The sequence below is a fragment of the Thermomonospora echinospora genome, assembly GCF_900108175.1.
In the GTDB taxonomy this organism is placed as follows: Bacteria; Actinomycetota; Actinomycetes; order Streptosporangiales; family Streptosporangiaceae; genus Thermomonospora; species Thermomonospora echinospora.
On sequence record NZ_FNVO01000011.1, the window covers coordinates 55,643 to 165,934 of the forward strand.

The window sequence follows — 110,292 nt, forward strand, 5'->3', positions numbered from 1 at the left end:
GCCAGAGCCAGCACGGCAAGTAGTGGAACGGCAACGGACCAGGAAACAGCGGGCAAACGGCGCATCGAGATCATTCTAGGCGATATGTTCGGATGCTTCGTACGAACGGACCGGACGGTCGGCTTTCCCTGACGCCGAGTTCCCAATACATTACTGTGCGTGATCAATGGAGGTGTGGGGCGTCCGTCCGAGACGTCCCCGCGAAGCGGTGGCAGACGTCTGCTCACCCGCCGCACGTTCCTGTTCGGCGCGGCGACCGCCGCGGCGGTGACGGGGATCTGCGGCAGGACGTCCCGGCCGGGGGCGGACGACGGACGGCCGAACGTCCTGCTGGTCGTCACCGACGACCAGCCGCTCGGCACCGAGTGGGCGACCCCGGCCCTCCGCGAGCTGGTCGGCGGGCAGGGCGTGACGTTCACCCGCGCGTACGCCACGACGCCGCTGTGCGCGCCGTCCCGCGCCTCGATCCTGTCCGGGCGGTACGCGCACAACCACGGCGTCCTGCAGAACGAACGGCCGCAGAGACTGGACCAGGGGACGGTCCTGCCGCGCTACCTGCGGGAGGCCGGCTACCGCACCGCGCTGTTCGGCAAGTACCTCAACGGCTGGAACGTCCACCAGGCCCCGCCGCACTTCGACGAGTACGCCCTCATGCAGCCACCGAAGTACGGCAGCGCCATGTGGAACGTCAACGGGACGGTGAGCAGCCAGTCCGCCTACAGCACATCCTTGATCAGGGACCATGCCGTGGAGTTCCTGCGGCGTCAGAGGCGGAGCGAACGCCCCTGGTTCCTGTACGTCTCCCCCTATGCGCCGCATAAGCCGTTCACCCCGGAGCAGGGGTACGCGGGCCTGGCCGTTCCCGAGTGGAACGGCAACCCCGCCGTGGCCGAGACCGACAAGAGGGACAAGCCCGAGTACGTCCAGCAGGCCGACACCACCCTCGGCGAGGGCCGGGAGATCCGCGCGGGACAGCTGCGCACGCTGCGCTCGGTGGACGACCTGTTCCGGGCGTTGCGGGCCGAACTCCTCGCCCAGGGGCAGCTGGACGACACGCTCATCATCGTGATCAGCGACAACGGCTACTGCTGGGCGGACCACGGGTGGGGGGCCAAGAGCGTCCCGTACGGGCCGGCGGTACGGATCCCGCTGTACATGTCATGGCCCGCCGGGGGGATCGCCGGAGGCGGCGTCGACGACCGTCTGGTGGCGAACATCGACATCGCCCCCACGATCCTGGACGCCGTGGACGTCAGGCACGGCGGCCCGCTGAGCGGACGGGGCGGCCTGCTGGACGGCGGGCTGGACGGCCGGTCGCTGCTACGTCCGCAGGTGCGCGACCGGCTGCTGCTCGAATGGTGGCGGGCCGGTCCCCACCAGGCCAGACACAGCTGGGCGGCGACGGTCACGGCCGACTACCAGTACGTCGAGTACTACGACACCGTGCTGCACGGAGGCGTCCTGACCGGGACGGGCGCGATCCTGTACCGCGAGTACTACGACCTGCGCCGGGATCCGTACCAGCTCACCAACCTGCTCCACGACGCCACACCCGCCGTGATGGACCAGCTCGACACGACCTTCCTGTCCGCACGGCTGGCGGCGGACCGGAAGTCGGGGCACGGCGGCGGCGCGCCCTGGAGGACGGCTCAGGGAGTCGTGTCGCGGAACGTACGCCGGTAGGCCGACGGCGAGGTCTTCATGATCCGGGTGAAGTGGTGCCGGAAGGTGGCAGGGCTGCCGAAGCCGACGGCCGCGCCGACCTCCTCGACCGGCATCGACCCGGCCTCGAGCAGCGGCAGGCTGGCCATGACCCGCTGGACGACCACCCAGCGGAGCGGGCTGGTCCCGGTCTGGCGGCCGAAGTGCCGCAGGAACGTGCGGGGCGCCAGATGAGCCCGCCGGGCGAGGTCGGCCACCGTGATCGGCTCAGCGAGATGGTCCAGTGCCCAGGCCATGCTGCGGGCCACGGCGTCGTCCCGGGCGGGCTCGGCGACGGCGGCCTCCACGAACTGCGCCTGGCCGCCCTCCCGGTGCGGCGGGACGACCAGCCGCCGCGCCACCGCGTTGGCGACCCGGGCGCCGTGGTCCCGGCGGATCAGATGCAGGCACAGGTCGAGGCCCGCGGCGCTGCCCGCGCTGGTGAGGACGTCGCCGTCGTCCACGTACAGCACGTCGGGGTCGACCCGAACGCGCGGATACCGGCGTTGCAGCAGCTCGGCGTAGCGCCAGTGGGTGGTCGCCGTCCGCCCGTCCAGCAGCCCGGCCGCCGCCAGTGCGAACGCGCCGGAACAGATCGACACCACCCGTGCGCCGCGCCCGTGCGCCGTCCGCAACGCGCCGACCAGGGCCGGGGGCACCTCGGCCCGCACGTCCGGCACGGCCACCACCACGACCGTGTCGGCGGCGGCGAACTCCTCCAGCCCGTGTCCGGCGGTCAGCGCCAGCCCGCCGAAGGAGCGCATCATGCGGTCGGGCCGCTCGGCGCACACCCGCAGCTCGTACCAGGGAACGCGCAGCTCGGGCCGGGGCAGGCCGAAGATCTCCGCTACCGAGCCCAGCTCGAACGGTGACATGCCGTCGAAGGCGAGCACCGCGACGACATGCGGCCTGACCGGCGGGGGAACGGCGGAACGACCGGCCGGCCGAAGGCTTGCGGCCATGGCGCGATCTTAGCGACGAGGGGCGTTCACGCCACTGTTCCGGTGCCGGCCGCACGGGCGAACATCGACGCGACAGCACCGTCCAGAGGGAGAACCCGCATGTCAGAGGCCATCGCCCCGTCCACCGAACCTTCCGCCGGGCAGTCCGGGGCGGTGGCCTCCGGGTCCGGCTCACCCATCGGGTCCGGCTCGCCCGCCCCGCTCGCTCCGGCCGCCGGGTTCGCCTCGGCCGTCACCGCCGCTCCCGCGGCCTCCCCCGCCGAGGCGGTGGCGCACTTCACGGCCCGGCTGGCGTTCGAGACGGACGTCTCCGACGTGGCGGCCGACCTCGCCGCGGGCGTTCCCGGCGTCGTGGTGGTGGACACCCGCGACGGCCGTGGCTGGGACCAGGGGCATGTGCTGGGCGCCGTGCACATCCCCACCCGGGACATCGCGGCGCGGGCGCCGGACCTGATCGGCCGGGACGTGACCGTCGTCGTGCACTGCTGGGGGCCGGGGTGCAACGGTGCGACGAAGGCCGCGCTGGAGTTCGCCCGGCTCGGCTACGCGGTCAAGGAGATGATCGGCGGGTTCGAGTACTGGGCACGTGAGGGACTGCCCGTCCAGACCGGTTCGGGAGAGGTCGTCCGGCACGCTCCGGACCCCCTCACCGGGCCCGTTGTCGGCGCGGCGTGCGCCTGCTGAACGGGGCCTGTGACGCACCACCCACGAAGATTCCCGACGACTGGGGCATATCGCGGTACAGGAGCAACGTTAGACTTGGTGAATCACTCTTATGACGCCCAGCGCGTCAGGCTCGTCCTTGTAGCCCACAGCCTCTGATCGTGGTGCCTTCTCGAGACGTGCCCCCCTCTGGAAGGTAACGCGTGACAGTTGCTCATGCTCCGGGTTCAACCCCGGAGAACACGGCCGTGCCCACGTTCGCCGAGCTCGGCCTGCCGGATGCCCTCGTCGCCGCGCTGGCGCGGCAGGGGATCGACAGCCCGTTCCCCATCCAGGCGGCGGCCATCCCCGACGTCCTGGCCGGACGGGACGTCCTCGGCCGGGGCAAGACCGGCTCCGGCAAGACACTGGCGTTCGGGCTGCCGCTGCTGACCCGGGTCGCCGGTCAACGGGCACAGTCCCGGCGCCCCCGCGCACTGATCCTGGTCCCCACCCGCGAACTGGCCCAGCAGGTGCAGACCAACCTGGAGCCGCTGGGCCGCGCCGTCGGGCTGCGGTTCAAGACCGTCATCGGCCAGACCTCGATGTTCAAGCAGATCGACGCGCTGCGCCGTGGGGTCGAGGTGCTGGTGGCCACCCCCGGCCGGCTCAAGGACCTGATGCGCCAGGGCGCCTGCGACCTCGGCGACGTCGAGGTCGTGGTGCTGGACGAGGCCGACCACATGGCCGACATGGGCTTCCTGCCCGACGTCACCGACATCCTCGACGCGGTCCGGCCCGGCGGCCAGCGGCTGCTGTTCTCGGCGACCCTGGACAAGGACGTGGACGTCCTGGTCAAGCGGTACCTGAACGACCCGGTGACGCATGCGATCGGCCCGGTGGACGAGCCGGTGGCCACCATGGACCACCATCTGCTGCTGATCGCGCCGCGCGACAAGAGCGCGATCACCGCCGAGATCGCCAACCGCGAGGGCCGCACCATCCTGTTCGCCCGCACCAAGCACGGCGTGGACCGGCTGGCCAAGCAGCTCGCCCAGGTCGGCGTACGGGCCGGCGCGCTGCACGGCGGCAAGAGCCAGGGCCTGCGCACCCGCACGCTGGCCGAGTTCCGCGAGGGCTCGATCAGCGTCCTGGTCGCCACCGACGTCGCCGCGCGCGGCATCCATGTCGACGACGTCAGCCTGGTGCTGCACATCGACCCGCCGGCCGACCACAAGGACTACATGCACCGCGCCGGCCGCACCGCCCGCGCCGGCGAGCGCGGCACGGTCGTCACCCTGGTGCTCCCCCACCAGGTGCGCGCCACCGCCGCGATGACCCGCCGGGCCGGTGTCGAGGCGTCCCGCACCAAGGTCGCCACCGGCGACGAGACCCTCGTCCGGCTGACCGGGGCGCGCCCGCCGAGCGGCATCCCCATCACCGAGCCGATCATCCCGGAGGCCCCGCGCCGCTCCCGCAACGGCCGCCCCGGGGGACGTCCCGGCGGCCGTGGACGGCGGGACGTCCGCCGCGGCGAGGGCCACGACGGGGACCGGTCGGGCAGTGAGGGCCGCCGCGACCGTTCGGCCTCGTACGGCGACGACCGTTCGGCGTCCCATGGCGGTGACCGCCGCGACCGTCCCCACAGTGACCGCCGCCGCCCCTTCAACGGAGAGCGTGGCGCCGACCGTCCCCACGGCGGACGGGGAGGCGCGCGCGGCAAGCACCGCGACGGCGGCCGCCCGGCCCGCCAGAGCTGATCCGTTCGCTCCCCGGCGGCCCGTACCCGGCCGCCGGGGAGCACGCCGGACCCACCGCAGACCTCCGGGGCGGCGGCCCTGCCTCGCCCGTCCAGGGGAACGGGGTCAGCCGGCCGCCTCTTCGGTGAGGTCTTCCTGCGCTCGGAGCCTGTCCTGTTCGCGGAGCTTGTCCTGGAGGATCTGCAGGCCCGCCAGGCCCTCGGTGGACAGCTTGGCCAGCTCGTCCAGGGAGACCAGGGGGGAGCGGGAGCGCATCGGGGGCAGCCAGCCCTCGTCCGGGTCGTGACGGCGGATGACCTTGGCGGGGACCCCGCCGATGACGCAGTGGTCGGGGAACTCGCCGCGCACCACCGCGCCGCCGGCGACCGCCACGTTCCGGCCGAGCCGGGTGCCGGGCAGGATGATCGCGCCGGTGCCGATCCAGCAGCCGTCCCCGATCACCACCGGGTTGTTCTCCGGCCACTGCCGGCCGATCGGCATGTCCAGGTCGCCGTAGCTGTGGTTCTGGTCGGTGATGTAGACGTTCGGACCGGTGAAGACGTCGTTGCCGATCTCGATGGACTGGTGGCCCACGATGTGGGTGCCGCGCCCCAGCGAGCAACTGCTGCCGATCCTGACCACCAGGTCCGGGCCCAGATCCAGGCCGGGAACGAAGCCCGCCGAGATCGTGACGTGGGTGCCGATCAGGGTGTGGTCGCCGATGGAGATCCACGGCTCGCCGTAGATGGCGCCCGAGGGGAACCCGATGCAGGCGCCTTCGCCGAGGTAGGCGAAACGGTGTCGGCCGGGCGTGGACGGCGTGATCTCACCCTGCCGTTGAACCCATTCCCAGCCGCGGTGCACGGCCGTGTGGAGGCAACGCCGAGCCCGCGTGGCCAGAACGTGTTTCAGCGACATGCGCCACACGTTACCGGGTGGTAAGCGTGGTACGGAAAGGGCCGCCGGGCACGAACGGGCACGAATGGGCCGCGGACGCGAAAGGGCCCGCCCTCCGTCGGGCGGGCCCCTCGCGGGTCACCGTGCGCCGCTACTGGGCGGAGATCCCCCCGTTGCCGACAGGGGCGTGTTCCGGCGTCTGCTCGGGCAGGGAGTGCGAACTCCGTCGGGCGGCCGCCGCTCCGGCCAGCCCCAGCGCCGCGACCGCCCCCAGCATCGCCAGGGCGGCGTTGCGGGTCCGGGGCGTCCGCTTCGGGGGCTCGATCCGGTGGGCGGTGCCGGTCAGGAACGAGGACACCCTGGGGGCCAGGTCGTGCTCGACGTAACCGGCCGCCCGTTCCAGCTGCGGGGCGCTCCAGCTGCGGGCGTCCATCACGCGTTCGGTGGCGTAGACACGCGAGCGCTGTGCCGCGGGGCCGAGCCGGTCGGCCGCGGTCAGCGCGCCCTGTCTGGCCACCTCCTGCATGTGACGCAGCCGCGAGGTGTCGATCGAGACCTGGGGCCTGCGACGAACTGATATCAAAGGGGACACGTTAACCTCCCTATTTGCGAGGTCCTGTCAGCACCCTTCCCTCAGGGCGCAAGGTAAACCCCGTTCGTGGGAGGATGCGATCACGCATTGTGAGGCAGATACCGGCCCGCACTCTGGGTAGGAACGGGCCGGCCGGAACCAGATTCCGGCCGGACGGACGCGGCGCGGCCGGCGACCCCGGCGCTCCCGCCCGCGTACCCGATCATGACCGGCGGGCACCGACATCGAAGGAGGCGGCCTTCCATGGCTGAGGAACTCATCGCGACCATGAACACCACCCTGGGGCCGATCGTGCTGCGGCTCTTCCCCGAGCAGTCGCCCAAGACGGTGCAGAACTTCGTGGGCCTGGCGGAGGGTTCGCGGCAGTGGACCGACCCGCGCACCGGCCGGCCGTCCAACGAGCCGCTCTACAACGGGACGATCTTCCACCGGGTGATCGACGGTTTCATGATCCAGGGCGGTGACCCGCTGGGCACCGGCACCGGCGGCCCCGGCTACAAGTTCGAGGACGAGTTCGCCTCGGGGCTGGCGTTCGACCGGCCGTACCTGCTGGCCATGGCCAACGCCGGGGCCAACACCAACGGCTCGCAGTTCTTCATCACGCTGTCGGTGGAGCAGACCGCGCACCTGACCGGCGGGCACACCATCTTCGGTGAGGTGATCTCGGGCACCGACGTGGTCGACCGGATCGCCAAGGTTCCCACCGGTCCGCGGAACCGCCCTGTTCAGGACATTACGATCGAGTCGGTGACGATCGAGCGTCGCCAGTCGTAGTCAAGGGTGTGAACCTCTCCAGCGCGTTCGCGCCCCGGCCAGGAGCGTGAACGATGAACGCACAAGCCCCCGGGGCGCCCACCGAGGCGCCGACCTGCTACCGCCATCCGGACCGGGAGACCTACGTCCGGTGCACCCGGTGCGACCGGTACATCTGCCCGGACTGCATGCGGGACGCCGCCGTGGGTCACCAGTGTGTGGAGTGCGTGCGGGAGGGCAACCGGACGGTGCGGCAGCCGCGGACCGTCTTCGGCGGCCAGGTGTCGGCGACCCCGGTGATCACCTACACCCTGATCGCGCTGAACGTGCTGGCCTACGTCGCGCAGATCTCCCGGCCGCGCCTGGTGGGCGAGTTCATGATGGTGGGGGTGTTCACCGACCGGTTCGGCTTCGTGCATCCCGGCGGGGTGGCCGACGGTGAGTGGTACCGGCTGATCACCGCGGCCTTCCTGCACTCGCCGCCCGATGGCGGGTCCTTCGGCATCACCCACATCCTGTTCAACATGTGGGCGTTGTGGGTGATCGGCCCGCAACTGGAACGGGTGCTGGGCCACTGGCGCTTCATCACGCTGTACCTGCTGTCGGCGCTCGGCGGATCGGTGCTGCTGTACCTGGTCGATCCGGCGGGTGCCGCGGTCGGCGCGTCCGGGGCGATCTTCGGGTTGTTCGGCGCGTTCTTCGTGATCGCCAAGCGGATGAACGCCCCGGCCGGGGGCATCGTGTTCCTGCTGGTCCTCAACCTGGTGATCACGTTCACCGTGCCGGGGATCTCCTGGGAGGGCCATGTGGGCGGCCTGCTGGTCGGCGGTGCCCTGGCCGCCGCCTACGCCTACGTCCCGGCCGCCCGGGAGCAGGACGGGCGCCGGACCGTCCTGCACGCGGCGGCCGGCGCGGCCATGCTGGTACTGCTGGTCGCGCTGGTGGTGGTCAAGACGTCGCAACTGGCCGGGATGACCGCCCTGTGACCCGCCTCGCGGAGGCCGACCTCCGCGAGGTGCCGGTCCCAGGGCAGCACTGTGGGACCGGGCAGGGTGATGCCCGGTCCGTCCACATCCTGTGGATAACTTTCGTGGATTAGCGCGGCTGGATCATGGGTAACCCCGCGGCGCTCCCGCTCGGGGACGCCGTCAGCGCCAGCGGGTGGAGAGCACGACGCCCAGGATGATGGCGCCGAACCCGATGCCCAGGTTCCAGTTCCCCAGGTCGGTCATCACCGGAACGTTCGTGCCGGTGCTCGCCGTCACGTAGAAGGTGGCGATCCAGGCCAGTCCCGCCAGCCACAGGGTGAGCATGGTCGGCACCAGCCAGCGCGGGCTGACCTCGACCTTCTGTGACTTCTGCGGCGGCGTGTAGACGGCCTTCTTGCGCACTTTCGACTTGGCCACGGTGGCTCGTTCTCCTCGGGCGGACGGCGGGCGGCGCGACGATCCGCGCATGGCTGGTTTGTCGGCTAGCGTAGTCGCTGGTGAGCAGCGTACGACCTGACGGCCGGTGGAGCGAGACCACGCGGCGGAACGCGCGTGGGCGAGCATTATTACAGCCCCGCCCTTTGCGAGAGTACTCTGTCCGCCGCCGGCGCCGGTAGCGTGCCGAGCGGTCATGGCCTGGACGTAGCCGGAACGAGGACGGAACACTGCGAGCCATCATCCGCGGCCTCGGCGAGCTGTGCATCACCGCCGGCCTGATCCTGCTGTTGTTCATGACGTACGAGTTGTGGGGCACCGGCCGCTACACCAAGGAGCAGCAGAGCCGGCTCAACGACGCGCTCCTCAAATCCTGGAACGCGCCCGCCCACCAGGTCACCACCGAGAGGGTCAAGCTCGGTGACGGCCTGGCGCTGATCCGCATCCCCCGCCTCGGGAAGGAGTACCGCTACGTGGTCGTCGAAGGCGTCAAGCCCGCCGACCTGCGCAAGGGCCCCGGCCACTACCCGGGCAGCGCGCTGCCGGGCCAGATCGGCAACTTCGTGGTCTCCGGCCACCGCACCACCTACTCCGCCCCGTTCAACCAGATCGACAGGCTGCGCGACGGCGACCGCATCCTCATCGACACCCGCCGCACCCAGTACGTCTACAAGGTCACCGGCCGGCGCGTCGTCAAGCCGAACGCGGTCGAGGTGACCGCCCCCGTCCCGTTCCACCCCGGCCGCCGGCCCACCGAGCCGCTGATCACCCTCACCACCTGCCACCCCAAGTACTCGGCCGCCAAGCGCCTCATCATCTTCGGTGAACTGGCCGAGGAGCGCCCCCGCCGGCTCACCACCGCCTCCGGCAGGTGACCCGCCCGGCAACGCGGCGGGCACGAAAGCCACCGGCGGAGGAGCGCCCGCGTCGGGCCGTCGGCTCCAGCGGTGGGTAGTCTCCTCGACAGGGCGGTGTGCGCGAAGGCCGTCGGTGGCCGACCGGTGCGGTGGGGTGGGCGAGGGAGGGCCGATGTACGGATGGATCTGGCGGCGACTGCCTGGGCAGGGCCTGGTCAAGGTGCTGGTCGCGGTGGGACTGGTGGCCGCCATCGTGTTGTTGTTGTGGTACGCCGTTTTTCCCTGGGCCGAGTCGAAGATCCAGTTCGACCAGAACACGGTCGAGCACGGCGGCGCACCCGCCCCCGCCGGAACGTCCGGCCCCGACCACCACTGAGGATCCCGATGGCCGTCCACGTGCTCGTCGTGGACAACCACGACAGCTTCGTGTTCAACATCGTGCAGTACCTGCTCGAACTGGGCGCCGACTGCACGGTCAAGGACCGCTCGGACGTGACGCCGGGCGACGCCGCCGGCGTGGACGGCGTGCTGCTGAGCCCCGGGCCGGGGCATCCCGCCGACAGCGGCGTCTGCCTCGACCTGGTACACGAGGCCGAACGGCGGCGCCTGCCCCTGCTGGGCGTGTGCCTGGGCCACCAGATCATCGCCCACGTGTACGGGGCCAAGGTGTCCCGGGCGCCCGAACTCGTCCACGGCTACACCAGCCTCGTCGGCCACGGCGGCGAGGGAGTCCTGGCGGGCCTGCCCGACCCGTTCCCGGCCACCCGCTACCACTCGCTGGCCGTGGAGCCCGCCGGCTTTCCGCAGGCCCTGGAGGTCACGGCGCGCACCCCGGACGGCGTCATCATGGGGCTGCGCCACCGCGACCGGCCCATCGAGGGCGTCCAGTTCCATCCGGAGTCCGTCCTGTCCGAGGGCGGTCACCGGCTGTTCGGCAACTGGCTCGCCACCTGCGATCCGGCGACCCGAGAGCCCTCCCGCCCCGCACCGCGGGGACCTTCGGAAAATTTCGGTGGAGAGTTGTAACAACCGGGCGGTGAGACGCGAATCACTCAATGAGGGCTTCCGCCATTGCCCCCGAGTGGCGGAAGCCCTCCTTCATGCCCGCCCCATGCGCCCCGACCTGCCGCCATCCGGCATCCGGCAGGACGTGGAGACGAGACGGCCCCCGCACGACGAGACCCCGGCCGTCATCGAGACGGCCGGGGTCCGGCGGAAACGAAAGGCTCAGTCCTCCCGGTGGTTGCCCGGCAGGCCCGGACCACCCGGACCGGGGTCGCCCGGGTCACCCGGGTCGCCGCCGTCGCCGTTCTGCACCACGTGGATGATCACCGTGGTGCCCGGCCGGACCTGCTGACCGGCCTGCAGGCTCTGCCGGACGACCGTGCCCACCTGCTGGTCCGGGGACTGCTGCGGCACCGTGACGACCTGCGCCTGCAGCCCGGCCTCGCGCAGGGTCGCGACGGCGTCGGACTCGGTCTGGCCCACCACGTTCGGCACGGTGGACGCCTCCGGGCCGGACGAGACGATCATGACCACCGTGGAGTTCTGGGGGGCCTGCTGACCGCCCCGCGGGTTGGTCTGGATGACCATGCCCTTCTCCACGTTGGAGGAGGCCATGGTGCGCTGGCTGACCTTGAAGCCCGCCCCCTCCAGGGCCTGCTTGGCCGCGGCGGCGGGCTGGCCGCTCACGTCGGGGACCTGGACCTGCTCCGGCGGCTGCTCGCCCTTGGAGACGGTCAGCGTGACCTCGGTGCCGCGCTCGACAGAGTCACCGGCTGAGGGGTTGGTGCTGATCACCCGGCCCTCGGCGACCTCCTCGCTGAACTCCTCCTCCACCGAGCCGACCTTGAGCCCGGCCTTGCGCAATTCGTCCTCGGCGTCGCTTCGGCGCTTGCCCTCGACATCGGGCACCTTGACCGCCTGGACGGACGCCGACGGGCTGCTGCCCGGGTCGTCCCCCCCACCGCCGGACATGGCGTAACCGATGACCGCGGCACCGCCGATGAACAGCAGCACCACCAGCGCCCAGATGGCGATCTTCCTGCCGTTGCCATTGGGGCGCTCGGGGTCCTCGTAGTCCACCGGGGGCAGGTCGTAGCCGGTGTTGACCGGCCGCTGCATCCGGGTGTGCGGCGGCATCCCGCCGGGGCCGCCGTGACCGCCGGGCACCGGGCTCATCACCTGGGTGCCCTGTGGGGCGGCGCCGCCCATCACCATGGTGGACGCCGCGTTCGCCGCCACCGGCATGCCCTGCATGGCCCGCTGGATGTCGGCGCGGAACTCCGCCGCGCTCTGGTAGCGGTGGTTGGCGTCCTTGGCCATCGCCTTCAGGACGATGTTGTCGCACCACTGCGGGATGTCCGGATCCACCTGGGACGGCGGGATCGGCTCCTCCCGGACGTGCTGGTAGGCGATCGCCACCGGGGAGTCGCCGGTGAACGGCGGACGGCCGGTCAGCAGTTCGTACAGCACGCAGCCGGTGGAGTACAGGTCGCTGCGGGCGTCCACCCGCTCGCCGCGCGCCTGCTCCGGCGACAGGTACTGGGCCGTGCCGATGACCTGGGCGGTCTGCGTCATGGTGGCGGCCGAGTCGGCCATCGCCCGGGCGATGCCGAAGTCCATCACCTTGACCTCGTGACCGCGGGTCAGCATCACGTTGGCCGGCTTGATGTCCCGGTGGATGATCCCGCCGCGGTGGCTGTAGTCCAGCGCCCGCAGGATCCCGTCGGTGATCTCCAGCGCCCGTTCGGGGACCAGCCGGCCGCCCTCGCGGAGCAGGTCGCGCAGGGTGTGCCCCTCGACGTACTCCATCACGATGTACGGGATGGAGGTGTCGCCGATCTGGTCCTCGCCGGTGTCGTACACGGCGATCACCGACGGGTGGTTCAGCGAGGCGGCCGACTGGGCCTCACGGCTGAACCGGGCCTGGAAGATCGGGTCGCGGGCCAGGTCGGAGCGGAGGGTCTTGACCGCGACGATCCGATCCAGCCGCCGGTCCTTGGCACGGTAGACCTCGGCCATGCCGCCGCGCCCGACGACGCCATCGAGCTCGTAACGGCCACCGAGCAGCCGAGGCTGAGTCATGTCGAATGCACTTTCCCTCGTACGTCTACACCTACTCCGAACCTGACTGCCCCTCGCCGGGGGACGAGCCGTCCGGTGGCGGGTCCACCGGCGAGGGGCTGGAGGTATTGCTTTCCGTCGGGGTCGGTGTCGGCTCTTCGGGGGGTGGACTGGGTCGTGTCGGGGAGGGGCTGAGCCTCCCCGTAGGAGACGCGCTGGGCGTCGGAGTCGTTGACGCGGTGGAGTTGTGGACGTCCGGCCTCCGGCTCGGCCACGACGGCGGACCCGTCATGCCCGCCGGCGATGGTACCCGTGAAGGAACCGGCGATTGCGACTCGGGTACTGCGGCGGGGGCCTGGTCCCTGGTCTTCTTGTAGTCGGCCGAGGCCGAGTCCGAACCCCGCCAGATCGTGCCGGCGGCGACGACCCCGAGCAGCAACACCCCGGTGGCCACCGAGGCGATCACCAGCACCGTGCGCCGTTGCAGCGATGCCTTCACTCCCGCGAGAGTATCCGGAGATCCCGCAGCCGCAACAGAAGCCGTGGATCTCGTTCCCGCGAGAGCGGCCGCGGATTCCGCTCCTGCGAGCGAACCCTCGGCCCTCCCTCCTGCGAGAGATGCCCTGGACCTCGCTCCCGCGAGAGGTGCTTCGGGCTTCACTTCCGCGAGCGAGTCCCAGGGCTTTGCACTCGCGAGAGAGTCCCAGGGCTTTGCACTCGCGAGCGAGTCCCAGGGCTTTGCACTCGCGAGAGTATCCGGGGCACCGTCGCCGTCCAACTCGGATCGGCCGGCGGATGCGCCGTTCCGCCGCCACGCTCCCGTACCGAACCCGCCGACGACGGTCGGGGCCGGCTCGCCCGGGCGCCCCCCGGGCCCGGTGTCGTGCCCGCCGCCCGGCGGGTCCTCGAAGACGTCGTCGAACAGGTCGTCGCCGAACGAGTACCCGGACGAGGCCGCGAACGGGTCGTCGAACGAGCCGGTCACCGGCTCGCCCGCCAGCAGCGCGTCGTGGATCATGTACGCCTCGTCCGCGACGGCCTGCGCGTCGCCGGGCCGCTCCTGCGGATCCTTGGCCAGCAGGGCGCGCACCAGGGCGCGCACCGCGTCCGGCACCTCGGCGGACAGCTCCGGCGGTGCCTCCCGGACGTGCTTGAGGGCGATGGCCACCGGCTGCTCGGCGTCGAACGGCGGCCGCCCGGTCAGGCACTCGAACGCCACCACGCCGAGGGAGTACAGGTCGGTGGCGAAGGTGATCGGCTGGCCCGACGCCTGCTCGGGGGAGACGTAGTGGGCGGTGCCCATCACCATGCCGGTCTGGGTGAGAGTGCTCACATTCAGCCCGCGGGCGATGCCGAAGTCGGTGATCTTCACCGTGCCCTCGGCGGTCACCATCAGGTTGCCGGGCTTGACGTCGCGGTGGATGATCCCGGCCGTGTGGGCGACCTGCAGCGCCCGTGCGGCCTGGGCCACCACGTCCAGGGTGGCCTCGGGGGTGAGCCCGCCGGTGCGGGCCAGGATCCGCGACAGCGACTCCCCCGGCACCAGCTCCATCACCAGGTAGGCCCGGTCGTCGTGCTCGCCGTAGTCGTAGACCTGGGCGATGCCGCCGTGCTGTAGCGCCGCCGCGTACCGGGCCTCGGCCCGGAACCTGGCCCGCGCGTGCTCGTCGCCGACGTGCTCCTGGCGCAGCAGCTTGACCGCGACCGGGCGGTTGAGCAGCTCGTCGCTGCCCTCCCAGACCTCGCCCATGCCCCCGGTGGCCAGCCGCCGCAGCAGCCGGTACCGGGAGTCCAGGACGAGATCCGCGGAGGTCACTTCTTGAGCACCTCGCGCATGACGTTGACGGCGATCGGGGCCGCGGCCTCACCACCGGAGCCGATGCCCTGGGTGAACACCGCGAAGGCGTACCGCGGGTTCTGCGCCGGCGCGAAGCCGGCGAACCAGCGGTTGTTGTACTCGACGCCGTCGATGTCGGCGGTTCCGGTCTTGCCCGCCACGTCGCCGACGCCCTTGGCGGTGCCGGTGCTGGTCACCGCCCGCATCATGTCGGCCAGCTGGTCGGCCTGGCCGCCCGACAGCGGCTCGGCGAGCTGCTGCGGGTCGGCCTCCTCCAGCACGCTCTGGTCGGCCGCCCGCACCCGCTGCACCAGATAGGGCTTCATGATCCGGCCGTCGTTGGCGGCGGCGGCCGCGATCATCATGATGTGCAGGGGCGTGGCGTTGTTGTCGCCCTGGCCGATGGAGGCCAGCGCGGTCCTGGCGCCGTCGGCGTCCGGGAAGGCGCTCTGCACGCTCGACAGGTCGGGCTCGACCTTGATCCGCTGGTCGTAGTGGAACTCCTTGGCGGTCTCGAGCACCTTGGCGGTGCCGAGCTCCTGGGCGCCGAGGATGCCGTAGGTGGTGTTGCACGACTCGGCGAAGGTGCTGATCAGCGGGGCCGTTCCGGCGCCGCCGCACGCGCCGCCCTCGTGGCTGTTGGGCAGCGAGGTGCGGGTACCGGGGAGCAGATAGGTGGACGGCGCGGGCACGGCGCTGTCCTTGGAGTACCCGTTCTCCAGCGCGGAGGCGGCGATCAGCGCCTTGAACGACGAGCCCGGCGAGAACGTGTCCTCCAGCACGTTGTTGATCAGCGGCTTGAGCCGCTTGTTGCGCTCGTTGACCTCGCCCTTGGAGTTGGGCTTGCCCTCCAGCTCGACGAGGCGCTCGCCGCCCTTGAGGCCGGTCTGCGGGGCGACGTCGGTCGGGTCGTAGGAGGGGTAGGTGGCCATCACCACGATCGCCCCGGTGCGGATGTCCATCACCACGACCGCGCCGCGCAGGTTCGGGTTGGCCCGGCGCAGCTCCTCGTAGGCCCGGCGCTGGGCGGCCGGCATGATGGTGGTCTCGACGTCGGCGCCCAGCGCCTTCTTGCCGATGAACTGGTCGAACCAGCGCTGGTTGGTGATCCGCTTGTCACGGCCGTCCAGCAGCGAGTTGTAGGCCCGCTCGATCCCGTTGGCCCCGCCGTTGAAGTACCCGGTGACCGGTGCGAAGACCTCGCCGTTCTTGTAGGTGCGGGCGTAGTTCTCGCTCTCCTTCGGCTTGGTGGAGGAGACCAGCACCTCGCCGCCCGCCAGGATCTTGCCGCGGGGGCGCTTGAACACGTCCAGGAACTGCCGGTTGTTCAGGTCGTGGGTCTGCAGCTTCTCGGCCTGGCTGCCCTGGATGTAGTTGACCTGCACCATCAGCGCGAAGATCAGCAGTAGGCCGAAGACGGTGACCCACCGCAGCGGCTTGTCCATGTTCATGCTCGCGAACCCCCGATCGCAGGCTGCCGGTCATCGGTCATCGCAGGCTCACCACCTGGGTCATGCCCTCGTCCTGGATCGCCTGGGGAGCGGGCTGGCGCGCCTGGTGGCTCATCCGCACCAGTACGCCGATCAGGATCCAGTTGGCCATCAGCGATGAGCCGCCCTGGGCCAGGAACGGCGTCGTCAGACCGGTGAGCGGGATCAGCCGGGTGACACCGCCGACGATGACGAACACCTGGAGCGCCAGGACGAACGACACGCCCCCGGCGAAGAGCTTGAGGAACGGGTCGCGGGCCGACACGGCGGTCTTCATGCCGCGCTGCACGATCAGCGCGTACAGCAGCAGGATGACCATCAGCCCGGTCAGCCCGAGCTCCTCGCCCATCGAGTCGAAGATGAAGTCGCTGAAGGCCAGCGGGGTGCGCCACGGCTCGCCCTGGCCCAGGCCCTTGCCCAGCACGCCGCCTTCGCCCAGCGCGAACAGGCCCTTCATCAGCTGGGCACTGTCGGCGAACTTGCCGCCCATCTCGGCGCAGGCGGCCAGCCCGGAGCCGACCGTGTTGCCGGCCGCGATGTAGGGCTCGGTGCCCGGCGCCACCGAGACGACCTTGCCGCTGTCCAGCAGGCAGCCGCCGTCGAAGTAGGGCTCGGGGTTCTGCCAGATGCTCAGCCGCTGGTTGACATGGCCCAGGAAGGGCAACTGGGTGGCCACCAGGATGCCCAGCGCCAGCATCCCGACGCCGATCAGCACCCAGGAGATCCGCTGCGTGGCGATGTAGATCATCGACACGAACAGCCCGAAGTACAGCAGCGCGGTGCCCAGGTCCTTCTGGACGAACAGAATGCCCAGCCCGAAGATCCAGATGACCATGATCGGGCCCAGGTCCCGGCCGCGCGGCAGGGCCAGCGGGCCGATCTTCCTGCCGACCAGCGACATCGCCTGCCGCTTGTTGACCAGGTAGCCGGCGAAGAACACCACCAGCAGCAGCTTGGCGAACTCGCCCGGCTGCACCGAGAACGGGCCGATGAAGATCCACACCCGGGCGCCGTTGATCTCCGCGCCCAGCCCGGGCACGATCGGCAGCAGCAGCAGGATGATCGCGCAGGCGCCCAGCGTGTACATGTAGCGCTGCAGGATCTTGGAGTCCTTCAGGAACAGCACCGTCAGCGCGAACAGCAGGATGCCGACGAAGGTCCACTGCAACTGGGTGCCCGCCGAGGCCAGCCCGGAGGTGACCACCTTCTTGCCGTCCCGGATGGCGTCCTGGACGTCCCTGCTGGTGGACAGGTCCAGCCGGTAGATCATCGCCAGGCCGAGCCCGTTCAGCGCCACCGCCAGCGGCAGCAGCAGGGGGTCGGCGTACGGCGCGAACCTGGCCTGCACGTAGTAGGCCGCCCCGGCCAGCACCGCCAGGCCGCCGCCGTAGCCGAGCAGACCGGCCGGGATCCGGCCGTCCCGGGCGAGGCCGACCTCGGCGAACGCCGCCAGGGTCATGACCATCGCGAAGACCAGCAGCGCCAGGCAGGCGGCCTTGCGCGGCTGGTTCGGCAGCGGGACCTGGTCGGGGGCTGCGCTCATTACGGCCGCCTCCCTCCGTCGGTGGTGGTGCCGGCCGGACAATCGGTGATGTTGCTGGTCGCGGGGTTCTTGCAGGCCTTGCGGCGGTCGTCCAGCTCCTTGAGCTTGGCCAGCGCCGCCTGCCTGTTGGCGAACTTCAGCTTGCCGTCCTGCACGTCCTTGCGGTCGGAGTCCGGCAGCTCCGTCAGCTTGATGGTGAGGTTGCCGTCGACCAGGGTGGGCTTACAGTCGTTCTGGCCGTTGCCCTGCTTGATCACGACCTGGTCGCCTTCCGGCAACAGAGAGTACATGCAGATCTGGCGGGCCAGGTTCCGCCAGCCGCCGGCGCCGTTGAGGTCCACGAAGGGCTTGGTCCTCAGCCGGTCCCGCAGCGGCTGCGGCAGATCGGCGACCTGGATCGGCGGGTTGGGCTGCTCGGCGGCCTTGCTGTGCAGGCTCAGCCCCAGCAGGGTCTCCGGCGAACCCCGGTAGACCACGACGCGGCCGCCCTCCGCGGTGGCGTAGAAGCCGTCGCTGCGCATCGACCGCACGGCGAACGCCGAGACGCCGGCCAGCACCACCACGAACAGGCCCAGCGCGACGACCAGCCAGGTCCAGCGGCGGCGCGGCGCCCGCGGCGGGGCCTGCGGCATCGGCTCGGGCGGGCGCCCCATCGGCTGCTCGCGCAACTGCGGCGCCGGCGCCGGCTGTGGCGGCGGCATCTCGTCCACCACCACGGGCGGCTGCGGCATCGTGTCGCGCAACTGCGCGGCCCGGCCGGCCGGGGTGTCGGCGGGCCGTTCGGCGTGCATCGGCGGGCCGCCCGGTCCGCCGGGCAGGTCGCCGCGCTGGGCGTTGGCCGCGGCGCCGACCGCCTGCGGAGCGCCGCCCGGCGGCGCCGCGCCCGGCGGCAGCTCGATCACGTCGGCGACCACACAGGTGATGTTGTCCGGCCCGCCGCCCCGGTTGGCCAGGTCGATCAGCTGCCGCACCGCCTGCTCGAGATCCTGATAGTCGGTGAGCACCTGGAAGATCGTCTCTGCGGTGACCACCCCGGACAGGCCGTCGGAGCACAGCAGGTAGCGGTCGCCGACCTTGGCCTCGCGCAGCGACAGGTCCGGGTCGACCTCGCCCCGGCCGTCCAGCGCCCGCAGCAGCAGCGAGCGCTGCGGATGGGAGGCGGCCTCGTCCGGGCTGATCCGGCCCTCGTCGACCAGCGACTGCACCAGCGTGTGGTCGTGCGTGATCTGGAAGAGGCTGCCGTCGCGCAGCAGGTAGGCGCGCGAGTCGCCGATGTGGACCAGGGCGACCTGGCTGCCCGACCACAGCATGGCCGTCAGCGTGGTCCCCATCCCCTGCAGTGCGGGGTCGGACTCCACGATGCGGTGCAGCTTGTCGTTGGCGGCCCGGACGGTGTGCTCCAGCGCGGCCAGCAGCTCGCTGGCCGGCAGGTCGGTGTCGAGCTTGCGCAGCTCGCCGATGGCCGCCGCGCTGGCGATCTCGCCGCCGACGTGCCCCCCCATGCCGTCGGCGACCGCGAGCAGGTGCGCGCCCGCGTATGCCGAGTCCTCGTTGCCCTCGCGCAGCATGCCGACGTCGGAGCGCGCGGCGTAACGGATTCCTATGGTCATGGGCGCAACTCGATGACGGTCTTGCCGATACGGATCGGGACCCCGGGCGGGACCGGGGTCGGCTGGTTCACCTTGTTACGTCCGAGATAGGTGCCGTTGGTCGAGCCGAGATCTTCCACGATCCACTGACCGTCCTGCGCGAAAAGTCGGGCATGCCGGCTCGAAGCGTAGTCGTCGGAGACCACGATCGTGGCGTCATTGGCCCGACCGATGGTGATGGTGCCCCCGGTCGCCAGGTCGATGGTCATGCCGGCCCGATCGCCCTGGGTGACGACGAGCTGGCGTGGTCCGCGCGGCTGCGGCGCCTGCTGTGCCCGCTGCGGCCGGGGACGACGGGCGGGCCGGGGGGCCCGGGAGCGGGCCGCCGCCCGGGCCGCGGCTCTGCTGGAGCCGAACAGGTCGGCCCGGATCACGCCGACGGCCGCGATGACGAACAGCCACAGCACCGCGAGGAACGCCAGCTTGATCAGCGTGAGGGTGAATTCGGACATCGGAGTGGGGGCTACTCCCTATCGCGGCGGAACACGAGAGTGGTCCGGCCCATCGTGACCCGGGCACCATCGACGAGAGTGACCCGTCGAATGGGGTTGCCGTTCACGAAGGAGCCGTTGGTCGACCCTAGATCCACGAGGACGATTTCGGGACCCTCTACGCGGATCTCGGCGTGATGCCGTGAGACCCCCGGGTCCACCAGACGCAGGTCGCAGTCGGTGCCGCGGCCGAGCAGCGTCACCGGCGTGGTGATGTCGTAGGTCTGCTGGGTGCTGGGCCCCACGTCCTGAGCCGTGGTGACCAGCAGCCGCGGCCGGCCGGCGAAACCCCCGGTCCGGCCCTGCGGCACGTCGCTGGCCGGTCTGCGGATCTCGCCGCCCTCGACGGTGGACCCTCGGATGACCCCCGAACGGATCCGGAACATTCCCGTCGCCAGATCGCCGGCGCTCTCGAAGCGCACCCGCACCGGGCCCACGAACGAGTAACCCTGCTCCTTGGCGTACTCGCGGGCCAGGTTCGCCAGCTCCTGGCTCAGGCTGTCGGCGTACACCGCCAGCCGCTGGCCGTCGGCCTGCGAGATCTCGACGACGAAGTCGTTCGGCACCAGTGTGCGCCCGGCGGCCACGATGGCGGCGCGCTCGTCCATCTCCCGCTGTACGGCGCTGGCCACCTCCACCGGCTGCAGCTCCGACTTGAACGCACGAGCGAAGGCACCCTCCACCATGCCCTCAAGACGTCGCTCGAAGCGCTGTAGGACACCCACGGGCACCTCCTTTCTCCACTGGTAGACGATCGTATCCGTGCTGGGGTTCGCTGGAAGTATCCGTGTGCCGAACCAGTGCTTGGCCCGTGCTAATCTTTTCGAGCACCCAGAGGGCGGGTGGCGGAACGGCAGACGCGCACGGTTCAGGTCCGTGTGTCCGCAAGGACGTGAGGGTTCAAATCCCTCCTCGCCCACTCGGGGGTGGTGACGCAAGTCGCCCCTTCATAGTGACGGAACGAGCCCGGTCGCACTAGGCGACCGGGCTCTTACGTTATGTGCGTCTAGTAGATGAGGCGGGACTGACCAAGCGTGGGGTCTCTGTGAGCCAGATGTTGTTCGAGGGCAGGCAGGGGCTCCGGTGCCGGCGGGGCGTGTTTTCGGGTAGGGAGCTGAAGCCGGGCTCGATGAGGTCAGGCTGCGGGGTCGTTGTCCAAGTGACCTTTGGGCGTCCAGGTGCCTAGGGGTTTGCTGGTGCGACGTCTGGCACGGCGCCGTGGGTGGCCATCGGGACCAGGCATGGTGTCGCGCCAGGCGTTGATCTTGCGGATGTTGACATGGGCGAGCTGGAAGGCCAGCAGGAGAGCCTGGGCGGCTATGCCTCGGACGCGGCGGCCTTGGGAGCGTTCGATGCTCTCGCGGGCGTCGTTTTTGGCGTAGCCGTTGATGCCTTCGGTGGCGTTGCGCAGCCGACCGTAGATCTTTTGCCAGACGGCGCTGCCGTAGGGGTGGGCCTGCCAGTGCTTGGCGCCGTACTCAGGGGCGAAGGTGACGCTGGTCTGAGTGCAGATCTTGGGTGGGGCCACAGGGCTGGGCTGGACATCGACCAGAGGAAGGCGGGGGTCGGTGCCCAGGCTGGCTGGCTTGAGTGCGCATTGGACCTTGCCTGCTGTGGCAGGGCATTGGCAGCGCTGGTGCCCTTCGGCGTCGGGTCGGCCCTTGGCGGGCAGGGCGTAGGGGGCGCGGGCGTCGATGCGGACCCGCCAGGTCGCGGGATCGATCGCTGCGGGGTCGGTGGAAGGCCGGTGAAGGTCTTGAGTGGCGGTGACCAGTTGGTCGGGCATGTGGGGGCAGTACCAGGTTCCCTCGACCATGCGGGCACCGTGGGCTTGGGCTTGGACGCCGAGCTGGTCCTGGCGATAGCTGTAGGCGGGCCGGTAGCCAAGGGCGCGTAGAGGCAACTGCCAGTCCTCGGGCTTGGAGTTGTTGTAGGCGGCGTCGGCGGCGAGGTGCCCCGCAGGGTGGCCGCGGCGGCGGATGCCGGTCAAGACGGCGATGCCGTTGGTCCCGGGGTTGTGACCGGGCCGGCCGAGTCTCATGCCCATGATCAGCGCTGGGAGCTTCGCAGGGTCACCGCAGCCGTTGGTTCGGGGGCTGGGGTCGTGGTGGGGGTTGCGGGCGACGGCCAGGGTGAGGTCGTAACCGAAGACCATCTTGTTCTTGTTCTTGCGCTTGTCCGCTGACGTGGTCGTTGGTCCCAGTGGCACGGCGGCGGGGTTGGGATGGTCGGGGTCGGCATGGTCGCCGTCGCGCACGTACCAGCCGGCATCGGGGTCGGTGGAGGTGAGAGGACCTTTGGTCCTGGTGCCTCGGGCGAAGGTGGCGATGACGGTGGCATCGACCCCGAGTGAGCCGTCCCAGTGTTCGTCGAGGAGGTGGCGAACGCAGGCGCTGGATGCCTCCAGGATCTGGTTGGTGACGCGGTCGAGCAGGGCTTGGCGGGCTTCCAGGTCGTCATGGTCGGCGCAGATGGTCAGTCGGGCGGCTTCGTCCCGAGGCAGCCGCCTGTTCTTGGGCAGCGGGGATGGGTCCATGGCCGCCCGCAGATCGTGGAACAGCCGCAGGACGACGGCGTAGGCGGCCTCGAAACCGCGGGCGTTGTCAGGCCGGTCCTTGAGAGCGAACCGTCGCCTCCAGTGGTCGGGTATGCCCCAGTGGAGGATGTCGGTGACCAGGTTGAGGGGCACCGCGCTGCCTTCAGTGCGGCGGCAGGCGAGCGTCAGGCCGACCAGCAGCCCGAGCACGGTACAGGTGCGGGGTCGTCCGGTCGGCTTGGTGATGAGGGCTTGCAGCTCGTCGGCGATGCCCGCCTGTTCGATGAACTCGACCGCGCTGCGCACTCGCAGATCGGAGAATTCCACCCGTTCCTCGCGGATGCGCCCCCACCCGTGATCTCGCGCCACACCGCCGGTGCCGTCCCGAGTGGCTTGCTCGCTGTCAGCAGCGTTGAGGGACTTGGTGGTTTCGTCCTGTGGCGGCTGTGGTGAGGTCATGGCTTGCCTCGCAGCAGCTCGGCGGCCCGGTCGGTCGAGGCGCCCTTGACATAGGGCAGGACGCGCGACAGCCCGTGCAAGGTGTCGACACCGGCGGCCGCCACGATGACCGGCAGGGGAAGGTTGCCCTCGATCAGTTCGACCAGCCAGCTCGTGCGCAGCCGGGACATCTTCAGCGCGGGAGTTCCTGGAGCGTCATGCGTACGCGCCAGGAAACCGGTGATTGTGTTCTTGGCCCTGGCATGAAGACCGGGCCGGAACAGGTGGGCGGCTTGGCCGCGGAACCGGGCAGCCTCCTCCGCCAGGACGCGTTCCCACGGACGGCGGCACACCACCAGCCGCTCCCGTCGTCCACGCACGGTGACGACGACCGCGCCGTTGTCGTGACGCCGGACGTCGTGGGCGCGCAAGGGGATGACCTCGGGGGAGTCCAGGCCGCACCCCCGGCCCAGAGCCAGCAGCAGTGTGCAGCCCCTGCGCAGTTCCTCGGTGGGCTGACCTTGTGCCCACGTCCACAAAGTGGTCATCTCTGCGGGTGTGTAGGGCTTGGAGGTGTCAGAGGCCGACAGTTTGACCGGCTTGCCGCTGCGGCAGTCCGGCCCGCAGACTGCCTCCCGCAGGCGCAGCAGCTTGGACCGATAGTTACCGCGCGTCGCAGCCGACACATCGGTGCAGCCCACGGTGATGAATCGTTCGATGAACTCCCGCGACAGCCACACCTGGGCGTCGGCGCGGCACCCTTGCCCGTCGGCGAAGAGCGCCAGCCTGGCCAGCACGCTCATCAGCTCACCGGCCCGGTACGGGGTCAGCGGCTCGGCGACGGTCACGACACGGCGCACCTCGGCGGCGACCCGCTCCCAGGCGGGCGGCGCCCCCGCAGGCACATAGGAGTCGATACGCGCGGACACCGCGACCTGCCACAGGTAGACACCAGGAGGCGCGAAAGCACCCCTATGCACCGTTACCCCACCAAATGGCTGCTATCGCAATAGCAACGAGTGCTTGGCCCTTTGACGGGACAAGACAGAAGACGTGGCCGGCAACGACTCCCGAAGCAGACCACCCCGCGACTTCGTCATCGACGGGGCCTGGCCACACGCCACGCTCACCGACCACCACGGCGCCCACGTCGCCCAGCGGCTGGCCCGCCGCCTCGCCCAGGCGATGGCCGAGCAGGGACTCAGCGCCAACCGGCTTGCCCACGACAGCGGCGTCAACCGCCAGACGATCGCCAACGTCTTGGCCGGTGCGGTGTGGCCCGACCTGCTGACCATCGCCAAACTCGAACGCGCGTTGGCCTGCCACCTGTGGCCCGCTCACCAGCACACCCGGTGACCGGACGGCCGCGGTGACGTCGCCCTGACCACGGCCCGCCCAGGGCCCGAGGCGGTTCCCCGAAGAACTGACCACAAGGACGGCCGAGCAGAGCCGGAACGGCCGGTTGCGCACGATGGATGATTTCTCCGCATGGGCACCTCGCCTCTCCCCGGGTGCCGGGGAGATCGCGTCGAAAAGACGGCACGGCGATATGCCCGAATGCCCGCAACGCGGCCACGCACGCGGTATCTTCGGAGATACGGCGCACCGTCAGTTGATTGCTGTGGGGTCGTCGTAACGGCCGCCGCCGAAGGTGAGAGCTCGGCGGCGGCCACCTGATTCCTGCCGGCACCGCCAAGCGGTACCGGACGTTCGAGTGCTAGATCACCGGATCACCCACCGTTTCCGCCTCCAGGGCCCGGAAGATCACGCCCATCGTTGTATCGGAACGAAGCGGATTTCTTGACCAACCGGCCCTGCTTGGTCATCTGATCCAACAGGACCCGCAGACTCCGATGATTGTCGACGCCGAGCTCCTCGGCGATCTGGCGGGTCTTCCACCACCGGCTGGGATCCTGGCCGAGCAGGGACTCCACCTGCACCCTGCGCGGGACCGCCGTGCCCTTGTCCTCCTGGGCCGCGTTCGGTGGCCCCGCGGCCGGTCCCTGAGCCGTTGAGGGACCAGGCCCTTCCTGGCTGCCCGGCCGCTGTGCGGAGGGATCTGACGCCGATGGGCCTCCTTCGGGCCCTGTGGTCGAAGGGGAACCGTACCGGCGCTGCCACTCCTCCCGCGTCTCGGCCATCCGCGTCACCAGTTCGATCCGCTCCGCGACGTCACCCAACTGTTGCTCGAGGGCGGCCCGTTGTGACCGCAACTGCTCGAGAACGCCGGAGGGATCGGCGACCACTGCCTCCCAGGGAAGCTGGCTCATGGCTGCACGATATAGCGTGCCAGTGCTCCCCTGAGGCCGGTTCTGCAATGTCCTGCCATTGAGAGAAAAGCCGAGCGCGAGACAGTCAAGAAATCGCTGGTCAGCGCGTGATCATTTGGATGGCGTGGACCCTTCGGGCATGCAGTTTCCCATTGGCCTCACATGGGCTTGGGAGCATCGACGCCCTTGATGGCAAATTATGCGTTTCATGACATTATCCAGCCTATGGGAGTTTGATGTGGATTCGGCGCGTCATGTTCGCCGTGGTCATGTGAGCCCATCCGGCATGAGGCTGGCGGCAGCGAAGGAGCGATCTGACCGAAGTCGACCCAGGCGCCGAGAGGGACGTCCCACCGCGATCCGCAGGGCGTTGGAGCGGTGCCGGGGGCCAGTCCGCCTGAACGTCGAGCCGGTCGGTGGTGCACCGATCCCGGTGGATCGGTGCAATGGGCAGGCGCCGTCGAGGATGCGCCCGGGATGGGCCCCTTCCGCTCGGGGCGGACGGGCCGTCCAGGGGAGGCCCGGAATCTCGCCCTGGGGCCTCAGGCGGTGAGCTCGGTGATGAGTTCTTCGACGCGCTTGCGGATCTCGTCGCGGATGGGGCGGACCGCCTCCAGGCCCTGGCCGGCGGGGTCGTCGAGCTTCCAGTCCAGGTAGCGCTTGCCGGGGAAGTAGGGGCAGGCGTCGCCGCAGCCCATGGTGATGACCACGTCGGAGGCCTGCACGGCCTCGCCGGTCAGGACCTTGGGGGTCTCGGCGGAGACGTCGATGCCCTCCTCGGCCATCGCCTCCACCACGGCGGGGTTGACCCGGTCGGCGGGCTCTGACCCCGCCGACCGGACCTCGATCCGGTTCCCGGCCAGGTGGGTGAGGTAGGCGGCGGCTATCTGGGAGCGGCCGGCGTTGTGCACGCAGACGAACAGCACGCTGGGCTTGTCGGACATGGGGCGGATCTCCTTGTCGTTCACTGACGGGCGGATGGCAGGCCGATGAGTTCGGCCAGCAGTTCGCGGACGCGTTCGTCGATGTGGTCGCGGATCGCGCGGACCTCCTCCAGGGGGGCGTCCTCGGGTTCGTCCAGCAGCCAGTCCTGGTAGCGCTTGCCCGGATACACCGGGCAGGCGTCGCCGCAGCCCATGGTGACCACCACGTCGGCGGCGGCCACGACCTCGTCGGTCAGCGGCTTGGGAAACTCCATCCCCGGATCCAGGCCGATCTCGGTCAGCGCCAGCCCCACCATCGGATCGATCCGCCCGGCCGGGCAGGTACCCGCGGTGCGCACGTGCACGCGACCGCCGGCGTGCCGGGCGGTCAGCGCCGCGGCGATCTGGGAACGCCCGGCGTTGGCGGTGCACACGAACAGCACCTCGGGCACTGGCTTGGCGGCCAGGCCCTGGGACTGGGCGAGCGCGACCAGCCGCTGGCGGGCGAACCGCTCGGCCAGCACCGGCAGATGCCGCCCCACCGTGGAGGGACGCTCCAGCAGGTTGTGGCATTCGCGCACGTACCACTCCACGGTCTGACGGGACAGCGACCCGTCGAAACGCGGCGCCAGCGACGCGGCGATCCGCGCCAGCAGCGCCTCCCGCCGCTCGTCCGCGGCACCGCCCATCAGCCCCTCCTCACGTCCGCCCGCCTGCGGCTTCGCACGGCTGGTAACGTATCAGTCCATGGTGATGTCAGTCGAGAATGATGTATGGCGGCTGCTGGCCGACCCGCTGCGGGCGCGGATCGTGGAGCTACTGTCGCGTGAGGCGCTGTGCACCTGCCATCTGGTCGCCGAGACCGGCGCGCGGCAGACCAACATCTCCAACCATCTGCGGGTGCTGCGCGAGGCCGGGCTGGTGGAGACCGAGCCGTGCGGCCGGTTCACCTACTACCGGCTGCGCCCCGAGCCGCTGCGCGAGCTCGCCGACCGCTGCGCCGCCTTGGCCGAGGCGGCTCGTGCCGCCTACGACGACGACATCCGGAGGCCCTGCTGATGGCCCGGACCCGCGCCACGCCCACCGATCCCGCCGCGCCGGTCCTGGCCCGCATGTCCACGCTGGACCGCTTCCTGCCGGTGTGGATCATCCTGGCCATGGTCGCCGGCCTGGCACTGGGCAGGTTCGTCCCGGACGTGCGGGACTGGCTGGAGGCGGTCAAGATCGACGGCACCTCGCTGCCGATCGCGGCCGGGCTGCTGGCGATGATGTACCCGGTGCTGGCCAAGGTCCGCTATGAGGAGATCGGCCACCTGGCCCGTGACCGCCGCATGATGTGGCTGTCGCTGGTGCTGAACTGGGTGGTCGGCCCGGCGTTGATGTTCGCCCTGGCGTGGGCGTTCCTGCCGGACGAGCCCGCCTATCGCACCGGTCTGATCGTGGTCGGCCTGGCCCGCTGCATCGCCATGGTGCTGATCTGGAACGACCTGGCGCGTGGCGACCGTGAGGCCGCCGCCCTGCTGGTGGCGGTCAACTCGATCTTCCAGATCGCCGCCTACGCCCTGCTGGGCACCTTCTACCTGAAGATCCTGCCCGGCTGGCTCGGCTGGCAGACCCAAGACGTGGACTTCTCCATGTGGGGCATCACCAAGGCCGTTCTGATCTTCCTCGGTATTCCGCTGGCGGCCGGCTACCTGACCCGCCGCATCGGCATCCGCCGCGTGGGCGCCGAGCGCTACGAGCAGCGGTTCCTGCCCAGGATCGGGCCGATCGCGCTGTACGGGCTGCTGTTCACCATCGTGGTGATGTTCGCCCTGCAGGGCGAGACGATCACCGGCGAGCCGCTGACGGTGGCCCGCATCGCCCTGCCCCTGCTGGCCTACTTCGCGTTGATGTGGACGATCTCGTTCTGGGCCTCCCGTCGGGCGGGCCTGGGCTACGACCGCACCGCCACCGTGGCGTTCACCGCAGCGGGCAACAACTTCGAACTCGCCATCGCGGTGGCCATCGGCATGTGGGGCGTCACCTCCGGCCAGGCCCTGGCCGGGGTCGTCGGCCCGCTGATCGAGGTCCCCGTCCTGGTCGCCCTGGTCTACGTCGCCTTGTGGCTGCGCCGCCGCATGCTCGCGGCACCGACCACCACATGAGCAAATCCGGGCAACTGGCCACCGCCGATGTCGTCGTGATCGGCGGTGGCCAGGCCGGGCTGGCGGCCGGCTACTACCTGCGCCGCGCCGGGCTGGACTTCGTGATCCTGGACGCCCAGGACGGGCCGGGCGGAGCCTGGCGGCACGTCTGGCCGTCCCTGCGGCTGTTCTCGCCCGCCCAGCACAGCTCGCTGCCCGGCCGGCCGATGCCCGCCACCAGAGAGCCCTACCCGTCGGCGGCCCACGTGGTCGACTACCTGGCCGACTACGAGAAACGCTACGCGCTGCCGGTGCACCGGCCGGTCCGCGTCCACCACGTCCATCGCGACGGCCCCGGGCTGCGGGTGGACACCGACCGGGGCACCTGGCACGCCGCACACGTCATCAGCGCCACCGGCACCTGGTGGCAGCCCTATCTGCCGCACTACCCCGGCCGCGCCCTCTACCAGGGCCAACAGCTGCACACCGTGCACTACCGCGGCCCCGCCCCGTTCCAAGGGCAGCGCGTGGTGATCGTCGGAGGCGGCAACTCCGCCGCGCAGATCCTCGCCGACCTCACCGATCCCGCCCTCGGGCGCGGCGGGTCGGCGGCCGAGGCCGTGTGGGTCACCCGGAGGCCGCCCCGGCTGCTGCCCGACCACATCGACGGCCGCGCCCTGTTCACCCTCGCCGCACGCCGCCGCGCCGACCTGCACGCCGGACGAGCCGACACCGGCGGCGTCGGCGGCCTGGGCGACATCGTCGCCGTCCCACCGGTACGAGCCGCCCGCGACCGCGGCGCGCTGCAGGCCCGCCCAATGTTCACCCGCCTCACCGAAACCGGCATCGGCTGGGACGACGGCCCCCGCATCGACTGTGAGGCGATCATCTGGTGCACCGGATTCCGGCCCGCCCTGCGGCACCTGTCCCCGCTCCGCCTGCGCACAGATGACGGAGCCATCCCTCTCACCGGCACCCGCGCCCATGGCGAACCCCGGTTGCACCTGATCGGCTACGGCGACTGGACCGGCTTGGCCTCGGCCACCCTCATCGGCGCCGGCATGAACGCCCGCGACGCCGTACGCGCCCTCACCTCCCACCCGCGCCAACCACGCTGATCCCCTTCACGCCAGCTCATCCCTCCAGCCCTGATCGACCCTCAGGCCACCGCGCCTGGCCTCGGCCGGTCCACGCCCCGGCCGACTCGGTGGTGCTGCGGCAGGACGCCCAAGGCGCTTAAGGCTTGACACCCCACCCAAAAGCTTGCATCTTTGTGCAAGTGAGCAAGGATCAGAATATGGGCGATCTCGGGACGGTGCTGTCGCACCAGCTCTTCCGCGCTTTGGGTGATCCGACCCGGGTGCGGCTGCTGGACCTGCTGGCCGAACGCTGCCGTGCCTGCTCGGTGTCGGAGTTGGCCGACTGCATGGACCTGGACCTGTCGGTGGTGTCCCGGCATCTGGCCCTGCTGCGGGCCGCCGGCGTGCTACGCGCCACCAAGACCGGCCGCAACGTGCTGTACGAGATCCAGTTCGACGCGCTCGCCGAGGCCCTGCGCGGCATCGCCGACGCGCTCGAACGCGCCCGCGACGACTTCGAGAGCGCCGGCTCCTGCAGCCCGGCCAACCAGGAAGCCGACCAGGAAGAAGGATCGCAATGACCACCGCCCAGGCCCACGACGTCCTTTCGCCCGTTCTCCCGCCGACCCTGCGGGACGCGCCGCCGCGGGTACGGCTGAGCGTGGAGTACTGGACCGTCACCATGGACGGCGCCGACTCCTGCGGCTCCTGCGATGAGACCCTGACCGCCCTGCAGACCGCACTCGCCCAGGTCCGGCCTGTGGCCCAGGCGCTGGGCATCGACGTCGACATCGTGCCCCGCACCGTCGCGACCTGGGCGCAGGCGCTCGAACACGTGATCGTCGCATCGCCGACCATCCGTGCCGAGGGCATCGAGCTGCACCCCATGCACTCCGGCGACACCGAGGCCCGAGTGTGGTGGTGGCGCGGCGCCATCAGCGACACCGTTCCGGGACAGGCGCTGACGGACCTGCTGGTGCGCGCACTGGCCGCACGCAGCCGACGGCTCGGCGTCTATCTCGAGCAGGGAGGTCCGGCACCCTACGTCCGCCGCTACCTGCAGGTCGATCCGGCCGCCGTGATGCCGGTCGCTTCCGGTTCCGGCTGCGGACCGTCCGCCTGCTCGTAGCAGGCCCGCCGCCCGCAGTGGCTTCTTGATCTGCGGGGATGCGGGGAGATGGTCCCGGGAGCGCAGGGCGCGTGATCGTCCGGGCTCGGCCGTCAGCACGCCGAAGGGTCCCGGCCCAAGCATGGACGGGGTGGAGCCGTTGGCGGGGGGAAACTCGTCGCCGTTCCACCCTGGCGCCTCGGGGTGGAACGGTCGGTCATCGGCTCAGCAGCACTCGCCGTCGCAGCACGAGCCGTCGCAGGTGGGGTCGTCGCAGCACGGGCACATCGGCGTTCACCTCCCCTCTGTCTCCAGGGCGGGTGGGCACCAGGTGCCCGGGACGGGATCGGGGCAGTCCGGGCCGGGCATCGCCGCCAGCATCCGCGTCAACTCGCCGCGCAACGCGGCCAGCCGGTTCATCTCGGCGTCGATCTCGCTCACATGGCGGTGCAGCAGTGTGGCGGCTGGCTCGCAGGCGCACACCCCGGTGTCGCGGACCTCCAGCAGTCGGCGGATCTCGGACAGCCGCAGCCCCAGACGCTGCGCCCCGCGGATGAACAGCAACCGGTCCAGCGCCCGCTCGTCGTAGCGGCGGTGCTCACCGCTGGTGCGCTGCGGCGACGGCAGCAGCCCTGCGCGTTCGTAGTAGCGGATCGTGTCGGTGCGCACCCCCGCGCGGGCGGCCAGGCGGCCCACCGTCAACGGCCCGGTGTCCGGTTCAGCCCTCATACCGCCACGCTAGATCCTGGACCCCACTCCAGATTCAAGCCCCGAACAGCACGATCTGCTGTCCAGCCTGTTCGATGGGGTCAATCACGCACCGTTCGAATTCAGCGACGTTCGAACCGAGCAGTGAGGGCTCGGTCTTGTTCCTCAGCGCCGAGAGTCCTGCGGCCTGGGCCGTGCCGGGCCACAATGACTCATGGCCGCCCCCCTCACCCCCTTGGCCCTGCGTAACGCCATCACCGAGGCGTTGTGGGCGAATGTGAAGTCCTATGAGCTGGCCGAGGTGTGCGAGCACCTGGGACTGGAGCCCCAGCGCCCGAACGAGGACCCTCATTCCAGCAAGCGGTCCTACGTCAATGCCCGGCTGCTGGGCATGGATCTGGCGCACCTGGCCGAGATCGCCCGCAAGGTCGATGAGCAGTTCGGCGATGAGGATCTGGCCAAGGTGCTGGCCCGGCTGGGGGCCAAGGGTGTGGCCGGGGAGCTGAAGAACCTGATCTTCGCCGCCGACGGCCCCAAGCCGAAGATCGTGCTGCGCGACGCGGTCAACAACGTGATCGAGATCGTGGAGAACGCCCAGTACTGCCTGGTCTACGACCGGCCGCTGACCGAGCGGGGACTGACCTGGCAGGAGCTGGTCGACTGGTGGATCGCCACCCGGCAGCCGTCGTCCGGTGATGAACGCCGGCACGCCCGAGATCTATATGAGCGGCTGTGGCGCTCGATGGCCGGCAACGGCCCAGAGCAGGTGCTGTTCCGCACCTACTGCGAGCGGTACGCCCGCCCGGGCGGGTTTGAGCTGCCCGCCCTGATACCGCAGGTCTACCTGCACTACGACCCCTACACCCGGCGCCACTACCCCGATCGCCAAGGCCCGCTGCAGCGCCAGCGGATGGACTTCCTGCTGCTGATGCCGCACCGCGCCCGCGTGGTCATCGAGATCGACGGCCGGCTGCACTACGCCGACGAGGACGGCCGCGCCGACCCGCAGCGCTACGCCGCGATGATGGCCGAGGATCGAGCCCTGAAGCTCAGCGGCTATGAGGTCTACCGGTTCGGCGCCGCCGAGTTCACCCGCCCCCAGGACGCTCAGGCTCTCCTTGCCGCCTTCTTCGACGACCTGCTCACCCGCCACAGCTGCGTGCCCGCCGCCGACACCACCTCCCACTTCGGACAAGTGCACACCAGCCCCTGAGTCACAGTTGCCGCGGATCGCCCCCGGAGCCGCCCTGCAGATTTCAGCGCTGCAAGCTCGCGGCCCGCCGCGTTCACCGCGGGCTCGATGACGCCGAGCGGGTCGAGCAGGTGTCGCCCAGATGCCGATGGATCAGCGACGTTCTGGCGGGCAGCAGGTGCGCAGGTAGTTCTGCAGCTCGCTCAGGGACCGTTCGACCGCGGTGGCATCGATGCGGTAGTGGACCTGTTTGCCGTCCTTGCGGGAGGTCAGCAGCCCGACGCGGCGCAGCAGCGCGAGCTGCTGGGATGCGGTGGGCTGGGCGATGCCCAGGCGTTCGGCCACGGTGCCCACGGTCAGCTCGATACCGCCGGCGAACAACTCCAGCATCTGCTGCCGCTGCTCGCTGGCCAGCGCCTTGAGGAACTCCCGGGCCCCGGGACCGAGCTGCACGGCGGCCGGCCCGCATTCGGCCGCGCCGTCGTCCGGGCCGCACGCCGCGTCCACCGGCCCGCCTGCCGGTTCGGTCGTCGATTCGGTCATCGCCGTAGTTCCTCCCGCCGTGATCGCGTGCGACCCACCCTACCCACCCATTGTTACATTGACATATTACAAAGTGACAATATGATGTGGTGTCATGCCCACGACTACCGCACCGCTGGTCATCATCGGTGGCGGCCAGGCCGGCCTGGCCACCGCTCACACCGCCCGCGTCCTCGGCCTGAACCCGCTGGTCCTGGAGGCGGCCGACCGGGCGGCCGGATCCTGGCCGCACTACTACGACAGCCTCACCCTCTTCTCCCCGGCCCGCCGCAGTTCACTGCCCGGACGGCCGTTTCCCGGCGACCCCGACGGCTACCCGACCCGGGATGAGGTCGTCGCCTACCTGGCCGACTACGCGGCCCGCCTGGATGCCGACATCCGCACCGGTCACCGCGTGACGAAGGTGACCGCAGCCGGCGCGGACGGGTTCGAGGTTGTCACCGCCGGTGGCCAGGCCTTCATCGCGCCCCTGGTGATCGCCGCGACGGGGGCGTTCAGTCGCCCGTACCGCCCGGCGCTGCCGGGCCTGGACTCCTTCACCGGAACGGTGCTGCATTCGTCGCAGTACCGGCGGCCCGAGCCGCTGGCCGGCACGCGGATCGTGATCGTGGGCGGCGGGAACTCCGCGGTGCAGATCGCCATCGAGCTGGCCGGCCATGCGCGCGTGAGCCTGGCCACGCGGCATCCGTTGCGATTCATGGCGCAGAAGGTGCTGGGCAAGGACATGCACCTGTGGCTGGCCTGGAGTGGGCTGGACGCCGCCGGATGGGCGCGGCCGCTGCTGACCGGCGGCCAGGGCACCCCGGTGTTCGACACCGGCACCTACCGGGCCCGGATCGCCACCGGCAACCCCGACCGCCGCCCGATGTTCACCCGCCTGGACGGCGACCACATCACCTGGAGCGACGGAACACGCGAGCACGTCGACGTGGCGCTGCTGGCCACCGGCTACCGGCCCGGCCTGGGCTACCTCACCGGCCTGGACGGTGCGCTGGACGCCGACGGGCAGCCGCGCCATCGGGGCGGCGTCTCCCTCGCCCATCCCGGGCTGGGGTTCGTCGGTCTGGAGTGGCAGCGCTCGTTCGCCTCCGCCACCCTGCGCGGCGTCGGCGCCGACGCCCGCCACGTCCTGACCCGCCTGCGCAGGCAGCAGGTCGGCAGTGCTCCGGCGGGCGTCCGCCGATGAGCCGGGGTCAGGCGCTGGTGAGCGCCGGCAGGGCGAACAGGCCCGACAGGCGGGTGAGCGCCTCGGGGATCACCTGGTAGTACACCCAGGTCCCACGTCGCTCACCGGTGATCAGCCCGGCTTGGCGCAGCACCTTCAGATGGTGGGAGATCGTCGGCCCGGTCAGCTCGAACGGCCCGGTCAGATCGCACACGCACGCCTCCCCTCCCTCTTGAGAGGCGATCAGGTTCAGCAACCTGAGCCGGACCGGGTCGGCCAGCGCCTTGAACACCCTGGCCAGCTCGGCCGCCTCCTGTTCCGACAGGGCTGGGTCGCTCAACGGGGCGCAGCAGGCGAGGGAGGCGTCCACCACAGGCAGTTTAGACATGCATCTAATTTGACATCCATCTAGTCAGTGATGCAAGCTGACGCTACTTAGATAGATTTCTAAACAGGAGGTCGCTGTGAAGGCGCTGCTCACCCGGCTGGCCGCACACCATGCCCGCGTCCAGGCGTCGTCGGTGGTGTTCCACGAGCGCGGCGGCGAGGTCTGCACCCGCGCCTGCCGATCGGCCGCCCACCGTGACCGCGTCACCACCGCCGCCCTGCGCGCCCGGCTCTGACCCCGCCCCTACCGCCCGTCTGGATCGAGGACAACGGAGGACACCATGAGCGAGAGCACCAGCCCGACCACCGAGCCAGCCATCGAGCCCGGCACGGACGCCGCCCAGGCGGCGGAGGCGTGCTGCGGGGTGAGCGCCTGCTGCACCCCCGGCGAGCAGTCCGTCGACCCGGCGACCACCGCGCGGCAGGCCAAGACCGACGCCGGCTGCGGCTGCGTCACCGGCTCCGAGGGCGGGGACGAGCTGCCGGTGGTGGTGATCGGGGCCGGGCCGATCGGTCTCGCGGCTGCGGCGCACCTGGCCGAGCGCGGTCTGGACTTCCTCGTTCTGGAGGCCGGTGAGCAGGTCGGGGCGGCGATCAGTGAGTGGGGGCACGTGCGGCTGTTCTCCCCGTGGCGGTACGACATCGACGCCGCCGCCCGCCGCCTGCTGGAGGCCACCGGCTGGACCGCCCCGCCCGCCGACGCGCTGCCGACCGGCGCCGAGTTGGTCCGTGACTACCTGATCCCGCTGTCGCAGGTCCCGGCGCTGGCCGGCCGCATACGCACCGGCACCCGCGTCATCGCGGTGACCCGCCATGGCGTCGACGTCACCCGCACCGTCGACCGCGAGGAGCGTCCGCTGCTGGTGCGCGCCGTCGAGGCGGACGGCACCGTCCGCGACCTGCGGGCCCGTGCCGTCATCGACGCCTCGGGCACCTGGGGCCGCCGCAACCCGCTCGGCCACTCCGGCCTGCCCGCCCCCGGCGAAGAACAGGCCGCCGACCACATCACCGGTCCGCTGCCCGACGTCCTCGGCCGCGACCGCCACCGGTTCTCCGGCCACCACACCCTGGTGGTCGGCATGGGCCACTCGGCCGCCAATACTCTGCTCTCCCTCGTCGAACTCGCCGAAACGGAGCCGGGCACCCGTATCACCTGGGCCGTTCGCGGCGCCTCGGTCGCCCGCCTGTACGGGGGCGGTGACGCCGACGGGCTGCCCGCCCGGGGCGCGCTCGGCACCCGCCTCAAGCGGGCCGTCGCCTCCGGGGCGATCGAGCTGGTCCGCAGTTTCACCATCACCCGCTTCACCGTCCCCGACGGCGGACCGGTCACCGGTTCGGTCGAGGTCATCGGCGCCACGCCCGATGGTGAGCGCGTCCTGGCGGCCGATGTCGTGGTCGCCGCCACCGGTTTTCGGCCCGACCTGGACATGCTGCGCGAGGTCCGCGTCGACCTCGACCCGGCCACCGAGGCCCCGGTCAAGCTGGCCCCGCTGATCGACCCCAACTTCCACTCCTGCGGCACCGTCCCCCCGCACGGTGAACGGGAGCTGGCCCACCCGGAGCAGGGTTTCTACCTGGCCGGGATGAAGAGCTACGGCCGTGCTCCGACCTTCCTGATGGCCACCGGGTACGAGCAGGTCCGCTCCATCGCCGCCGCCCTGGCCGGCGACAGGGAGGCCGCCGACACCGTCCAGCTCGACCTGCCCGCCACCGGCGTGTGCTCCACCGACCTGCCTACCGAGGATGAAGCCGGTGAGCCGGCAGCGGTCCAGCAGGACCAGGCGTCCTCGTGCTGCGGCGGCTCGGCGCCGGAACCGGTCACCATCGGCATCGGCGCCCCCGCCGGTGTCGGGTTCGCCACCGGCCATCTGCACGGCTACTCCGGCGACGCCGAACGCGGCGGCGCCTGACCCGACCCGCGACACCCGAGCCGAGCACATGGCTTCTTCCTCCGCCGCACCGGTCCCGGCGACCACGACCGCCGGGACCGGCAGGCCCCCGCACGGCGTGCTGACCGCCCTGTGCATCACCGAGATCACCAGCTGGGGCGTGCTCTACTACGCCTTCCCGGTCCTGGCCCCGGCCATCACCGTCGACACCGGCTGGTCCACCCCCGCCATCACCGCCGCCTTCTCCGCCGCCCTGGTGATCGCGGCCCTGGTCGGCATCCCCGTCGGCCGCCTGCTGGACCGGCACGGCCCCCATGCGCTGATGACCACCGGATCCGTCCTGGCGACCACCGCCGTCGTCGGCCTGGCGCTCGCGCCGTCACTGGCCTGGTTCGCCGTGGCCTGGATGCTGGCCGGGGTCGCCCAGGCGGCGGTGCTGTACCAGCCCGCCTTCGCCGCCCTCACCCGCTACTACGGCCCCCGCCACCTGGCCGCCCTGACCACCCTCACCCTGGTCGCCGGGCTGGCCAGCACCGTCTTCGCGCCCCTCACCGACGCGCTGGCCGCCCACCTGTCCTGGCGCGGCGTCTACCTCACCCTCGCCGCCATCCTGGCCGCCGTCACCATCCCCCTGCACGCCCTGGCCCTGCGCCGCCCCTGGCCCCCACCCCACAACCACCCGCACCACGACACGACAGCCGCACATCACCGCACGACCCAGGTACGACGCATTACCCGCAGCCGCCCGTTTTGGATGCTGGCCGCCGCCCTCACCTTGTCGGCGTTCGCCATGTACGCCGTCCTGACCAACCTCATCACCCTGCTCACCACCCGCGGCGCCACCCCCACCACCGCCGCCTGGGCACTCGGCCTCGGCGGCCTCGGGCAGGTCGCCGGACGCCTGGGTTACGGGGCGCTGACCCGCCGCACCACCGTCCGTTCCCGCACCGTAGGGATCCTGGCCCTGTCGGCCGCCACCACCGCCGCCCTGGCCGTCCTCCCCGGACCGGTCGTCCTGCTGGTCACGGTCGCGGTCTTGGCCGGCACCACCCGCGGCATCGCCACCCTCCTGCAGGCCACCGCCGTCACCGACCGCTGGGGCACCGCCTCCTACGCCACCCTGTCGGGCATCCTGGCCGCCCCCACCACCATCGCCGGAGCCATCGCCCCCTGGGCCGGAGCCGCCCTCGCCACTACCCTCGGCGGCTACCCCGCTCTCTTCGCCCTCCTTGCCGTCATCGCGGCGATCGCCGCCGTACTGGCCATCGGTAGCTGTCCACGCTTTCGATGACAGATCCGAGGCCGTGCGGCAGTACCGCGCTGTCAGGGACGCCTCCTGCGAGAGGGTGAACGAGTGCTCGTTCCTACGTCGCCACAGCGCCGCCACGTCACAAGGAATATTTTGATGGAGTAGAGTGAGGGATGTCGGGTGGTGTTCACTGTGGTTTGGAGGTGAGGTGTGGGCAGCCTTCCGGGCACGACGGCGCAGGCGAGCATGCTGGTGCTGGCTCGTGAGTCGCGGGGGATGACCCAGACCTCTCTGGCCGCGGCGATGTCGGCCCTGGCCGGTGAACGGGTGAGCCAGGGGTACGTCAGCAAGGCCGAGGCCGGGCGACTTGCCGTCGAAGGTGACCGGCTCGCCCTCTACGCCAAAGCGCTGGAGTATCCGGCTGGGGTGTTGTGTGCGGATCCGGAGCTGTCAGGGATCGGCATCGGGTTGGTCCACCACCGCAAGAAGGCCGCCCTGGGCGCGCAGGCGCTGCGCCGCATCCATGCGCAGCTCGCTCTGGCGCGGCTGCAGGTCAGGGCTCTGATCGGTTCCGAGGCGCAGCGGCGGCACCGGTTCGAGCGGATCGCGGTGAGTGATCTGGACACCCCGGCTGAGGCGGCGCAGTCACTGCGCAAGCTGTGGAATCTGCCGACCGGGCCGATCCCCGATCTGGTGGGGGCGATCGAGCGGGCCGGTGGCCTGGTCCTGGTCCGTGACCTGGAGACCCGTGACCTGGACGCGGTGAGCCAGTGGGACGGACGGGAGGCTCCGTTGTTCCTGCTGAGCGCGCATGCGCCGGCCGACCGCTTCCGGTTCAGCCTCGCCCATGAACTCGGCCATATCGTGATGCACCCCGAACCCGGCACCACCGCTGTGCAGGAGCGTCAGGCCGACGAGTTCGCCAGCGAACTGCTGATGCCCGCGAGCGACATCGCCGCCGAGCTGAACCCGCCTCTGGACCTCACCCGGCTGCTGGACCTCAAACGGCGCTGGGGAGTGTCCATGGCGGCCCTGGCCCGCAAGGCGCTGACGCTCGCGGTGATCAGCGAGTGGCAGTACCGCAACCTGATGATCGAGATGTCCACTCTCGGCTACCGCACCCAGGAGCCGGGAGAGATCTGGCGCGAGGTTCCGCGCGTGGTGCCCGCCGCGGCGCAGCGGCTCGTCCACGAGCACGGTCTCGATCGCGCCGCCGACCTGGTGGGCGTGCTCCCGGAGGAGTTCGTCCGGCTGTTTTCCCCTGAGCCCGGCTCGGCCGGGCTCCCCGCTACCGGTTGAGTCTCACGGGGTGAGCACATGAACGACCGCACCACCGCACAGCCCCGCTCTGCGTCGGGCTCTTTGCTTTCTTCCTCCGACGCTCAGGGCACGGCTGCCCGGGCGGTCGCCCAGCGCATCCTGGTGCTGGAGCGGGCCAGGCTGCTGCGGGAGTCCCCCGACTACCTCGACCCCGATCATGGCGGGCTGGTGCTGTGCGGGCGTGACTGCTCGGCCCGGCTCCGTGAGCTGGCGGGGACCTTCACCGGCGTGCTGGCCGAGGACTGCGCGGCCTACGAGAGAGAGGTCGCCACACCCGATGCCCCGTTCTCCCTCCCCGAGGGAGTCCTGTTCGGCGGTGACCTCGACAGTGCCCTGCAGGAACAGCTCGACCGGGGCGCGACCTTCGCGATCGCACCCACTCGCTACGTGAGGGCGGGAGACTCGGCCTCGTTGAAGGCCGTCATGAAGACGGTGAACGAGCTCGAGCGCGACGACGTCGTCGTCCCGCTGCCGGTATCGATCAGCTGGCTGCGGACGGAGGGGAGAACTCAGCTCACCGCCGTGATCCGCGCCATCCGCCATCCGGTCGCCTTGATCCTCGGCGGGCAGTACGACCCGCTGCAGCAGTTCGCCAAGGCTCCGGAGAACCTGCGCGGGCTGCTGGCCGACGTGCCCGGCACCGGGCTGTGGCGCACCGACCTGGCAGGGTTCGACGCCCTGGCCCACGGCGGCGGATTCGCAGCAATCGGCGCCGGCGGCTCGGTACGGCACCTGGTGCCCGCCGGCGAGCGAGCCGAAAGCTCAGGAGGCGGCCCGAACTACCCGTCCGTCCTGGTCCCCGAACTGCTGCGGTTCAGCACCGCCAAGTTCCTGGCCGACGCCTACGCCAACACCACGCCCCCGCGCTGCCACTGCGCCCGGTGCGACGGCAGGTACCTGGACGCCTTCTTCGACCGGACCGATGCGGCGAAGGCGGCAGCCCACGCCCACAACAGCGCCACCTGGAACAGCTGGCTGCCCGACTTCTTGGAGCAGCCGACGCTCACCGACCGGCAGCGCTGGTGGCAGGGCCGCTGCAAGCTCGCCGTCGATGCCCACGCCCTGGAGAACAACCGGATCGGGCAGCCAGGCAAGTTCAAGCCGTCCCGCCCGCTGGAGAAGTGGGCCACCCTGCCCATCAGCGCAGACACCACCACCGGTGCCTGATCAGCGACCTTCCGCCAAGGCGACCTGCTGATACGTCTCTTCGAGGAAGAGCCATCCCGCCGCGGTGAACCGCCGACGCTCGAACGGCTGCGGTGGAACGACGATCTCCGGCTCGGCTTCGTCGGCGACGATCACCCCGATGCCGTAGAAGTCGGCCTCCATCCGCAGCACATCGAGATCACGCGGGCGCCTGCGCAGCACCATCGCCCGCGAGCAGAACGGCGCGAACCTCCCGGCGAGTTCCAGGCCCTGCCGCCATGACCGAGCCGGCACCATCGCCAACCCAACCTCGACCGGCGGAACCGCCAGCCTGATCACAGACCCGGCTTCGACGCGCACCACGCCCCGCGGAGCCGACCGCAGCGCAGCCCGTTCGCCCCGCCCCAACCTGGTCATCGGCACCGGAACGCCGATGGGCAGACCCAGCAGGAGCCGCAGGGCTCCAGGTGAGGTGACGGCCCCCAAGCCGACCAGCCGTCTACGCTCGACCTCAGATCGATCAAGACCATAGGTCAGCACGGCATGGGTGCCCTGAAGCCGTACCCGCGACGACGCGGCGAACCCGGTGACCGCCGAGAGCGCAGAGGCGGCCGCATCCACGGCCGCCGGGGAGACCTCTGCCACACCTCTCATGCCCGCACCCTCTCGCACCCCGCCTCAGGCCTTGTGCCTGCCCCCTGCCTTCCCAGCCACACAGAGGTTCCCTGCAGCTGTTCTATCGCGCCCTACAGCAGCTGTCGCGCCTGACCCAACCCCTACCGACGGAACCGTTCCCACCACCACCGACCGGACGAACGACTGGGTCGGCAGACCTCCGCCCGACCCAGCAGGCCGGAAGATGATCTTCCTTAGCGCGGAATCACCGCTCGGGACGCCTGGCCGTCGGAGCAGGTCACAGTGGTTTCGTCGGTTCCCCACTGACCACGACGCCGAACAGGTCCAGGACATGGTCGACCGTGTCCACCGGGCATTGGACGGCGATGTCCGAGCCGCCTACCGGGACCGCAGCGGCGAGACCCGCTCCCTCTGAGCGCCATGGTCATCGAACCGGCATGGTCATCGAACCGGAGGGGGTTCCGCGGCCGGGATGCGCGGCATGAAGAGGATGCCGAGGACGAACGCGGCCAGGCATGCCCGGCGCCCGGATCTGGATGACCGCTTGACGCGGCTCGCCCGAGACCCTTCCGGTGTGCGTGAGGAGCATGAACCGGCGGCTCGGCAGCCTGCCCAGGCCGAACCGGTAAAGGCGGATCGGCGGCCGCCACAGCAGACGGTCCGGTCGGCGGCCGTGCCGTTTGACGACCTCTCTGCCTCCCGGTCTCCGGCACCTCCTGGGCACCGTCACCTGCGGGGTTCCTCTGCCTCTCAGATCACGGCCGCGTGATCGGCCGAAGCGGTGGTCCGCGGTACGGATCGGGCTTTCCGGGAACGGCGAACGGGGGAGGTGAGGGGACATGGGGACGTTTCGGTTCCGCGCGCTCGTCACCATCGATCCGGCCGCCGCGCGAACATGGGATCGGTCCAGTGCGATCCGCCACCTCGTCATACGCGTCCATCGGGACGAGCCGGAGCGGATCTGCTTCTTCGACGCGGTGCTGTCCACCGACGACCAGGAGCCGCTAGTGCCGGGCGACACCGACCACGTCGTCACCATGACGCTCACCGATGAGACGGCCCTGGACGTCCTCGCCCCCGGCGAGCACTTCGAACTGTGGGGCCATGGCGAGGCGGGGCACGGCGTGATCTCACGCCGGGTCTTCCTGTAGGTCTCGGTGGGGTCGCCGGGCTCCCGCCTCTTCGCGACCTGGGTCTGGTCGGCTCTTGGAGTCTCGTTGCGAGGGGCCGGTTGGCGAGGGGCCGGGCCTTGAGTCCACGCCGGCGTCGGGATCGGTTGAGGTGAAGGGGCCCTTGGTGCGGGAAGGCGGCGATGACGGTGGCGTCGACGCCGAGTGAGCCGTCCCAGTGTTCGGCGAGGGTGTGCCGGACGCAGGCGTAGAGGCTTCGAGGATCTGGTTGCTGGCGCGGATCAGCAGGGCTTGGCGGGCTTGGAGGGTTTCCTGGTCGGCGGTGGCCATGAGCCGGTCGGCCTCATGGCAGGGGGTCCGCTTGTTCCCGGGATCGGGGACGGGGCCATGACGGCCAGTACGTCATGGAATAACCGCAGGATGACGGCGTAGGCGGCTTCGAACCCGCGGGCGTCGTCGGTGCGGTCCTTGAGGGCGAACCACCGCTTCCAGGGGTCGGGGGTGCCCCAGTGCAGGATGTCGGTGACCAGGTTGAGCGGTACCGCGCCCTGCTAGGTTTCGTGTCAGTGGTAACACGCACACCCACTGCCGCAGCCGGGATCCGAGGTCACTGCCGGCGGCCACCGGCCGTACCGCTGCCCAGGACTGAACATGTCCGCACTGTGTTGACGGGATCTGGATGCGCAGGTGCGGCGGCAGGTGACGACCGGGTTGCCGTGGGCTGGTGGCCGGTCCCTCGCCGTAGCGCGGCGTCGAGGCTGCCATGCACCGCCTGCGCGGCCATCGTCGGACAGGACGAGACCTCGGTCATCGAAGCCGGGACCGCCGTATAGGCCGCCGGTGATGGGTGGAGAATGCGAAGCGGCGCCCACCGGGCCGTGAGGGAACGTGTTCTGAGCATGATCCCGGCCTGGTGGGCGCCGCGGTTCGTGGGCCCGGCCGGGTCAGGCGTTCTTGGCGGCGGTGAGGCGGGCGGCGACGTCGTTCCAGTTGACCAGGTCCCACAGCTTGGCGACGTAGTCCGGGCGGACGTTGCGGTACTGCAGGTAGTAGGCGTGCTCCCAGGCGTCGAACACCAGCAGCGGGGTGGCGCCGATGCCGACGTTGCCGTGGTGGTCGTACACCTGCTGGACGATCAGCCGCTGTCCGCGCGGTTCCCAGCCGAGCACGCCCCAGCCCGATCCCTGCACGGTGGCGGTGGCGGTGGTCAGCTGCGCCTTGAACGCCTCGAAGGAACCGAAGTGCTCGTCGATCGCTGTGGCCAGCTCACCGTCGGGGCGGTCGCCGCCGTCCGGGGACAGGTTGTCCCAGAAGATCGAGTGCAGCACGTGCCCGGACAGGTTGAACGCCAGCGTCTTCTCCAGTCCCACTAGGCCGCCGTACTGCTCCTTGTCGCGCGCCTCAGCCAGCTTCTCCAGCGTGTCGTTGGCGCCCTTGACGTAGGCGGCGTGGTGCTTGGCGTGGTGCAGCTCCAGGATCTCCCCGGTGATCGCCGGCTCCAGCGCGGCGTAGTCGTAGGGCAGGTCCGGCAGTGAGTACGTCGTCATGAGGTCACTATTGCAAACTCCTCGCAACTGCATCAACAATGCAGGAATGTCGCCCCCCGGGCCCGCTCCCCCCCCGACCCCGTGCGGCGGTGCGGCTGGGCGCTGGCCCGGCTGCGCGCGGCGGGTCACCGCCGCACCCGTTCACGCGTCCTGCTGTTGAACGTTCTCGCTGGTGCCGACGGGCATCTGACGGTCGAGGCCATCCATCGGCGGGCGGCCGTATCGGGGCGTCTTGATCTGTCGACCGTGTACCGGACGCTGGCCGTCTTCGAGCGGCTCCAGCTCGTGCACACCCTGGAGATCGGCGGGCGCATCACCTACGGGTTGGCCGACCACCCGCACGCGCATGCGCTGGCTGCTCGCCGCCCCCCAGTTCGCGTCGTCGTGCTCACCGGCACGGTCCTGACGTTCCTCACCATGGCTTGGGAGTCCACCCTCGTCCTGCTGGCCACCGGCCCGATGGGCGTCTCCGACGCTGGCTACGGCCTCATGCTCGCCATCGGCGCCATCGGCGGCGTGCTCGGAGCGGCGGTGACACCTCTGCTCACCCGGCGGTTCCCCCAGCGTGCCCTGCAGATCGGCGCGCTGGCCGCCACCGCCGCGATCGACCTGACGCTCGCGCTGTTCCCCACCCCGGCGACGGCCGCGCTCGCCTGGGGCGGCACCGGATTCGCCTTCACCGTCTGGAACGTGCTGTCGGTCTCCCTGCGCCAACGGCTGGTGCCCCCCGACCTGCTGGGGCGCGTCAACGGCGCCAACCGCGCCTTCTCCATGACGGCCGTCCCGGCGGGCGCCCTGGCCGGGGCCTCCTCGCCGACGCCTTCGGCCTGCACGCCCCGCCCTGGATCAGCGGCATCGCCCTCACCGCCCTGACCATCACCTACGCCCTGGCCACACGTCCACGCTCGGCCGCACCTGGACGAGAGGCTTCCGACACCCTCGGGAGGCAGGATGAGCCTGTCGGCTGAACACCTCGACGCCGCCGCCACGCTCGCACTCAGCGACCAGGTGGAGCCGCTGTACCGGAGCTGTTTCTCCGAGCCGCCCTGGAACGAGACCGAGGAGGAACTGGCCGCCTGCGGCCTGCGCCTGTCACGGGCCGTGTGCAGACCCGGTTTCCGGGCACTGGCCGTCCGCGACACCGACGGCACGCTCCTGGCGCTCTGCTACGGCTGGCCCACTCCACCGAACCTGACGGGCTGCGACGTCTACGCACGCCTCACGGCGGCCATCGGATCGACCGCCGCGCACGACCTGACGCGCGGCGCATTCGAGATCGCCGAACTCATGGTCGCGCCCCGGGCACGCGGTCGCGGGATCGGCGGCCGGCTCCTGACGACCATCACCGCCCCATGGCCGAGGGCCTGGCTGTCCACGCTCCTCGACTCGCCCGCCGCGCGCCTCTACCAGCGCCACGGCTGGCGGCGAGCCTGCCCGCTGCCCCATCCCGGCTCGGACAAGACCTGGGCGGTGTTTACCTGGACCGCCTCACCGAACGCCCCATGACGAAGAGCCGCAAGCCGGCCGGGTCCGGTCTGCGACACCCTGGGTCCTGCCGGGCATCGCGCCGATGGTGATCGGGATGTCCCGGGCGGCCCTGCTGCGGGCCGCCCGGGACATCCGGTCGGTCGTGATCGCTTCGATGGCCGACGACTGCGTGGTGCCGATCCCGTGCGGCTGGCTGCCGGGCGTTCGTCTCGGCTGCGGCCTGCCCAACCTCTACTTCGCCTGGGTCTCCTTCGCGTCTTCTGCGTGGCTCTGCTCACTGTGCGTCGCCGGCTCGTCTTGTTCGGCATCGCTTGAGCACGCGGCTACGGGCGTACCGGGGTCACGCGCGGGGGCGGGTTGGTGGTGGGGGTCTTGTTCTTGGAGAAGGACCAGCCCTCCCAGCTTCCCTGTGGGGGAACGTAGCTGCCGGCGCCCAGAGAGCTGTAGGTCCAGCTCCCGCCGTTGGGGGCGTGCCAGTACGACCAGTAGGCGCTGGCGGGCGGGGTGTCGATGCACGGCTCGGTGGCGGCGGTGGGCTTGCCGTTGATGCGGCACACGAACGCCTTGCCCCACCGTTGGGTTCCGGTGACGGTGAAACCGGCGTTCTCCAGCGCGGCCAGGCCGCTGGGCTGGGCGCCGGGAGCGCACCGCACCTCGGTTGCGCCGCCCAGTTCCTGGTAGTCGACGACGACCGTCACGCCCGAGGCGGTCGGGCACGGGCCCGCCGTACCGGTGCGGGCCGGCGCCGGTGTCCGCGTGACATCTGCCTGCGCCGGCAGCAGGCCGCTGGAGGCCGTGACGGCGGCGGTGGCGGTGATGATGACGAGCCTTCGCATCCGCGATCCTTTCGATGGCGGCCTCGGGAAGGCGTCTGGCCCCGCAGAACACGAAACCCCCGAGGCGCGTGCGCGCCGTCAGGGGTAGGGACCGGGAGCCCGGACTCCACCCTGCAGACCTCGACAGAAGTGAGTCGTTGCATCGCTCCCGGACGGGCATTCCGGCTCGCGGCCACGAGGGCCGCCTACGGTTGCGGGTCAGCGCCGGCTTCGGACCGGCTTCCCCCACCCGGGAACGTCTTCGGTTGTGCCGACCGTGCGCCGAAGCGGACGATCATGTCGAATATAACCTGCCCCCATGTCCCCGCACATGAGGGGAATGTGTCACCGGTTCGTTCGTACGGGCTTTCCTTCAGGCCATTGCCGTTCGTCCACGCAAAGGGTGTCGAAGGCGACCGGGGCGTCGAAGGCGGCCCGACGGGAGGCCCGGCGGAGGGCGGCCAGCACGGCGGGGCCGACGATGACGATGGCGGCCAGGTTGGTCAGGGCACGTCCGGTGTCCCAGCCGAACGTCGAGGTGACCACGGTGAAGACGGCGAAGCGATGCAGGTTCTCCAGGACGGGCGCGCCCGCCACGTAGGAGACCTGGGTGTCGACTCCGGTGGTGTAGGGCCAGAACCACAGGTTCATGATGAAGCCGAAGAAGTAGGCGGAGCAGACGCCGTACACGGCGAGCATGGCGATCTCCCGGCGGCCGCGCACGTTCCGGGGCAGCAGGCCCGCGCCCAGTCCGACCCAGGAAGAGGACAGCATCTGGAACGGCAGCCACGGCCCGACCCCGGCGGTCAGCAGTGCCGAGGCGAACAGGGAGGTGGAGCCGAGCACGAAGCCGAAACCGGGTCCGAACACCCGCCCGGCCAGGACGAGGAGGAAGAACACGGTCTCGATCCCGGCGACTCCGGCCCCCAGCGGGCGCAGCGCGGCGTTGATGGCCGACAGGACTCCGAGCATGGCCAGCGCCTTGGTGTCGATGCCGCCGGAGGTGATCTCCGCGAGGACGATCGCGATGAGCACCGGCACCACCACGATGAAGATCAGTGGTGCGTCGGAGGTGTGCGCGATGCCCGCCGGCTCGGGGGTGATGAGCAGCGGCCAGCAGAACATCGCCAGCCCGGCGGCGGAGGCGAGCGCGAGCGCGACGGCCGTGCGTGGCCTGATCCGGACGGCGTGGGTCATGTCAGGGCCTGTTCCACTTCGGCGACGGTGAGCCAGGGGTCGGGGCTGAGGACCTTGGCGACCTGCGGGGCGAACGCGGGCGAGGAGACCACCACCTCGACTGTGGGGCCGTCGGCGACCACGTCGCCCTCGGCCATGACGACCACCCGGGATGCGGTGCCCGCGACGAACTCCACGTCGTGGGTCGCCAGCACGACGGCGTGGCCCGCCGCGGCCAGCTCGGTGACGATCTCGCTGAGCCGGGCCTTGGCGAGATAGTCCAGGCCCCGGGTGGGTTCGTCGAGCAGCAGCACGGGAGGTGCGGCGGTGAGCTGGATCGCCAGGACGAGCGCGAGCCGTTGCCCCTCGGACAGGTCACGGGGATGTACCGCGTCGTCGATGCCCGGGGCCAGCCGGTCCAGGAGGGCACGGCACGAGCCCGGCCGAGCATCGGACTCGCGGTCGGCCTGGGCGCATTCGGCGGCCACGCTGTTCAGGTACAGCAGGTCCGACGGCGTCTGGGGGACGAGGCCGACCAGCCGCCGGGCCTTGCGCGCCGGCAGCTCGGCGGGGTCCCGGCCCGTCACGTCCACGGTGCCGTGCCGGCGGCGGCCGGAGCCTTGCAGGGCCCACAGCAGGGACGACTTGCCCGATCCGTTACGCCCCATCAGCGCCACGACCTCTCCGACGCGCAGGTCGAGGTCGACCTTGCGGACGGCGATGATCTCGCCGTAGCGGACCACGATCTGCCGGGCCGTCAGCGCCGCCGCGCTCCCGGGCTCCGGACGCGACGGGCGTGGCCGTCCGGCGAGCCGGGCTCGCAGGGCCGGGGCCCGGCGGCGGGCGTCGCGGACCGACAGGGGCAGCGGTTCCCACCCGGCCAGCCGTCCCAGCTCGACCACCGGCGGCGCCAGCACCGGCCCGCCGGCCAGGACGTCGGTGGGCGGGCCGTCCAGCACCCGGCCGTCGCCGGGCAGGTAGAGCATCCGGTCGGCGTACTGCACGACCCGTTCCATCCGGTGCTCGGCCATCAGCACGGTCACTCCGAGGTCGTGAACCAGCCGGGTGACGGCGGCCAGCACGTCTTCGGCGGCCGTCGGGTCCAGGGCGGAGGTGGGCTCGTCCAGCACCAGGACGCGGGGGTGGGCGGTGAGCACCGAGCCGATCGCGACCCGCTGCTGCTGGCCGCCGGACAGGTCCCGCAGCGGGCGGCGGCGCAGTTCGGCGATGCCCAGCAGGTCCAGCGTCTCCTCCACCCGCTTGCGCATCACCGCGGCGGGCACGGCGAGCTGCTCCATGCCGTAGGCGAGTTCCTCCTCCACGGTGTCGGTGACGAATCCGGCCAGCGGGTCCTGGCCCACCACCCCGACGTGTCCGGCGAACTCGCGGGGCCGGTGGGTGCGGGTGTCGCGCCCGGCGACCCGTACCCGGCCGCGCAGCAGCCCGCCGGTGAAGTGCGGCACGAGCCCGTTGACCGCGCCGAGCAGCGTGGACTTGCCCGATCCGGTGGGCCCGGCCACCAGGCACAGCTCCCCTTCCCCGATCCGCAGGTCCACCCCGGACAGCACCGGTTCGGCGGCGTCGGGGTAGATGACGGTGACGGCGTCGAACTCGATCACACGGAGCTCCGGGGCGGGGGCGGGGCCAGCCAGGCCGGCAGTGCTCCGGCCAGGACGGCGAACGCGGACAGCAGGGGAAGTTCGGGCCAGGACAGTGGGCTGAGCGAGGGGTACAGGTCGGCGGCGTCCACTTCGGCGGTGAGGAAGAGCAGCGCGCCGGTGCCCAGCCCGCACAGCGCCACCAGCGTCTCGGCCGGACGCCAGCGATCGGGCCGGTACACGGTACGGCGCACGCCGCGCCCGCCGATGACGAACCCGGCGGTCGCCACCAGCAGCCCTGTGCCGAGCATCGGCAGGCCGAGATAGCGGGGCGTGGTCGCGTCCAGGACCCCGTACACGCCGACGCACACCCCCGACAGGCCGGCCAGGACCAGGGCGCCGGTGAGGAGCCGGATCCGGCGCGGCAGGTCGCCGGTACGGCCGTAGCCGCGGGAGTCCATCGCGGCGGCCAGGGCGAGGGAACGGTCCAGGGAGTCCTCCAGGACGGGGATGACGATGCCGTGCAGCGCCCGCATCCCGCGCTGGGCCCCGCCCCGCAGTTTGCGCGCCCGGCGGACCCGCAGGACGCTCTCGGCGAGCTGGGGGGCGACCGACAACGCCACCGTGACGGCCACCCCCACCTCGTACAGGGCGGACGGCATGGCCTTGAGCATCCGTTTGGGGTTGGCGAGCGCGTTGGCGGCGCCCAGGCAGATCAGCATCGTCGCCAGCCGCAGCCCGTCGTACAGGCCGCCCAGCAGTTGCTCGGCGGCCACCGGCCCGAACAGCCGGATCCCGGCCGCCCAGGCGGGCAGCGGGATCTGCGGCAGGGTGAACAGGATGTGCTCGCCCTCACCGCCGCCGAAGATGATCCGGAACACCACCCGGCCCGTCACCACACAACATCCCAGCAGCAGGTACAGGCGGAACGCCAGCGTCCAGGGGGCCTGGCTGCGCCGGTTCACCACGACCAGGCCCGCCGCCGCGGCGATCAGCAGCAACAGCAGCGGGTTGGTCGTGCGGCTGGCGGCGGTGGCCAGCCCGAGCGCCCACAGCCACCAGGCGCCGGGGTGCAGGTTGCGCGGCAGCCGTACGGTCACCGGCGGTCACGGCGGGCCCGTACCACGGTCGCGTAGACGGCGGCGATGAGCAGGGACAGCAGGAACCCGATGCCCAGGGCGGTGGAGACGGGCATCGGCTCCGAGGCGGCCGACGGCACGGCCGGGGGCAGTTCCGCGCCGCCGGTCCAGCCCGGAGCCTGCGTCGGGGTGTCGGTCGGGCCTGGAGTCGGCTCGGCGCTGTCGGAGACGGTGGGCGTCGAGCTGGCAGATGCGGACGGGGATGCGGACGGGGGCGGGGACGCGGATGTGCTCGGCGATGGTCTCCCCGAGGACCGCGGGGCCGGGGAGTCCGGGTCCTTCGGGCGTTCTGGGCGGACGGGGGCGATCCGCGGCTGCGGGTTGGTGGCGGCGGTGCGGTTCTTGGAAAACGACCAGCCCTCGAAGCTGCCGGGCGGTGGTCTGCGGTTCTTCACGCCCCAGTCGCTGTAGTGCCAGGTGCCGCCGTTGGGCGCGTGCCAGTACGACCAGTACGCGCTGGCGGGCGGGGTGTCGATGCACGGCTCGCTGGACGGGCCGGGCTTGCCCTCGATCCGGCAGATGAACCCCAGCCCCCACCGTGCGGTGCCGGTGACCGAGATTCCGGCGTTCTGCAACGCCGCCAGCCCGGTGTCCTGCGGGCCGGGGGCGCAGCGGACGATCGACGGTCCGCCCAGCTCCTGGAAGTCGATGACGACCGTGACACCGCCTGCGTCCGGGCAGAAGCCGGGCGTGCCCCGGCGCGGGTCGGCCTGCGCCGGGGGCGTGTGCAGCACCGCGATCGCGGCGGCCAGCACCACCGCGATCGCTCGTCCCGATCTCATCTGCCGATGTCGGCCAGGGAGACCCTGGCCAGCACGAGCAGAGCCTGCGGGGTGGCCCGCCGCCACTGGTCCCGGGTGACCTGGGTGATGCCGTCCTCGGCCGCCGTGCGCAGGGCGGCCCGGTTGTAGGCGATGGCGCCGACGTCCGGCCTGGCCTTGCCCGCGTTGGCCGGGGTGAGCTGGTGGGTGCGGACCCAGTGGCCCGCCCGGTTGGCGGCTTGGCGCAGTTCGCCGGCGGTCTTGGGCGTCACCAGCTTCGTGGCGGCGACCGCCCGTAGCGCCTGCCCGGCCAGGCCGGTGCTGTTGGTGTTGGAGGCCGCGGTCGGCCCCGAGCCGCCGAAGGAGCCGTCCTTGCGCTGGATGCGCTTGAGCCACAGCGCGCCCTTGCGGGCCGCGTCACCGGCGGGCTTGTCGCCCGCCTTGTAGGCGGCCAGCAGCGCCTGCACGGCGATGCCGGTGCTGTCGGGGTCCAGCACCGGCTTGGTGGCCTTGTCGCAGGTCGGCGCGGGCGTGCCGAACTGGTTCGGCGACAGCCGGAAGCCACCGGCCTTGCACTGCTGCCGGATCAGGAACGTCACCGCCTCCCTCGGCACTCCGCCGGAACGCGCCAGGCCGAGCACGTTGAAGGACTGGCCGAAGGTGTTGCTGTTGTCGGTGGTGCCCCGGTCCTTGAACCGGCCCTTGTCCGGGCCCGATTTCACCATCAGGCCCAGCGACTCGGCCCGCAGGTTGTACTTGCCGAACTTGCGCGGGTTCGACTTGGTCGCGACGGCGACGTACAGCAGCTTGCCGGTCGGACCGGCCAGCCGCACGCCCTGCTGGCCCCAGTCGTCGAAGCTGTTGTAGGAGCGGACGTGCCCGGCCACGTACGCGGTCGACTTCTTGACCACGGCGGGCTTCACACCCGTCGCACGCAAAGCGATGAGCGTGTCCAGGGTGAGGCCCCAGTCGACGACCTGGTACTGGGGGTTGTAGACGACGCCGTTGGCGTTGAGCTGGCGGGACTGCCACTGCGCCGCCTTGACCGCCGACTGCTTCAACAGGTCCGGCGCGGCCTGCGCGGGCAGCGCGGCCCCGCCGACCACGACGGCTCCGGCGGTGAGGGGGACGAGCACCCGCCTGACGGTGACGTGCATGAATGAGGCCCTTTCGCTCGGGTCGCGAGAGGCACCCCGGAGCGGCCAGAAACGACGAACCGCCTGCTGCGCGCCGGACGACGCGGGCAGGCGGGGCACGGACCTGGCGATCCGGACTCCACCTGTAGACCACGACAGTTGAGAGTCGTACGCGCCCCGGCCGGGCATTCCGGCTCACGGCCACAAGGGCCGCCTACGGTTGCGGGTCAGCGCCGGCTTTGGACCGGCTTCCCCCGACCGGGACGCTGAAGTTGTCCCCGGGATGCTAACCCAGACCGGGCATCCCGCCCATAGGACAGGTGCACCCGTTCACCGCCCGGACGGGAACACCGACGTCACAACGGCCGGAATGCCGGAAGCGGCCACCTGAGCGGTCCGTCCCAGGACGCTCAACGGCGCACGGCCGGCGAGCCGGCGATCGGTGTCTGCGAACAACCCCCGTCGCCATGGGCGGGCCGATCCGGGGTGTCTATACTCCGGAGCGCGGATGGTTCACCCGCCTCCTGCGCGGGGGTGGGTGTCGTAAGAGGGAACCCGGTGGGAATCCGGGACTGCCCCGCAGCGGTGAACGGGAACGACCGCCGTCACATGGCACTGGGCCTCGGGCCTGGGAAGCGACGGCCAGTAGGGCGCGCCTGCCTCCAGCAGGTGCGGTGCCCGTGAGTCCGAAGACCTGCCTCCGCCCGCGCGCCGTCCGGCGCGCGGTGGTCCGTGGCCTCGCGGGAGGGCCTGGGACGCGGCGGCCCGTCGTGCTCTGACTCCCGTGCGGCCACGGTGATGGCACGCGAGGGAGAGTCGCCATGAACACGACCGTGCTCGGTTATCCGCGGATCGGCGGGCGTCGGGAGCTGAAGAAGGCCACCGAGGCGTACTGGGCGGGCCGCCTCGATGCCGCCGGACTGGAAAGGGCCGCCGAGGGGCTGCGCCGTCAGACCTGGGACACGCTGGCGGAGGCCGGGGTCGGGCTGATCCCGTCGAACACCTTCTCGCTGTACGACCAGATGCTCGACATGAGCGTGCTGGTGGACGCGGTGCCCGGCCGGTTCCGGCATCTGGAGGGGCTGGACGCCTACTTCGCGATGGCCCGCGGCGCCGAGGGAGTGGCGCCGCTGGAGATGACCAAGTGGTTCGACACCAACTACCACTACATCGTCCCCGAAATCGGCCCGGACACCGGTTTCCGCGTTCCCGCGCCGACCGACGCCAAGCCGATCGCCGAGTACCGGGAGGCCGCCGGGCTGGGAATCGAGACTCGGCCCGTGCTCGTCGGCCCGCTCAGCTACCTGCTGCTGTCCAAGCCCGCTCCGGGCTCTCCCACGGGGTTCCGGCCGCTGGACCTGCTGGATCCGCTGGTGGAGGTGTACGCCGAACTGCTGGAGCGGCTGGCCGGAGCAGGAACGCAATGGGTACAGCTGGATGAGCCCGTGCTGGCGGCCGACCGTTCCAACGCGGAACTGGCGGCGCTGCGCCGCGCCTACGACCGGCTGGGCAGCCTGCCGTCCCGGCCGCGGCTGCTGGTGGCGACCTACTTCGGGGAGATCAGGGACGCGCTGCCGGTGCTCGCGGCCACCAAGGTGGAGGCGATCGGGCTGGACTTCGTGGCCGGGCCGGGCAACCGCCAGGCCCTGGGCGCCATCGGCGGGCTCGGCCCCGCCAAGACCCTGGTGGCCGGGGTCGTGGACGGCCGCAACGTGTGGCGCACCGACCTGAACGCCGCCATGGGGACGTGCGCGTCCCTGCTGGGCCTGTCCGGTGAGCTCGTGGTGGGCACCTCCTGCTCCCTGCTGCACGTCCCCCTCGACGTCGAGGAGGAGACCGGCCTGGACCCCCGGCTGGCCGGGCGGCTGGCGTTCGCCCGCCAGAAGGTGGACGAGGTCGTCCTGGTCGGCCGGGCACTGCGCGAAGGCAGGGAGGCCGTCGCCGACCGCATCCCCGCAGCCGGTGTGGCCGAGGAGTTCGTCAACGCCCGGGTACGGGCCAGGCTGGATGCCCTCGGCGACGGCGCGCCCCGCCGGGACTACGCCGAACGTCGTGCCGCACAACTCGACCTGCCGCTGCTGCCGACCACTACCATCGGCTCGTTCCCCCAGACTGACGAGGTGCGCCGCGCCCGCGCCGACCACCGCGCCGGACGCATCGACGCCGCCGCCTACCAAGCCGCGATGCGGGCCGAGATCGACCGGGTCATCGCCCTGCAGGAGGACATCGGCCTGGACGTCCTCGTGCACGGCGAGCCCGAACGCAACGACATGGTGCAGTACTTCGCCGAACGCCTGGACGGCTACGCCCACACCGTCCACGGGTGGGTGCAGTCCTACGGCACCCGCTACGTGCGCCCGCCGATCCTGTTCGGCGACGTGGCACGGCCGGAACCGATGACCGTGGCGTGGACGACCTACGCCCAGTCGCAGACGACCAAGCCGGTCAAGGGCATGCTCACCGGGCCGGTCACCATGCTCGCCTGGTCGTTCGTGCGCACCGACCAGCCGCTGGCCGACACCGCCCGCCAGGTCGCCCTGGCCTTGCGGGACGAGGTCCACGACCTGGAGCAGGCCGGGATCCGCGTCATCCAGGTGGACGAACCCGCGCTGCGTGAGCTGCTGCCGCTGCGCCGGGCCGACCACGCCGCCTACCTGGACTGGGCCGTCGGCGCCTTCCGCCTGGCCACCTGCGGCGCCGCCGCCTCCACCCAGATCCACACCCACATGTGCTACTCCGAATTCGGCGACGTCATCGACGCCATCGGCGCCCTGGACGCCGACGTCACCAGCGTCGAGGCCGCCCGCTCCCGCATGGAACTGCTCACCGACCTGGACGACGCCGGCTACCGCCAGTCGATCGGGCCCGGTGTCTACGACATCCACTCACCCCGCGTCCCCGATGCCGAGGAGATGGAACAGGCCCTCCGCCACGCCCTGGACGCGGTGGACGCCGACCGGCTGTGGGTCAACCCCGACTGCGGCCTGAAGACCCGCGGCTACGCCGAGGTCGAACCCGCGCTGCGCAACATGGTCACCGCCGCCCGGCGCGTCCGCGCCACACTGTGACCTTCCCTGCCGGGGTGGCCCTGTGCCGCCCCGGCGAGCCCTGGGCTCGGGCGGCGGAGGTGCGGATGGTCACGCCCATCGGCCCTCATCTCGGCTATCTCGCAGATGCCATGGCATGTCAGTATGTCGGGGTAGGCGACGGCGGAACGAGGAAGCCGGTGGAAATCCGGCGCGGTCCCGCCACTGTGATCGGTGAGCGACTCCCGACATGGCCACTGCCCGCGCTGCGGGTGGGAAGGCCGGGAGGAGCCTCGACCCGAGAGCCAGGAGACTCACGCGGTCGCCTCCTCGATGAGGCTGGGGCGGATTTCCCCAGAGAGGAGGATGCGTCGGCATGCCCGAGGTCAAGGGCGGCCCGGTGCCGTGCCGGGTCACGGTGTGCCGGGACTGCTGCTGCGGCAGCGCCAAGGTGACCGGCATCGACCATGACGAGCAGGTCGCGTTCCTGTGCGGGCAGGTCCCGGTGCGCGTGTCGGAGTGCTTGGACGTGTGCGAGCAGGCCAACGTGATCGTCGTGCAGCCGTCGGCCGCCGGCCGTGCGGCCGGAGCCCGGCCGGTCTGGTTCGGGCTGGTCAACGATGCCGCGGGCACCGAGGACATCGCGGCCCGGGTGCGCGCCGGGGGCCCCGGCGTCGCCCCGCTGCCCGACGTCCTGGACCTGTACGCCTTCACCCCGCCGCGGCGCGCCGCGTCCAGTCCGCCCCGCAGTCGATGACCATCAACGCCTGCGGGCCATGAGGCTGCGCGGGAGAAAGCCCGCGAGCCGTCGTGCTTGGGGCACGGCTCTGAACGCCCCCTGAAAGGACTCACTTCATGATGGGCAGACGCCCACTGTCCCTGCTGCTGGCCCTTGCCTCGGTCCTGTTCGTCGCCGCCTGCGGTGGCTCCTCAGGCGGGGCCGGGGCCGGGGCGCCCGCCGCCGAGGGCTTTCCCGTGACGGTGACGAACTGCGGGGTGAGGACCACTTACCAGCGTCCGCCGCAGCGTGCGGTGACGCTTAACCAGCACGCGACCGAGATCGTGCTGGCGCTCGGGCTGGAGAGGTCGATGGTCGGCACCGGCTACCTCGACGATGAGGTCCTGCCGGAGTTGCGGGCCGCCTATGACCAGGTCAAGGTGCTGTCCAAGGAGTACCCCTCGTATGAGGCCCTGCTATCGGCCGAGCCCGACTTCGTGTACGGCGGGTGGTCGAGCGCGTTCGCCGAGAAGGAGGGCCGCAGCCGGGCGGCCCTGAGGAAGGCCGGGATCGCCACCCATCTGAACATCGAGGAGTGCCCGTCCGGGCCGGTGACCATGGCCACGGTGGAGGAGGAGATCCGGACGATCGCCAAGATCTTCGGTGTGCCGGAACGGGCCGAGCGGCGGATCGCGTCCCTGCGCACCGTCCTGGACGGGGTCGAGGGCGCGCTGGCCGGTGTTGCGCCGGTCAAGGCCGCCGTCTACGACAGCGGCGACAAGACCGTCTTCACCGCGGGCGGCGCGGGCATCGGCAACGAGATGATCCGGCTGGCCGGCGGGACCAATCTGTTCTCCGACGTGCAGAAGGCCTATGGGGACGTGTCGTTCGAGCAACTGGCCGAGCGGGCGCCCGAGGTGATCGTCATCTATGACTACGGCGAGCGGTCGGCCGAGGACAAGAAGCGGTTCCTGCTGGCCAATCCGGCGCTGAAGGACGTGCCCGCGATCAGGAACGAGCGGTTCGCGGTGCTGCCGCTGTCGTCCACCGTGACCGGGATTCGGGTGGCGGGCGCGGTGGAGTCGCTGGCCCGGCAGCTGCACCCGGACCGTTTCGCGTGACCGACATCGCCGAACCGCGCACCTCCGGCGGCGTGGCGATCACCGCGCCACGCCGCCCGCGGCTGCCGTACCCGTTGGTCCTGCCGGTGCTGGCCGCCCTGGTGGCGGTGGCGGCGACGGCCGGGATCGCGGCCGGGTCGGTGGGCGTCCCGGCCGGCGAGGTGTGGGGCATCCTGGCGCACCGGCTGCATCCGGCGCTGGCCGACCCGACCTGGACGCCGGTCCGCGAGACCATCGTGATCGACGTCCGGCTGCCCCGCGTGCTGCTGTGCGGTGTGGTCGGGGCGGGGCTGTCGGTGTGCGGGATGGCGCTGCAGGCGCTGGTGCGCAACCCGCTGGCCGACCCGATGCTGCTGGGGGTCTCCTCGGGCGCGACGGTCGGCGCCGTCGTGGTCGTGGTGTTCGGCCTGACGCTTTTCGGCCCGTTCTCCCTGCCGCTGGCCGCGTTCTGCGGCGCGCTCGCCGCCCTGGTGGCGGTCTACCTGCTGGCCCACTCCGGCGGGCGGATGACCACGGTGCGGCTCGTGCTGGCCGGGGTGGCGACCGCCGAGGTGCTGTCGGCGGTCGCCAGCTATCTGGTCGTCACCTCTGACGACCCTCATGCGGCCGAGTCCGCGTTGCGCTGGATGCTCGGCGGGCTGGGCGGCACCACCTGGGACCTGCTGCCGATCCCCGCCGCCGCCGTGCTCGCCGGCACGGCCGTGCTGCTGGGCGTGTCCCGTCCGCTGAACCTGCTGCTGGCGGGGGAGGAGGCCGCCGCCGCCCTCGGGCTGACCGTGCACCGTTTCCGGGCGGCGATGTTCGTCCTGGTCGCGTTGATGATCGGGACGATGGTCGCGGTCAGCGGCTCGATCGGCTTCGTGGGGCTGATCATGCCGCACATCGTGCGGCTGCTGGTCGGCGCCGACCACCGCCGGGCGCTGCCCGCCGCCGCGCTGCTCGGCGCGGCGTTCCTGATCGTCGCCGACCTGGCCGCCCGTACCCTCATCAGCCCGGAGGAGATCCCCGTCGGCATCATCACCGCCCTGGTCGGCGGCCCGTTCTTCCTGTGGCTCATGCGACGCCGGGCGGCCTCATGACCCCCGCCGACAAGCCCGGTGCGCTGCAGTTCGAGGACGTGTCGGTCGTCGCCGGCGGCCGGACCCTGGTGGAGCGGGTGTCCCTGACGGTGGCGCCGGGCGAGGTGGTGGCCCTGGCCGGGCCCAACGGCGCGGGCAAGTCCACGCTGCTGCGCACCTGCTACCGGGCGCTGCGTCCCACCTCGGGACGGGTGCGGCTGGATGGCGAGGACGTGTGGCGGACGCCCGGCAGGCGTCTGGCACGAAGGCTGGCCGCCGTCCCGCAGGAGAGCACCGGCGACTTCGAGCTCAGCGCCTACGACGTGGTCGCGATGGGGCGCACCCCCCACAAACGCCCCTTCGCGGGGGACGACTCCGACGACCGCGACATCATCATGCAGTCGCTGGACCGGCTGGACATCGCCGGCCTGGCCCACGCCCCCTTCGACCGGCTGTCGGGCGGCGAGAAACAACGAGTGCTGATCGCCCGCGCGCTCGCCCAGCGCACCGGCACGATGGTGCTGGACGAACCCACCAACCACCTGGACCTGCGGCACCAGCTCGACGCCCTCCACCTGGTGCGCGGGCTCGGCGTCACCGCCCTCATCGCCCTGCACGACCTCAACCTCGCCGCGGCGTTCTGCGACCGCATCTGCGTCCTGGACGGCGGCCGTACGGTGGCCGTCGGTCCACCGGCCCAGGTGCTGACCGCCGAACTGCTGGCCGAGGTCTACCGCGTCGACGCCGAGGTCACCGAGCATCCCCGCACCGGCATCCCCCAGATCACCGTGCTCCCGGGACGGGACGGACCGGAAAGGAGCATGCCCACGAACTGAACGGCTCGGCGGTGCGCCATGTGCCGAGCTTCCCCGAAAACACGGCAATGCGGTGCCGCATTGCCCACCGCGCCCCGGACGCCGCTCACCCGAAGATCACCCCAACGGCCGGGGACCGGAGTCTCCCGACGCGACCGCACTACGAAATGCCTGCGCCGAATCCGTCGCCGCCGCCCTCACCGACACCGCCGACATCGGTGGGTTCTTCACGATCACCGTGGGCGGCCCGGACCGGGGCCGGCACCCGGTCGCCGCCGACTACGCCCGCGGCGTCCCGGACCTGATCACGGCGAACACCGAACGGTACGGCACCCCGGAAGCGCGGATCGGCGCGTCGATCATGCAGCTAGGCCACGCCGCGCGGCTGTGGTCACCGGTACTGGCCTGCACCATTGTGCACGGCCTCGTTCCGGACCTGACCGACCTGCACCGTGCCGAAGACGGCCTGGCACTACGGCTGCCCGCCCCCGGCGGCCGATGCCGATGTCGGCGAGATGCCCGGCCGGCCTGGTGGCGGCCGGAAGGTGCCGATCCGTGAGCTGATCGATGACCGGGTGCTGGACCTGCCGGCCGAGCAGTCCCGGGATGAGGCCGGGTAGCAGGGGATGTGGCCGGTGACTCAGATTCTGTGCCATACCCCTGCAGCGGCGGGCCCTTTTACGATGCCTGGTCGAGCGGCCTGGGGCCGGCGGCTGCCGGCCCCTTCCCGGTCGCCGGGGAGGGGCGGGTGTTCAGGCTAGGAGGGTTTCGCCGATCCAGCCGCCTGTGGTGCAGCCGGGTGGGAGGGCGAAGACGGCGGAGCCGATGGGGGTGGTCCAGGCGTTGAGCAGGTCGGTGGCGGCCAGGCGTTGCTGGACGGGGATGAACTGGCGGGTGATGTCGGCCTGGTAGGAGATGAACAGCAGGCCGGTGTCGGTGACGCCGTCGGCGCTGACGGTTTCGTCGTAGTTGTAGCTGCGGCGGAGCATCCGCTGAGCGGGGTCGGCGGTGTGGGCCAGGCGGATGTGGGCGGCGTCGTCGATGACCGGGAAGCCGACGTGGTCTTTGGCGTGCAGGTCGGGTTCGTCGTGCTCGTTGTGGCCGGTGAGGGGTGCGCCGGTGGCCAGGCGCCGGCCGATGGAGAACTCCTTGGCCGCTTCATCGGCTCTGTCCCATTTCTCTAGGTCCATGTGGATACGGCGGAGCACCATGAGGGTGCCGCCGTGCAGCCAGGCGGGCCCGTCGCTGATCCAGACGGCCTTGCCGAGGTCGGTGGGCTGGACGGTGCCGTCGAGCTGGCCCATGAGGTTGCGCTGGGTGTGTCCGGCGGGCTGGGATGTGGGTGGGCGGCGGAAGCCGCGTTGGGTCCAGCGGACGGTGGCGAACGCGCGGGCGTCCTTGGTGATCAGGCGCAGCGCGTGGGCGAGGGTGACGGGGTCGTCGGCGCAGATTTGGACCAGCAGGTCGCCGTCGCTCCAGCGGTCTTGGAGCTTGTCGATGGAGAACTTGGGCAGGTCGATGGCCGGACGCTGGTGCTTGAGGCCGGCGGCGGTGAACAGGCCGGGCCCGAACCCGAAGGTGACGGTGAGGCGGGCGGGGATGTCGGCGAGTTCGGGCTGGGCGTCGGCCAGGCCGGCTTGCCCTTCGGTGAGGCGGCGGGCGTCGTCGGTGAGGATGCGCATGAGGCGGCCGAGGGCTTCGCGGTCGGTGCCGGGCCGCAGGTCCAGGCCGAGGAGGGCGGCGTGGGTCTGCGGGCTGGTGGCGATACCGGCCTGGTGGGGGCCGTGGAACGGCTCGGTGGCCGGGGCTGCGGTGGATGGCGCGGGGCTGGTGGGCTGGTCGTCGGGGCGGGGGGCGGCGAGGTAGCCGCTGGTGGCGGCGAGCGTGGAGCCCGCCGCCACCGCGCCTCCGAGGATCAGGCCGCGCCGGGTGAGGTCGCGGCGCATGGTCAGTGCCCCGGCGCGTAGGTCTCGTTGCCGCCGTTGAAGTCCTTGGCCAGCGCGGAGAACCGGATCGTGGACCGGTCGGCGAGGGTGAGGGTGAAGGCGACCTGCCGGCCGGGTTCGATCGGTCCGGTGACGTCCATGAGCATGATGTGATAGCCGCCGGGCTTGAGTTCGAGCTTTCCGCCGGCGGGGACGGTGAAGCCGCCCTGCTTGGGCCGCATCTTCATCTCGCCGCCGGAGCCGGCGACCTCGTGCAGCTCGACCTTGGGCGAGGCCGGGGTCGCGGCCGACACGATGGTCACCTCGGCGCCGGTGGTGTTGGTGATGGTGCCGAACGCGGCGGTCATCCCCTTGTCGACGGTCTTCACCCACGGGTTGGTGATGGTCAGGGCCTCCTTGGGCGCCGAGGCCGAGGCCGAGGCCGCAGGCGTGACGGTGGCCGCCGCCCCGGTCGTGTCATCTCCGCTGCCGCAGGCCGCCAGCGGCAGCGCGAGCAGGGGCAGGGCGGGAACGATGATGCGGATGTTCAACACACGTCGCCTTTCAACGGAATATGAGTGAAACGCTCGTGGCCCTGGGGTCGCTGCGGCCGTGGCCGCGCCTCGGGGAACGGGACCGGGTCAGGGCGACACGGTGCCCGTGCGGGTCCTGCGCCGGATGAGGGCGCCGATCACGGCGTCCACAACGAGGAAGCCCAGGAGGGTGTAGCCGAACAGCGGGACCAGCCAGGCGGCACCGAGCGCGAGCGCGCCGAGCGGGACCAGCAGCCAGGGCGGGGCGCTGCGCCAGGCGCCGCGCGGGATCGGGCGGCCGAAGCCGTGCCGGCCGCGCCGCCACCACATCAGGTAACCCAGCACGATCAGCGTGATGAGACCGGCCGCCAGCGCGGCCAGCAGCAACTGGTTGACCGGACCGAACAGCGATCCCATGTGCGCGGAGATGCCGATCGCGGTCAGCTTGGCCAGGAACGGGTAATCGGCGAACGCCAGCGTGTCGATCACCTGCGCGGAGGAGGGATCGATCGCCTTGGAGTCCTGGCGCAGCGGCCAGGACCGGTCGACCTGCTGCACCACGAACGCCTCGTCGGCCGCCTTGGGATAGGTGACCTCGACCGGGCCGGCCAGGCCCGCCGCCGCCAGGATCCGGTCGACGTCGGCCTGGGACGGGGAAGCGTCGTGGCCGTGGTCGTGTCCCGTGCCGCCCGAACCGTGGTGGCCGGCGGCTGCGGTTCCCGACAGGGTCGGGGTGACGCCGTTCAGCTTCTCCTGCAGGACGTTCACCCGTGCCCCGGCGTACTGCGACCAGGTCAGGCCGGTGGCCGACAGGAACAGCAGCCCGGCCGCCGCCCACAGGCCGACCGTGCCGTGCAGCGACAGCGTCCGGCGCCGCCCCCGAGCCTTCAGGTCGGGAAAGGCCAGCTCACGGCGCCGCGTGCGGCGCCGTGAAATCCACAGCACCAGGCCGCCGAGGACGACCACCCACAGCCAGGACGCGGCCATCTCGCTGTAGAGCCGCCCCGGATCGCCCAGGTGCAGATGGCGGTGGGTCTGGGACAGCCACGCCCGCACCGGCAGCGCCTCGGAACCGCCGTAGACGGTCAGCTCGCCCCTGACCGTCCCGCGGTACGGGTCGACGTAGACGGCGAGCTTCTCGGAGGTGCCCAGCCCGGCGACGTCCATCAGCACCCGGGTGGTCTGGCCGGTCTCCACCGACGGTCGGACGCCCAGCACGGTCCCGTCGGGCCGGGCCACCTTGGCGATCTGCACCTGCCGTTCGACCGGCAGCCGCTCGCCGGCGGCAGGCACCCGCAGCTGGTCGGCGTAGATGATCTTTTCGGCCTGCCAGGAGCACGCGTACAGAAAGCCGGTGGTGGCGGCCACCAGCAGGAAGGGCGCGATCAGCATGCCGGCGTAGAAGTGCAGGCGCAACGCCAGCGCCGCAAGCCCGCTTCTGACGGACCGGGGCGCCTGCGTGGGCTCGGGTGGGGCGGGGACGGAGGTTTGCAGTGACAACGTCGGCTCCTCAACGAAACTTTCAGTGGGCCTTGGCGGGAGAGCACAGAAGGCTCGGACCGGATCGGGGCGCGGCCAGGGGCGGCGCGGGGTGCTCGGTGAGACCGGCGCCGGTTCGGCCCGAGAGCATCGTTCGGGGCCGGACCGGCGCCGGAGTCTGTGGTCAGTGCGCGGCCAGGCTCTGCAGGCAGGCGTCGTACGTGCCGGAACGGGCCTGGCCGATGAGGTCCTGGGACTTCTCGGCGCTCATCTGGATCCGCTGGCCGAAGCCGGCGGCGCAGCCCGAGGACGGCGCGCAGCAGCGCGCTGTCGCCCGACCCGCCGGCCCCGGTGACGGCCACCCGCTCGCCCGGCTCCACCCGCAGGCCGACGCCGTCGAGGGCGGGACACCGGCCATACCGGCAGCGCACCGCGCGCAGCCGCAGGGCCAGGCCGCCCGGCAGCCCCCGCTCACGTGCGAGGAACGGCGGATCCGAGCAAGGAACGGTACGTGCCGCGCGCGGCACGTCGAGAAGGGCTGATCACCGATATCTCCTGGACGAGGTGTGAAGGGTGTCCGGGCGGCGCGGTGAGAAGGCACCGCGACGGGCCCGGCGGCACACTTCGCCCCAGGAGCGCCGGATCGGGAAATCAGGAGAAGAGCAGGACCGAATCAGCGATCAGGCGGCCGCACCGGGGACGCACCACGTCCCGGGAGGGCCTCGCCGCACCACGGCGTACCGCAGAACGGCCTGCACGGGCGCGCACTCACCGGTACGCGCGCCGACGATCGGACGGGGCCAGGTGGAAGCCGACCCGGCCGCGAGGTACAGCAGGAACAGCAGCGGGCGCAGCACCCAGCCGGTCAGCTGCCGGACCAGAGCGCACAGCCGCGCCTCCCCCCACTCCAGCCAGGCGGAGGTCACCAGCACGCTCACCGCGTGCATCAGCAGCATCCCCAGGCCCGGAGTGCCGTGCTCCATCGCCTCCATACCCGCGGCCCCGCCCATGGGAGCAGCCGGCGCGGCCGGCGCCGGGGCGGCCCCCTGAGCCTTGGTCAGCAGAACATGCAGCACGACCTGCGACACAGCGGTGGCGGGCAGGATGGAGGCCAGGGTGCGTTCCCGGCCGGTCAACGCCAACGCGGGAACCACAATGACCAGAAACCCGGTCAGCACCGCCGACCGGTCAAGGGAGCCACCACCAGTGAGATGCCCGAGCGTGGCCAGAACGGCGCACGTGGCGGCGAAGCTCACCGCACGCACCCACCGCACCACCGACATCAGGCCCATAACGCTCGAATACTCCCATACCATGGCCGGGCCCGGTACCCTGACCGGCCGCGGCTGGACCTGGCCAGGTCATCACCTCATACCCGGCCTCGACGATCGCCGTGCGCACCACGGCCTTCCTCGACCGCGACGGCGGCGATGTCCAAGGCGGCGATCGGGTCGGCCCAGGACCAGCCGAGCAGGCTGTTGAGCGCCAGGGGCCCACCAGCAGCAGCTTTCCAGCTCGGCATCCGGGCAGGTGCAGTCGGCGGCCACCGTCACCACGGCGGTGCGCAGGTCGTCCAAGACGTGACCGAGGCGGGCGTCGGCCGGCTCGTAGCGGCCCCGGCGACCCTTGGAGACGGCGACCACCAGGCCGCAGTCGCGCAGGCACGTCAGATGCTTCGGCAGCCGCGTCCGGGAGACGCCCGGCCCTCGGCCAGGTCGACCGGATGCGCCGGGCCGCCGGTAGGGGGAACGGTGACAAGGTCACAGAACGGATCACTCCAACTGGAAGATGATCTTCCTTAGCGTGGAATCACCGCTAGGGACACCTGTCGTCGAAGCAGGTCAGGGAGTTTCGTCGGTTCCCCACTCGGGACGAGGGACCGCATGGTCGAAGCTTCGCTTCTTCCCGGCGGTCCCTCGTCGTTTTTTCCGGGGGGCGACCCCCGGACCCCCGCGTGTGGGGGCGCTGCCCCCACGCCCCCGCTTCGGGGGTGGGAGGCCTTGAGAGCTTGAGACCTTGGTGGCTTGGGAACTGGGGCTTGAGGGCTTGGGATCCGAGAGCTTGAGGGCTGGGAGCTTGGGGCCGGGAGCCTTGGGACGGGGCTGGGAGGCCCTGGGAGGCCCTGGGGACTTGTTGTCGCTGAGGGTGACTTCATGATTGCTCGGCGTTGTGTTGTGGGTGGGGCTTTGCCGGGGTGATCGCCGGTGGGGCGGGGTGGTCGTTGGTATTCGGCCCCCTGTTCTGGGGGGCGGGACTTTTTGACGGGCCGGTCGGGGTGTGCTCGGGGCTGGTGAGGGGCCGCCTGCCTGTTGTCTCTGTCTACCCGATCGGTCTGGTGGGTGGCCTACCCGTCTGGTCTGGGTTTTGTCGGACCTGATGGCGGAGGCGATGCCGTCCCTGCCGGTTCCCACTCGGGGCCGGGGGCGCATGGTCGCAGCCGGTCTTCCCGTGTGGACCCTCGCCGGTTCGTGAATATCTGGGCGGGGTCGGGTAGGGGGGTGGGACGCATTCGGAAGGGGGATGTCATGGCTTCGACGACCATGCAGATGCTGGAGACCTATCCGGCCGAGATCGAGCTCGACCGCCGCATGCTGGCCGAGGTGATCGACGCGTTGAAGGACTGCGCGCAGACCTGTACGGCGTGTGCGGACGCCTGTCTGTCCGAGCCGGTGGAGGAGTTGCAGAACCTGACCCGCTGCATCCGCGACAACCTCGACTGCGCGGAGATCTGCACCACCACCGCCTCGGTGCTGTCCCGGCACACCGGCTACGACGCCAACCTCACCCACGCGCAGGTCCAGTCCGCCATCCAGGCGACGAAGACCTGTGGCGACTCCTGCGACGAGCACCGCGACACCCATGAGCACTGCCGTATCTGCGCCGAGACGTGCCGGTCCACCGAGCAGGCGCTCAACGGCCTGCTCCCCCACCTGGAGCCCTCTGGCAAGGGCGCGCAGAGGCCCGGCCGGGCCGCCCCGCAGCAGGGTCGTTGATCCGCTGCGGCGTCCGAGCTCCTGACGTCTGTGTTCGCCGGACGTTGACGCCGTCTCACCGGACGGGAACGCCCGGCGGACGAGGGGACCGGTGCCGGCCGGACGTGCCGCCGGCCGGGTCTCTGGTGGGCGCTGAGCGGGTGGACGAGGGGGTCGGCGGCCGACCGCTCGGCGATGTGGGGGTTCAGCCGGTGGCGTCAGAGCTCCATCAGTCGGTCGGCGTCCGGCAGTTCGGCCGGCACGTTCGCCAGTGGTCGCCGATGAGGCCACCCCCGGCACCGGCTCGACGAGGTCGTCGGCGCCCCGGGGTGCTTCGCGAGCATGGCCGCCAGGCTCAGGCGGCAGGCTCGATGCTCAGCTCGCGGGCGAGGCAGGCGGCCAGCTCGGCGTTCAGCCGGTAGGCGGTGCGCACCTCCTCGATGATCCGCAGGCGCTCGGCCTCGTCCCAGGGCGCAGTGTCGAGGAGTTCCCGGTAGCGGTCCTTCAGCCGCTTCGGCCGCTCGGCGAAGCGGTAGAAGCGCACGCCCTCGTCGCCGGTCAGACCGTAGGTCCGCGACACCCGGTCACCGATGACCTGCCCGCCGGACAGGTCGCCGAGGTAGCGGGTGTAGTGGTGGGCCACGAAGCCGCCGGGCCAGTCGAAGCAGACCTCGCGCATCCGCTCGCAGTAGCGCCGGGTCGCCTCGTTGGCCGTGGTCCGCTCGGCCCAGTCCGGCCCGTGGAAGAACGCCAGGTCGGCCTGGAGGGCCTCGCGGCGGCGCAGGCCGTCCAGGTCGAACAGGCCGCCCACCTCGTCGTCGCGCATACGGTCGGCGGCCTCCTCCAGCAGGTCGTAGACGAAGTGCAACTGGCCGATCAGCGCGGCGTACTCCTCGCGGCCGAGCCGTCCCTCCAGCAGCGCGCTCATGTAGGTCGAGTCCTCGTTGTGGCCGTGATCGGCCCGGGTGGCTGCTCGCAGCCGGGCCGAGAACCGCTCCTGCATGGTCTCCGGGTGCTCACCGGCCACAGAGTCCTCCTTGATACCGGATAATTGATCAAGGTTAGGTTAGCCTTACCTAAATCATTTGGGAAGAGGTGGGCGAGGTCAGTGGCGAGACGGTGTCCATGCGGCCGTTCGCGGTGAGTCGTTCAGCACCGGCCCGCCGCCGGGACGAGCGACCGCCCCGGCGGCGGACGGCCGACGTCAGTGGGCACCGTTCTGGTCCCGCTGCGGCAGGCCCAGCGCGGCGCGCGCCTCGTCGTACATCCGCACCACCTCGGCCCGTACCTGCGCCCGCTCCGTCAACCGCCGGCTCCACGGGATGCGCACCGGCACGGATCCTCCGCCCGCCTCGACGGTGAAGTCGACGCCGTCGGCGTCCAGCCCGGTCAGCACCGCGGACGTGGCGTCCGGCAGGCCGCCCAGCGCCCGGACGATCAGCACCGAGTCCTCGACGTGGTCCTCGTTCATGTGCCGGGCGATCGCCGCGACCACGTCCTCGGAGAAGGTTTCCTGACTCATGTCCTGCCTTTCTGACGACTGTCGTCCCGCGCGCCTCAGCGGCGGGGAAGAATGATCGGACGGTCCGTGCGCGGGTGTGGCAGCACCTCGATGCCGTGCCGGTAGACCTCGCTGAGCAACGGCGCGGTGAGCACCTCCGGCGGCGGGCCGCAGGCCACCAGCCTTCCCCTGGACAGCATGGCGACCCGGTCGGCGTAGGCCGCGGCCAGGTCCAGGTCATGCACGACCGCCACGATCGCCCTGCCTCGTTCCGCTTCGGCGCACAGAGCCGAGAAGACCAGTTCCTGGTGGCCGATGTCCAAGGCCGAGGTCGGCTCGTCCAGCAGCAGCGTCTCGGTGTGCTGGGCCAGTACCCGGGCCAGCGCGGTCCGCGCCTGCTCCCCGCCCGACAGCGAGGTGAACGCCCTGTCCGCGAACTCGGCGATTCCGGCGTCCCGCATGGCCCGCAGCACCACGACGTCGTCCTCGTCCTCCAGCGGAGTGCCCGCCCACGGCGAGCGACCCATCCGGACGACGTCCGCCACGGTGAAGGAGAACGCCAGAGAGTGCTGCTGGGGCAGCACCGCACGGCGCATGGCCAGCTCGCGCGTCGTCCACGCCTCCAGCGGACGGCCCTGGAGCACGACCTCGCCCGCCGCCGGACGCAGGTCGCCGCTGAGCGCCGCCAGCAGTGTGGACTTGCCCGCCCCGTTGGGCCCCACCAGCATCAGCAACTCGCCGTGCCGGACCTGGAGGCCGACGTCCGACAACACGTCCCGCCCGGCACGCCGCACGAACACCCCGCGTGCGGCCAGCGCCACCTCGCCCCGTTCGACGGGCCCGGGAAGCCGCGGACGGCGGCGCAGACCGATCATCCCCAGCCTCCCGCCCGGTTGCGGGTGCGCCGCAGCAGCCAGAAGAAGAACGGCCCGCCCACCAGCGCGGTGAGCACGCCCAGCGGCAGTTCCTGGTAGGGGATCGAGGTACGGGCCACCAGATCGGCGGCGACCACCAGCACCGCCCCGCCCAGCGCGCTGGCCGGGATCAGGACCCGGTGCCCCGGCCCCACCGCCATCCGGACCAGGTGCGGCACCACCAGGCCGACGAACGAGATGATCCCGCTGAACGCCACCGCCGCCGAGGTGGTCAGGGCGATGACCGCGACCCCGGTGAGCCGTAGCCGTTCCACGTCCACCCCGAGCTGCCGGGCGGCCCGCTCGCCGAGCGCCAGCACGTCCAGCCGGCGGGCGCAGGCGCAGGACACCGCGAGACCGGCCGCCGTGCACGGCGCCACCGCGGCCACCGCGGGCCAGGTCGCCGAGGCCAGGCTGCCGAGCTGCCAGGACGTGATCGCGCGCAGCGCGTCGTTGCCGGAGGCGAACATCAGCAGGCCCAGCAGCGCCGAGGCGACCGCGGTCACCGCGATGCCGGTCAGCAGCAGCGTGACGACCTCGGTCCGGCCGCCCGACCGCGCCACCGCGTAGACCAGCAGCGTGGTGAGCAGCCCGGCCGCGAAGGCGGCCAGCACCACCGTCCAGTTGCCCAGCGCGTTCAGGCCGAACACGATCACGGCGGCGGCGCCCACCGCCGCGCCCGAGGAGACCCCGATGACCCCGGGCTCGGCCAGCGGGTTGCCGAACACGCCCTGCATCACCGCGCCGGCGCAGGCCAGCGACGCGCCGGTGACCGCCGCCAGGGCGACCCGGGGGAAGCGCACCACCCACAGCGCGTTCTCGGCCTGAGGGCCGGTCGGCTGCGGCCCGAGGTCCAGGCCGAGCCGGTGCATGACCGATCCGAGGACCTCCTGCGGGGGGATGCTGACCTGGCCGAGGCTGGCCGCCACGACGACCGCCACCACGAGGGCCACCGCCAGGGCGGCGATCAGCAGCCCGCCGCGCAGCGCACGCGTGTGCCGCGGGGCCTCCGGGGCGGCGGGCCCGGTCTCCGTCGTGCTCGTCATCGTGCCCCACAAGGCCGGTGGACGGCTTCGGCCAGCGCCCTGATGGTCTTGCCGGTGCGGGGGCCGAAGGTCAGCAACGCCCCGTCGTCGGCCGACACGATCCGCCGGTTCCGCCCGGCGGGTGTCTGGCCCACGCCGGGCAGCCTCACCAGGCCGTCCACGCCGCCGACCGATTCCAGGCCACCGGTCAGCACCAGGATCACGTCGGGCGCGGCGTTGATCATGCCTTCACTGGTCAGCGGCCGGAACCCGGCCAGCCCGGCGGCGGCTCCGGCGTCGGTGGCCCCGATCGCCTCGATCAGCGCGTCTGATCCGGCGCCCCGGCCGCCGATCAGGTAGACGCCCGCGGTGCCGCGCAGGTAGAGGAACGCGATGCGCAGCGGCTCGGCGCCCGCCGCCGACTCGGCGCGGGCCGCGTCGATCTGCTCGCCGACCTGCTCCTTGAGCGCGCGGCCAGCCTCCGGGACGCCCAGCGCGGCGGCGACCTCGGTGATGTGCTCGCCGATCGCCGGCAGGGTCTGCTGATCGCCGATCAGGACGACCGGGATCCCCGAGTCGCGCAACTGGTCCACCGCCCCGGCCGGGCCGATCCCGGCGTCCAGCAGCACCACGGTCGGGTCGAGCCGCAGGACGGCCTCGGCCGACAGGTCGTGCCCGTTGGTGGTCACCAGCGGCAGGTCGGCGGCGGCCTCGAACGTGGTGGAGGCGTCCCGGCCGACCACCCGGTCCCCCAGCCCCAGGCTGAAGACGATCTCGGCGATCGAGCCGTACATGTTGACTGCCAGGATCCGGTCGGCGCTGCGCACGGTCACCGGCCGCCCGTCGGCGGACTCGACGGTCACCGGCAGCTTCGGCGTGGGCGCCGGCTCGACCGGCTCGATCGCCTGGCCGGTCCGCACGACGGAGGGACCGCACGAGGCCGCCGGGTCCGTTCCCCCGGTCGCGGACGCACCGCCCACCGCGCACCCGCCCAGCCCCAGCGCCGCCAGCACGGCCAGGGTCGCGGTCCGCGCTCCGCGAACGCGGATCCGGAGTGCGGCGCTCACCGGCCGGGCTCCGGCTCGGCGGCGCGGGAGCGGCGGCGCAGCAGGAGGATTCCGCCCGCGGCGGCGATGATGACGGCGCCGCCGCCGGCCCACCAGACCGGGGAGACGCCCGCCGGACCGCCCGGCTCCGCGAACGAGACGGGGACGCGCACATCCTGGGAGCGGTCGGCGCTGCGGGTGTGGTCGGCGCGGGTGGCTACCACGCACTTCACCTCGGTGCAGTCGACCGTGTCGGACAGCTTGGCGGAGACGGTGATCGTGACCTCGAAGGAGCCGCCCTCCCCATAGGGGACGGCCAGGTTCCTGCCGTACGGCGGCGGATTGGACGACACCCAGTGGGAGCCCCCGGTGCTGCCGGTGGTGTCGGCGCCACCGCCGCACGGCGAGGGGGCCTTCCCGGGGCCGTTGTCCCGGCAGAAGGCGACGTAGACGCCCTTGCCGGTGTCGAAGCCCCGGCCGGTCACGGTGATCTTCTCACCGTCGGCCGCGACGTCGGCGGCCTTGGAGATCGTGAGGGTCTGGCCCCGGGGTCCGGTGGCCGAGACGCCGTCGGCGTACGCGCTCGGAGCGATCCACGCGGCCAGACCCAGGACGCCGAGCAGCAAGGGGGGTTTGAACGTTTTCATCATCTGTCCCAGCCATCGTCACCTTCATCACCGGCATCCGCTTTACACCGGATGGGGCAGCACTCTAGCTTAGGTTTGCCTAACTTTACTTAGGTGAGGCTTACCTAAGGAGAAATGTGTATGAGGTGGGGTCATCGGGTCCTGACCGCGGCCGCTGCCGTGGTCGCCGCCGGCCTGAGCTCGGTCCATATGGCCGCACCCGCGCACGCGGCGTCCCTGCGCGTGTCCCCGTCCGCGGGGCTGGACCCCGGTGGGCAGACGATCTCGGTCTCCGGCTCGGGCTTCGACCCTCGCCGCAACAACAGGTTCGGCGTGTACGTGGTGTTCGGTCCCCGGGGTGCCGACTTTCACAAGAACGCCAACGCCTACGGCGCCGCGGTCTGGGTGCACCCCGGCGGCAAGGGGGCGGGCGGCGGCCAGGCCCCGATGACCGACTCCGGCGCGTTCTCGGTCAGCCTGACGGTGAAGGCCGCCTACACCGACGGCGACGGCCGCTCGGTGGACTGCACCGCGACCCGCTGCTACGTGATGACGTTCGCCGCCCACGGCGTCGCCGACCGCAGCCAGGACACCGTGATCCCGGTGTCCTTCAAGGGCTCCGGCGGCTCGGGCGGCTCCGGTGACTCGGGCGGCTCGGGGCCGGGATCGGGTTCGGGTCCGGGATCGGGCTCCGGCCCGGGGACCGGTCGCGGGCTCACCAGCACGCCCGTCCCGGCGGGCACCGCCGCCCCGCAGAACTCCGTCTCGCAGAGCTCTCCTGCGAGCCCGGCCACCCCCATGACCGTCCAGCCGTTCCGGAACACCGCGTCCAGTGCCCCCGCCCAGTCCTCCTGGCCGTTCTGGCTGGCGACCGGTGGCGCGATCACGGCCGGTCTCACCGCACGCAACCTCGTCCGGCGCCGCCGCCTGCGCCGTTCCTGACACCCGCCGTGCCCGCTACGGCCGGAGCGCGGAGACGGCGGAGGCCGCTCCCTCCCGTCCCCTCCCTTCCCGCGGGCCACCGTCTCCGGCGTGCCCCCACGCCGGTTCCCTCACGCAAGGAGAATCCATGAAGTTCGCTTTCCGACGCGTCCTGCGCGGCACCGCCGTCATGACCGGCGCCGGTCTGCTCGGGCTCGGCCTGACCGCGGCCCCCGCCCATGCGGACAGCCTCTCGGTCACCGTCACCCCGACGGCCGAGGCCGACCCCGACGGCCAGGACATCCGCGTCACCGGCTCCGGGTTCGACCCCGGCAAGAACAACGGCTTCGGCATCTACGTCGCGTTCGGCCCCAAGAACGGCGACGACTGGTACACCAACGCCAACGCCTTCCAGGCCACCAAGTGGGTGCACAAGAACGCCTCCACCAGCCCCGGCCAGGCCAAGCTGAACGCCGACGGCACCTTCGACCTCACCCTGACCGGAATCAAGGCCCAGTACACCGACGGTGACGGCAACCAGGTCGACTGCCTCACCACGCAGTGCTACGTCCTCACCTTCACCGCGCACGGCCTGCCCGACCGTAGCCAAGACACCCTCACCCCGGTGACGTTCGTCGGTGGCGAGAACCCGGGCGGTGAGAACCCCGGTGGCGAGAACCCCGGAGGGAGCAGCAAGGACCAGCTCATCACCACCAACGTCACCCGGGTCGGCGCGCTGAGCCTGTCGGTCGCGGGCACCAACGTGACGCTGAGCGACGCCGAGCCCGGCGGCAACTCCACCGGCACCCTCAACACCGCCACCGTGACCGACGCGCGCGGCACCGACGCCGGCTGGAGCCTGGTCGGCCAGATGAGCGACCTGGCCGCGGCCGAGGGCGGCGCCATCCCGGCCGCCAACATGGCGTGGACCCCGAACGCCGCCGTGGTGAACGACGGCTCCAACGGCACGGTCGTCCCCGGCCCGTCCGTCCGCGGCCTGGACGCCGCCCGCACCCTGGCCTCCTCCGAGGCCGGCGCCAGCGGCGGCATCTTCCAGGCCGGCGCCGGGCTGGACCTGCTGATCCCGGCCGGCGCCGCCCCCGGCGCCTACGTCGGCACCCTCACCCTGACCCTGTCCTGACCCCGGGCGCGGCGCCGTCCCGGCCGGGACGGCGCCGCGCCGCATCCCTGGCGGAGCCCTCCATGACCACAGCGGCTGCCCTCGCGGCCGGCCTCACCCTGACGGCGGCGGCCCTCGCTCCCGTCCCCGCGGCGGCGCACGGCGCCCCGGCGGCACCCGGTGCGGACGACCTGACCTGGGCCGTGCGGCCCTCGGGCCCCACAGGCCCCAGCGGACGCGACTACTTCGTCTATACCGCGTCCCCGGGCCAGACGATCAAGGACAAGGTGTCCATCTCCAACCTCAGCGGCCGGACGCTGACGTTCCGGGTGTACGCCACCGACGCCTTCAACACCGCCGACGGCGCGTTCACCCTGCTCACCGCCGACCGCGCACCCACCGGCATCGGCACGTGGCTGAAGTTCGGCGGGGGCTTCCACAGCGTCAAGGCGGGCAAGACCGTGCAGGTGCCGTTCACCCTCACGGTGCCGCACGACGCCACGCCGGGCGACCACGGCGGCGGCATCATCGCCTCCATCACCCAGCAGCAGACCACCGCGCGGGGGCAGCGCGTCAACGTCGACCGGCGCGTGGCCGCCCGCGTCTACCTGCGGGCACAGGGGCCCGTCACGCCCTCTCTGCAGATCTCCGAGCTGCGCACCGGCTATTCCGCCCCGGTGCTGGGCGGCGGCCGGATGAAGGTCACCTACACCGTCCGCAACACCGGCAACATCCGGGTGACCGCCCTGGCCCGGATCGGCGTCCAAGGCCCCTTCGGGGTCCCGCTGGGCGGGCGGGCGTCCCGGCGGATCCCCGAACTGCTGCCCGGCAACAGCTACACCTTCACCGAACAGGTCGGCGGGATCGCCCCCGCCGGACGGCTGACCGCCTCGGTCCGCCTCTCCCTCACCGACCCGCAGAACGGCACGCCCCTGGCCGCCCGTCCCGTCGCGCGCCGCTCCTCGCTTTGGAACGTCCCATGGCTCCCGATCTCCGTCGTCCTGGTCATCGCCGCCGCCCTGGTCGTGCGGCGCCGCCGTCCCGGAGCGGCCCGGTGAAGGCGCGCGCCGGCCGGGTCGCCGTCCTGGCCCTGGGCATCCTGGGCGTCCTGCCCGCCGCCCCGGCCCACGCCGCCCCCGCCATCGACCTGGACCGCGACACGGTCAAGCCCGGCCAGACGGTCACCGTCCGCCTCACCGGCTGGGATCCCGGCAACCTGCTGGTGGAGTTGTGCGGCAACGAGGCCCGGCGCGGCACCGCCGACTGTGCCGTCGCCTCCTCGGCCACCACCCACGTCCGGGAGGGCGAGGCCGCCACCGTCCTGCTCAACGTCACCGCCCCGCCGGTCGGATGCCCCTGCGTGATCTCGGTCCGCCCGGTCACCGGCGGCACCCCCCGCACCGTCCCCATCACGGTGACGGACGTGCCCGTCCTCTCGCCGTCCCAGCGCCGCACCGCCACCGCCGCCGGGGCTGACCGCCAGATCACCGCCACCAAGGTGACCGTGCGCGGCGGCGGCTTCGGCGAGTCCTGGTTCGGCGGCACGGCCCACCGCACCCTTCGCGTCACCCTGCTCAACGAGGGCGACGCCCCTTTGACCGACCCGCCCCTGTCCCTCACCGCGGGCCGCGGCTCCGAGCCCGCCGACCTGGTCACCGCCCCGGCCCTGGGCACCCTGGCCCCCGGCGAGGAGCGCACCTACGAGATCCCGGTCTCCCTGCCCGCCCCCGCTTTCGGCCGCTACACCATTCGCGGCGAGATCACCGGCGTCGACGAGCCCATTGCGTTCACCGCCACCACCTCCTCCTACCCCTGGGCACTCCCCGTTCTGGCGGCCCTGCTCATCCCACTGCCCGCGCTGACCCGCCGAAGGCCGCCTGCACGCGGCACCGCGCTGGACGCCGGCACAGTCCGTCCGGCCACCTCCTTCACGATGAACCAGACGGTGGCCGCCAACGTCGCCTGGTGGTCGCGTATCCGCGAGCTGCCCCCCGAGTCGGTCGCCGACTCCCTGGCCTCCCTGACCGGCCGCCCGCGCACCCCCGCCGACCTGGCCTCGGCCAACCCCGTCTGTTCCTTCGATGCCGACGACCTGCAGGCCCTCAGCCAGATCCTCGACATCCCCCTCCCGGCCCTCCTGCTCCCCGCCCCGGCCCCCGACAAGCCCGAAAGCCCTCCCAAGCCCGCCCGCCGGACGAAGGACGCCCCCCGGCCGCCCGAGAAGAGCACCCCGACGGTCCCTCTCCCCATACGCCCCGACCAGTCGGCGAAGTGATCTCGGGCCACCGTCCTGGCCCCGCCACCGCAAGCCGAGCGAAAGACGGTTGGGCGGGCTTTATCCGCTGAGCAGGAGAGGCGCGTTGCCGACCGTGTGGGCGACAATGCAGGGGAACAGGTTCCGGGTCCGTGCGTACAGGATGGTGGGCAGGAGGGCTCCCACCGCGACCACGGTCAGGGAACTGGCCCAGCCTGATCCCGGGATGTGGCTGCCGACGAAGATCGCGTACGCGGCGGCTGCGGCGAGTGCGGGTCTGCCGGTGAGGTCGATGACCCGTTCGATGAGGAAGCCGCGGAAGAACAGTTCCTCCACGACCGCCGCATTGATGATCAGGTGTGCGAGCTGGACGGTGGACAGCGATGCGATGATCTGGTCGGTCTGCGTGGACTGCTCCGGTTGCCCGCCGGTCACCAGCAGGTGCAGGCCGACCCCCGCCATCGTCATCGGCAACGCCAGCGACGCCGCGACGAGCAGGTGCTTGCGGTGCGGCTTGTCCAGACCGAGTGAAGACGGCGGCCGGCGTTCGACCGTCAGCACGAACACCAGCAGCAGTACGGTGGCGGCCCAGCGCAGCACCAGGGTGGCCATGAACCAGGCGGCGTCGTCGTCGGTGCCGTCGGCCAGCAGCCCCAGGCCTTTCAAGGCGTCGGCGATCGGCTCGGTGAGTGGCTGGCCGATGGTCGGGATGAACCACAGCAGCGTGCCGACGGCCAGCGCCGCCGCCGGCCAGACCCGAGCGCGTGGCGGTTCGCTCATCGGTGTGCCTCCCCGCCGCCACAGGCCACGACCTTGGTCCCCGCCGCCTGTTCCAGGACACGCCGGGGCTGTGCACACAGCACCGGCAGCCAATCAAGCCAGACCAGCGGCCCCAGGAGTAGACCAATGCGCCGGAGGATGCCCGCCCACATCGGGATCCTGAGCCCTTCGGTGGTGACCACTTTGAGTCCGCACAGCCGCTTGCCCGGCGTGGTGCCGGTGCGCGATTCCAGCATCCCCAGCCCGAGAACGGACCAGGCCAGAGCGATCGGCACACCGACGCCGTAAAGCAGGCCGGCGCCCTGGTAGGGGTCGGCCTCGCAGGTGAACGGGAGTGTCCCGACGCAGACACCACCGACCTCGACGACCAGGAACGGCGGGAAGGCCAGCCCCATCGTCCACTCGTCCGGTCCGGCCAGCCGAACCAGTTGGTGGATGAGCAGCGCGACCGTCACACCGGCCAGCGGCAGGTTGTCCAGCAACGCGGCGGCCAGCCGCCGGCCGCCGGCCGCCGGCGGTGCGGGATGGTCGTGGGCGAAGGCCCTGGCGGCCGCCGCGGGATCGCCCAGCCGCCGCAGCGTCTGGTCCAGTTCACCGGCCGCGGCGGCATCGGACAGATGATCGACCAGCTCGGCCCGGGCCCGTGACCGTTCCCTCGCCGGTCCGGCCAGCCGCCGCTCGAACGCATCGGCGTAGGCGGCGATGGTGGTCTCGTGGTCGGTCATGTCGGCTCCTCGTCGAGGAGGTGCCCCATCGCCTCGACCAGCGCTGCCCACTCGGCGCGCAGCACGGCGAGATGGGCGCGGCCCTCCGGCGTGATGGAGTAGTACTTGCGCGGTCTGGACCGCCCCTCAGCCTCCCAGGCCGCGGTGATGAGACCGGCGTCCTCCAGCCGGTGCAGCAACGGGTAGAGCGTCCCTTCCTTGATCTCCAGGACGCCGCCGCCCGCCTGTCCGAGCCGCTTCATCAGCTCGTAGCCGTATCTGCGCTGCGACGCCAGCACCGACAGCACGGCCAGCTCGGTGGTCCCCCGCGCCAGCTCCCGCCGCAGCCGGGCGGCCGGTCCCGCCGGCACTGGCTCCGGCCACTCGCCGACGTTCACGGGACGCTTGGACACCTGAGCATCGTATGACCTAATACCTCGGGCAACAAGGTAAATGTGTGACCGATACGAAGCCGTGGCGCCCGTATGCGGCTCGCCGACCGGCCCCGGCCCTGCTCCGCCCGGTCGTCCTGGCCGCCGTGCTGCCTCGTTCCTTGGGGGAGCGTGCGGCGGGGGTTGACCTGGTGGGGAGTGTCGGCGGCCTACGCTGCGTACCGTGATTGCTTCGCTGCTGAGGGTGCTTGCTGGGGGTGGGCGGCCTTGGTGGGCGGGGGCAGGACCGGGTGGGTTGCGCGTTGGGGTGAGGTTCGGGGCGGTGGGGGCTTGAAGCGTGTGGGTGCGCTTGTGCTGGCGGTGGGTGTCGTCGTGGTCGGGTGTTCGACGGCGGACCGTACGTCCGGTGGGTCGCATGAGCATGGGAGCGGTGGAGGCCCTGTGCCGGCTGCGCCGCCTCCGCCGAGGGCGAGGAATGCCTCGGTGGACGTGTACGCCCATGGGCGGGCCGGGATGCTCAGCCCGGTCGTACGGGGCATGCCCGCGCGGGTTTACGTACCGAACTCCGAGAGCGATGACGTCATCGTGTTCGACCAGCGGACCTTCAAGGAGGTAGGGCGCTTTCGGGTGGGGCGGCGGCCGCAGCACGTGGTGCCGTCGTGGGACCTGCGGACGTTGTGGGTCAACGACAACGACTCCAACGACCTGATCCCGATCGATCCCTGGACCGGGAAGCCCGGGAGGCGGGTGCCGGTCGAGGACCCGTACAACATGTACTTCACCGTGGACGGGCGGTTCGCGGTCGTCATGGCCGAGCGGTTGCAGCGCATCGACTTCCGGGACGCGCGGACGATGCGGCTGCAGCGGAGCCTGCCGGTGCCGTGCCGGGGCCCGAACCACGCCGACTTCTCGGTGAACGGGGACTTCTTCGTCACGGCGTGCGAGTTCTCCGGGGATCTGGTGCGGGTCGACACCCGCCGGCAGCGGGTCACCGGTGTGCTGAACCTGGCGCGAGGGGCGATGCCGCAGGACGTCAAGCTCTCCCCGGACGGCAGCACGTTCTACGTCGCGGACATGATGTCCGGCGGGATCTGGGCGATCGACGCGGCGACCTTCCGCAAGACCGGGTTCATCCGTACCGGGGCGGGAGCCCACGGGCTTTACGTGAGCCGTGATTCCCAGCACATGTACGTCAGCAACCGGGGTGAGGGCTCCATCTCGGTGTTCTCGTTCGCCACCGGCCGGGTCGTCCAGCGGTGGCGGCTGCCCGGCGGCGGATCACCCGACATGGGCGGCGTGTCCGCCGACGGGAAAGTGCTGTGGCTGTCGGGCCGCTACCACTCGGAGGTGTACGCCATCTCCACCGCCGACGGCCGGCTGATCCGCAGGCTCCGGGTCGGGAAGGGGCCGCACGGCCTGTGCGTCTATCCCCAGCCGGGCCGCTATTCGCTGGGGCATACCGGCGTCCTCCGCTGAGCGCCCGCCCTGGTGAAGCCGGTGGCGGGCCGGGTCGCGCCTTCCGGGACGGCTGACGGTCAGCCGGGATGCAGGGCGCTGTCGGCGATCTCGCGGAGGGCGGTGCAGTGGTCGGTGAAGGCGGACCGGCCCTGCGGGGTCAGGGAGAGCCAGGTGCGGGGGCGCTTGCCCACATAGCCCTTGGTGACCTTGACGTAGCCGGCCTTCTCCAGGGTGGCGACCTGCTTGGAGAGGGCGGAGTCGGTGACCTCGACGGTGTCGCGGACGAAGCCGAACTCGGCCTTGTCGGCGGCGGCCAGCGTCGCCACGATCGCGAAGCGCACCGGGGAGTGGATGACCTCGTCGAGCCGGTGGCGGGGATGGCTGCTCATCGGCGTCCCTCCAGGTGCGCGCCGATGAAGGCGGGCAGGGAGACCAGGACCGCGCCGGGCAGCCACCAGACGGGCTCACCCTGGAACCAGATCGTGCCGGGCACCAGCACGGCGGCGTAGAGGACCGCCCAGCAGCCGATGATCAGGCGGTGGCGGCGGCCGAAACCGCGGCGGGCCACCGGCTGGCGGGCGGCGTAGACCGACAGGGCGGCGATGACCACGCCCCACAGGGCCACCGAGCCGACCACCCAGCCCTTGCCCCAGCAGAGCATGAGGGTCATGACGAAGGCCGCGGCGCCGTAGCACCGCAGGTAGCGGGCGTACCACAGGGAACGGTGGCGCACCTTGTCCTGCAGGGCCTCGGCCTGGGCGAGCACGGCCGAGGCGGCCATCGAGTCCGGCATGGCAGGTCCTTTCCGGTCTGGAGGTACTTCACCCTAGATAAGTAGTTGCCAGTCTGGCAAGTACTTGCCATGGCAAGCGGTGCCGGTGTGCGGCGATTGGGGCCGGCGGGAACGCGGCCGTCCCGGCGGACCGGGTCGGTGCGGTCGCCGTCTCGACCGTTCGATCAGGCAGTTACCCTCGAACGCGCAGTTCGGCGGGTGGGGAGGTCGGGACGCGGCGAGCCGTTCGAACGGGCCGTCAGCCTCGGACGCGCGGTCCATCGCGCGCTCCCCGGCGCGAGCGGTGCCGCTCGGGGCGGACCGCCGGCCGCATGCCGGCTGTGGGACGGATCCCTGTCGGCCTGCGCGGGTACCGGGACGCGCCCCGGCATGGACGGGGGCTTTGGGCGGTTTGCGCTGGATGGCATGGCGGAGGCCGGTTCTGGGATCATGGCCGACGCTCGGGCGATGTGTGATTCGTCCGTTTTGGAAGGAGTGACCGTGGACGTAGAACGGACAGCATTGCCCGGGATCGGGTTGCAGCATGTCTTCACCACCCGCCGGGGGCGGCAGGTGGGAGTGGTGTCGCACCGGACCGGCCGGCGGGACCTGGCGGTCTACGACAAGGAAGACCCCGACACCTGTGTGGTGACGGTGCAGCTGACCCCCGAGGAGGCGAACGTGCTGGCCGAACTGCTCGGCACCGGCCGGGTGGTGGAACGGCTGGCCGACCTGCACCGGCAGGTGGAGGGACTGGTGACCGAGTTGATCCCGATCATGGACGGGTCGCCGTACGACGGGCGGTCGCTGGGCGAGACCCAGGCCCGGTCCCGGACCGGCGCGTCCATCGTGGCGGTGGTCCGCGGCCCCCAGGTGCACGCCAGCCCGCGTCCCGGCTTCGTCTTCGCCGCCGGTGACAAGGTCGTGGTGGTGGGCACGGGCGAGGGGACCGCGGGCGTGGCCCGCATCCTCTCGGACGGGTGATCGATGCATTCGGTCGCCGTTCAGCTCATCGAAATCGGTGCGATCATCCTGGTGCTCGGCGTGCTGGGATCCATCGCCGTACGTTTCTCCATCTCGGCGATCCCGCTGTACCTGATCGCCGGCCTGGCGTTCGGGTCGGGCGGGATCCTGCCGCTGACCGACAGCGAGGAATTCGTCGCGATCGGCGCCGAGGTCGGGGTCATCCTGCTGCTGTTCACACTGGGCCTGGAGTACACCGCCGGTGAACTGATCGGCACGCTGCGGACCTCGGCCCCGGTGGGCCTGGCGGACCTGGTACTGAACGCCACGCCCGGGGTGGCCGTGGCGCTGCTGCTGGGCTGGGGCCCGCTGGCGGCGCTCGCGCTGGGCGGCATCACGTACGTGACGTCCTCGGGGATCACCGCGAAGGTGATGGGGGACCTGGGCTGGCTGGGCAACCGGGAGACCCCGGCGGTGCTGTCGGTGCTGGTCTTCGAGGACCTGGCGATGGCCGCCTACCTGCCCATCCTGACCACGGTGCTGGCCGGCGCCGGGCTGGTCGCCGGGGCGCAGAGCCTGGCCATCGCGGCGCTGACCGTGACGGTGATCCTCTACATCGCGGTACGGCACGGGGCGCTGGTGGAGCGGTTCGTGACCAGTCCCACCGACGAGGTGCTGCTGCTGAAGGTGCTGGGACTGACCGTGCTGGTCGCCGGGCTGGCCCAGCAACTGCAGGTGTCGGCGGCGGTCGGGGCGTTCCTGGTCGGCATCGCCCTGTCGGGACCGCTGGCGCACACCGCCCGCGAACTGCTGACCCCGTTGAAGGACCTGTTCGCGGCGGTGTTCTTCGTGTTCTTCGGGCTGCACACCGATCCGGCCGACCTGCCGCCGGTGCTGGGCATCGCGGCGCTGCTGGCCGTCGTCGGGGTGCTGACCAAGCTGGGAACGGGCTGGCTGGCGGCGAAACGGGCGGGTATCGCGCTGACCGGACGACTGCGGGCGGGCGTGGCGCTGGCCCCGCGCGGTGAGTTCAACATCGTCATCGCCGGGCTGGCGGTGGCGGGCGGCGCCGATCCCCGGCTCGGCTCGCTGGCCGCGGCCTACGTGCTGATCCTCGCGGTCATCGGGCCGCTGCTGGCGCGCACCGCCGAGCCGCTGGCCCGCAAGATCAAAGGGCAGCACAGGCCGAAGGCGCAGATGGACACCGACCCGGTGGTCGAGACCGGCGTGCCGGCCCCGGCGCTCCCCGGCGATGAGGACCTGGACGACGTCCGGGAGGCGAAAGAGATTCCGTGACATCCGGCCGTACGGCCGCGTTCCGCCACGATGCCCGGCGGACGCGGCCGTACGGCTGTTCAGGGTTCGGTCGTTCGGGGGCGTGCGTTGCGATCCGACGAGCGGGCTCGTTCGGCCGGGTGCCGTGGTGGAGCGTTGCCGAGGCGAGGCGGGGTCACCCCGGAACGTCCGTCAGTTCAGCACCCGCCGCACCGGCTGCCCGGTGACCGCCGCGATGCAGTCGAAGTCCTTGTCGTCGTGCAGCACGGTCAGCCGGTGCTCCTCCGCCGCCGCGGCGAGCAGCAGGTCGGCCAGGCCGGCCGAGCGGTGCGTGCCCCTTTGCACCATGAGTTCCTGGATATCCAGCGCACGCTCAAAGGCCTGCTCGGGGATGGGCACCCAGCCGAAGACCTGACGTAGCCGCGCGTTGGCGCGCTGGTAATCACGGCTGGATCGTGCGCTGTAGAAGACCTCGATCTCCGTGACCGGACAGACGGCGATCAGACCAGCGTTGAGCTGGTCATCCCAGTGCCTCGCTATGGCCGGGACTCCGTCGATCCGGTGAAATGCGCTGGTGTCTGCGAGGAATGCCTCTGCCGCCACGGCTGCTCCAATGCCTCCAGGTCAAGGGCTCCTGAGGCGAAGAGTTCGGCCAGCTCCCGCTGTGCGGGTTTGGCCAGCCGGACGCGCACCGCCGCCGCCTGTACCGCGAGGTTCACTGCCTTGTCGCGGTCGTCGGTCTCAAGAAGCTCCATCAGCTCGGTGAGGGCCGCTTCGTCGATGTCGATGTTCATGCGTGTCATCTCCGCCCTCCCGGACCGGCCGGCTGCCATGGCCCCTCCATGGTAGGCGTCCGTCCGGGTTGTCACCGTGACGCTACTAGGAGTTATTGTGGTCTCGCAGGCGATTTGCGATGTGTCCCGGGCTTCGTGTGAGACTTCCGGCATGAGCGTTGCCGCGTATCTGGAGGAACTCGGTCGTCCGCTGCTCGACGAGCAGTTGGGGCATCCGACGGTGGTGGGGATCGCGAAGGGTGATCTGGACGAGCGGGTGTTCCGCTCCTGGCTGGAGCAGGACTATCTGTTCCTGCTGGACTACGTCCGGGTGTTCTCCCGGCTGGCGTGGCAGGCGCCGGACGGGCACCTGGGCGATCTGGTGGACCTGGCGTACGCGACGTTTCACGAGGAACTTTCCCTGCACCGTTCGCTGGCCGCCGAGTTCGGCGCGGACCTGGAGGGGGCGCGCAAGGGCCCGGCCTGTGCGGCGTACACGGGGTTCCTGCTGGAGTCGGCCGCCTCGTACGGCGAGGGGCTGGCCGCGCTCTACCCCTGTATGTGGGGTTACTCGACGCTGGGCGGCATCCTGGCCGCCGACCCTCCGGCAGAGCCCCGCTACCGGCGCTGGGTCGACACCTACGCCGACCCGGGCTTCGCCGCCCTGGCCCGCCGTATCGCTGAGATGATCGACGAGGCGGCCCCCAGCCTGGAACGGGCCGAGCAGAAGTTCCGCGAGGGCATGCGGCACGAACTGGCCTTCTGGAGTGTCCCGCTGACCGATTGACCGTACTTTCCGGACGGCCGTTCGGGTGGTCCGCTGAGGGCGGTCGGCCGGGTGCTTCCCCATGGACGGCCGTTCGGACGGAAGGGAACGGGGCGGGCGGCCGGTGGCCGCCCGCCCCGTGGAGAGGTGTCGCCGGTCAGGCCGGCGGCCTGTTCCGGCCGGTCGTGTTCGACGGGACGAGCGGGATTCCGGACGGGACCGGGGCGTTGACGACGCCGAAGTTGTCGCCGGGCAGGGCGGGCAGCTTCACCAGGTAGGCGCCCTTGCCCAGGGCGTTCGGCAGCACCGTGACGCTGCCCCGCCGGGCGTTGGCCCCGATGTCGCCCACGACCAGGTCGGCGGTGCGGGCTCCCCGCAGTCGCAGGAACGCCATGTAGCTGCCGAAGACGCTGTTCTTGCGCGTCGTGCCGGGCACGCCCGCGCTGTTCTGGGTGATCCAGCGGGCACCCGAGGTGGTCAGCGCCTTCTTGGCGCCGCGCAGCACCACCACCATCTGGCGGCCCTGGCCGCTGACGGCCAGTTCGGCGTAGCCGTCCCCGTTGGCGTCGCCGCCGGTCACCGTCATGCCCAGGCGGTCCTCGGCCCTGGCGGCCCCGGGGACGCCCGCGGTGTCCAGCGTGTACTGCTTGTTGCCGGTGGCGGTCAGGCCCTTGGCGGAGCCGTAGATGAGGTTGACCGTCCCGGCGTCCTGGTAGGTCTTGCCGCTCCGCTTGACCGGCGTGCCGGGCGCGCTGACGGCCACGTCGTCGCGGCCGTCTCCGTTGTAGTCGGCCACCGCCACCGACCAGCCGAAGTGGTCGGGTTGGTCCTTCTTCCAGGAGCCGACCGTGCCGTAGATGCCGCGCGAGTCCTTGTCCCAGAACTGGGCGGAACGGAAGCGGAACGAGGAGCCGCCGCCCTTCTTCCCGTACAGCGCCACGATCGAGCCGTAGGTGCCGTACTTGGGGCTCCAGTCGTACGCGTTGGCGACGACCAGGTCGTCGTAGCCGTCCCCGTCGAGGTCGCCGCCGGCCAGTCCCCAGCCGAACGACTCCCAGTTGTGGGCCTTACCGGGCACTCCGCCCGCACCGGGGCGCAGCCGCAGCGGAGCCTGGGTGCCGACTCCTCCCGGACCGCCGAGGTACAGCAGCACGGACTGGCCCTTGCCGGGAGCGCCCACGGCGAGGTCGTCGTACCCGTCGTTGTTGACGTCCAGCGACGCCACCGAGAGGCCGAAGGACCCCAGGCTGTGGCGCAGGACACGGTTGCCGTTCGAGGTCAGGCCGGTGGCCGAGCCGTAGATGACGTTGACGGCGCCCTTCCTGCCCTCCTCGGCGGGCGCGCCGACCGCCACGTCCTCGTAGCCGTCGCCGTTGAAGTCGCCACCGGTGTGGGAGTAGCCGAACCAGTCGTTCGCTTCGGCGACGTCGGCGATCCCCGGGGTGTCCTGGTCGTAGAGCGTGGCAGGCCCGGTGGCCCCGGTGGGGCTTCCGGCGGTCACGGCCAGCGCTCCGGCGTTGTCCAGGCCGTTCACCGGACGTCCGGCCGCGCCGGTCCGCAGCTCGGCGCGGCCGTCCCGGTTGATGTCGCCGGGCACCCGGCGGCTGGTCCTGGCGCGGGCGCCCGCGGGGTTCTGCGCGGTGGTGCCCGCGAACTCGGCGGTGTAGGTGAACACCCCGAATCCGAGCTTGCCGTCGGTGTAGGAGAAGGTGCCGTCGGCCTTGGTGGTGACGGTGCCGGTCCACCGGACCTGGCCGTCGAGGGCGCGGGTGAGCTTGACCTGCTGCGGGCTGCCCGGAGCCCGGCCGCCGAAGGTGAGCCTGCCGCTCAGCCGGACGGGCTTGGTGGGCTCGGTCCGAACGGTGGTCTTCAGGGTGAGCGCGCTGGTCTGCGCGGCCGCCGCGGCCGTCGGCGGCAGGGCGAGGCCGGCAGCCGCGGTGAGCGCGGCGACGGCGAGCGCGGGCACGCCTGCCCGGCTCCTAAGAATGGAGGAAGGCAAAAGGGGTCTCCCAAGAGAAATTCAACGGGGAGTGATGATGATCATCATGTCACCGGTCGCCGACAGGACGGGCCTTTTGACCGGAGTCGGCCGCGCTTCCCGTGCCCGTCCTCTGCCCCCGGACCGCGGATGAGCGGCCGCGTCCACCCGCCGCCTGGACCATGTCGGCTCCGCTCTCGAATCCGTCGCCCGGGCGGCCGCCCGCAAGGCCAGGTCCGGCCGGTGACCTGCTCCTCCGCGCGCTCGCGTAACGTGGGCCGATGATCAGCCTGACCCCCGCGACGTTGAACGACGCGGAGATCGACGAGATGCACGCCGTGTGCTCGACCAACCGTCTCTACTGGCAGTACAGCGGTGACCTCGACCCCGACGACATCTCACGGGACGCGGTCGCGGCCATGCTCCGCGAGGAGGCCGGGACCGGCGGCCAGGAGTTGCGGATCGCCCGGGACCGGACCGGCAGGCTGGTCGGGTTCACGGCGCTGCTGCTGCGGCACCCGGTCGACGGCCACCCCTGGATCGGGCTGCTGCTGGTGGACGGCCGCCTCCGCCGCCAGGGCCACGGCAGGGCCATCGCCACCGCCCTCGAACAGCGGTTCCGCACCGAGGGCGAACCGGGAATCCGCCTGGGCATCCTGGAGAACAACACCGAGGCCCGCCGCTTCTGGACGGCCCTGGGATACCACGAGATCGACCGCCGCCCCGACCTGGCCAAGGGCCGCCCGACCCTGGTCATGCACAAGGACCTCGTTCCCTGAACACCCGGCCGCGCCGCTCGTCCGGGGACTTGGCCCGGACCTAAAGACCCTGGGCGACGTCACGGTCCGCGTCGGCGGTCACCAACGCCCGCGAGCACGACGCGTCCGGCCGTTCTCGATGGGCTTCTCCAGTGTGTTCGAGGGGGTGTTCAGGCGGTGGCCGGCTCGTTTCCGGCGCTCCACAGGTCCAGCCCGGCGTAGGCGGACCGCCATTCGTCCCGGTAGGCGGTGCGGATGGATTCCGGTAGGCGGGCGAGGATGGCGGCGGCGGCCTCCTCGTTCGCGTCGTCCAGCACCCACGGCAGGTAGCGGGGCGCCGCGGTGCCGATCCGGTCGCGGTGGACCGCGCCGAAGTGCTGCCACTGCTGTTCGGTCAGGGTGGCGTCGATCAGCGGCAGTCCTTCGCTCTCCTCGTGCCCGAGGTGCTCGCCCAGCGTGACGGCCAGGGCGTCGGTCAGGTCGCCGAGCCGCTCCGGCCCGTGGTCGCGGTCGGTCAGGGCCGTGTCGACGGCGTTCAGCAGCGGGTCGATGGCGGCGTGCTCGGCCTCCATCGCCTCCAGCAGGGCCAGGCCGTCCGGCCGGTCGGCCAGGGCCTGCCGCATCACCGGCCACAGCGCGTCGTCCTCGGACGTGTGGTGCACGCGCAGGTACGTCTTGAACATCTCCCAGCCGGCGGCGGTGCGTAGCACCCGCCGGGGGTCGTCGTCCGTGCGCGCGGTGATCCGCGCGATGCGCTCCAGGTCGCGCCGGAAGGCGTTGTGGACGGCGACCATCATCCGCATGTCGAGCCGGTAGGTCCTGTCGCTCATGCTCGCTTCCTCTCCGCTTCGGGGACCCTCACGCTAACCGTGCACATGCTAAATCGTCAACATCCCAACTAATAACCTGCTTAACCATCAATCCTGGGAGTACCCTTACCCCAGGAGGTGGACCGGTGGGTCAGCGGGACGTCGGGGAGCCGGGGAAGGCGGACCTGGGCACGGCGCTGCGCGCCTCTCCCGGCTACCTGCTGCGCCGGGTGTTCGTGCTGTTCACCGGCGAGGCGATGCGGGACGGCCCGCACTCGCGCGACTTCGTCGTGCTGGACGTGCTCGCCGACCAGGACGCCACCTCCCAGCAGGAGCTGGCCGAACGGCTCGGCATCAACCGGACGATCATGGTGCGGCTGATCGACCGGCTGCAGGACGCCGGGTACGTGACACGGACCCGCAACCCCGCCAACCGCCGTACCCACGTGCTGTCGCTGACCGAGGACGGCCACGGGGCGCTGGACGAGATGCGCCGGGAGATGTCCGACCGCGACGCGCGGATCACCGCCCCGCTGACCCCGGACGAACGGCTCCGGCTGAACGAGCTGCTGAACGAACTGCTGCCCGAGCCGGGACGGCCGCCGGTCCAGAGCACCGAGTACCTGGTCGCCCAGGCGCACTACCGGCTGCGCCGGCTGGGCGACGGCCTGCTGGCCGACGTCGGCCTGCGGACCAGGCACTTCAGCCCGCTGGCGGCCCTCCAGCAACTGGCCCCCTGCCCGCAGCAGCGACTCGCCGACGCCCTGGCGATCACCGAACCGGCCGCCGCCCAGGTGGTGGACGAGCTGGTCCAGGCCGGTCTGGTGGTACGGGGCCGGGATCCGCACGACCGCCGCCGCTACGCCCTGGAGCTCACCGACCTCGGCCGGCAACGGCTCCCCGTCGTCCACGACGCGGCACGACGACTGCGGGCCGAAGTGGTGGACCTCCTCGGCGCCGAGGCCGAGCAGGAGCTACGCGCCCTGCTGACCAAACTGCTCCCCACCGAGGACGACAGGCCGACCTCGGACTGAGACCGTTCCCCGTCGGCGCGAGCGCTTGAACCTGCCGTTCAAGTTCGGCGTGCAGTGCGTGTCCGCCGCCTGCGGCTCCAGGCCCGGCCCTGGTGAGCGGACGATCCTGGCGCACCGCCGCCGTGGTCATGCGGGGCATGGCCACGGCGGCGGATTGCGGGCGGCGGTCAGGAAGAGGCGGGGACCTTCTCCGGAGACGAGGACGGGGACGATGCGGAGGTTTCGGGCTCCGGGGCGGTGAGGGACCTGAAGCGGCGCAGGCGGAGGCTGTTGCCGACCACGAAGACCGACGAGAAGGCCATCGCGCCACCGGCGATCATCGGGTTGAGCAGGCCGGCGGCGGCCAGCGGCAGGGCGGCCACGTTGTAGGCGAAGGCCCAGAACAGGTTGCCCTTGATGGTGGCCAGGGTGCGCCGGGACAGCCGGATCGCGTCGGCCGCCGCCCGCAGGTCGCCCCGTACCAGGGTCAGGTCGGACGCCTCGATGGCCACGTCGGTGCCGGTGCCCATCGCCAGGCCCAGGTCGGCCTGGGCCAGGGCGGCGGCGTCGTTGACCCCGTCACCGACCATCGCGACCGTACGGCCCTGCGCCTGCAGCCGCTTGACCACGTCCACCTTGTCGGCGGGCAGCACCTCGGCGATCACCGTGTCCGGCCCGGGGTCGATCCCGACCTCGGCCGCGACCGTGCGTGCCACGGTCTCGTTGTCGCCGGTGAGCAGGACCGGGCGCAGGCCCAGGGCGCGGAAGCGTTCGATGGCCTCCGGTGAGGTGGGCTTGATCCGGTCGGCGACGGTGATGACCGCGCGGGCCGCCCCGTCCCAGCCGACCGCGACGGCGGTGTGGCCGAGCGCCTGGGCCTTGGCCATCGCCTCCTCCAGCTCGGGGGTGAGGTGGTGCGACCACTCGGCCAGCAGGCGGGGGCGTCCGGCGAGCACGCCGTGGCCCTCCACTACGCCCTGCACGCCGAGACCCTCGACGTTGGCGAACTCCTCCACCGCGGGCAGGTCGCCGACGCGCTCGGCGGCGCCCCTGGCGATGGCCTGGGCGATGGGGTGCTCGGAGGCGTTCTCCAGCGCCCCGGCCAGGCGCAGGGCCTCGCCGGCGTCCACGCCGTCGGCGGTGACCACGTCGACCAGCGTCATTGTGCCGGTGGTGACGGTGCCGGTCTTGTCCAGCACCACGGTGTCGATGGAACGGGTGGACTCCAGCACCTCCGGGCCCTTGATCAGGATGCCGAGCTGGGCGCCCCGGCCCGTTCCGACCATCAGGGCGGTGGGGGTGGCCAGACCGAGCGCGCACGGGCAGGCGATGATCAGCACGGCGACCGCGGCGGTGAACGCGGCGGCCGCGCCCGCGCCGCTGCCCAGCCAGAAGCCCAGGGTGGCCACGGCCAGCGCGATCACGACGGGGACGAACACGCCGGAGATCCGGTCGGCCAGCCGCTGCACCCGGGCCTTGCCGGTCTGGGCCTCCTCGACCAGGCGGGCCATCTGGGCGAGCCGGGTGTCGGAGCCGATCCGGGTGGCCCGTACGACCAGCCGCCCGCCGGCGTTGACGGTGGCCCCGGCCACGGCGTCGCCGGGGCCGACCTCCACCGGGACGGACTCGCCGGTGAGCATGGAGGCGTCCACCGCGGACGAGCCCTCGACGACCTCGCCGTCCGTGGCGATCTTCTCGCCGGGACGGACCGCGAACAGGTCGCCGACGGCGAGCCGGTCGATCGGGACGCGCTCCTCGCGGCCGTCGCGCAGCACCGACACGTCCTTGGCGCCGAGTTCCAGCAGGGCCCGCAGGGCGGCGCCCGCGCGGCGCTTGGAGCGGGCCTCGAAGTAGCGGCCGGCGAGGATGAACATGGTCACCCCGGCGGCGGCCTCCAGGTAGATGTTCATGGAGCCGTCGCCGCGGGTCATGCTGAACTCGAAGCCGTGCCGCATCCCCGGCATGCCCGCCTCGCCGAGGAACAGCGCCCACAGCGACCAGCCGAACGCCGCCAGCGTGCCCAGCGAGACCAGTGTGTCCATGGTGGCGGCGCCGTGCCGCAGGTTGACCAAGGCGGCCCGGTGGAACGGCCAGCCCGCGTACGTCACGACCGGGCCGGCCAGGGCCAGCGACAGCCACTGCCAGTTGTCGAACTGCAGCGCTGGGATCATCGCCATCGCGATGACCGGGACGGACAGCACGACGGAGGTGATCAGCCGCTGGCGCAGCGGCCGCAGTTCGTCGGGCTCGGCATCGGCCCTGGTGTCGGTCTCGGCCGGGCGCGGGGGCTCGGGGAGCGCGGCGGTGTATCCGGTCTTCTCCACGGTGGCGATCAGGTCCTCGACGGTGACGCCCTCGGACACGGTGACCGTGGCCTTCTCGGTGGCGTAGTTGACCGTCGCGGTGACGCCGTCCATCCTGTTCAGCTTGCGTTCGACCCGGGCGGCGCAGGAGGCGCAGGTCATACCGCCGATCGCCAGCTCGATGGGACCGGTGGTCATCGTTCCTCCCGTGTGATCGTGCGGTGGTCGTTCATGGGTCCGCCCGCTCAGTGGCCGTGGGTGTGGCCGTGGCCGTCGTCCGCGGGTGCGGGTGCGGGCGCGGCGGGGATCTCGCCGTGGCCCGCGACCGCGGTGAACTCGGCGGTGCGGACCTTGCCACCATGCTGGAAGTCCAGGTACAGGCGGTACGCGCCGGAGCTGGGGACCTCGGCGTAGAAGGTGATCTGCGGGCCGGGCCTGGTCCTGCCGTCGCCGGGCGACCCGTCCGGGTGGACGTGCAGGTAGGCCAGGTCGCCGCTGCGCAACGCCACCAGATGGCCGTAAGCCTCCAGGTAGGGCTCCAGGTCGGTGACGGGCCTGCCGTCCTTGTGCACCGTGAGCGTCAGCTTGCTGGTCCGTCCCGGGACGAGCGTGCCCTCCAGCTTCACCTCGTAACCGTCCACCCGGGCGGTCTGTTCCGCCTTGGGCAGGGCCTCCGGCCGGTAGTCGCCGGGGGCGGTGACGTCCACGCCCAGGGTGAGCTGGCGGGCGGCGCCCTCGGGCTGGACGTCGGTGAACATTCGGTAGGCGCCCGGGTCGGGCAGGGTCAGCGGGATCGACCATACCCCCGCCCCGTTCTCGGTGGGGTGCAGGTGCTGGAAGCCCGACAGGTCCCGGCGGACCACGATCAGGTGCAGCTTCTTGCCGTGGAGGGTGGCGAAGCGGGTGACCGGTCGGCCGTCCCGCCCGTTGACGGTGAACGTGAAGTCGGTCTTCTCGCCCGCCGGCACGGTGACCGACCGCGGGACCAGCGTGTAGCCGTCCTGGGTGACCTGCAGTCCGCCGCTGATCGGACCGGCGGGGGCGGTGGCGGGGGTGCCGTGCGCGCCGTGTCCGTCGGAGGCCTTCGCCTCGGTCTTCGCGGTGGCGGGGCCGGCGACGTCGCCGACCCCGACCGCCCCCGCGAAGACCGCGGCCAGGCCGAGGACGTAGGCCCCCAGCTTGGTCGGGGTGTTCATGGTTCTAGCCCTTCAGCTGATAACCGGCCTCCTCGACGGCGTCCCGCACGCGGGAGCCGTCGAGCGGACCGTCCGAGGTCACCGTCATGCGGCCGCTGTCCAGGTCGACCTCCACGCCGGTGACCCCGGGCACCTCGCCGACCTCCTCCTTGACCGACATCACGCAGTGGCCGCAGGTCATCCCAACGACGGTGTAGGTGCTGGTGCTCATACCGAATCCTCCTCATATTACCCCTAGGGGGTATCTGTGTCCGATGCTGCCACGCCCGGCCCGCCCCGGCAACCCCTACCCCCTACCCGTTTATGAGACATGCATCATAGGTGGCCACATACCAGGTGGGGGTAACCGACCCTCCGGTGTACGCCTTCGGTGGGGGTGGGCCCGAAGCCGCGGGCCCCTGGCGTGGCCCGCGTCCGGTCGGGTGGACGGCGGATGGACGGTGGGCGGGCGGCGGCGGGGCGGTTTGGGCGAGCCGTTGCGAAGAAGTTATCCACAGGGTCATGGGATGCCGTGTTCCACGACGGGTCAGAGGTATGTCCGAGTTCATGCCGGTATACAGCTCGGGATCCCCGGGAATCCGGCCTCTCCCCACGTTATCCACAGGACTGTCCACAGTGATCCACAGGCATGTGGACATCGGGTGTGCCGCTCACACACCGACTCCGTGCCGATACTTGAAGCATGCCCGAGCTGCCCGAGGTCGAGGCGCTGGCGTCGTTCCTGCGCGAGCGCGCCGTCGGCCGTGCCGTCGCCCGTGTGGACGTCGTCGCGATCTCCGCGCTCAAGACCTACGACCCGCCGGTCACCGCACTCCAGGGCCTGACCGTCACCGGGGTCGCCCGGCACGGCACGTTCCTGGACGTGGACGTCGACGGCGTCCACCTCGTCGCGCACCTCGCCCACGCGGGCCGGCTGCGTTGGCAGGATCGGGTCCCGGCCCGGCCCGCCCGCCCTGGCGGCAGGAATCCGCTGGCGGTGCGCGTCCACCTCGACGACGGCTCCGGCTTCGACCTGACCGAGACCGGCACCAGGAAGGGCCTGGCCGTCCACGTCGTCCGCGACCCCGCCGAGGTGCCGGGGATCACCGCGCTCGGCCCCGATCCGCTGGACCCCTCGTTCACCCCGCAGACCCTGCGCGGCATCGTGACCGGCCGCCGCACCCAGATCAAGGGCCTGCTCCGCGACCAGACGACGATCGCCGGAATCGGCGACGCCTACTCCGACGAGATCCTGCACACCGCCCGGACGTCCCCCTTCAAGCTCGCCGCCGCCCTTACCGACGAGGAGATCGAGACCCTCCACGAGGCCATCGTCGGGACTCTGCGTGAGGCCGTGGAACGCTCGGCGAGCACCGCCGAGCCAGGGGCCGAGGAAAGGACCGGCCTGCGCGTCCACGGCCGCACCGGCCAGGAGTGCCCGGTCTGCGGCGACACCATCCGCGAGGTGTCCTTCGCCGACGGCGCCCTGCAGTACTGCCCCACCTGCCAGACCGGCGGCAACCCCCTGGCCGACCGCCGCATGTCTCGCCTGCTCAAGTAACAGGTGACAAGCGAGACAAGCGAGTCGAGTGACCCGGCCGGGTCAGGCCGGGTCGCCGAAGAGCGGCGCGACCTTCTCCCAGCGGTCGATCTCGCAGCCGTTGAGGCGGGTGAACCGGGCGTTCACCGGGGTGCCGCGCCAGGTGCCGGTGACGGTGGCGACCTGGTCACCCCCGTAGATCTCGGTGCAGATGGCGTCCTTGGGGACGGGCTTGAACGGGTCCTTGGCCTTGGCGAGGGCCTGGCAGGCGGCGGCGGCCCGCGGGTGCGTGCCGCCGGGCGGGTCGCAGGTGAGCGTCCACGTCTTGGGCGTGCCCTGGGGGGAGGGCCGGACCTCGACGGTCAGCCGGGTCTGGGCCGCCGGGGACAGCGTGCCGGACGGGGAACCGCCGCCGTTGTCCTCGGAGCCGCAGCCGGCCAGCGCGATGACGGCCAGGCAGGCGAGACCGGCCGTGGTGATGAGTGGCGTACGGTACGGCATGAGGATTCGACGCACGGGGGTCCGGCGGGGTTCCATGGGGGCGTGATGTTTTTCGGGGAGGACGTGCCGTCCGCCAAGGTTGCGGACGTGCCGCAGGACGCCTATCTGCTCGACGTCCGCGAGCAGGACGAGTGGGACGCCGGTCATGCGCCGGCCGCCGTGCACATTCCGATGGGGCAGTTGGGCGACCGGGCCGGGGAGATCCCCCAGGACCGGGAGGTCTACGTGATCTGCCGGTCGGGGGTGCGCTCGGCCCAGGTGACGGTGGCGCTCAACAACGCGGGCTGGACGGCCAGGAACGTCGACGGCGGAATGCAGGAGTGGGCCGGCGCCGGCCGCCCCATGGTCGCCGAGTCCGGCCCCGGACCGTACGTCGCCTGACACGGCGGGGTGAACCCGGCCGGGGGGCTGTACGGCGGTTTCATGCGGGTTGTACGATCTGGCCGACCTAACTGAATCACCGCGGGAGCTCGGGCCTACCGGGCTGAGAGGGCGACAGGACGGCGTCGCCGACCGCATGAACCTGTCCGGGTAATGCCGGCGTAGGGAGCGTGCCGCGTGAAGTCGGTCCTGCGTGCCTCCAGGGAGGCCGCGCCTCGTGACGAGGCTCCGTACACCCTCGACGAGCCGGCCCCGAAGGTGCTCGGCTTCTGGGACCAGAGCGCCTTCTGGGCCAACCTCGGGGTCAGCCTGTTCGCCTTCTCCGGCGCGTACACCGTGCTGGCGCCCGACGAGGACGGGGCGGCGCGGCTGCCGGTCACCGCGGGCATCGCCGCGATGGTTGTGGGCACCGTGCTGGGCGGGCTGATGCTCGGCCTGGCCGCGGTGCCCGGCGCGCGCACCGGGCGGCCCGCCATGGTGCTGCTGCGCGGCCTGTTCGGCGCGCGGCTGTCGTACGTGCCGACCGCGCTCAACATCGTCCAGCTCATCGGCTGGGGGACGTTCGAGCTGATCGTGATCGCGGACGCGGCGCGGCAGTTGTACGACGGGGTGCCGCGCTGGGCGTACGCGGTGGCGGCCGGGCTGCTGACCACAGTGCTGGCGATCTGGCCGTTGGGATCGGTGCGGCTGCTGCGCCGGTACGTGACCGCCGCCGTGATGGTGGCGCTGGTCTACTTCTACGTCCAGTTGCTGCGCGAGCCGCTGCCGGACCTGGGGCTGGTGCCGGGGTCGGGGAGCGACGCGGCGTCCTGGAGCCTGTTCTGGGTCGGGGCGGACGCGGCGCTGGCGGTGTCGATCTCGTGGGTGCCGCTGGCCGCCGACTACACTCGGCACGCCCGCAGCGCGCGGGGCGCGTTCGGGGCGGCGACGGTCGCCTACGCGGTGACGCAGATCGTCGCCTACGTCCTGGGGCTGCTGGCGCTGGCGCTGGTGGCGGGGAACTCGGCGGAGGTCTACTCGCCGTTCCTCGGGGTGACGCTGGGGGCGTGGTTCTTCGCGGTATTCGTGCTGCGGGAGGCCGACCAGTCGTTCGCCAACGTGTACTCCACGGCGGTATCGATCCAGAACATCGTGCCCCGGGCCGACCGCCGGGTGCTGGCGGTGCTGCTGGGCGCGATGATCACTGGGCTGGCGCTGGTGCTGGACATGGGGGACTACGCCGGTTTCCTGTCGCTGATCGGTTCGTTGTTCGTGCCCATGCTGGGGGTGCTGGCGGTCGACTTCTTCCTGGGCCGGGGACGGCGGGGCTGGGACCTGTCGGCGGCGGCCCCGCCCCGGTGGGGGATGATCGCCGCGTGGGCGCTGGGCTTCGTGGCGTACCAGCTGATCAATCCGGGGACGGTGGCCGGCTGGTCGGCGTGGTGGACGGATCTGCGGGACGCGCTCGGCTTCGCCCCGCAGACCTGGATGAGCGCCTCGCTGCTGTCGTTCCTGGTCGCAGGGCTGGCCGCCGGCGTCATCGGCCGGCTGCGGCCGGGGCGGGGCACGGTGGGCTGAGGTCGAGCCCCGCCTGGTGGCAGGCCGCACCCGGCTCGGTAGAGTGCGGCGATTTCACCGTTCGGGAGCGGGGTGGGACGTGCGGTACGGCACTCGTGCGGCCGGCCGGGGCTGGGCGGCGGCGCCGGGCTCGGACGGTGCCCGGCGGGGGCGGCCCAGGGGCGCCCAGGGTGGCGTTCCTGCAGTCACCAGGTCGCTGACGTGGGAATCTTTCCTCAGCGCCGACGCCGTCATGACGTCTTTCCTGGGGGCTTCCACCGGCACGGTGGCAGGTCCGGTGGCACGATGACAGACGTGGGGCAGGACCGAGACGGCCAGGACGCGATCACCCGCGCGGTCATCGAGTGCGCGGCGGACGCGATCGTCGCCGTGGACGCGCAGGACCGGGTGACGCTGTGGAACCCGGCCGCCGAGCGGATGTTCGGCTGGCCGGCCGCCGAGGTGCTCGGCCAGGTGCCGACGATCGTCCCCGACGAGCTGAAGGCCGAGCGCAACGCGGTGCAGGAGCGGGTCCGCGAGGGCGGCCAGATCTCGATCGCGACCCGGCGGTTCCGCCGCGACGGGCAGTTGATCGACGTGCGCATCGACACCAGCGCGCTGCACGACGCCGACGGCCGGCTACTCGGCTGGGTGGCCGTCTACCACCCGGTGGACGAGGCGGACGTGACCCGGCACCACATGGCCGAGCGCGCCCGGCTGGTGCGCCGGCTCAACGACGTGGTCGCCGACCTGGGCGCCGAACTGGACCTGGCGACCGTCCTGGACCGCATCACCACCGCGCTGGTCGAGCTGACCGGGGCCGACGCGGGTGGCTTCGTGCAGATCAAGGACGACGCGCTGGAGCTGGTCAGTATGCACGGGCTGCCGGAGCACATGCACGGCGCGGTCGCCGAGCTGGGCCCCAGCCTGGTCGGCGAGCTGCTGCGCTCGGGCAAGACGGTGATGATGGCCGGCGGGGAGCGGCGGCTGGGCGACCTGATCTGGTCCCAGCTGCCGGGGCTGCACACGATCGCGCTGGGCCTGTCGTACCTGCAGAACCGGCCGTACGGGGCGCTGTACGCGTTGTTCTCCGGCGGCAGGGTGGGGCACGTCGAGCTGGAGCTGCTGGAGCTGCTGGCCGGGCATGCCGGGGTGGCCGTCGGTAACGCGATGGCCTACGCCGACGCGGTCCGGCAGCGGGCCCACGAACGCGCGGTCATCGACTCCAGCGCGGACGGCATCGTGGTGCTGGACCGCTCCGGGATCGTCCGGCAGTGGAACCCGTCCGCCGGCCGGCTGACCGGGGTGCCCGCCGAGGAGGTGATCGGCCGCCCGCCGCCGTTCGAGGTGCCCGCGCCCGGCAGCCCGCTCACCCTGCGGCTGGAGTCGGGGACCTGGCTGAACCTGCTGTGCGCCGAGGTCGAGGAGACCGGCGAGCTGGTGGTCGACATCCGGGACGTCACCGAGGCCAAGGACCTGGAGGCGGCCAAAGACCTGTTCCTGGCCACCGCCGGCCACGAGCTGCGTACCCCGATCACGGTGGTGCAGGGTTTCGCCAGCACGCTGGTCAACCGCTGGGACAAGCTGGGCGACGCCGAGCGGCGCGCGGCGGTGGAGACGATCGCCGAGCGGGCGCGGGCGCTGGGCCGGCTGGTGGAGCATCTGCTGCTGGGCTCGCGGGCCGGGGCCGACGAGCTGAAGGTGACGATCGAGCGCTTCGACCTTGGTCGGCTGCTGGAGGCGGCGGTGGCGGGCTTCCGCTCGCTGTCGGAGCTGCACCGGGTGGAGCTGGAGGTGGCCCCGGACCTGCCGCAGGTGGGCGGGGACCGGATGGCGACCGACATCATCCTGGGCCAGGTGTTGGAGAACGCGTTCAAGTACTCGCCGGACGGCGGGACGGTGTCGGTGCGGGCCTGGGCCGAGGGCGGCGACCTGGTGGTCACGGTGTCGGACGAGGGGGTCGGCATCGCCCCGGGCGACCATGAGCGGATCTTCGAGCGCTTCGTGCAGGGGGACGCCGGCGACCGCCGCCGTTTCGGCGGTATGGGCCTGGGCCTGTACATCGTCCGGCGGCTGGCGGAGGCCCAGCGGGGCGACGTGTCCGCCCATTCCCGTCCGGGCGGCGGCACCACCGTGCGGCTGACCCTGCGCGCCGCCGAGTGACCTGACCGCCCGTGCCGCCGCGGTTCGTCGGCATGCCCGCAACGGTGTCGTGTGTCCAGGATGTGACAGAGGAAACGCCCATGACAGGAGTAATCCGCCCGCGCGCTGGATAGGTCCACATGCGGATCGTCTGCGGTCCTGTCCGCTTTGGGAGGTGATTGGCTGTGCCGGAACGGCCGACCGCTCATTGCGCTGGTGGCAGGGCCTTTGCGCCAGGTTTCCGGCCATCCCGATCAGGGCATTTCGGTCGTAACATGAGAGCCGCAGACCAGTCCGGCCAGGCATAGGGGGGTGGGGGCGTCGAGCGTCGTACTACTGCCACACGCACCGTCCAGCGTCGCGGTCGCCCGCAGGCGCCTCAGCTCCGACCTCCTCGCCCACGGCGTCCGTGCGGGCGTGGTCGACGACGCCAACGTCATCATCAGCGAACTGCTGAGCAACGCCCTCCGGCACGCCAGGCCGCTGGCGTCCGGGCAGATCAGGGTGAGCTGGGTGCGCAACGGGGACGAGGTCGAGGTCGCGGTGAGCGACGGCGGGGCGATGACCGAGCCGCGCCGCAGCCGGCCGACCCTCTCGTCACTGGGCGGGCGGGGCCTGGGCATCGTGGAGGCCCTCGCCCGGTGCTGGGGGGTCCGGCACGAGGAGGAGTGCACCACGGTCTGGGCCGTTCTCAGCGCCCCGCGGACCGCATCGACCACCAGCGCGGCGGCGGCCCCCGGCATGGCCCGCGCCGCCGTGCTCGCCGAGGACGCCGAGGTCATGGAGCCGGCCTCGTCCCGGCTGAACAGCCCCTCCTTCCGGCTGAGCTGACGGCCGCCGGCCCGCTCCGTACCCCCGTGGTGACGACCCGCGGTGACGCGAACGGTCATTTGATCTCAGATGAATGTGGGATGAAGCACATTCCTGTCCAATCCATGCGGCGACCTGTATGGTCATCCACAGCTCGGGCGCTGTCGTGCCCCCGTCGACACCGCCCGAGCATCCAGACCCGCATGCGGACCTGCGCGGTCCCGGTCAGGCCGGATCGCGCAGGAGCGGGCAGGACATGCAGCGCGGGCCGCCCCGGCCGCTGCCGAGTTCGCTGCCACTGATCCGGATGACCTCGACGCCCGCCGCCTCCAGCTGCGCGTTGGTCTCGGTGTTGCGCTCGTAGGCGACCGCCAGGCGCGGCGCCACCGCCAGGGTGTTGTTGCCGTCGTCCCACTGCTCGCGCTCGGCCGTCACCGGGTCCAGGCCGGTGTCGATCACACGCAGCCGGTCCACCCCCATCGCCTCGGCGGCGGCCTCCAGGAACGGGCGCTCCGGCGACACCCGCAGATCCCCGTTGTCCCGGGTCACCACGTAGGCGGTCAGCGAGTACGCCACCGGCGGGTACATCACCACCGTGTCCACGTCGACCATCGTGCAGACGGTGTCCAGGTGCATGGTCGCCCGCTTCTGCGCGATCGGCACGGCCAGCACGGTGTGCGCGACCCCGGCGGCGAACACCTGCCGGGCCAGCCGCTCGACGCCCGCCGGGGTGGTGCGCTCCCCGGTGCCGACCGCGATCACCCCGGGCGCCAGTAGCAGGATGTCGCCGCCCTCCACGTGCTCCAGCGCCGGTCCGTAGACCGTCTCGACCCCGCGGAACCGCGGGTGGAAGCCGTAGATCAGCTTGGTCAGCGACGTCTCCCGCCGCCGGGCCGGCATCGCCAGGCTGGTCACCGCCACCCGGGACCCGATCCAGGCGCTGGAGTCCCGGGTGAACAGCAGGTTGGGCAGCGGGTCGATGACGAAGTCCAGCCGGTCCATCAGCCGGTAGACCAGCCCGTGCGCGGCCTTGAGCTCCTCGTGCGCCAGCCCGGCGATCAGGGTGTGCGCCAGCCGCTCGGGGTCCAGCTCGCGCAGATGGCCCTCCACGACGGGGCGCAGCTGGTCGCCGAGCCGGGGATCGGCGACGACCCCGGCGATGGCCTCATCGCGGGCGTCCTCGTACTCCAGGGTGTCCTGCAGGAGCTCGGTCACGTACAGCACCTCGACGCCGTGGTCGCGCAGCGCCTGCGCGAAGGCGTCGTGCTCCTCCTGCGCCCTGCCCACCCAGGGGATGCCGTCGAACAACAGCTTGTCGTTGTTGCGCGGGGTGAGACGTTTCAGCTCGTCACCCGGCCGATGCATCAGCACGGTACGGAGCCTGCCGACCTCACTATCGACACGGTACTTATGCGTCACCTTGACCAGCCTATGCCCGTCTGTACCAAACGCTCCGACCATGCCCCTTCCGCGGGCGATCATGTCCCGGTGCGGGCGCGTCCTGGCCGAGGGCGGTCAGCAGGGCGCCACCCGCCCGCCGGCAGGGGCAAGATCAAGACATGCGCAGGGAACGGACGGGCCGGTGAGCGGGACGGTCTGGCGGGTCGAGGGCTTCACCGAGATTCGGGAGCTGGGGGCGGGCGCGCACGGGCGGGTCGTGCTGGCCCGGCACGACACCGCCGGGACGCCCGTCGCGATCAAGTACCTGAACCGCCGCGACGGTGACGAGCGGGCCGTCGCCCGGTTGCGGGAAGAGGCCGTCATGCTGGGCCGGGTCCGGGACCCGCACGTCGTCCGGCTGTACCGGTTCGTCAGCGGCGAGCACGGCGCGGCGCTGGTGATGGAGGCCGTGAACGGGGTGTCGCTGCGCGAGATCCTGGCCGAGCACGGGGCGCTGGCACCGGAGGCGGCGCTGACCGTGCTCAAGGGCTCGCTGCTGGGCCTGGCCGCCGCGCACTCGGCCGGCGTGGTGCACCGCGACTACAAGCCCGCCAACGTGGTCGTACGGGCGGACGGCCTCAGCAAGCTGATCGACTTCGGGATCGCCGGGCCGGCCGGTGACGGCGGGCGGTCCGGGACACCCGCCTACATGGCGCCCGAGCAGTGGCACGGCGAGCCCGCCTCACCCGCCACCGATGTGTACGCGGCGACGTGCGTGTTCGTGGAGTGCGTCGCGGGACGGCGGCCGTTCACGGGCGGTGACCTGGGGACGCTCAGACGGCTGCACCTGACCGAGCCGCCGCCCGCCGGCCTGGTGCCCGAGCCGCTGCGTCCGCTGGTGGAGCAGGGCATGGCCAAGGACGCCGCGGACCGCCCGGGGAGCGCGGCCGAGTTCGCGGCCGAGCTGGAACGGGCGGCCCGCACCGCCTACGGCACCGACTGGGAACAGCGCGGGCTGCGGATCGCCGCCGGGGCGGCCACCGCGCTCGCGGCGCTCTTCCCGCTGGTGGCGGCGGGCCTCGCCCCGGCCGGCGCGGTCGCGGCGGGCGCGGGCGGTGCCGTGGGAACGGCCGGTGCGGCGGGTGCGGCCGGTGCGGCAGGCGGCGCGGCGGGCGCGGGTGGTGTGGCGGCCGGTGGCGGGCTCGCCGTCGTGACCGGCGCGAAGGCGGCGGTAGCGGTCGCCACGGCCGCGGTGGTCGCCGCCGGCGGAGCCGGTGTGTACGCGGTGAACAGGAACGACGAGCCGCAGCGTACGGCCCCGGTGCGCGTCGCGGTCAGTCCCGCCTCCTACACCCGGGAGCTGACGCGGCCCGCGCTGAGCGTCTCGGTGCGCTACCCGCGCGTGACGGGCCTGCGGACGTCCGCCATCGAGGCCGCCGCCAACAAGGCGCTGCGCGCCCCCGTCGACACATGGGTGAACGACGTGCACACCGACATCGGCTCCTTCGAGGGACCCGACGGCTCGGCGGAGCAGTACCACCCGTCGGCCACCTATCGGGTGGGGGTCGCCGGGCCACGGCTGATGTCGGTCCGCTACGACGTCCGGGGCGGCCAGCGGAACACCGTGTATCCGCTGTACGTCACCGTGGACCTCGGCACCGGCCGCGAGGTCACCACCGCGGACATGCTCACGGCGCGGACGGCGACCCTGGAAGGGGCCAAGAGCCTGACGTTGCTGCTGGAACGCAACGCGTTCGAGGGCGGCTCACTGTGCAAGGACTCCGAGCCGCCGTGGCGGCGGAGCGACTCGTCCTACGGCGAAGGCCGCTACCTGCTGCCCAAGCACATCACCGAAGGCGGTCTGCGGATGTTTCTGACCGCGCGGGGTGCCGAGTTCGTCCCGCCGCACTGGGCCCTCGGCTACAGCATGGCCTGCAACCGGAACTCCGACGCGACCCTGCTGCGGTACGACCAACTGCGCGGCGTCCTGCGCCCCGAGATCATCCAGGGCGCGACCGCACGGAGTTGACGCTGACGGTGCTCGTGGAGACCGCCCGGAAGACGATCACCACGAGCCGGTCTATGCTCGTCCGTACCATGCGGAGCTCCCCTGAACCACCCGTATGGGCATGAAGCCCCGGGGCGGCCGTCCCACCGCTCACACGGTGCACCTCGGCGCGGCCACGTTGCTGCGGGTGTCGGCCGAGGGGCTCGGCACCGCGCTGGTGCTGATCGTCCAGGCGCGGACGGGGCAGGCCGCGACGGCAGGGTTCCTGCAGACCGCCATGATGCTGCCGTACGTGCTGGTGGGCCCGGTGGCCGGACACGCGCTCGACCGGACGCCGCGTCCGCGCTCCCTCGTCCTGACGATGGCGGCCTGCTACGTGCTGGCCGCCGGTCTGCTGCTGGCGGCGGCCGGACGGGTGCCGATGCTGATCGCGCTGCTGGTCGCCGCCGTCGTGGGCTGTGCCGAGCCGATCGTGGTCGCGCTCACCGGCCTGCTGCCCCGCTTTGTCCCGCCCGGCCGGCTGACCTGGGCGTACGGGCTGGAGGCGGCCACCTACAACGTGGCGGCCATCGCGGGGCCGGGGCTGGCGGCCGTCCTGGCGGCGGCCGGGGCGGGCTACGCCGGGGCCGCCGTCGTCGGCAGCGCCGTTCTGGGGCTGCTGCTGCTCCCTCTGCTGGCCGTTCCGCCACCGGACGCCGTCCCGGACGCCGCGCATCCCGGCCCCGCCCTGCCCGACGACGATCCGCTCGACGGTGATCCGCCCGTACGGGCGGCGGGCGTGGAGCGGCCCGGCTCCGGCCGGGCGCCGGTGTTCGACGTGATCACCGGGGGCCTGGTCGTCCTGGTGGCCAACCGGACGCTGCGGGCCGTCACCGTCGCGACGACCATGGCGTTCCTGGGGATGGGCGGGATCGCGGTCACCGCCGTGCTGTTCGCCGAGCACATCGGGGAGCGCGCCAGCGCCGGCGGGCAACTGATCGCCGCGTTCGCGGTGGGCTCGCTGATCGGGTCGCTGGCGGCGGCGCGCTGGCTGTCGGCGCGGTGGGCCGAGTGGGTGCTGGTGGGTGGCATGGTGGCGTTCGGGACGGCGCTGGCCGCGATCGCCTGGGCGCCGAGTCTGCCGTGGGCGCTGGCCGGGTTCGTCATCGCCGGGATCTGCGACGGCCCGGTGTTCGCCGCCACGTTGACGGTCCGGCAGCGCGAGGCCCCCGCCGACCGGCTGGGGCAGGTCAACACCACCGGTGGCAGCCTCAAGATCGGGTCGGCGGCGCTGGGCGCCGCGCTGACCGGCGTGCTGGCGGGCCAGGTCGGCGCGACCGGCCTGCTGCTGGGCATGGCCGCCCTTCAGCTGCTCGGAGCGGTCCTCGGCACCCTGCTGCTCATCTTCCGGAGGCGGTCGGGGGCGGGCGGAACGGCATGACCGCACGTTGCGGGACGGTTCATGCCGTGATCGGGCCGCCCTGCGGGTGAGCGACGCCGGGCTGCACGGCGTACGTGGCGGTAAATATCGCATTAACCGGGTGTTCTGGACGGGCAAGGGCATTGCCGGATCGAAGTGGTGAGATCGCCGGAGAGTGGAGCTCCAGCCATTGTCGAAATGAGCGTATTGTCCGATTGCTCCACATTGTCTGGCGTGGTGAGCGGCAATGAAATTGCCAACTGGTCTGGTTTTTACCTTTCGCCGATTGCGGTAGTCGCCGGTAAGCGTGTTATTCCTGAAGTGCTGCACCAATCGGACGCAGCACTCCCGGCAATGAACATAGGGGGCTCAGATGGTGAAACGACTGACTACGGTCGGCTTCGCGTCCGCCGTTCTCGGTGGCGCTCTGCTGGCGGTGCCGCCCGCCCTGGCGATGGAGAGCGCCTCCGCCAGCGTCGCATCCGTCGCCGGCGTGCCGGGCGGAGGCGTGCCGAAGGCGGGCGTGCCCGCGCGCAGGCCCGTGCACAGGCCCGTGGTCAGGCACGTGCACGTTCGGGCGGTCCAGTGCCGCAAGTGCCACCGCCGGCATGTGGTCCGGCACGGGCGCCAGGTCATCCACGTGCACGTTCACAGCAAGAACAAGAACATCAACAAGAACCTGAACATCAACCGGAACGACAACCACACCCGTCACCACAACCTGCAGCACTTCGGTCACCACCACCACAACCGCCACCACTTCGGTCACCACCACAACACCCGCCACCACTTCGGTCACCACCACCACCGCCGCCACCACCACGGCTTCGGTGACGGCTTCGGTGACTGGGACGGCGGCTTCGGCGACGACGGCGGCTGGGGTGACGACGACGACTAAAGGTCGCTTGACGGGGCTCCGGTAGCCTCGGGTGATTCCGACGGAGGTCACCGAGGAATTCCGGCCGAAGGAGGTGCGGCCGGAGTATCCGAGCTGATTCGCCGTCACTGTCTGAAAGCAGTGAAGCCCCTGGTGGGGCGGGGCCGCCATAAGAGCGCCGCCCATGTCACCAGGGGTTTCACGCCGGTTGGCCACCCATCGGAAAATCGTTCGACCACGGGCCGGTGCCGCACGTACGATCCCGGCATGTTCTTCGCGGCCGGCACCCGCCCGCTCGCGGACCTCGGTCCGCTGAGCGCGGTGTCGGCCGCCTTCCCCACCTCGGCCCTGTTCTCGGCCCTGGCCTCGTACGACGGCCTGCGACGCTGACCCTCCTCCGAGCCGTCCTTCGAGAACCACCGGAGGAGGGTGGTCACACCGGCGGGGCATGACCCGCCCGGTTCTCACGTCCCCCTTCCACGTGAGGACATCCGACTCATGGCCAAGAAGCTGTACGAACGCGGCAAGCCCCACCTCAACATCGGCACGATGGGGCACGTCGACCACGGCAAGACCACCCTCACCGCCGCGATCACCAAGGTGCTCGCCGACCGGGGGCTGGCCGGGGCCGTGCCGTTCGAGGGCATCGACCGAGCCCCCGAGGAGCGCGACCGCGGCATCACCATCAACGTCGCGCACGTCCACTACGAGACCGCCACCAGGCACTACGCCCATATCGACATGCCCGGCCACGCCGACTACGTGAAGAACATGATCACCGGTGCGGCCCAGATCGACGGGGCGGTGCTGGTGGTCTCCGCGCAGGACGGCGCGATGCCGCAGACCCGCGAGCACATCGTGCTGGCCCGCCAGGTCGGCGTCCGGCACATCGTGGTCGCCCTCAACAAGGCGGACGCGGTGACCGACCCCGAGCTGCTCGACCTGGTCGAGCTGGAGGTGCGCGAGCTGCTGACCGAGTACGGGTTCCCCGGCGAGGAGATCCCGGTCGTGCGGGTGTCGGGCCTGCGCGCCCTGGAGGGCGACCCGTACTGGGCGGCGCGGATCGGCGACCTGCTGGACGCGATCGACGCCTACGTGCCGGTGCCGCCGCGCATCCTGGACCGGCCGTTCCTGATGCCGATCGAGAACGTGCTGACCATCACCGGCCGCGGCACCGTGGTCACCGGCGTGGTCGCCCAGGGCTCGCTGCGCGTCGGCGAGCCGGTCGAGGTGGTCGGGCTGGCCGAGCAGACCCTGTCCACGGTGGCCACCGGGCTGGAGACCTTCGGCCAGGCGATGGACCACGCCGAGGCCGGGGACAACACCGCGATGCTGCTGCGCGGCGTCCGCCGTGAGCAGGTGCAGCGCGGCCAGGTGGTCAGCGCCCCCGGCGCGATCCGTCCCCACCTGAGGTTCCGTGCCCGGGTCCGGGTGCTGACCGCCGAGGAGGGCGGCCGCAGCCGGCCGTTCTTCCACGGCTACCGGCCCCAGTTCCACTTCCGCACCACCGACGTGGTCGGCGGGGTGGACCTGGGCGGCGAGGGCGCCATGGCGCTGCCGGGCGACTCCGTCGAGATGACGGTCGACCTCGGCAAGCCGGTCGCCATGGCCGAGGGCCTCGGCTTCGCCATCCGCGAGGGCGGCCGCACCGTCGGCGCCGGCACCGTCACCGCCCTGCTCGACTGACCGTTCGAACGCAGGCCCGGCGTACCTTCCGCGCCGGGCCTGCCTGCGGACGAGTGGTTACCTCTCGGGTAATCGCCTCGCCTTGGGGCGCCCGGAAGACTACCGGTGAGTCGAAGCCGCTGAGAGAGGACGCCGATGACCACCGAACAGCACACCCGTCGGACCGTCGAGGAACTGCTGGACCGGATCGGCGCGGGGGAGCCGGAACGGATCGCCGAGATGTTCGCCGAGCCGGTCGAGTGGGGGTTGAGCTGGCCGGCCGAGGGCCATCCGGCGCTGCCGTGGATCCGGCCCCGTTCCAACAGGGCCGATGTCGCCGATCATTTCCGCCAGTTGGACGACTTTCACGTGCGGGAGAAGAACGGCACGACGGTGGACCGGATTCTCGTGGACGGGGCGGACGCGGTGGTGCTCGGCCGGATCGTCCAGACGGTCAAGGCCACGGGACGGGAGTACGCCTCTCCCGTCGCGCTGCATCTGACGGTCGAGAACGGCCTGATCAGCCGCTACCACATCTATGAGGACAGCCTCACGATCGCCGAGGCGCTCACCGCCGGTCCCCGGTGAGGTGACACGGCCGCCCACCATGGCCGAGGGTCTCGCGGTCGCCGTCCGCGCGCACCTGCTCGACATGGCGGGCGACGGGCGGGCGGCGCGCGCCCAGGACGAACTGGCCGTCCGCCGCACCCTCAGCATCCCCGAACGCCACTAACTGGAGTCCCGCGCCGCCCGGGGCGCGCTCTAGGACACCGGTCCCTTGTGGGACCGGTGCCCCTCGCCGAGGGTCGGAGTTGTTCTCCGGCGGAGGTGAGGGCTTCATGTACATCCTGGTGGCCATTTTCGCGGCGGTTTTCCTGGCGGTCGGCTGGGTGGGGCGGATGCAGTACACCGCGATGCTCCGCACGGTCACCCTCACCTGCGCCCAACTGACCGTGCAGGCGCCCTTCTCGGCCAAGTGCGAGGTGACCGGGACGGTACGGGGGCCCGCAGGCCCGATGCTCACCGCCCCGTTCTCCGGGACGCCCTGCGTCTGGTACCGGGTGCGGGCCACCGCCAAGCACCGGACGGGCAGCGACAACGAGTTCCACAAGGAGGACTCCGAAGCGCCCTTCGAGGTCTGGGACGGCACCGGCGCCATCGAGGTCTTCCCCGAGGGGAAGAACATCGACGGGACGGTCAAGAGCTTCGACGCGAAGGTGTCCCCCGGCAACGGGGGCGCGCTGCCGACGCCCGCCTGGAGCCCCGACCAGGACAAGGAGTACCACTACGAGGAGTGGACGCTGCCGGTCGGCAGTGCGCTGTACGCGCGGGGCACGGCGATGTTCGACGGCAGGCGGCTGGTCATGCGGGCGCCCGGCGGGCACGGCGACGAATCGGACCCCTACATCCTCAGCACCCGATCGGAGAAGCAGTTGCGGCGGCGGGCGCTGGCGTTGATGCTGGTCGGCTACGTCGTGGGCGCGCTGTTGGTCGTCCTGGCCGGGGTGGTGGCGGTCATCGAGTCCAACGGGGACTGAGCCGCCGGCCTGGTCGCGATGACGACGGTGGCGTCCAATTCGTCGGAGACGACTACCCGCGGGGCCAGTCCGCCGCCGGCGATGGCGGCGACGGCCTGCGGCACCTGGCGCTCGCTCGTCTCGAACAGCAGGTGGCCGCCCGGTGTCAGCCACCGCGGCGCCTCGGCGGCCACCCGCCGCAGGACATCGAGCCCGTCCGCGCCCCCGTCGAGCGCCACCCGCGCTTCGTGCACGCGGGCCTCCGGGGGCAGCAGCCCGACCGCCTCGGTGGGGACGTAGGGCACGTTGGCGACCAGGATGTCGATGCGGCCCCGTAGCGCGGTGGGCAACGGCTCGTAGAGGTCGCCTTCGTACACCTGGCCGCCGACGGCCGCGACGTTGTGACGGGCGCACCGCACCGCCACGGGGTCGATGTCGGCGGCGTGCAACTCGACCCGGCCCAGCGCCGCCGCCAGCGCCACGCCCAACGCCCCCGAACCACAGCACAGATCGACGACGACCCGTTCCCGGTCCGAGCCCGACCCCTGACCGCCCGAACCGACGGCCCGGCCGTCACGAACGACGCCCTGCCCGGTGGGGGCGGTGGCCTGTCCGGTGGGAGCGGTGCCTTGGCCGGTGGGGGCGGTGGCCTGGTGGGCGAGGGCGGTGGCCTGGTGGATGAGGAACTCGGTGCGGCGGCGAGGGACGAAGACGCCGGAGTCCACGGCTATGCGCAGGCCGCAGAACTCCGCCCAGCCCAGGACGTGTTCGAGGGGCAGGCTGGCGACCCGCCGGTCCACCATGGCGTCGAGGTCGGCCGGCGTGCGCGCCGTCCGGATGAGCAGTCGCGCCTCGTCCTCGGCGAAGACGCAGCCGGCGGCCCGGAGCCTGGTGACGATGGCGGAGTGGGAGGCCGGTGACGGGAGAACTGACATGCGAGCCCTTCGGGATGCCGTTGGGCGCTCCCCGGCCGCTATGTCGGGCGGACCGTACGGCCGTGGGAGGGGAGCACCCGGTCTGATCTGGCGTTGACGGGTCTCACCTCCTCGGTCGTCCACTGCTGGGAACGGCAACCCTACCGGACCGGGCGTCGGCGTACGCACTGTGACCGGCTGCCGCGCCCCGGCCGGGCGGGGCGCGGCGGTTCGACGGATCAGTGGACGGCGCGGTCCTGGCCCTCCCAGTAGGGCTCGCGGAGTTCGCGCTTGAGGACCTTGCCGGTGGGGTTGCGGGGGATGGCGTCGGTGAAGTCGACCGAGGTGGGGCACTTGAAGTGGGCCAGCCGTTCGCGGCAGTAGTCGATGAGCTGCTGCTCGGTGACCTCGCCGGTTTTGACCACGACGGCCTTGGGGGTCTCCCCCCAGCGGTCACTGGGCACGCCGATGACCGCGCAGTCGGCCACCTCGGGATGGCTCATCAGGACGTTCTCCACCTCGGCCGGGTAGATGTTCTCCCCGCCGGAGATGATCATGTCCTTGACCCGGTCGTGGATGTAGAGGTAGCCGTCGGCGTCCAGGTAGCCGGCGTCGCCGGTGCGGAACCAGCCGCCGTCCAGCAGCGCCGCCTGGGTGGCCTCGGGCAGGCCCCAGTAGCCCAGCATGTTCTGCGGGGACCGCACCAGGATCTCGCCGACCTGCCCGGTGGGCACCTCCTCCAGGGTGGCCGGGTCGGCGATCTTGATCTCGGTGCCCTCGTTGGGCAGGCCCGCGCTGGCCAGCCGGTGCACGTTCGGCCCGTCCGGGTCGTGGTCCTCCGGCGGCAGCGCGGTGATCGCGCCGGTGGTCTCGGTGAGGCCGTACACCTGGTGGAACGCGGTGTGCGGCAGCAGCTTCAGAGCGCCGCGCAACACCTCCTGGCTGATCGGGGACGCCCCGTACAGCAGCACCTGCAGGCTGGACAGGTCGCACTCGGCGACCTCCGGCATGCTCTGCCAGAACAGCAGCAGCACCGGCACCAGGAACAGGTGGGTGACCCGGCGCCGCTCGATGTCGCGGGCGATGCCGAGCGGGTCGGGCTCGCGGGAGACGACCCCGGTGATGCCGTCGAACACCACGGCGACGCTGAGCGCGTTGCCGGCGATGTGGTACATCGGCATCGCGATCATCAGCCGGGTGTGCTCGTCCATGTCCCACGCCTCGCGGGTGCGGGGCAGGATCGCCAGGAAGTTGTCGTGGGTGAGCATGACCCCCTTGGGCCGCCCGGTGGTGCCCGAGGAGTACAACTGCACGAACACGTCGGAGGTGGCCGCCTCGTGTTGGGGCGGGGTGGGCTCGTGGGAACCGATCCAGTCGGCGTAGTCCAGCCGGGGCGCGGCCGTGCCCTCCCCGTCGATCACCACCAGGTGGGTCGTGTGCTCCAGGTCGCCGGCCACGGTGTCCAGCACGCCGGTGAACTCGGGGCCGACGATGAACACCTTGGCGCGGGCGTTGTTGACGATGTAGGCGACCTCGGGCGGGGCCAGCCGGTAGTTGACCGGCACCTGGACGGCGCCGATCCGGGCCGCGCCGAACATCTGCTCCACGTACTCGATGGAGTTCTTGTCGAGGATGGCGACGCGGTCGCCGGGCCCGACCCCGGCGGCGTGCAGCGCGGTCGCCACACGATCGACCCGTTCGTCGAACTCACGGTAGGTGATCTCGCGATCACCGTAGTAGTAGGCGATCTTTTCCGGGGTGGCCTGTGCGCGTTCCCGCAGTACGTCGGTCAGAGCCTTCATGGGTGGGGGTCCCCTTCGCCCGGGTCCGGCGGATGGTGTGCACATCCTGCGCCAGCGGGCACCCGCGCACAAGCCCCTTGATCATCTCCTTGTGGACGACTTCGCCAGCAGCGTGACGACCAGGACCACCACCGCCCCCAGCAGGGCGATCATGAAGAAGAACTTCACCGTCGACAGGATCGCGCCGGCCACCGAGGCGATCAGCCAGATGGCGAGCACGATTCCCGCGACCTTCAGCAACAATCCACCCATGCCGCCACGGTACGCCGCTCCCGATCAGGCGGCATCCCCCTGGGGGACGATCTGGCCGTGGTCCCCTGCAGCCCGTCACCGTACGTCCGGTGCGGGCTACGGACGGGTCAAGGCCGTTGTGGCGCCGGACGTACGGCGCCCACGAAGCACGCGCCGATCATCTCGGCGGCGGACGATGCCGGACCCGCCGGCCACCCGGGCGGCTCTACAGGAACCTGCGGATGGGCGTGACGGAAAGCTCCTTGGCGCGGTGCAGGTGCGAACGCCTCCTCCAGCGCCCCGGGGCGATCCGCTCGCTGACGGCGAAGTCCTTCTCGAAGTGGCCGTCGAGGGTGGCGGTGAGCTCCCGGTCGATGACGGCGAGCATGATCTCCTCGTCGTGGTCCATCGAACGCCGGTTGAAGTTGGTGGAGCCGACCAGCGACACGATGCCGTCCATGGTCAGGATCTTGGCGTGCATCATGGTCGGCTGGTACTCCCAGACCCGTACCCCGTCGGCCAGCAGCCGGTCGTAGTGCTGCCGCCCGGCCAGCAGGCTGACCCGCTTGTCGGCGTGCGGACCGGGCAGCAGGATGTCGACCTCCACCCCGCGCCGGGCGGTGCTCCCCAGCAGCTCGGTGAAGTAGTCGTCGGGCGCGAAGTAGGCCGTGGCCAGCCGTACCCGATGCTGCGCCGACTCCAGGACGACCCGCATCAGGGTCTGCATGTCCTGCCAGCCGATGCTGGCCGAGCCGCGGACCACCTGCACGACCGCGTCCCCGGCGGACTCGTGCGGGGTGAAGCGGTCCCGGTCGTCGAAGAGCTCGTCGTGGCACTCGGCCCAGCCCTGGGCGAACGCGGCGGCGATGCCGTCCACCGCGGGCCCGCGGACCTGGACGTGGGTGTCCCGCCATTCGTGCTCGTTGCGGGCGTCACCGCACCATTCCTCGGCGATGCCGACCCCGCCGGTATAGGCGACGGTCTCGTCCACCACCAGGACCTTGCGGTGGCAGCGGTGGTTCTGCTTGAACGGCGACAGCAGCAGGGGCTTGCGGAACCAGGCCACCGTGACGCCGGACTCGCTCATGTCGTCCAGCAGGTCGTGCTCGATCGGGTGGCAGCCGATGCCGTCCAGCAGCAGCCGTACGCGCACCCCCGCCTTGGCGCGCTCGCACAGCGCGGCGGCGAACCGGCGGGCGATGTCGCCGCGCCAGTACACGTAGGTCATCATGTCGATGGTGCGTTCGGCGGAGCGGATGCTCTCCAGCATGGCCGGAAAGATCTCGTCGCCGTTGCGCAGCGGGAGCAGCGTGTTTCCCTCGGTCGCCGCGATCCCGATCAGCCGCTCCAGGCGGCGGCGTATTCGCTGCTCGTCCGGCTCCGCCTGCGCGGCGGGGGCCTCGTCGGCGGGTGCGGCGTCGGCCAGTGCGGCGTCGGCCGGGGAGCCGCAGCGAGGGCCAGGGACAAA

General features: G+C 71.6%; 112 protein-coding genes, 1 tRNA gene and 5 riboswitches (2 of these 118 only partly in view). Of the genes, 56 read left to right on the top strand and 57 right to left on the bottom strand.

Annotation, left to right across the window (positions count from 1 at the left end):
- Positions 1–14 carry the 5' portion of a calcium:proton antiporter gene (locus C4U03_RS23430; RefSeq protein ID WP_200827414.1) on the bottom strand. The gene continues 1,027 nt to the left of window position 1, outside the view, so 14 of the gene's 1,041 nt are visible here — the first part of the coding sequence; its start codon is at positions 12–14; its stop codon lies off the left edge, out of view.
- Positions 15–159: 145 nt separating this feature from the next.
- Between C4U03_RS23430 and C4U03_RS23435 the strand changes: the two genes are divergently transcribed.
- Entirely contained in the window at positions 160–1,683 is a 1,524-nt protein-coding gene (locus C4U03_RS23435; protein WP_235018066.1) for a sulfatase family protein, read from the top strand.
- Here C4U03_RS23435 and C4U03_RS23440 read toward each other — a convergent pair.
- Positions 1,650–2,663, bottom strand: a complete 1,014-nt coding sequence (locus tag C4U03_RS23440; protein WP_103940076.1) for a helix-turn-helix domain-containing protein — start codon at positions 2,661–2,663, stop codon at positions 1,650–1,652. The genes C4U03_RS23435 and C4U03_RS23440 overlap by 34 nt on opposite strands.
- 99 nt (positions 2,664–2,762) lie before the next feature.
- On the opposite strand from C4U03_RS23440, the gene C4U03_RS23445 reads away from it, so the two are divergent.
- Both C4U03_RS23445 and C4U03_RS23450 read left to right on the top strand, forming a co-directional pair.
- Positions 2,763–3,347, top strand: coding sequence for a rhodanese-like domain-containing protein (locus tag C4U03_RS23445; RefSeq protein ID WP_103940078.1), 585 nt, complete (start codon positions 2,763–2,765; stop codon positions 3,345–3,347).
- 227 nt (positions 3,348–3,574) lie between these two features.
- Positions 3,575–5,065 (top strand): DEAD/DEAH box helicase, encoded by a 1,491-nt coding sequence (locus tag C4U03_RS23450; protein ID WP_235018067.1) that lies wholly within the window; start codon positions 3,575–3,577, stop codon positions 5,063–5,065.
- 105 nt (positions 5,066–5,170) lie between these two features.
- On the opposite strand, the gene C4U03_RS23455 is transcribed toward C4U03_RS23450, so the two are convergent.
- Together C4U03_RS23455 and C4U03_RS23460 are read right to left on the bottom strand one after the other, a co-directional pair.
- Positions 5,171–5,962, bottom strand: coding sequence for an acyltransferase (locus C4U03_RS23455; RefSeq protein ID WP_103940082.1), 792 nt, complete (start codon positions 5,960–5,962; stop codon positions 5,171–5,173).
- 130 nt (positions 5,963–6,092) lie between these two features.
- Positions 6,093–6,524, bottom strand: coding sequence for a hypothetical protein (locus C4U03_RS23460; protein WP_146087489.1), 432 nt, complete (start codon positions 6,522–6,524; stop codon positions 6,093–6,095).
- A gap of 252 nt (positions 6,525–6,776) precedes the next feature.
- Here C4U03_RS23460 and C4U03_RS23465 point away from each other — a divergent pair, with 252 nt between their 5' ends.
- Both C4U03_RS23465 and C4U03_RS23470 read left to right on the top strand, forming a co-directional pair.
- The gene (locus C4U03_RS23465; protein WP_103940086.1) at positions 6,777–7,307 is read left to right on the top strand and encodes a peptidylprolyl isomerase; all 531 of its coding nucleotides are present in this window, start codon (positions 6,777–6,779) and stop codon (positions 7,305–7,307) included.
- Positions 7,308–7,360: 53 nt separating this feature from the next.
- Entirely contained in the window at positions 7,361–8,272 is a 912-nt protein-coding gene (locus C4U03_RS23470; protein WP_103940088.1) for a rhomboid family intramembrane serine protease, read from the top strand.
- A 162-nt stretch (positions 8,273–8,434) separates the two neighbouring features.
- On the opposite strand, the gene C4U03_RS23475 is transcribed toward C4U03_RS23470, so the two are convergent.
- Positions 8,435–8,692: a cell division protein CrgA gene (locus C4U03_RS23475; RefSeq protein WP_235018068.1), complete on the bottom strand. Its 258-nt coding sequence runs from the start codon at positions 8,690–8,692 to the stop codon at positions 8,435–8,437.
- Between the two features lie 260 nt (positions 8,693–8,952).
- Between C4U03_RS23475 and C4U03_RS23480 the strand changes: the two genes are divergently transcribed.
- The 3 genes from C4U03_RS23480 (at position 8,953) to C4U03_RS23490 (ending at position 10,593) form a co-directional block, all read left to right on the top strand.
- Positions 8,953–9,585 carry a class E sortase gene (locus tag C4U03_RS23480; RefSeq protein WP_268817532.1) on the top strand — a complete coding sequence of 211 codons (633 nt, stop codon included), beginning with the start codon at positions 8,953–8,955 and terminating at the stop codon, positions 9,583–9,585.
- Between the two features lie 154 nt (positions 9,586–9,739).
- A complete protein-coding gene (locus C4U03_RS23485) occupies positions 9,740–9,943 on the top strand; it encodes a hypothetical protein (protein ID WP_103940092.1) in 204 nt (67 codons plus the stop codon).
- Between the two features lie 8 nt (positions 9,944–9,951).
- A complete protein-coding gene (locus tag C4U03_RS23490; protein ID WP_103940094.1) occupies positions 9,952–10,593 on the top strand; it encodes an anthranilate synthase component II in 642 nt (213 codons plus the stop codon).
- A 201-nt stretch (positions 10,594–10,794) separates the two neighbouring features.
- Here the strand turns inward: C4U03_RS23490 and pknB are convergent, their stop codons facing one another.
- Genes pknB through C4U03_RS23525 form a run of 7 tightly spaced genes read right to left on the bottom strand, consistent with a single transcriptional unit; the run spans position 10,795 to position 20,368 of the window.
- Positions 10,795–12,654: a Stk1 family PASTA domain-containing Ser/Thr kinase gene (pknB, locus tag C4U03_RS23495; RefSeq protein WP_103940096.1), complete on the bottom strand. Its 1,860-nt coding sequence runs from the start codon at positions 12,652–12,654 to the stop codon at positions 10,795–10,797.
- A 31-nt stretch (positions 12,655–12,685) separates the two neighbouring features.
- Entirely contained in the window at positions 12,686–14,449 is a 1,764-nt protein-coding gene (locus C4U03_RS23500; protein ID WP_235018069.1) for a serine/threonine-protein kinase, read from the bottom strand.
- Positions 14,446–15,921: a penicillin-binding transpeptidase domain-containing protein gene (locus C4U03_RS23505; RefSeq protein ID WP_103940098.1), complete on the bottom strand. Its 1,476-nt coding sequence runs from the start codon at positions 15,919–15,921 to the stop codon at positions 14,446–14,448. The genes C4U03_RS23500 and C4U03_RS23505 overlap by 4 nt, the downstream gene beginning before the upstream one ends.
- Positions 15,922–15,958: 37 nt before the next feature.
- Positions 15,959–17,503 (bottom strand): FtsW/RodA/SpoVE family cell cycle protein, encoded by a 1,545-nt coding sequence (locus C4U03_RS23510; RefSeq protein WP_103940100.1) that lies wholly within the window; start codon positions 17,501–17,503, stop codon positions 15,959–15,961.
- A complete protein-coding gene (locus C4U03_RS23515) occupies positions 17,503–19,113 on the bottom strand; it encodes a Stp1/IreP family PP2C-type Ser/Thr phosphatase (protein WP_103940102.1) in 1,611 nt (536 codons plus the stop codon). Before C4U03_RS23515 ends, C4U03_RS23510 begins: the two co-directional genes overlap by 1 nt.
- Complete coding sequence (locus C4U03_RS23520) at positions 19,110–19,604, bottom strand: FHA domain-containing protein FhaB/FipA (RefSeq protein ID WP_103940104.1); 495 nt, start codon at positions 19,602–19,604, stop codon at positions 19,110–19,112. The genes C4U03_RS23515 and C4U03_RS23520 overlap by 4 nt, the downstream gene beginning before the upstream one ends.
- Before the next feature lie 11 nt (positions 19,605–19,615).
- Positions 19,616–20,368, bottom strand: a complete 753-nt coding sequence (locus tag C4U03_RS23525) for an FhaA domain-containing protein (protein ID WP_103940106.1) — start codon at positions 20,366–20,368, stop codon at positions 19,616–19,618.
- A gap of 111 nt (positions 20,369–20,479) precedes the next feature.
- Between C4U03_RS23525 and C4U03_RS23530 the strand changes: the two genes are divergently transcribed.
- Positions 20,480–20,562: transfer RNA gene (locus C4U03_RS23530), tRNA-Leu, on the top strand.
- Between the two features lie 216 nt (positions 20,563–20,778).
- On the opposite strand, the gene C4U03_RS23535 is transcribed toward C4U03_RS23530, so the two are convergent.
- Entirely contained in the window at positions 20,779–22,506 is a 1,728-nt protein-coding gene (locus C4U03_RS23535; protein ID WP_146087491.1) for a hypothetical protein, read from the bottom strand.
- 128 nt (positions 22,507–22,634) lie between these two features.
- On the bottom strand, positions 22,635–23,597 hold the full coding sequence (locus C4U03_RS23540; protein WP_200827415.1) for a hypothetical protein: 963 nt from the start codon (positions 23,595–23,597) through the stop codon (positions 22,635–22,637).
- A 73-nt stretch (positions 23,598–23,670) separates the two neighbouring features.
- On the opposite strand from C4U03_RS23540, the gene C4U03_RS41215 reads away from it, so the two are divergent.
- Entirely contained in the window at positions 23,671–23,973 is a 303-nt protein-coding gene (locus C4U03_RS41215) for a helix-turn-helix transcriptional regulator (protein WP_200827416.1), read from the top strand.
- A 374-nt stretch (positions 23,974–24,347) separates the two neighbouring features.
- Here C4U03_RS41215 and C4U03_RS23550 read toward each other — a convergent pair whose 3' ends face one another.
- From C4U03_RS23550 to C4U03_RS23560, 3 genes are all read right to left on the bottom strand, one after another.
- Positions 24,348–24,887, bottom strand: a complete 540-nt coding sequence (locus C4U03_RS23550) for a hypothetical protein (RefSeq protein ID WP_103940110.1) — start codon at positions 24,885–24,887, stop codon at positions 24,348–24,350.
- A 542-nt stretch (positions 24,888–25,429) separates the two neighbouring features.
- Positions 25,430–25,831 carry an arsenate reductase ArsC gene (locus C4U03_RS23555; RefSeq protein ID WP_103940112.1) on the bottom strand — a complete coding sequence of 134 codons (402 nt, stop codon included), beginning with the start codon at positions 25,829–25,831 and terminating at the stop codon, positions 25,430–25,432.
- Between the two features lie 20 nt (positions 25,832–25,851).
- Positions 25,852–26,499 (bottom strand): arsenate reductase/protein-tyrosine-phosphatase family protein, encoded by a 648-nt coding sequence (locus C4U03_RS23560; protein WP_103940114.1) that lies wholly within the window; start codon positions 26,497–26,499, stop codon positions 25,852–25,854.
- Positions 26,500–26,557: 58 nt separating this feature from the next.
- Here C4U03_RS23560 and C4U03_RS23565 point away from each other — a divergent pair, with 58 nt between their 5' ends.
- The 5 genes from C4U03_RS23565 to C4U03_RS23585 all read left to right on the top strand — a co-directional run bounded on the left by C4U03_RS23565 (position 26,558) and on the right by C4U03_RS23585 (position 30,144).
- A complete protein-coding gene (locus tag C4U03_RS23565) occupies positions 26,558–26,869 on the top strand; it encodes an ArsR/SmtB family transcription factor (protein WP_103940116.1) in 312 nt (103 codons plus the stop codon).
- A complete protein-coding gene (gene arsB / locus C4U03_RS23570) occupies positions 26,869–27,957 on the top strand; it encodes an ACR3 family arsenite efflux transporter (RefSeq protein WP_103940118.1) in 1,089 nt (362 codons plus the stop codon). Before C4U03_RS23565 ends, arsB begins: the two co-directional genes overlap by 1 nt.
- Complete coding sequence (locus C4U03_RS23575; protein WP_103940120.1) at positions 27,954–29,054, top strand: ArsO family NAD(P)H-dependent flavin-containing monooxygenase; 1,101 nt, start codon at positions 27,954–27,956, stop codon at positions 29,052–29,054. The genes arsB and C4U03_RS23575 overlap by 4 nt, the downstream gene beginning before the upstream one ends.
- Positions 29,055–29,233: 179 nt before the next feature.
- The gene (locus C4U03_RS23580) at positions 29,234–29,596 is read left to right on the top strand and encodes an ArsR/SmtB family transcription factor (RefSeq protein ID WP_103940122.1); all 363 of its coding nucleotides are present in this window, start codon (positions 29,234–29,236) and stop codon (positions 29,594–29,596) included.
- A complete protein-coding gene (locus C4U03_RS23585) occupies positions 29,593–30,144 on the top strand; it encodes a DUF2703 domain-containing protein (protein ID WP_103940124.1) in 552 nt (183 codons plus the stop codon). The genes C4U03_RS23580 and C4U03_RS23585 overlap by 4 nt, the downstream gene beginning before the upstream one ends.
- A gap of 273 nt (positions 30,145–30,417) precedes the next feature.
- Here C4U03_RS23585 and C4U03_RS23590 read toward each other — a convergent pair whose 3' ends face one another.
- On the bottom strand, positions 30,418–30,852 hold the full coding sequence (locus C4U03_RS23590) for a MerR family transcriptional regulator (RefSeq protein WP_103940126.1): 435 nt from the start codon (positions 30,850–30,852) through the stop codon (positions 30,418–30,420).
- 193 nt (positions 30,853–31,045) lie between these two features.
- Here C4U03_RS23590 and C4U03_RS40545 point away from each other — a divergent pair, with 193 nt between their 5' ends.
- Positions 31,046–32,044 carry a hypothetical protein gene (locus C4U03_RS40545; RefSeq protein WP_103940128.1) on the top strand — a complete coding sequence of 333 codons (999 nt, stop codon included), beginning with the start codon at positions 31,046–31,048 and terminating at the stop codon, positions 32,042–32,044.
- A 132-nt stretch (positions 32,045–32,176) separates the two neighbouring features.
- On the opposite strand, the gene C4U03_RS23600 is transcribed toward C4U03_RS40545, so the two are convergent.
- Complete coding sequence (locus C4U03_RS23600; RefSeq protein ID WP_103940130.1) at positions 32,177–32,566, bottom strand: ArsR/SmtB family transcription factor; 390 nt, start codon at positions 32,564–32,566, stop codon at positions 32,177–32,179.
- Positions 32,567–32,660: 94 nt separating this feature from the next.
- Here C4U03_RS23600 and C4U03_RS23605 point away from each other — a divergent pair, with 94 nt between their 5' ends.
- Positions 32,661–33,752, top strand: a complete 1,092-nt coding sequence (locus C4U03_RS23605; RefSeq protein ID WP_103940132.1) for a flavin-containing monooxygenase — start codon at positions 32,661–32,663, stop codon at positions 33,750–33,752.
- Positions 33,753–33,759: 7 nt separating this feature from the next.
- Here C4U03_RS23605 and C4U03_RS23610 read toward each other — a convergent pair whose 3' ends face one another.
- Positions 33,760–34,119: an ArsR/SmtB family transcription factor gene (locus C4U03_RS23610; RefSeq protein WP_103940134.1), complete on the bottom strand. Its 360-nt coding sequence runs from the start codon at positions 34,117–34,119 to the stop codon at positions 33,760–33,762.
- Between the two features lie 76 nt (positions 34,120–34,195).
- Here C4U03_RS23610 and C4U03_RS40550 point away from each other — a divergent pair, with 76 nt between their 5' ends.
- The 5 genes from C4U03_RS40550 (at position 34,196) to C4U03_RS23630 (ending at position 39,743) form a co-directional block, all read left to right on the top strand.
- Entirely contained in the window at positions 34,196–34,354 is a 159-nt protein-coding gene (locus C4U03_RS40550; RefSeq protein ID WP_160147071.1) for a hypothetical protein, read from the top strand.
- 45 nt (positions 34,355–34,399) lie between these two features.
- Positions 34,400–36,028 (top strand): FAD-dependent oxidoreductase, encoded by a 1,629-nt coding sequence (locus C4U03_RS23615; protein ID WP_103940136.1) that lies wholly within the window; start codon positions 34,400–34,402, stop codon positions 36,026–36,028.
- A 28-nt stretch (positions 36,029–36,056) separates the two neighbouring features.
- Positions 36,057–37,298: an MFS transporter gene (locus C4U03_RS23620; RefSeq protein WP_103940138.1), complete on the top strand. Its 1,242-nt coding sequence runs from the start codon at positions 36,057–36,059 to the stop codon at positions 37,296–37,298.
- Positions 37,299–37,466: 168 nt separating this feature from the next.
- Complete coding sequence (locus C4U03_RS23625) at positions 37,467–38,555, top strand: ImmA/IrrE family metallo-endopeptidase (protein ID WP_200827417.1); 1,089 nt, start codon at positions 37,467–37,469, stop codon at positions 38,553–38,555.
- An 18-nt stretch (positions 38,556–38,573) separates the two neighbouring features.
- A complete protein-coding gene (locus C4U03_RS23630) occupies positions 38,574–39,743 on the top strand; it encodes a hypothetical protein (protein WP_146087492.1) in 1,170 nt (389 codons plus the stop codon).
- Here the strand turns inward: C4U03_RS23630 and C4U03_RS23635 are convergent, their stop codons facing one another.
- Positions 39,744–40,343, bottom strand: coding sequence for a hypothetical protein (locus C4U03_RS23635; RefSeq protein ID WP_146087493.1), 600 nt, complete (start codon positions 40,341–40,343; stop codon positions 39,744–39,746).
- An 854-nt stretch (positions 40,344–41,197) separates the two neighbouring features.
- Between C4U03_RS23635 and C4U03_RS23645 the strand changes: the two genes are divergently transcribed.
- Entirely contained in the window at positions 41,198–41,509 is a 312-nt protein-coding gene (locus C4U03_RS23645) for a hypothetical protein (RefSeq protein WP_103940146.1), read from the top strand.
- Positions 41,510–42,432: 923 nt separating this feature from the next.
- Here C4U03_RS23645 and C4U03_RS23650 read toward each other — a convergent pair.
- Positions 42,433–43,035 (bottom strand): superoxide dismutase, encoded by a 603-nt coding sequence (locus tag C4U03_RS23650; protein ID WP_103940148.1) that lies wholly within the window; start codon positions 43,033–43,035, stop codon positions 42,433–42,435.
- Positions 43,036–43,116: 81 nt separating this feature from the next.
- On the opposite strand from C4U03_RS23650, the gene C4U03_RS23655 reads away from it, so the two are divergent.
- Positions 43,117–43,908 carry a transcriptional repressor gene (locus tag C4U03_RS23655; RefSeq protein ID WP_146087494.1) on the top strand — a complete coding sequence of 264 codons (792 nt, stop codon included), beginning with the start codon at positions 43,117–43,119 and terminating at the stop codon, positions 43,906–43,908.
- A gap of 78 nt (positions 43,909–43,986) precedes the next feature.
- A complete protein-coding gene (locus C4U03_RS23660) occupies positions 43,987–44,541 on the top strand; it encodes a GNAT family N-acetyltransferase (protein WP_103940152.1) in 555 nt (184 codons plus the stop codon).
- 305 nt (positions 44,542–44,846) lie between these two features.
- Here the strand turns inward: C4U03_RS23660 and C4U03_RS23665 are convergent, their stop codons facing one another.
- From C4U03_RS23665 to C4U03_RS23690, 6 genes are all read right to left on the bottom strand, one after another.
- Positions 44,847–45,359 carry a flagellar hook-length control protein FliK gene (locus C4U03_RS23665; RefSeq protein WP_103940154.1) on the bottom strand — a complete coding sequence of 171 codons (513 nt, stop codon included), beginning with the start codon at positions 45,357–45,359 and terminating at the stop codon, positions 44,847–44,849.
- A gap of 134 nt (positions 45,360–45,493) precedes the next feature.
- Positions 45,494–45,607, bottom strand: a riboswitch (cobalamin riboswitch).
- Positions 45,608–45,683: 76 nt separating this feature from the next.
- Positions 45,684–46,535: an ECF transporter S component gene (locus C4U03_RS23670; protein WP_103940156.1), complete on the bottom strand. Its 852-nt coding sequence runs from the start codon at positions 46,533–46,535 to the stop codon at positions 45,684–45,686.
- Positions 46,532–48,133 carry an ABC transporter ATP-binding protein gene (locus tag C4U03_RS23675; RefSeq protein ID WP_103940158.1) on the bottom strand — a complete coding sequence of 534 codons (1,602 nt, stop codon included), beginning with the start codon at positions 48,131–48,133 and terminating at the stop codon, positions 46,532–46,534. The genes C4U03_RS23670 and C4U03_RS23675 overlap by 4 nt, the downstream gene beginning before the upstream one ends.
- Entirely contained in the window at positions 48,130–49,212 is a 1,083-nt protein-coding gene (locus C4U03_RS23680) for an energy-coupling factor transporter transmembrane component T (protein WP_103940160.1), read from the bottom strand. Before C4U03_RS23680 ends, C4U03_RS23675 begins: the two co-directional genes overlap by 4 nt.
- Positions 49,209–50,033, bottom strand: coding sequence for a hypothetical protein (locus tag C4U03_RS23685; protein ID WP_103940162.1), 825 nt, complete (start codon positions 50,031–50,033; stop codon positions 49,209–49,211). The genes C4U03_RS23680 and C4U03_RS23685 overlap by 4 nt, the downstream gene beginning before the upstream one ends.
- Positions 50,030–51,169: a prenyltransferase/squalene oxidase repeat-containing protein gene (locus tag C4U03_RS23690; RefSeq protein WP_103940164.1), complete on the bottom strand. Its 1,140-nt coding sequence runs from the start codon at positions 51,167–51,169 to the stop codon at positions 50,030–50,032. The genes C4U03_RS23685 and C4U03_RS23690 overlap by 4 nt, the downstream gene beginning before the upstream one ends.
- A 141-nt stretch (positions 51,170–51,310) precedes the next feature.
- A riboswitch (cobalamin riboswitch) is annotated at positions 51,311–51,426 on the bottom strand.
- Between the two features lie 213 nt (positions 51,427–51,639).
- Positions 51,640–51,864: riboswitch (cobalamin riboswitch) on the top strand.
- Positions 51,865–51,969: 105 nt separating this feature from the next.
- Here C4U03_RS23690 and metE point away from each other — a divergent pair.
- The 6 genes from metE (at position 51,970) to C4U03_RS23720 (ending at position 58,445) form a co-directional block, all read left to right on the top strand.
- A complete protein-coding gene (metE, locus tag C4U03_RS23695; RefSeq protein ID WP_103940166.1) occupies positions 51,970–54,216 on the top strand; it encodes a 5-methyltetrahydropteroyltriglutamate--homocysteine S-methyltransferase in 2,247 nt (748 codons plus the stop codon).
- Between the two features lie 104 nt (positions 54,217–54,320).
- A riboswitch (cobalamin riboswitch) is annotated at positions 54,321–54,510 on the top strand.
- A gap of 40 nt (positions 54,511–54,550) precedes the next feature.
- Positions 54,551–54,931, top strand: a complete 381-nt coding sequence (locus C4U03_RS23700) for a hypothetical protein (RefSeq protein WP_103940168.1) — start codon at positions 54,551–54,553, stop codon at positions 54,929–54,931.
- Between the two features lie 98 nt (positions 54,932–55,029).
- Positions 55,030–56,013, top strand: a complete 984-nt coding sequence (locus C4U03_RS23705; protein ID WP_103940170.1) for an ABC transporter substrate-binding protein — start codon at positions 55,030–55,032, stop codon at positions 56,011–56,013.
- Entirely contained in the window at positions 56,010–57,092 is a 1,083-nt protein-coding gene (locus tag C4U03_RS23710) for a FecCD family ABC transporter permease (protein WP_235018070.1), read from the top strand. Before C4U03_RS23705 ends, C4U03_RS23710 begins: the two co-directional genes overlap by 4 nt.
- The gene (locus C4U03_RS23715; protein WP_103940172.1) at positions 57,089–57,907 is read left to right on the top strand and encodes an ABC transporter ATP-binding protein; all 819 of its coding nucleotides are present in this window, start codon (positions 57,089–57,091) and stop codon (positions 57,905–57,907) included. Before C4U03_RS23710 ends, C4U03_RS23715 begins: the two co-directional genes overlap by 4 nt.
- A gap of 52 nt (positions 57,908–57,959) precedes the next feature.
- Complete coding sequence (locus tag C4U03_RS23720; protein ID WP_146087495.1) at positions 57,960–58,445, top strand: hypothetical protein; 486 nt, start codon at positions 57,960–57,962, stop codon at positions 58,443–58,445.
- Positions 58,446–58,638: 193 nt separating this feature from the next.
- Here the strand turns inward: C4U03_RS23720 and C4U03_RS23725 are convergent, their stop codons facing one another.
- The 3 genes from C4U03_RS23725 to C4U03_RS23735 all read right to left on the bottom strand — a co-directional run bounded on the left by C4U03_RS23725 (position 58,639) and on the right by C4U03_RS23735 (position 61,844).
- Positions 58,639–59,832: a Dyp-type peroxidase gene (locus C4U03_RS23725; RefSeq protein ID WP_103940176.1), complete on the bottom strand. Its 1,194-nt coding sequence runs from the start codon at positions 59,830–59,832 to the stop codon at positions 58,639–58,641.
- A 2-nt stretch (positions 59,833–59,834) separates the two neighbouring features.
- Positions 59,835–60,365: a copper chaperone PCu(A)C gene (locus C4U03_RS23730; RefSeq protein ID WP_407701446.1), complete on the bottom strand. Its 531-nt coding sequence runs from the start codon at positions 60,363–60,365 to the stop codon at positions 59,835–59,837.
- Positions 60,366–60,452: 87 nt separating this feature from the next.
- Positions 60,453–61,844, bottom strand: a complete 1,392-nt coding sequence (locus C4U03_RS23735) for a PepSY-associated TM helix domain-containing protein (RefSeq protein ID WP_235018071.1) — start codon at positions 61,842–61,844, stop codon at positions 60,453–60,455.
- A gap of 200 nt (positions 61,845–62,044) precedes the next feature.
- On the opposite strand from C4U03_RS23735, the gene C4U03_RS40555 reads away from it, so the two are divergent.
- Complete coding sequence (locus tag C4U03_RS40555; protein WP_160147073.1) at positions 62,045–62,365, top strand: hypothetical protein; 321 nt, start codon at positions 62,045–62,047, stop codon at positions 62,363–62,365.
- Positions 62,366–62,503: 138 nt separating this feature from the next.
- Here the strand turns inward: C4U03_RS40555 and C4U03_RS23745 are convergent, their stop codons facing one another.
- Together C4U03_RS23745 and C4U03_RS23750 are read right to left on the bottom strand one after the other, a co-directional pair.
- Positions 62,504–63,115, bottom strand: a complete 612-nt coding sequence (locus C4U03_RS23745) for a hypothetical protein (protein WP_160147074.1) — start codon at positions 63,113–63,115, stop codon at positions 62,504–62,506.
- 77 nt (positions 63,116–63,192) lie between these two features.
- A complete protein-coding gene (locus C4U03_RS23750) occupies positions 63,193–63,345 on the bottom strand; it encodes a hypothetical protein (RefSeq protein ID WP_235018072.1) in 153 nt (50 codons plus the stop codon).
- 1,003 nt (positions 63,346–64,348) lie between these two features.
- On the opposite strand from C4U03_RS23750, the gene C4U03_RS23760 reads away from it, so the two are divergent.
- Complete coding sequence (locus C4U03_RS23760) at positions 64,349–64,816, top strand: four-helix bundle copper-binding protein (protein WP_103940182.1); 468 nt, start codon at positions 64,349–64,351, stop codon at positions 64,814–64,816.
- 334 nt (positions 64,817–65,150) lie between these two features.
- On the opposite strand, the gene C4U03_RS23765 is transcribed toward C4U03_RS23760, so the two are convergent.
- The 6 genes from C4U03_RS23765 to C4U03_RS23790 form a co-directional block, all read right to left on the bottom strand.
- Positions 65,151–65,822: a biliverdin-producing heme oxygenase gene (locus tag C4U03_RS23765; protein WP_235018073.1), complete on the bottom strand. Its 672-nt coding sequence runs from the start codon at positions 65,820–65,822 to the stop codon at positions 65,151–65,153.
- Between the two features lie 177 nt (positions 65,823–65,999).
- A complete protein-coding gene (locus C4U03_RS23770) occupies positions 66,000–66,317 on the bottom strand; it encodes a DUF2470 domain-containing protein (protein WP_103940184.1) in 318 nt (105 codons plus the stop codon).
- A gap of 35 nt (positions 66,318–66,352) precedes the next feature.
- Complete coding sequence (locus C4U03_RS23775; protein WP_103940186.1) at positions 66,353–67,171, bottom strand: heme ABC transporter ATP-binding protein; 819 nt, start codon at positions 67,169–67,171, stop codon at positions 66,353–66,355.
- Positions 67,168–68,256 (bottom strand): FecCD family ABC transporter permease, encoded by a 1,089-nt coding sequence (locus C4U03_RS23780; protein WP_103940188.1) that lies wholly within the window; start codon positions 68,254–68,256, stop codon positions 67,168–67,170. The genes C4U03_RS23775 and C4U03_RS23780 overlap by 4 nt, the downstream gene beginning before the upstream one ends.
- Positions 68,253–69,302: a heme/hemin ABC transporter substrate-binding protein gene (locus C4U03_RS23785; RefSeq protein ID WP_235018074.1), complete on the bottom strand. Its 1,050-nt coding sequence runs from the start codon at positions 69,300–69,302 to the stop codon at positions 68,253–68,255. Before C4U03_RS23785 ends, C4U03_RS23780 begins: the two co-directional genes overlap by 4 nt.
- Positions 69,299–69,931 (bottom strand): hypothetical protein, encoded by a 633-nt coding sequence (locus tag C4U03_RS23790; RefSeq protein WP_235018075.1) that lies wholly within the window; start codon positions 69,929–69,931, stop codon positions 69,299–69,301. Before C4U03_RS23790 ends, C4U03_RS23785 begins: the two co-directional genes overlap by 4 nt.
- A gap of 117 nt (positions 69,932–70,048) precedes the next feature.
- On the opposite strand from C4U03_RS23790, the gene C4U03_RS23795 reads away from it, so the two are divergent.
- The 4 genes from C4U03_RS23795 to C4U03_RS23810 all read left to right on the top strand — a co-directional run bounded on the left by C4U03_RS23795 (position 70,049) and on the right by C4U03_RS23810 (position 74,223).
- Positions 70,049–70,849: a hypothetical protein gene (locus C4U03_RS23795; protein WP_103940190.1), complete on the top strand. Its 801-nt coding sequence runs from the start codon at positions 70,049–70,051 to the stop codon at positions 70,847–70,849.
- 127 nt (positions 70,850–70,976) lie between these two features.
- Positions 70,977–71,969 (top strand): WxL domain-containing protein, encoded by a 993-nt coding sequence (locus C4U03_RS23800; protein WP_103940192.1) that lies wholly within the window; start codon positions 70,977–70,979, stop codon positions 71,967–71,969.
- A gap of 62 nt (positions 71,970–72,031) precedes the next feature.
- Entirely contained in the window at positions 72,032–73,006 is a 975-nt protein-coding gene (locus C4U03_RS23805; protein WP_103940194.1) for a WxL protein peptidoglycan domain-containing protein, read from the top strand.
- A complete protein-coding gene (locus tag C4U03_RS23810; protein WP_103940196.1) occupies positions 73,003–74,223 on the top strand; it encodes a COG1361 family protein in 1,221 nt (406 codons plus the stop codon). Before C4U03_RS23805 ends, C4U03_RS23810 begins: the two co-directional genes overlap by 4 nt.
- A 60-nt stretch (positions 74,224–74,283) precedes the next feature.
- Here the strand turns inward: C4U03_RS23810 and C4U03_RS23815 are convergent, their stop codons facing one another.
- Genes C4U03_RS23815 through C4U03_RS40560 form a run of 3 tightly spaced genes read right to left on the bottom strand, consistent with a single transcriptional unit; the run spans position 74,284 to position 76,099 of the window.
- Positions 74,284–74,982 carry a CPBP family intramembrane glutamic endopeptidase gene (locus tag C4U03_RS23815; protein WP_103940198.1) on the bottom strand — a complete coding sequence of 233 codons (699 nt, stop codon included), beginning with the start codon at positions 74,980–74,982 and terminating at the stop codon, positions 74,284–74,286.
- Positions 74,979–75,707: an RDD family protein gene (locus C4U03_RS23820; protein ID WP_103940200.1), complete on the bottom strand. Its 729-nt coding sequence runs from the start codon at positions 75,705–75,707 to the stop codon at positions 74,979–74,981. Before C4U03_RS23820 ends, C4U03_RS23815 begins: the two co-directional genes overlap by 4 nt.
- Entirely contained in the window at positions 75,704–76,099 is a 396-nt protein-coding gene (locus C4U03_RS40560; protein ID WP_160147075.1) for a PadR family transcriptional regulator, read from the bottom strand. Before C4U03_RS40560 ends, C4U03_RS23820 begins: the two co-directional genes overlap by 4 nt.
- A 462-nt stretch (positions 76,100–76,561) precedes the next feature.
- Here C4U03_RS40560 and C4U03_RS23830 point away from each other — a divergent pair, with 462 nt between their 5' ends.
- The gene (locus tag C4U03_RS23830) at positions 76,562–77,554 is read left to right on the top strand and encodes a YVTN family beta-propeller repeat protein (protein ID WP_235018076.1); all 993 of its coding nucleotides are present in this window, start codon (positions 76,562–76,564) and stop codon (positions 77,552–77,554) included.
- A gap of 59 nt (positions 77,555–77,613) precedes the next feature.
- Here the strand turns inward: C4U03_RS23830 and C4U03_RS23835 are convergent, their stop codons facing one another.
- Together C4U03_RS23835 and C4U03_RS23840 are read right to left on the bottom strand one after the other, a co-directional pair.
- On the bottom strand, positions 77,614–77,925 hold the full coding sequence (locus C4U03_RS23835) for a winged helix-turn-helix domain-containing protein (protein ID WP_103940204.1): 312 nt from the start codon (positions 77,923–77,925) through the stop codon (positions 77,614–77,616).
- A complete protein-coding gene (locus C4U03_RS23840; protein WP_103940206.1) occupies positions 77,922–78,329 on the bottom strand; it encodes a hypothetical protein in 408 nt (135 codons plus the stop codon). Before C4U03_RS23840 ends, C4U03_RS23835 begins: the two co-directional genes overlap by 4 nt.
- A 480-nt stretch (positions 78,330–78,809) precedes the next feature.
- Here C4U03_RS23840 and C4U03_RS23845 point away from each other — a divergent pair, with 480 nt between their 5' ends.
- Entirely contained in the window at positions 78,810–79,292 is a 483-nt protein-coding gene (locus tag C4U03_RS23845) for a cation:proton antiporter regulatory subunit (RefSeq protein ID WP_103940208.1), read from the top strand.
- Positions 79,293–79,295: 3 nt separating this feature from the next.
- Positions 79,296–80,567 (top strand): cation:proton antiporter, encoded by a 1,272-nt coding sequence (locus tag C4U03_RS23850; protein WP_103940210.1) that lies wholly within the window; start codon positions 79,296–79,298, stop codon positions 80,565–80,567.
- A 171-nt stretch (positions 80,568–80,738) separates the two neighbouring features.
- Here the strand turns inward: C4U03_RS23850 and C4U03_RS23855 are convergent, their stop codons facing one another.
- Both C4U03_RS23855 and C4U03_RS23860 read right to left on the bottom strand, forming a co-directional pair.
- Positions 80,739–81,149 (bottom strand): PIN domain nuclease, encoded by a 411-nt coding sequence (locus tag C4U03_RS23855; RefSeq protein ID WP_103940212.1) that lies wholly within the window; start codon positions 81,147–81,149, stop codon positions 80,739–80,741.
- Complete coding sequence (locus C4U03_RS23860; RefSeq protein ID WP_146087497.1) at positions 81,083–81,340, bottom strand: type II toxin-antitoxin system VapB family antitoxin; 258 nt, start codon at positions 81,338–81,340, stop codon at positions 81,083–81,085. The genes C4U03_RS23855 and C4U03_RS23860 overlap by 67 nt, the downstream gene beginning before the upstream one ends.
- A 151-nt stretch (positions 81,341–81,491) precedes the next feature.
- Here C4U03_RS23860 and C4U03_RS23865 point away from each other — a divergent pair, with 151 nt between their 5' ends.
- Positions 81,492–82,106 (top strand): TenA family protein, encoded by a 615-nt coding sequence (locus tag C4U03_RS23865; RefSeq protein WP_103940216.1) that lies wholly within the window; start codon positions 81,492–81,494, stop codon positions 82,104–82,106.
- Positions 82,107–82,242: 136 nt separating this feature from the next.
- On the opposite strand, the gene C4U03_RS23870 is transcribed toward C4U03_RS23865, so the two are convergent.
- The gene (locus tag C4U03_RS23870) at positions 82,243–84,051 is read right to left on the bottom strand and encodes an FG-GAP-like repeat-containing protein (RefSeq protein ID WP_103940218.1); all 1,809 of its coding nucleotides are present in this window, start codon (positions 84,049–84,051) and stop codon (positions 82,243–82,245) included.
- A 293-nt stretch (positions 84,052–84,344) separates the two neighbouring features.
- Here C4U03_RS23870 and C4U03_RS23875 point away from each other — a divergent pair, with 293 nt between their 5' ends.
- Positions 84,345–84,842: a GNAT family N-acetyltransferase gene (locus C4U03_RS23875; RefSeq protein WP_103940220.1), complete on the top strand. Its 498-nt coding sequence runs from the start codon at positions 84,345–84,347 to the stop codon at positions 84,840–84,842.
- A 149-nt stretch (positions 84,843–84,991) separates the two neighbouring features.
- Here C4U03_RS23875 and C4U03_RS23880 read toward each other — a convergent pair whose 3' ends face one another.
- Positions 84,992–85,651, bottom strand: coding sequence for a hemerythrin domain-containing protein (locus C4U03_RS23880; RefSeq protein WP_103940222.1), 660 nt, complete (start codon positions 85,649–85,651; stop codon positions 84,992–84,994).
- Between the two features lie 125 nt (positions 85,652–85,776).
- Between C4U03_RS23880 and C4U03_RS23885 the strand changes: the two genes are divergently transcribed.
- Positions 85,777–86,664, top strand: a complete 888-nt coding sequence (locus C4U03_RS23885) for a MarR family winged helix-turn-helix transcriptional regulator (RefSeq protein ID WP_235018077.1) — start codon at positions 85,777–85,779, stop codon at positions 86,662–86,664.
- A gap of 167 nt (positions 86,665–86,831) precedes the next feature.
- Here C4U03_RS23885 and C4U03_RS23890 read toward each other — a convergent pair whose 3' ends face one another.
- The 3 genes from C4U03_RS23890 to C4U03_RS23900 are packed head-to-tail and all read right to left on the bottom strand — an operon-like array spanning position 86,832 to position 90,353.
- Positions 86,832–89,144, bottom strand: coding sequence for a heavy metal translocating P-type ATPase (locus C4U03_RS23890; RefSeq protein ID WP_103940223.1), 2,313 nt, complete (start codon positions 89,142–89,144; stop codon positions 86,832–86,834).
- A gap of 47 nt (positions 89,145–89,191) precedes the next feature.
- On the bottom strand, positions 89,192–90,142 hold the full coding sequence (locus tag C4U03_RS23895; protein WP_103940225.1) for a hypothetical protein: 951 nt from the start codon (positions 90,140–90,142) through the stop codon (positions 89,192–89,194).
- Between the two features lie 4 nt (positions 90,143–90,146).
- The gene (locus C4U03_RS23900; protein WP_103940227.1) at positions 90,147–90,353 is read right to left on the bottom strand and encodes a heavy-metal-associated domain-containing protein; all 207 of its coding nucleotides are present in this window, start codon (positions 90,351–90,353) and stop codon (positions 90,147–90,149) included.
- A gap of 471 nt (positions 90,354–90,824) precedes the next feature.
- Here C4U03_RS23900 and C4U03_RS23905 point away from each other — a divergent pair, with 471 nt between their 5' ends.
- Positions 90,825–91,682, top strand: coding sequence for an Fpg/Nei family DNA glycosylase (locus C4U03_RS23905; protein WP_103940229.1), 858 nt, complete (start codon positions 90,825–90,827; stop codon positions 91,680–91,682).
- A 42-nt stretch (positions 91,683–91,724) separates the two neighbouring features.
- On the opposite strand, the gene C4U03_RS23910 is transcribed toward C4U03_RS23905, so the two are convergent.
- Positions 91,725–92,162 (bottom strand): SSI family serine proteinase inhibitor, encoded by a 438-nt coding sequence (locus tag C4U03_RS23910; protein ID WP_103940231.1) that lies wholly within the window; start codon positions 92,160–92,162, stop codon positions 91,725–91,727.
- Between the two features lie 45 nt (positions 92,163–92,207).
- On the opposite strand from C4U03_RS23910, the gene C4U03_RS23915 reads away from it, so the two are divergent.
- The 4 genes from C4U03_RS23915 (at position 92,208) to C4U03_RS23930 (ending at position 97,052) form a co-directional block, all read left to right on the top strand.
- Complete coding sequence (locus tag C4U03_RS23915; protein ID WP_103940451.1) at positions 92,208–92,543, top strand: rhodanese-like domain-containing protein; 336 nt, start codon at positions 92,208–92,210, stop codon at positions 92,541–92,543.
- A 71-nt stretch (positions 92,544–92,614) separates the two neighbouring features.
- A riboswitch (TPP riboswitch) is annotated at positions 92,615–92,729 on the top strand.
- Positions 92,721–94,100 carry a purine-cytosine permease family protein gene (locus C4U03_RS23920; RefSeq protein ID WP_235018078.1) on the top strand — a complete coding sequence of 460 codons (1,380 nt, stop codon included), beginning with the start codon at positions 92,721–92,723 and terminating at the stop codon, positions 94,098–94,100. It overlaps the preceding riboswitch by 9 nt.
- 285 nt (positions 94,101–94,385) lie before the next feature.
- Positions 94,386–96,242, top strand: coding sequence for a PAS domain-containing sensor histidine kinase (locus C4U03_RS23925; protein WP_103940233.1), 1,857 nt, complete (start codon positions 94,386–94,388; stop codon positions 96,240–96,242).
- Between the two features lie 291 nt (positions 96,243–96,533).
- Positions 96,534–97,052: an ATP-binding protein gene (locus C4U03_RS23930; RefSeq protein WP_103940235.1), complete on the top strand. Its 519-nt coding sequence runs from the start codon at positions 96,534–96,536 to the stop codon at positions 97,050–97,052.
- Positions 97,053–97,256: 204 nt separating this feature from the next.
- Here the strand turns inward: C4U03_RS23930 and C4U03_RS23935 are convergent, their stop codons facing one another.
- Positions 97,257–98,492 (bottom strand): arginine deiminase, encoded by a 1,236-nt coding sequence (locus C4U03_RS23935; RefSeq protein WP_103940455.1) that lies wholly within the window; start codon positions 98,490–98,492, stop codon positions 97,257–97,259.
- A gap of 121 nt (positions 98,493–98,613) precedes the next feature.
- On the opposite strand from C4U03_RS23935, the gene C4U03_RS23940 reads away from it, so the two are divergent.
- The 8 genes from C4U03_RS23940 (at position 98,614) to C4U03_RS23965 (ending at position 105,898) form a co-directional block, all read left to right on the top strand.
- Complete coding sequence (locus tag C4U03_RS23940; RefSeq protein ID WP_160147076.1) at positions 98,614–100,440, top strand: serine/threonine-protein kinase; 1,827 nt, start codon at positions 98,614–98,616, stop codon at positions 100,438–100,440.
- Positions 100,441–100,540: 100 nt separating this feature from the next.
- Complete coding sequence (locus C4U03_RS23945; RefSeq protein ID WP_160147077.1) at positions 100,541–101,839, top strand: MFS transporter; 1,299 nt, start codon at positions 100,541–100,543, stop codon at positions 101,837–101,839.
- A 352-nt stretch (positions 101,840–102,191) separates the two neighbouring features.
- Positions 102,192–102,716, top strand: coding sequence for a hypothetical protein (locus C4U03_RS40565; RefSeq protein ID WP_160147078.1), 525 nt, complete (start codon positions 102,192–102,194; stop codon positions 102,714–102,716).
- Positions 102,717–102,962: 246 nt separating this feature from the next.
- Complete coding sequence (locus C4U03_RS42560) at positions 102,963–103,085, top strand: hypothetical protein (protein WP_268817529.1); 123 nt, start codon at positions 102,963–102,965, stop codon at positions 103,083–103,085.
- Between the two features lie 108 nt (positions 103,086–103,193).
- The gene (tuf, locus tag C4U03_RS23955; protein ID WP_103940241.1) at positions 103,194–104,381 is read left to right on the top strand and encodes an elongation factor Tu; all 1,188 of its coding nucleotides are present in this window, start codon (positions 103,194–103,196) and stop codon (positions 104,379–104,381) included.
- Between the two features lie 135 nt (positions 104,382–104,516).
- Entirely contained in the window at positions 104,517–104,948 is a 432-nt protein-coding gene (locus C4U03_RS23960; protein WP_103940243.1) for a nuclear transport factor 2 family protein, read from the top strand.
- A gap of 19 nt (positions 104,949–104,967) precedes the next feature.
- The gene (locus C4U03_RS42565; RefSeq protein ID WP_268817530.1) at positions 104,968–105,093 is read left to right on the top strand and encodes a hypothetical protein; all 126 of its coding nucleotides are present in this window, start codon (positions 104,968–104,970) and stop codon (positions 105,091–105,093) included.
- Positions 105,094–105,199: 106 nt separating this feature from the next.
- The gene (locus C4U03_RS23965) at positions 105,200–105,898 is read left to right on the top strand and encodes a GIDE domain-containing protein (RefSeq protein WP_103940245.1); all 699 of its coding nucleotides are present in this window, start codon (positions 105,200–105,202) and stop codon (positions 105,896–105,898) included.
- On the opposite strand, the gene C4U03_RS23970 is transcribed toward C4U03_RS23965, so the two are convergent.
- From C4U03_RS23970 to C4U03_RS23980, 4 genes are all read right to left on the bottom strand, one after another.
- Positions 105,829–106,812, bottom strand: a complete 984-nt coding sequence (locus C4U03_RS23970; RefSeq protein ID WP_103940247.1) for a putative protein N(5)-glutamine methyltransferase — start codon at positions 106,810–106,812, stop codon at positions 105,829–105,831. The genes C4U03_RS23965 and C4U03_RS23970 overlap by 70 nt on opposite strands.
- 218 nt (positions 106,813–107,030) lie before the next feature.
- Positions 107,031–108,593 (bottom strand): long-chain-fatty-acid--CoA ligase, encoded by a 1,563-nt coding sequence (locus C4U03_RS23975; protein ID WP_103940249.1) that lies wholly within the window; start codon positions 108,591–108,593, stop codon positions 107,031–107,033.
- A gap of 81 nt (positions 108,594–108,674) precedes the next feature.
- Positions 108,675–108,845: a hypothetical protein gene (locus tag C4U03_RS41220; RefSeq protein ID WP_200827419.1), complete on the bottom strand. Its 171-nt coding sequence runs from the start codon at positions 108,843–108,845 to the stop codon at positions 108,675–108,677.
- Positions 108,846–109,050: 205 nt separating this feature from the next.
- On the bottom strand, positions 109,051–110,292 hold the 3' portion of the coding sequence (locus C4U03_RS23980) for a phospholipase D-like domain-containing protein (RefSeq protein WP_235018079.1). Its footprint extends 9 nt past the window's final position; the window shows 1,242 of its 1,251 coding nt (coding positions 10–1,251); its start codon lies beyond the right edge, outside the window; the stop codon is at positions 109,051–109,053.

Bases quoted from the DNA above. Each gene is read 5' to 3' on its own strand.
- C4U03_RS23690 (WP_103940164.1), bottom strand. From the start codon at position 51,169: ATGCACGTCACCGTCAGGCGGGTGCTCGTCCCCCTCACCGCCGGAGCC.
- C4U03_RS23910 (WP_103940231.1), bottom strand. From the start codon at position 92,162: ATGCCGTACCGTACGCCACTCATCACCACGGCCGGTCTCGCCTGCCTG.
- C4U03_RS23600 (WP_103940130.1), bottom strand. From the start codon at position 32,566: ATGACCGAATCGACGACCGAACCGGCAGGCGGGCCGGTGGACGCGGCG.
- C4U03_RS23895 (WP_103940225.1), bottom strand. From the start codon at position 90,142: ATGAACACCCCGACCAAGCTGGGGGCCTACGTCCTCGGCCTGGCCGCG.
- C4U03_RS23970 (WP_103940247.1), bottom strand. From the start codon at position 106,812: ATGTCAGTTCTCCCGTCACCGGCCTCCCACTCCGCCATCGTCACCAGG.
- C4U03_RS23440 (WP_103940076.1), bottom strand. From the start codon at position 2,663: ATGGCCGCAAGCCTTCGGCCGGCCGGTCGTTCCGCCGTTCCCCCGCCG.
- C4U03_RS23660 (WP_103940152.1), top strand. From the start codon at position 43,987: ATGAGCCTGTCGGCTGAACACCTCGACGCCGCCGCCACGCTCGCACTC.
- C4U03_RS23565 (WP_103940116.1), top strand. From the start codon at position 26,558: ATGGTGATGTCAGTCGAGAATGATGTATGGCGGCTGCTGGCCGACCCG.
- tuf (WP_103940241.1), top strand. From the start codon at position 103,194: ATGGCCAAGAAGCTGTACGAACGCGGCAAGCCCCACCTCAACATCGGC.
- C4U03_RS23630 (WP_146087492.1), top strand. From the start codon at position 38,574: ATGAACGACCGCACCACCGCACAGCCCCGCTCTGCGTCGGGCTCTTTG.
- C4U03_RS23645 (WP_103940146.1), top strand. From the start codon at position 41,198: ATGGGGACGTTTCGGTTCCGCGCGCTCGTCACCATCGATCCGGCCGCC.
- C4U03_RS23890 (WP_103940223.1), bottom strand. From the start codon at position 89,144: ATGACCACCGGTCCCATCGAGCTGGCGATCGGCGGTATGACCTGCGCC.
- C4U03_RS23850 (WP_103940210.1), top strand. From the start codon at position 79,296: ATGCATTCGGTCGCCGTTCAGCTCATCGAAATCGGTGCGATCATCCTG.
- C4U03_RS40565 (WP_160147078.1), top strand. From the start codon at position 102,192: ATGGTGAAACGACTGACTACGGTCGGCTTCGCGTCCGCCGTTCTCGGT.
- C4U03_RS23515 (WP_103940102.1), bottom strand. From the start codon at position 19,113: ATGACCATAGGAATCCGTTACGCCGCGCGCTCCGACGTCGGCATGCTG.
- C4U03_RS23465 (WP_103940086.1), top strand. From the start codon at position 6,777: ATGGCTGAGGAACTCATCGCGACCATGAACACCACCCTGGGGCCGATC.
- C4U03_RS23670 (WP_103940156.1), bottom strand. From the start codon at position 46,535: ATGACCCACGCCGTCCGGATCAGGCCACGCACGGCCGTCGCGCTCGCG.
- C4U03_RS23880 (WP_103940222.1), bottom strand. From the start codon at position 85,651: ATGAGCGACAGGACCTACCGGCTCGACATGCGGATGATGGTCGCCGTC.
- C4U03_RS42565 (WP_268817530.1), top strand. From the start codon at position 104,968: ATGGCCGAGGGTCTCGCGGTCGCCGTCCGCGCGCACCTGCTCGACATG.
- C4U03_RS23770 (WP_103940184.1), bottom strand. From the start codon at position 66,317: ATGAGTCAGGAAACCTTCTCCGAGGACGTGGTCGCGGCGATCGCCCGG.
- C4U03_RS23550 (WP_103940110.1), bottom strand. From the start codon at position 24,887: ATGAGCCAGCTTCCCTGGGAGGCAGTGGTCGCCGATCCCTCCGGCGTT.
- C4U03_RS23790 (WP_235018075.1), bottom strand. From the start codon at position 69,931: ATGATGAAAACGTTCAAACCCCCCTTGCTGCTCGGCGTCCTGGGTCTG.
- C4U03_RS23725 (WP_103940176.1), bottom strand. From the start codon at position 59,832: ATGCGCCGCGACCTCACCCGGCGCGGCCTGATCCTCGGAGGCGCGGTG.
- C4U03_RS23575 (WP_103940120.1), top strand. From the start codon at position 27,954: ATGAGCAAATCCGGGCAACTGGCCACCGCCGATGTCGTCGTGATCGGC.
- C4U03_RS23840 (WP_103940206.1), bottom strand. From the start codon at position 78,329: ATGCCGGACTCGATGGCCGCCTCGGCCGTGCTCGCCCAGGCCGAGGCC.
- C4U03_RS23580 (WP_103940122.1), top strand. From the start codon at position 29,234: ATGGGCGATCTCGGGACGGTGCTGTCGCACCAGCTCTTCCGCGCTTTG.
- C4U03_RS23485 (WP_103940092.1), top strand. From the start codon at position 9,740: ATGTACGGATGGATCTGGCGGCGACTGCCTGGGCAGGGCCTGGTCAAG.
- C4U03_RS41220 (WP_200827419.1), bottom strand. From the start codon at position 108,845: ATGGGTGGATTGTTGCTGAAGGTCGCGGGAATCGTGCTCGCCATCTGG.
- C4U03_RS23820 (WP_103940200.1), bottom strand. From the start codon at position 75,707: ATGACCGACCACGAGACCACCATCGCCGCCTACGCCGATGCGTTCGAG.
- C4U03_RS23865 (WP_103940216.1), top strand. From the start codon at position 81,492: ATGAGCGTTGCCGCGTATCTGGAGGAACTCGGTCGTCCGCTGCTCGAC.
- C4U03_RS23605 (WP_103940132.1), top strand. From the start codon at position 32,661: ATGCCCACGACTACCGCACCGCTGGTCATCATCGGTGGCGGCCAGGCC.
- C4U03_RS23615 (WP_103940136.1), top strand. From the start codon at position 34,400: ATGAGCGAGAGCACCAGCCCGACCACCGAGCCAGCCATCGAGCCCGGC.
- C4U03_RS23905 (WP_103940229.1), top strand. From the start codon at position 90,825: ATGCCCGAGCTGCCCGAGGTCGAGGCGCTGGCGTCGTTCCTGCGCGAG.
- C4U03_RS23745 (WP_160147074.1), bottom strand. From the start codon at position 63,115: ATGGGCCTGATGTCGGTGGTGCGGTGGGTGCGTGCGGTGAGCTTCGCC.
- C4U03_RS23860 (WP_146087497.1), bottom strand. From the start codon at position 81,340: ATGAACATCGACATCGACGAAGCGGCCCTCACCGAGCTGATGGAGCTT.
- C4U03_RS23470 (WP_103940088.1), top strand. From the start codon at position 7,361: ATGAACGCACAAGCCCCCGGGGCGCCCACCGAGGCGCCGACCTGCTAC.
- C4U03_RS23795 (WP_103940190.1), top strand. From the start codon at position 70,049: ATGAGGTGGGGTCATCGGGTCCTGACCGCGGCCGCTGCCGTGGTCGCC.
- C4U03_RS23715 (WP_103940172.1), top strand. From the start codon at position 57,089: ATGACCCCCGCCGACAAGCCCGGTGCGCTGCAGTTCGAGGACGTGTCG.
- C4U03_RS23815 (WP_103940198.1), bottom strand. From the start codon at position 74,982: ATGAGCGAACCGCCACGCGCTCGGGTCTGGCCGGCGGCGGCGCTGGCC.
- C4U03_RS23960 (WP_103940243.1), top strand. From the start codon at position 104,517: ATGACCACCGAACAGCACACCCGTCGGACCGTCGAGGAACTGCTGGAC.
- C4U03_RS23975 (WP_103940249.1), bottom strand. From the start codon at position 108,593: ATGAAGGCTCTGACCGACGTACTGCGGGAACGCGCACAGGCCACCCCG.
- C4U03_RS23760 (WP_103940182.1), top strand. From the start codon at position 64,349: ATGGCTTCGACGACCATGCAGATGCTGGAGACCTATCCGGCCGAGATC.
- metE (WP_103940166.1), top strand. From the start codon at position 51,970: ATGAACACGACCGTGCTCGGTTATCCGCGGATCGGCGGGCGTCGGGAG.
- C4U03_RS23620 (WP_103940138.1), top strand. From the start codon at position 36,057: ATGGCTTCTTCCTCCGCCGCACCGGTCCCGGCGACCACGACCGCCGGG.
- C4U03_RS23945 (WP_160147077.1), top strand. From the start codon at position 100,541: ATGAAGCCCCGGGGCGGCCGTCCCACCGCTCACACGGTGCACCTCGGC.
- C4U03_RS23560 (WP_103940114.1), bottom strand. From the start codon at position 26,499: ATGGGCGGTGCCGCGGACGAGCGGCGGGAGGCGCTGCTGGCGCGGATC.
- pknB (WP_103940096.1), bottom strand. From the start codon at position 12,654: ATGACTCAGCCTCGGCTGCTCGGTGGCCGTTACGAGCTCGATGGCGTC.
- C4U03_RS23915 (WP_103940451.1), top strand. From the start codon at position 92,208: ATGTTTTTCGGGGAGGACGTGCCGTCCGCCAAGGTTGCGGACGTGCCG.
- C4U03_RS23555 (WP_103940112.1), bottom strand. From the start codon at position 25,831: ATGTCCGACAAGCCCAGCGTGCTGTTCGTCTGCGTGCACAACGCCGGC.
- C4U03_RS23750 (WP_235018072.1), bottom strand. From the start codon at position 63,345: ATGCCGAGCTGGAAAGCTGCTGCTGGTGGGCCCCTGGCGCTCAACAGC.
- C4U03_RS23665 (WP_103940154.1), bottom strand. From the start codon at position 45,359: ATGCGAAGGCTCGTCATCATCACCGCCACCGCCGCCGTCACGGCCTCC.
- C4U03_RS23835 (WP_103940204.1), bottom strand. From the start codon at position 77,925: ATGAGCAGCCATCCCCGCCACCGGCTCGACGAGGTCATCCACTCCCCG.
- C4U03_RS23875 (WP_103940220.1), top strand. From the start codon at position 84,345: ATGATCAGCCTGACCCCCGCGACGTTGAACGACGCGGAGATCGACGAG.
- C4U03_RS23775 (WP_103940186.1), bottom strand. From the start codon at position 67,171: ATGATCGGTCTGCGCCGCCGTCCGCGGCTTCCCGGGCCCGTCGAACGG.
- C4U03_RS42560 (WP_268817529.1), top strand. From the start codon at position 102,963: ATGTTCTTCGCGGCCGGCACCCGCCCGCTCGCGGACCTCGGTCCGCTG.
- C4U03_RS23685 (WP_103940162.1), bottom strand. From the start codon at position 50,033: ATGAGATCGGGACGAGCGATCGCGGTGGTGCTGGCCGCCGCGATCGCG.
- C4U03_RS23510 (WP_103940100.1), bottom strand. From the start codon at position 17,503: ATGAGCGCAGCCCCCGACCAGGTCCCGCTGCCGAACCAGCCGCGCAAG.
- C4U03_RS23965 (WP_103940245.1), top strand. From the start codon at position 105,200: ATGTACATCCTGGTGGCCATTTTCGCGGCGGTTTTCCTGGCGGTCGGC.
- C4U03_RS23935 (WP_103940455.1), bottom strand. From the start codon at position 98,492: ATGGTCGGAGCGTTTGGTACAGACGGGCATAGGCTGGTCAAGGTGACG.
- C4U03_RS23800 (WP_103940192.1), top strand. From the start codon at position 70,977: ATGAAGTTCGCTTTCCGACGCGTCCTGCGCGGCACCGCCGTCATGACC.
- C4U03_RS23780 (WP_103940188.1), bottom strand. From the start codon at position 68,256: ATGACGAGCACGACGGAGACCGGGCCCGCCGCCCCGGAGGCCCCGCGG.
- C4U03_RS23650 (WP_103940148.1), bottom strand. From the start codon at position 43,035: ATGACGACGTACTCACTGCCGGACCTGCCCTACGACTACGCCGCGCTG.
- C4U03_RS23505 (WP_103940098.1), bottom strand. From the start codon at position 15,921: ATGAACATGGACAAGCCGCTGCGGTGGGTCACCGTCTTCGGCCTACTG.
- C4U03_RS23590 (WP_103940126.1), bottom strand. From the start codon at position 30,852: ATGAGGGCTGAACCGGACACCGGGCCGTTGACGGTGGGCCGCCTGGCC.
- C4U03_RS23705 (WP_103940170.1), top strand. From the start codon at position 55,030: ATGATGGGCAGACGCCCACTGTCCCTGCTGCTGGCCCTTGCCTCGGTC.
- C4U03_RS23520 (WP_103940104.1), bottom strand. From the start codon at position 19,604: ATGTCCGAATTCACCCTCACGCTGATCAAGCTGGCGTTCCTCGCGGTG.
- C4U03_RS23445 (WP_103940078.1), top strand. From the start codon at position 2,763: ATGTCAGAGGCCATCGCCCCGTCCACCGAACCTTCCGCCGGGCAGTCC.
- arsB (WP_103940118.1), top strand. From the start codon at position 26,869: ATGGCCCGGACCCGCGCCACGCCCACCGATCCCGCCGCGCCGGTCCTG.
- C4U03_RS23805 (WP_103940194.1), top strand. From the start codon at position 72,032: ATGACCACAGCGGCTGCCCTCGCGGCCGGCCTCACCCTGACGGCGGCG.
- C4U03_RS23585 (WP_103940124.1), top strand. From the start codon at position 29,593: ATGACCACCGCCCAGGCCCACGACGTCCTTTCGCCCGTTCTCCCGCCG.
- C4U03_RS23925 (WP_103940233.1), top strand. From the start codon at position 94,386: ATGACAGACGTGGGGCAGGACCGAGACGGCCAGGACGCGATCACCCGC.
- C4U03_RS23900 (WP_103940227.1), bottom strand. From the start codon at position 90,353: ATGAGCACCAGCACCTACACCGTCGTTGGGATGACCTGCGGCCACTGC.
- C4U03_RS23455 (WP_103940082.1), bottom strand. From the start codon at position 5,962: ATGTCGCTGAAACACGTTCTGGCCACGCGGGCTCGGCGTTGCCTCCAC.
- C4U03_RS23490 (WP_103940094.1), top strand. From the start codon at position 9,952: ATGGCCGTCCACGTGCTCGTCGTGGACAACCACGACAGCTTCGTGTTC.
- C4U03_RS23610 (WP_103940134.1), bottom strand. From the start codon at position 34,119: ATGTCTAAACTGCCTGTGGTGGACGCCTCCCTCGCCTGCTGCGCCCCG.
- C4U03_RS40545 (WP_103940128.1), top strand. From the start codon at position 31,046: ATGGCCGCCCCCCTCACCCCCTTGGCCCTGCGTAACGCCATCACCGAG.
- C4U03_RS23700 (WP_103940168.1), top strand. From the start codon at position 54,551: ATGCCCGAGGTCAAGGGCGGCCCGGTGCCGTGCCGGGTCACGGTGTGC.